Raw genomic sequence first — 114,153 nt, 5'->3', positions numbered from 1 at the left:
GACACGGCATCCACCCCATGGCATCCAGCCCACTTCGAGGACCGAGGACCACTGATGAGATCCGCCCCGTCCCTCCGGCTGTCGTGTGCGAAGGCACTGTTCGCCGCGGTGGCCACCGCCCTGCTGATGTTCGGCGCGCCCGCCGCGCACGCCGACGCCCCGGCGCCGCCGGGGTTCACCGATGGCTTCGGGCTCACCCAGACCCGCCCGGTCACCGGCACGGCGACCAACTTCGTGGTCACGGTGACCACCCCCGAGGTCGCCGGGGAGCACCACATCCGGATCCTGCTGCCCCAGGACTACGCGGCCGGCCCCGCCAAGCGCTATCCGGTGTTCTATCTGCTGCACGGCGCCTCGGACGACCCGGCCAACCCCAACCTGGCCTATCCGGCGCTCACCGCGGCCAAGTCGATGATCACTGTGATCCCGGACGGCGGCCGGCGCGGCTGGTACACCAACTGGCTTGACCAGGACACCGCCGCGGGCGCGCAGAACTGGGAGAACTTCCATATCAACCAGGTGATCCCGTTTATCGACGCCAATCTGCGCACCCTGGGGACCAAGCAGGGCCGGGCGGTCGGCGGCATCTCCATGGGCGGCTTCGGCGCCCTGCACTACGCCCAGCGCCACCCCGGCCTCTTCAGCCAGGTGGCCACCTTCTCCGGTGCCGACGACCTCTCCATGGACGAGGCGGTCATCCGCGGTGCCGTGGTCGCCACCCTCACCAACATCGGTGCCCCGCTGTGCGGTTCGAGCTCCCGTGGCGACTGTGCGCTCGACTTCGGCCCCACGGTGTCCAGTGACGCCGTCTTCGGCTCGCCCTACCCGGTGTTCAACGCCGACTGGCGCTGGAACGAGGCCGATCCCTCCACGCATATGGACGTGCTGGCCGGCATGGGCATCGCCATCTACACCGGCAATGGCGCCGGCAACCCCGCCGAGCCCGAGTTCTGGGTGCAGTCCGCGGCCCATCACGCCAAGGACCGGCTGGACGCCCTGAAGTTCCCCTACCACTTCGTGGACTACGGCGACGGCTCCGGCTGGGGCCAGGGCTGCCAGGGCGGCCACACCTATGACTGCTGGGCCCAGGACCTGGTGGACTACATCCCGCGCCTGGAGGCGGCGTTCGCCTCGTCCTGACACCCGCCCGGCACCCACCGTATCCACCAACTTCCTTGAGGGGAAAGCCATATGACCGCTGACGCAATACCCTTCCCGCACTCCGGAGCAAGACGGATCAGTGCGGCCGTGGTCGCCGTGCTGGCGCTGGTGGCCGCCCTGCTCACCACGGCGGCCCCGGCACACGCCGACAACTCCGTGGTCGAGATGCCCGCCCTGGTCCCAGGCGGGCCGGACTACCAGCAGAAGCTCAAGGACGAGGTGGGCTTCTGGAACCTCTCCAAAATGGCCAAGGCCGCGCTCAACAACGAGGACCACGACGCGGTCGCGCCCTCCGGCGGCTGGGACGCGTACAGCAAGCCCTGGCCGGTGCGGCAGGGCCTGATCGGGCGCACCGCCGGCAAGCTCCTCATGGAGTACAAGAACCTGGACACCGGTGCGACCGAGCTGAGCGCCTGCTCCGGCGATGTGGTGACCAGCGCCAACAAGAGCGTGGTGATCACCGCCGGCCACTGTGTGGGCTATCACCTCCCGGTGGTGGGCCCCAATCTCTTCGTGGACAACATGGTCTTCATCCCCGGGTTCAACGGTGCGGGCCTGGCCCGTCACACCGACAGCACTGCCCTCCCGGGCAAGGACGTCGCCCCCTACGGGGTCTGGGGCGTGACCCGCGAGTGGACCACCGACACCTGGGCGCACAACGGTGACTGGGCGGCGGGCGGCGACATGGCGGCCCTGCTGGTGGCCAACCCGGACGACCCGCGGCCGATCGCCGAGGTCACCGGCGGGCAGAAGATCGCCTTCAACCAGCCGCGGGCCCAGCACTCCGTGCTGTTCGGCTATCCGACGAGCAATGAGCGCAACTACTACTCACACGCCCAGAACAAGGTGGCCGCGCCTCTCCAGCGCGACTACGACGGCCGCACCCTGATGTACGCCGAAGGCGACGCCTGGTCCGATCCGGTCTACTACAACGATGTGATCACCGGTGCGATGGCCCCGGGCAGCAGCGGCGGCCCCTGGCTGCAGAACTTCGACCCGGCGACCGGGGAGGGCGTCCAGACCGGGGCCTTCTCCCGCTATGACGACCCCGGCCAGATCATCGGCATCCAGGGCTGGCTGATCGGCCCCAACCTCCAGGCCACCCAGTTCGGCGACGAGGAGCAGGCCGTCTACTTCGCCGCCCAGTCGGTGAACCGGCAGCCGGTGAACCGGGCCTGATCCCGGCAGCCGCGGGATGCGGCCCCCCGTGCGGCGTCGTGTACTGAGAGAAGACCGAGTCCGCGGCCGGGAGGGAGTGACCGTGTCCATGCCGGCCGTATCTGCCGGAGGGGCGGTGACGGCCCCATGGGCGAACTGCTGCTGATCCGCCACGGCGAAACGGAATGGAGCCGCGACGGCCGCCATACCGGCCGTACCGACCTGCCGCTCACCCCGGAGGGCGAGCGGCAGGCCCTGGCGCTGGCCCGGCCGCTGGCCGCCCGGCGGATCACCCATGTCCTGTGCAGTCCCTTGCAACGCGCCGTACGCACCGCCGAGTTGAGCCTGCCGCGCGGCAAGGGCGTCACCCTGGAGCCGGGCCTGCTGGAGTGGGACTACGGCGCCTACGAGGGCCTGACCACCGAGGGGATCCAGCGGGACCGGCCCGGCTGGGACCTCTGGCGGGACGGCGTACCGACCGACGGCCCCGAGCGTCCCGGAGAGACCCTGGCCCAGGTCGGGAAGCGCTGTGACCAGGTGCTGGCCAGGGCCATCGCCGCGCTGGAGCGGACCGGGGGCGATGTGGCCCTGTTCGCCCATGGGCATGTGCTGCGCGTCCTCACCGCCCGCCGGCTGGGGCAGCCGCCCCGGGACGGCGGCCTGTACCGGCTGGACACCGCCACGCTCTCCACGCTGGGCACGGAACACACCCGTCCGGTGATCACCGGCTGGAACATCCCGCCCCGATAACAGGCGACGGCCCGCCCGCATGTGAAAGACTCGTGATCACTTATGTCCAAACGCGCGGATTCGCGCACTCGCACACACACGGAGCACTTCATGGCCAAGGTCCGGCTGAGCACCAACCACGGTGACATCGTGCTGGCGCTCAACGAGGAGAAGGCGCCCAAGACCGTCGCGAACTTCCTCTCCTATGTCGACGCAGGCCACTACAACGGCACCATCTTCCACCGGGTCATCCCCGGCTTTATGGTCCAGGGCGGCGGCTTCACCCCCGGCATGGACCAGAAGAAGACCAACGCGCCCGTCGAGAACGAGGCGGACAACGGTCTGAAGAACACCGCCTACAGCGTCGCCATGGCCCGTACCAACGACCCGCACTCGGCGACCGCGCAGTTCTTCATCAACGTCAGCGACAACGACTTCCTCAACTTCAGCTCCAAGTCCCCCAGCGGCTGGGGCTACGCGGTCTTCGGCGAGGTCGTCGAGGGCAGGGAGGTCGTTGACTCCATCAAGGCCGTGCCCACCGGCTCGCGCGGCTTCCACCAGGACGTTCCCAAGGACGACGTGCTCATCGAGCGCGCGGAGCGGGTGGCGTAAGGGTCCGCTTACGGCCCTTCCGGTTCTCCGGGTCCACGGCCCGGGCAGCAGATGCCTGCCCGGGCCGCGGAGTCCGCACCGCGCGGGGGGACGCCAGGGCTGTCCGCTCCCGTTGGCGAGGTCTATCGTGCGTGCGACGTCTATCGTGCGTGCGACAAGGCGCAGACCCACCGCCCCGTCCAGGGAAGGGAGTTCACTTGCGCATATCTCGTATCCGCGGCCTGATCCTCGCCTCCGTATGCGGCCTGATGCTGCCGCTGGGCGCGGCCGCCGCGAACGCAGCCGGTCCCTCACCCGCGCCCCGGCCCGGCAACTGGTCCGCCCGGGACGCCATCCGCTACTGGACCCCCCAGCGCATCGATTCCGCCACTCCGCTGGGTGGCCGCAGCGCGCCGCCCAGACCCGCGGCCGCGCCGCCCCACGCCCACCCCGATCTGATCCACGACAGCTCCGTGCACTTCCCCGGACTGAAGTCCGTGGGCGTGCTCTTCCTGGTGAGCAGCGGCGAGAAGCACCACTTCTGCTCGGCGAGCGTGGTGCGCAGCGCCGGTCATGACCTGATCCTGTCCGCCGGCCACTGTGTCAACGGCGCCAGGGCCGCCTTCATCCCGCGCTACGACGGCTCCAAGTCCCTGGACCGGCAGCCCTACGGGGTGTTCCCGGTCCTGGCCGACAAGTGGTTCAAGGATCCCCGGTACACCGCGAACAGCACGGGCAAAGAGTCGGATCTGGACTTCTCCTTCGCCCGGCTGGGCCCCAACGAGGACGGCCGCAAGGTCCAGGACGTGGTCGGGGGCAGCACCCTGGCCCGGACGCCGGGCGCCAAGAACGCTGTCACGGTGGTCGGTTACCCGTCCGTCAAACACAACAGCTCGGACACCCCGGTGCGTTGCTACACCCGCACCGGAGCACTGCCGCACTACTACCAGATGCGGGTGGACTGCGCCGGTATGTGGGGTGGCGTCTCGGGCGGGCCCTGGTTCTCCAGGGTCGATGAGGACAAGGGGACGGGCGAGATCATCGGCAATGTCGGCGGCTTCAACGGCGGCGGACCCAATGTCCCGGACAGCAATCCGCTCTACAACCGGCTGACCTACAGCCCGCTGCACCAGGACTGGTTCTTCCGCCTCTACGAGGACGCCCAGCACGGCAGCGTCTCGCGCCCCGACCCGTACCAGCAGCCGCAGCTGCCCTATTCCATCGGCACCTATGACACCTGGAAGCACGCCAGGCTGATGGCCTCCGGTGACTTCTCCGGCACCGGCCGGGACGGGCTGCTGGTGGTGTGGACGGACGGCGAGGTCACCCTCTACACCGGAGACGGGGACGACGACTTCAGCGGTGAGCGGCAGCTGGTGGCGCACAATGGCACCTGGACCCATGCCGAGACCATCACCGCCGGGGACTTCGCCGGCTCCAACCAGTTCGATCTGCTGGTGCGTTGGTCGGACGGCGAGGTCACCCTCTATCCGGATGTGGGCAGCCGGGGCGTCAACTGGGACGGCATCCGGCTGGCGGCCCCCGGCTCGGTGTGGAAGAACGCCACCCAGATCGCGGCGGGCCGGTTTGTCGCCGACACCTATGTCACCGACCTCATGGTGCGCTGGGTGGACGGCGAGGTCACTCTCTACACCAATACCGGGCAGGGCGGGTTCGGCCAGGAGCACCAGCTGCTGAAGCCCAACAGCACCTGGAAGGACGCCACTTTGCTCACGGCCGGACAGTATTCGGGCTACCAGAAGTGGGACCTGTTCGTCCGCTGGGTGGACGGTGAGCTCGACACCTACCATGGCATCACCACCTCGGGCCTGGGCACCGAGAACCGCATGGCGGACAAGAACCCCACCTGGACCCATGCCTCGGCCATCACCACCGGCAACTTCGCCTCCACCGGCCTGACCACCGACCTCATGGTGCGCTGGTCGGACGGCGAGACCACCATCTACCGCAATACCGGGCTGTCCCGGCTGGGCATCGAAGACACCCTGGTCTACCCGGTGTTGTGACCGGTGCCATCACCTCACCCGAGGAGGCCGAACTCATTCCCCTCGGGATCGGTGAAGGTCTCCCATGGCACCCCTCCGGTTCGTCCGGCGTCCGGCCGCATCGCGCCCAGTTCCAGCAGGCGGTGCGGGCCGGCGCCGGGCGGGCATTCCAGCAGTGGATACAGCCGGCTGGGCTCCGCCTTGGCGGCCACCGGCGGCCCCATCACCAGTTCCGGTCCGCATCCGGAGGGGGCGCGCAGTCTGACGCCCCAGGCGCCCTCCGCCACGATGTGCCATCCGGCTGCCGCCGCCCAGAAGGCGCCCTGGGCGGCGGGGTCCGCGGCGTCCTGGCAGATCTGCACCGGGCGGCCGTCCTCCTCCGCCCTGGGCAGTACGCAGAGTTCATTGCCCTCGGGGTCGGCGAGCACCTCCCAGGGCACTCCGCGCTGCCCGATGTCCACGCGCACCGCGCCCAGTCCGAGCAGTCGGCGCACCTCGGCGGGGCCGCCGGCCAGATCCAGGTGCACCCGGTTCTTCCCGGCCTTGGGCCGGTCGGCGGGCACCAGCAGCAGCGCCGGGCCGTCAGCCTCCCCGGAGCGCAGGATCGTTACGCCACGTTCCTCGGCGACCGGCCATCGCAGGGCTTGCGCCCAGAACCCGGCCAGCGCCGGTACGTCCACGGCCTGGATCACCACACCGGCAAGCCTTGTGGACATCTCAACGCCCCCTTGCCCAGGGCCACTTCCCTCCCAGCAGCCACTTACGCACCAGGGTAGCTCCTCCGGCGCCCCGTCAGGGCGTGCGGCCATGGCATCGGGCTGGAGCGGTCCGAGCGCCGTGAGAACTGCGGTCAGATGTCAGGTGCGGGATTGTGTGTGGCTGGTCGCGCCCACGCGGCGGAGCCGCATAAGTACCGGCCCCGCGCCCCTTACGGGGCAGCCGCCAGCAGCGCATCAGCGACCGAGGTGCGGGCGTAAAGCACCGACCGCCCGGCACGATGGGCACTGACCAGGCCCGCGTCCCGTAGCGCGGTCAGCTGCTGGGACACCCCCGCGGCGGAGAGCCCCGTGCGCCGCGCCAGCTCGGTGGTGGAAGCCGGGCTCTCCAGCTCGCCCAGCAGCAGGGTCCGGGAACGCCCGAGCACCACCGCGAGAGCCTCCGCACCCCCGTCCGGACGCGTTTCCCACAACGCGCCCGCCCCCCTTGCCGCATAGGCCAGTTGCGGCGGATCCGGCGGGGCCACCCGGGTGGAGAGCCCCGGCCCCTTGAAGGCGGAGGGAATCAGCAGCAGCCCCGCCCCCGGGGTCCGCCGGGGCAGTGGCTGTTTCCGGTGTGCCAGCCGCAGCGCGTTGTCGTCCCAACTCACCGAGGGATGTACGTCATTGAGCAGGCGGCCCGCGCCATGCTCGGCGACCTGCCGGGCCCGCTGGAACACCTCCGCGTCCAGCACGGCGCGGATCCTTGCCCAGTACGGGGCCAGGGCCAGCTCCCAATAGGTCTCGATCTCCTCCGCGACCCGCCCGAGCCGGGCCGGTGGATCGGCGTGGAGCGATCGCAGCCGGGCACCCCGGACTCCCCGGTGACGCTCCAGGTGGTCCAGATCGGCACGTACCCGCTCCGCCGGAGTGGCCACGATGACCGCCAGCTCGGCCTCCAGTGTGGGAGCGGGGCCCGCCGGGGCGGGGTTGAGGAAATCGGGCACATAGCCCGAGGGCGGGATCAGCTCGGCGAGCCAGCCCCGGTCCAGCCCGGCGGCGGCGATCCTCGGCCGCACCTGGCCGATCCAGCGCCGGTGCACCGGGTGCGGGCGGCCGGAGGCCAGCAGCCGGAAGCTGGCGCCCACTTCCCACATGGGGGACACCGCGAACCGGACCCGTGCCAGATCGCCCGCCGAGAAGGCGAGTTCCACCAGTTCGTCCCCCGAGGATTCGGCTGCCGCTTAATCAATGGCGATCACCTTATCCCGGGGCCAGCATGCCCATATGACCTCACAAACGATCAACGCGGCGGCATCCGGCACTTGGCGACTGGGCGACCTGACGGTCAACCGCCTTGGTTTCGGCGCCATGCGCCTGCCGCAGCACGGGCCGGCCTTCGCCCCCGGCGCCATGCCCAGCGACCGCGACCGGGCTATCGGCGTACTGCGCCGGGCCGTTGAGCTCGGTGTCAACCACATCGACACCGCCGCCTTCTACTTCTCCTCGCTGCGCTCCGCCAATGAGCTGATCAATCGCGCCCTGGCCCCCTACCCGGAGGACCTGGTGATCGCCACCAAGGTGGGTCCGGGGCGGGACGCTTCGGGACAATGGACGGACCACGCCACCCCGGCGCAGCTGCGCGGCCAGGTGGAGGAGAACCTGCGGCAGCTGGGCCGCGACCACCTGGACCTGGTCAACCTCCGTATCCTCGGCGACGCTTCCCTCGCCGAGCGCTTCGAGGCCCTGGCCGAACTGCGCCAGGCCGGGCTCATCCGCCACCTCGGCATCTCCAATGTCCAGCCGCACCATCTCGCCGAGGCCCAGGCCATCGCACCGGTGGTCTGTGTACAGAACCTCTACGGCCTCGGGGTGCGCCCGGAGCAGGACGGGTTTGTCCGCACCTGCGGTGAACAGGGCGTCGCTTTTGTCCCCTTCTACTCAATCTCCGCCAAGGGCCGCGAGGCGGGGGTGAGCGGTGCCGAGGAGAGCCCGGAGGTGCTCTCCGTGGCCCGCGCCCATGGGGTGAGCGCGGCACAGGTCCGGGTGGCCTGGACACTGCACCGCGGTCCGCATGTCCTGGCCATCCCCGGCACCGGCGACCCGGACCACCTGACCGAGAACGTGGCCGCCGGCGCCCTCCGGCTCACCGAGGAGGATCTGACGGTGCTGGAGTCCTGGCACCAGCGTTCCGGATCCACCGGCTGAGCAGCAACCAGCCTGCTCAGCACGGCGGTTGGGGGTCGTCGGCCGTGTAGGGCCAGACGTCTTCCGGGAAGACCCGTGCGAACCAGTGGGGCTGGACGTCCCGCAGCCGCAGGGTGCGCCAGCGGCGCGGGTCGGCGGGCTCGGGCACCGCGACCTCCACATCGGGGCCGTGGGCGAAGAGCCGCTCCTGGCAGACGCCGCAGGGGGCCAGGATCCAGTACCCGCGACCGCCGTCGGCGGCGGTCACGCACACCGATGCCACCACCCGCCGCCCCAGCTTGAAGGCTTCGCAGATGGCGCCGGTCTCATGACACAGGCGGACCGCGTTGTTGGGCACCTCCGGCGCCGTGCTGGTGAGGATCGTCCCATCGTCCAGCCGCAGCGCGGCGGCCCCGCACCAGTCCTGGCCGGGGAAGCGAGCACGCGCCAGCTCTGTCGCCGCGTCCACAAGTTCTTGATCAACTGCCATGCCGGGAACGGTACTCCGGGGGAACGCAGCCCAGGCAAGCGGCAGGTTACCTCAGAGCACTCGTCGCAGCCACCCGTGTTTGTCCTCCGCGCGCCCGTACTGGAGGTCCAGTACGGTCCGGCGGATGGCCATGGTCTGCTCCCCCGGGCTGCCGTCGCCGATGGTGAACTCATAGCCCTCGCCCTTGAAGCCGGTGATCGGGGTGACCACGGCGGCCGTACCCGCGGCGAAGACCTCGGTGATGGTGCCGTCCGCGGCGCCGGAGCGCAGTTCCTCCAGGGTGACCGTCCGCTCCTCGGGGGTCAGGCCCAGGCCGGGGGCCAGGGCCAGGATGGTGTCCCGGGTGACGCCTTCCAGGATGGTGCCGAGCTCGGGGGTGAGAAGCCTGCCGTCGGAGGTGACCAGGCAGAGATTCATCGTGCCGGACTCCTCCAGCTTGCCCTCGCCCTCGCTGTCCAGGTACATCACCTGGTCACAGCCCTGTTCCGCGGCCTCGATCTGGGCGGCCAGGCTGCCCGCGTAGTTGCCCCCGCACTTGGCCGCCCCGGTGCCGCCCCTGGCCGCCCGGGTGTAGCGGGTGGTCACCCAGAGGGTGACCCCGGTGACCCCGGAGGGGAAGTAGGGGCCGGCCGGGCCGGCGATGACCGCATAGGTCACCTCGGCGGCCGGACGCACCCCCAGGAACGCCTCCGAGGCGAACATAAAGGGCCGCAGATACAGGCTCTCCTCGCCGCCCGCGGCGGGGACCCAGGGCTCATCGGCGCGGACCAGCTCCATCACGCCGGCCAGGAAGTCCTCTTCCGGCAGCTCGGGGAGGGCCAGCCGCCGGGCGGAACGGGCGAAGCGCCGGGCGTTGGCCTCCGGGCGGAACAGCCAGACGCTGCCATCGGCGTGGCGGTAGGCCTTCAGGCCCTCGAAGATCTCCTGTGCATAGTGCAGGACGGCGGCACTGGGGTGCAGGGTGAAGGGCTCCAGCGGCCTGATCCTGCGGTCCTGCCAGCCGTCGGCGGCCGTCCATACCGCCGAGGCCATATGGTCGGTGAAATACCGGCCGAAACCCGGCTCGGCGAGGATCGCCGCCCGCTCGGCTTCGGGCACCGGACGGGTGGTCCGGGTCAGAGAGAAGCCCGTGCTCATTGCCAACTCCTAACGCCCCTGCGGCCGTTCCGCGCGGGCAGCCACTGCCCGCCGGGGCCGTTCCGTCATGTTATTCGCCGTCCGCCGAGGAAGACCCCTATAAGGGCCCGCCCGGGAGCGAGCCGCCGGAATGCCAGGATGGGCGGCGGACCCCGGAACGGGCGGACCCGTACCACGACACACCGGGAGCTTCCCCGTGCCGAGGTCCGGGCAGGCCCCGCGCCGGGAGCCTCACCCCGGCAGCCGGGGGTTCACCCGCGTACATCGGCTGGTTCCCCGACCGGGAACGCCCGGGCGCGGAGTACCGGACGCCATCCGTACGCCACATCAGGGTCCCGCCGGCGGTGTGCACGCCCCATGCGGGCGTGCTGCGCCGGACGCGGCCCAAGGGGGCGCAGTCGCAGGCCCGTTGAGGGGCGGCTGAGCGGACGGTGCGATGGCCGGAGTGCTCGGTGCCGGGCCGGCCGAAACCGGCGGATCCGCTTCGTCGCCGGTCGGGTACGCCGCGCGGAGCCGCCGGTGGGCGGCCGGGGCCGCGCCCAGGTGGTCAAGGCCGAGAAGTGCGGCACCGAGGACCGGGGGCGCGGTGACGATCCGGGGTGTGGCCAGGGGCGCGGCCAGGGCGAGCCGGGCCATCAGGTTGTCGGTCAGCACCGGCCGGCGGGCCGCCAGTACACCGCCGCCGAGGATCAGCGGTACCGGTTCCTCCAACAGTCCCAGCCGCCGCAGGGCCACCACCGCGAGGCGGGTGATCTCGTCGGCCTGGCGGTCGATGAGGTGAAGGGCCGCAGGGTCGCCGGACTCCGCGGTGGCGAAGAGCACGGGGACGAGCTCATGCAGCCGCTCCTCGGACAACCGGCCCAAGTGCATCGCCTCCGCCACGGCGTTGGCCCCGGGCAGCCCGAAGTGCGCACCGATGGCGGCGGAGAGGGCGGTGGGCCCGTCGCGTCCGTCCTCGGCCCGGGCGGCGTGCCACATGGCTTCGGCCGCGAGCCCCCGGCCACCGCCCCAGTCACCGGTCAGCTTGCCAAGGGCGGGGAACCGGGCGGTACGGCCGTCCGGCAGCAGACCGGCGCAGTTGATTCCGGCGCCGCAGACCACCGCGACGCCGTACGGTCCGTCGGTGCCGGCCCGTAGCAGGCCGAAGGTGTCGTTGGTGACACCGGCGGTCAGCCCCCACGGCCGGGCCGTGATGGCGGCCTGCAACCGCCGTTCCTCCACCGGGAGATCGGCATTGGCCAGGCAGGCGCTGACCCGGGTGGTGAGCACCTGCCCGAGGGTGCGGCCGGCCCGTGCCGCGGCCGCGGCAACCAGCGGGGTCAGGCCCTCGACGGCCTCGTCGGCCCCATCGGGCCGCGGCCGGAATCCGCCGCCCCGGGCAGTGCCCAGGACGGTGCCGTCGAGCGCGATCAGGGCCACATCGGTCTTGCTGTTCCCGGCGTCGATGGCGAGGACGCCGGGGACCTGCTCGCGGTCCGGTTTCACCGGCTCACGCCCAGCTCAGATGGGCACGGTTATGGGCGATCAACCGGTCCGTCAGCCGCTCGGCGAGGTCCAGCTGGCCGACCAGCGGATGGGCGAGCAGTGCGTCGTGCACCCGGTTGCGTCCGCCCATGATGGCCGCGTCCAGGGCGAGTTGCTCATAGGCGGTGACATGGGCGATCAGTCCGGCGTACAGCGGCTCCACGGGGCGCTGCGGCAATGGACGGACCCCGGCGGAGCCCACCTCGGCGGGTACTTCGATGACCGCGTCATCGGGCAGGAAGGGCAGCACACCGTCGTTACGGGCGTTGACCACCTGCACGCCGGTGCCACTCCCGGCGCCGTTCCCCGTGCCGAGCAGGGCGGCGATCAGCTGTACGGCGGCCTCCGAGTAGAAGGCACCGCCGCGCTTGCCGAGGAGTCCGGGCTTGGTGTCGAGCTCCGGATCGGCGTACATCCTCAGCAACTCCGCCTCGATGGCGGCCACTTCGGAGGCACGGGAGCCTTTGGCCCTGAGTTCCTCCAGCACGATGTCGTGCTGGTAGAAGTAGCGCAGATAGTAGGAGGGGACGACACCCAGCCGCCGGAGCAGCCCCGGTGGCAGACGCAGATCGGCCGCGATCCGCTCCCCGAAGCGGGCCAGCAGCTCGGGCAGTACCTCGCGGCCGGCCGTACCGCCGGGGGCGTCGAGCAGGGTGACCCCGCGTTCCCAGGTGAGATGGTTGAGGCCGACATGGTCCAGCCGGATCAGCTCGGGTTGGACGCCCAGGTGTGCGGCGAACTTCCGCTGGAAGCCGATGGCCACATTGCACAGGCCGACGGCCCGGTGCCCGGCGGACAGCAGGGCGCGGGTGACGATGCCGACGGGGTTGGTGAAGTCCACGATCCAGGCGTCCGGGCTGACCCGGCGTACCTCCTCGGCGATGCCCAGGACGACCGGGACGGTGCGCAGCGCCTTGGCGAGCCCGCCGGCGCCGGTGGTCTCCTGTCCGATGCAGCCGCATGCCAGTGGCCAGGTCTCGTCCTCGTTGCGCGCCGCCTGGCCGCCGACCCGCAGTTGGAGCAGGACCGCGTCCGCGTCCCGGGCGCCGTCCGTGACCGAGGCGGTGGTGGTGACGGTGGCCGGGTGGCCCTGTTTGGCGAAGATCCGGCGGGCGAGGGCGGCGATGAGCTCCAGCCGTTCGGCGGCCGGGTCGATCAGTACCAGTTCGCCGACCGGGAGGGTGTCCCGCAGGCGTGCGAAGCCGTCGATGAGTTCCGGTGTATAGGTGGAGCCACCGCCGACGATGGCCAGTTTCAGTGCAGTCATCAGCCCTTGACCCCTGTCAGTGTCACGCCTTCGATGAAGGCCTTCTGGGCGAAGAAGAAGATGGTGATCACCGGGGCCATCACCAGCAGGGTGGCGGCCATGGTGAGGTTCCAGTCGGTGTGGTGGGCGCCTTTGAAGGACTCCAGGCCGTAACTGAGCGTCCAGGCGCCGGGGTTCTCGCTGGCGTAGATCTGTGGGCCGAAGTAGTCGTTCCAACAGTAGAAGAACTGGAACAGCGCGACGGCCGCGATGGCCGGTCTGGCCATCGGCAGTACGACCTTGAGCAGCGTTCTCAGTTCGCCGCAGCCGTCCATCCGGGCCGCTTCCAGATATTCACCGGGGATGGTCATCAGGAACTGCCGCAGCAGAAAGATGGAGAAGGCGTCACCAAAGGCCATGGGGATGATCAACGGCCAGAGGGTGCCGGTCAGATGGAACTGCTTGGCCCACACCAGATACATCGGGATCACGGTGACCTGCGGTGGCAGCATCATCATCGATATCACGGCCATCAGCGCCGTATTTCTGCCCCGGAAGCGGAACTTGGCCAGGGCGTAGGCGACGGGGAGGCTGGAGAGCAGGGTCAGCGCGGTGCCGGCCGCGGCGTAGAGCAGGGTGTTGCGCCACCAGGTGAGGAAGCCGGGGGTGTGCCAGACCCTGGCGTAGTTGCCCCAGTGCCACTCGGCCGGCCAGAGCTGGGAAGTGAGCGCCTGCCGGTCGGACATCACCGAGGTGAGGAAGACAAAGACAAAGGGCAGCAGGAAGAACAGCGCGGCGGCGATGGCCAGCGAGTGAATCCCCACCCAGCTCAGCACTGCCTTCCGGCGGGCCACCCGGGCTTGCGCGGAGCGCGCCGGGAGGGGCACCGAAAGGGCGGAAGTCGTGGTCATCGCTCATTCCCCCGACAGGAAGGCCGACTTGCGCCGCAGCAGCAGCGAGGTGAAGGCCATGGAAATGATGAACAGGATCACCGCGACCACACAGGCCGACCCGGTGTCGAAGCGCTGGAAGCCCAGGCTGTAGACCATCTGCGGCAGGGTCCAGGTGGAGCCATGCGGATAGCCGGGCTCAAAGGGCTGGCCGGAGCCGCCGATCACTCCGCTGGCGACCTTCCCGGCCACCATCGCCTGGGTATAGAACTGCATGGTCTGGATCACTCCGGTGACCACCGCGAACATCACAATGGGCGAGATATTCGGCAAGGTGACGTACCGGAACCGCTGCCAGGGGCCGGCGCCGTCCAGTTCGGCCGCCTCGTACTGCGCCCTGGGGACGTCCAGCAGCGCGGCCATGAAGATCACCATCAGGTCGCCGATGCCCCAGAGCGCGAGCATGGTCAGCGCGGGCTTGGACCAGTCGGGGTCGGTGAACCAGCCGGGCCGCGGCAGACCGAGGCCGCCCAGCAGATGATTGACCGGCCCGGTGCCCGGGTTGAGCAGAAAGGCGAAGGCCATGGTGGCGGCCACCGGCGGCGCCAGGTACGGCAGATAGAACACACTGCGGAAAAACCCCGCACCGGTCCTGACCTTGGTGACCAGCAGCCCGATGCCCAGGCCGAATACCACCCGCAGCGAGACCATCACCAGGACCAGCCACAGGGTATTGCCCAGCCCCTGCCAGAAGAACGGGTACTTGGTAAGGACATAGTCCCAGTTCTTCAGCCCGGTGAAAACCGGGGCCGTAAACCCGTCGTACTTCATGAAGGAGAAGTAGACGGTGGAGAGCAATGGGTAGGCGAAGAAGGTTCCGAAGCCGATCAGCCAGGGAGCGAGAAAGGCCAGGGTGCGAAGTGCCTCCCGGCGGTGCTTCCTGCGCAGCGCCGCCGGCGCCGGGGAGCGCAACAGCGCCATCGCGGGCCTCACTTCGCCTGGTCGATCGCCGCGTCGATCTCCTTGGCGGTGGCCGCCAGGCCCGCCTGGAGATCGGTCTTTCTCCCGGCCTCGAAGTCATAGCCGAAGTCCTGCAGGGAGATCTGGTAGGCGCCACCGTTGGGACTGGGCGGGGTGGTCGAGGAGTGCGGGTTCCCGGCGATGCCGATAAACGTCCGGAATTCCGGACCGGCGGCCAGCTCGGGCGAGTTGAGCGCGGCCTTGGTGCTCGGCACATTGTGCAGGGCGTTGGCGAGGCCCACCACCGCGTCCGTATCGCTGGTCAGGTACTTCACCAGCTCCCAGGCGGCGGTCCGTTTGCGGCTGGAGGCGGCGATGCCGATGACGGTCCCGGTCTGGTAGCCCCGGCCATAGGAGGCGGCCTGGTCGTCCGGCACCGGGAAGGGCGCGGTGGCCCAGTCGAAACCCACCTTGTCCCTGGCGAGCGAGGCGGTACGCCACTCACCGTCCAGGGCCATGGCCACCTGCCCGGTCTCGAAGGGGTTCTTGGCGCTGTACTCGTCCCCGAATCCGGCCCGGAACTTCTCCAGCTTCCGGAAACCCCCCAGCCTGGCAATGAGGTTCTTCTGCCAGCCGAACATTGCCGCCACCTTGGGGTCGGTGGCGATATCGGACTTGCCGTCCTTGGTGAAGTACGTGGCACCGTACTGCCCCAGGTAGTGCGCGGGCGAGGTCTCATAGCCGTGGTAATCGGGCATAAAGCCGAGCTGCCGGTAGCCGTCGCCACCGGGCACGGTCAGTTTCACCGCATCCGCATCGAACTCGCTGAGGGTCCTGGGCGGCGTGCTGATCCCGGCGGCTTTGAAGGCGGTCTTGTTGTAGTAGAGCCCATAGGCGTCACCGAGCAGCGGCAGTGCGCACTGGCTGTCCTGGAAGCGGCTGTAGGCGAGCATCACGGCCGGAAAGGTCCTGCCGGGGTCGATCCCGTCCTTCTTCAGCAGCGGATCGAGGTCGGTCCAGACCCGGGAGGAACAGAACTTGCCCACATTGTCGGTGGTGAAGGAGGAGATCACATCCGGCGCGTCCGGTCCGCCGGCCCGCAGCGCCTGTTCGCTCTTGTCGTCGGCGATATTGCCGACCACCTTGACATGGATATTCGGATGGCGCCGGTGGAAGGCGGCCACCTGGTCATTGATGGCCTTGACCTCATTGTCCTGGCTCCAGCCGTGCCAGAAGGTGATGGTGACCTCCTTGCCGGGGGCCGAATCGTCATTGCCGCCGGCGGAGTTCTGGCCGGTGCAGGCAGTGGCGAGGACAACGGCGAGGACGGCGAGCGTACGGAGCGTTCTGCTGGACATCTCAGGGCTCCCGGGGGGTGGGGGGCAGGAGGCACGGCCCGTTCGCTGGTGCCCCGCGGGCCGGCGTTCATGGGGGGATCAATGAGTGGAGAAGACGGCGTCCCTGGCGGTGACCAGGGCACGCTGCAGCGCCCCCTGGAGGACGGGGAAGCCGGGCACGGTGCTGGAACGCACCTCGGGCCGGGGCATCACCAGCTCCTGCAGCGCGCCCTGGATCAGTTGGCGCAGCCGCTCTCCGCCGGCGCCGGGCAACTCACCGGCGAGCACCAGCAGTTCGGGGTCCACCACGGAGACAATGGAGGCCAGCCCGAGCGCCAGCCGTCCGGCGAGTACGGCCAGGAACTCCTCGCCCGCGCCCGGCGTCCGAAGGGCCTTGGCGACGGCCCGTTCGGCGGTCCGGGCGCCCAGGCCGTACTGCCGCGCCAGGGCCAGCACGGCCGGGGAACCGGCGAGTTCCTGAAAACCGCCGGAGTTCTTCCGGCGGACTCCCCGCGGGACCGGCGCACCGGGCAGCGGCATATAGCCGACCTCGCCCGCTCCCCCGGTGAAACCGCGGTGCAGCCGGCCCGCGATCACGATCGCGGCGCCTATGCCCTCGCCGGCCCACAGCAGTACAAAATCCTCGCAGCCCTGGGCGGCACCCTGGGCCTGTTCCGCGACGGCGGCCAGATTGACATCGTTCTCGATGGACACCGGTGCGCCGATCGCGTCCTCCAACTCGGCCACCAGCCTGGGAGAGTGCCAGCCCGGCAGGTGCGCCGCATACCGCAGCCGGCCGGTGGCCGGGTCCAGCGCGCCCCCGATGCCCAGGACCACCTCGCGCAGCGCGCCCTGGGCGAGCCCGGCCCGCCGTACCGTCCCGGCGACGGCCTCGGCGACCTTGGTGACGGTGGCGGCGGCGCTCCAGCCCTTGGTCGGCACCCGTTGCTCGGCCAGGGTGGTGCCGGTGATGTCGGCCACCGCCACCCGGACTTCGGTACTGGTCACATCGAGCCCCGCGACATATCCGGCGGCCGGATTGACCTGGTAGAGCTGGGCGTTGGGCCCGGGTCCGCCGGCCGTGGTGCCGACCGCGACCACCAGCCCGGCCGCCTCCAGCCGGGCCAGCAGCTGGGAGGCGGTCGGCTTGGAGAGTCCGGTCAGGGTGCCTATCTGGGTGCGGGAGAGCGGACCGTTGGCGAGCAGCAGCTCAAGGGCGGCACGGTCATTGATGGCGCGCAGCAGGCTGGGGGTGCCGGGCAAGGGGATTCTGGTGGTGGCCATGTGCTGATCTCCGTCCCCCGGTGCCGCGGTTGAACCGCCGCCTGAACTCTTAGGAAAGTTTCCAGTTGTTTGAACGGGAAGGTAAGGGCCGGCCCGACGGGCTGTCAACGGTCCGACCCGGACTTCCGTGCTCGAGGGCCGCACAGCCCAACCAGTGTGGCTGGAGGGGCAGTTGATTGATGTTTACCGGCCATTGACCGGCCCGGCCGGAGCGCGTAGCTTCTTGGACCGTTAGGAAAGCTGCCTAACTGACCTCCCGGGCCGGCTCCCCGCCTGCGCGGAAATGGACGCCCCGCCGCCTTCACCCCTTGGTCAGGAGACCCCCATGCGCACTTCCCTGCCCTCCCGCCGCCTCGCCCTCGCGGGAACAGCCCTCACCACCGCTCTCGCCCTCTCCCTCGGCTCCCCCGCCTCCGCCGCGACCGCCGACGGCCTCACCCCCGAACAGCGCGTCCGGGCCGACCAGTTGATCAGCGTCTTCGAGAACGGCACCACCGAGATCCAGTACGACTACGCCGAGAACATCCATGACGGCCGCGGGGTCACCGCCGGCCGGGCCGGCTTCACCACCAATGACGGCGATGCCCTTCAGGTGGTCCAGGCCTACACCGACCGGGTCCCCGACAATCCGCTGGCCCGGTTCATCCCCGAGCTGCGGCGCCTGGCGGACACGGGCAGCGGTGACACCAGCGGTCTGCCCGAGGCCGACTACATAGCCGCCTGGAAGGCGGCCGCCGCCGACCCGGTCTTCCGCCAGGTGCAGGACGCCCAGGTGGATGCCCGCTACTTCAACCCGGCGATGCGGGACGCGGATCAGCTCGGCCTGAACACCGCCCTCGCCCGCGCCGAGCTCTATGACGCCTCCATCCAGCACGGCAACGGTTCGGAGTACGACGCCCTGCCCGCCCTGATCAGCCGCACCAACGCCAAGGCCGGCTCCCCGTCCTCGGCCGGCGAGAGCGCCTGGCTGGACGCCTTCTTCGACGTCCGCAAGGACGACCTCAACAACCCCGCCAATCCGGACACCGCCGATGAATGGCGCAAGTCGGTGGACCGGGTGGAGGCCGTCCGCCGCATCGCCCGGACCGGCAACTACAACCTGGACGGCCCCTTCACCGTCACCGTGTTCGGCAGCACGTACACCATCAATTAGCCGGGGGCATCCCGGAAGCGGCGCGGGCGGCCACACCATGGGCCCGTACCCGGCGTGCAGGCGCAACCGGTAGTTGTGCAGCCCGCCCGCACCCACGATGGGCAGCAATGCCCACCATGACGAGCCGAACTGGCGACATTCCTGGACAAACAGGACCTGAACCATGGCCCCCGGCACGGAGGTTGCCGACCGCGAGCCCCAGCCGTCGCCGTTTCCGGGCGGGTTCTCCCATTCGTGTGAACGTCACCGGCACCGGCCCGCTCACTCCTCCGGCTTCTCCTACTCTGGCGCCACGAGGCCATAAGTCCCAAAGGTCATAAGTCCCAGGGGAGAACCGCATATGCTCGGCAGGACCCTGCTCGCCGCCACGGCCCTCGTCGCCGCCTTCGCCATTCCGGCGGCCGCCCCGGAGGCCGACGCGGCCGTGCGCGACACCGTAACCCTGTCCAACAACGACAATGGACACACCGTCCATGCCCATTCCGGCGACCGGTTGAGCGTCCACCTCACCACGGTCCCGGGGAAGGGCGTCAAGTGGGTGTGGGACAAACCCACGGCTTCCTCGCCCTCGGTGCTCCAGCGGCTCGACGGCAGGGTCTTGGGGAATGGTGACGCCGTCGCCCACTTCCGGTCCGCCCACACCGGGCGGAGCGACATCACCGCCCACCGCCGCTGCGTGGTGACCAGCCCGGGACACCGCTGCCCGCAGCTCGTCCAGTCCTGGAAGGTGACCGTCGAGGTCCGCTGAAACGGGCCTTGCGTATGATCGCCCGGATGACCAGCAACCAGTCACCCGCCCCGTGCCGGATAACCGTGTGCCGCGGCTGCTGCTGCGGTGACCCTCGCAAGGTGCCCGGCGTGGATCACGCCGGGCAGATCCAGCGGCTCCGTACGGCCCTTGCCGGGGCCGCCCCGGTACGCGCCTCGGACTGCCTGGACGTCTGTGACCAGGCCAATGTGATGGTGATCCAGCCCTCCGCCGCCGGCCGGGCGGCCGGCGGCAGGCCGGTGTGGCTGGGCCTGGTCAACGATGACGCGGCGCTCGCCGACATCGCCGCCTGGGTACGCTCCGGCGGCCCCGGCCTGGCCGAGCCGCCGGGCGTGCTGGATCTCTATGAGTTCACGGTCTCCCGCCGGGTCGGCAAGGCCCTGGCGGACTAGCCCGCCGGGGAGCCCGCTCGGGGGAGCGCGGGGCGGCGTCCCACATCCACTCCGCAATCTGCGGCAGCCCCAGCGACCCCCGGCGGCCCGGTCGGCGAGTGCGGTGTCAGCGCGCGGGTGTGCCGCCCCCGGTCGGCTGGGCAATCTCCGGCACCGCCTGGATGTCCAGCTCCACCTTGATGGTGGCGCCGATCATCGCGATGCCACGCTGCAGCATCGAGCGCCAGTTGAGGGTGAAGTCCTCGCGGTGCAGCTCCGTACTGGCCGAACAGGCGGTGCGGGTCTCGCCCATGACGCCCGTGCCCATGCCCAGGTACCGGGCGTCCAAGGAGACATTCCGGTTGACGCCGTGCAGTTCGAGGACGCCCTGGACGCTCCACCGGGAGCCGCCGCGGTGGACGAAGCGCTCACTGAAGAACCGCATATGGGGGTAGCGGGCGGCATCCAGGAACTCGGGAGAGCGCAGGTGTTCATCGCGCATGGCGACTCCGGTGTCAATGCTGGCCGTCTCGATGGACACCTCCAGCCGTGACTGCTCCAGCCGCTCGGCGATCCACAGCTGCCCCTCAAAACGGTTGAAGCGGCCGTGTACTTCGGCCAGTCCGATATGCCGGGCGATAAAGCGCACGGCGGTGTGGTCGGGGTCGATGCGCCAGCGGCCCGGTGTGGGAGTGGCCGGGGGCGGGGCCGGGTCCAGGCCGATGGGCCGCAGGGCGGTACGGGCCTCGGAGGTGCACTCGAAGGGCCGGCGAACCGGCTGGAACCCCTCCGCCGTCACCACGGCGGTGTAGTCGCCGGGTGCCAGGGTGGCCGCGAACCTGCCATGCGGGTCGGTCTGCGCATGGACGACCTCGATGTCATTGCCGTCCCGGATGGACACCTCCGCCCGGTGCAGGGGCAGTTGCACGGGGTCCAGGACCAGGCAGTCAACGGCGCCCGCGCCGGATGGGATGGGTGCGCTCATCCGGCGAAGGCGGCTCTTGGGTCGGCGCGGCAGCGCGAAGGGCATCCCGAGGGGGCCTTTCTCTGAGAGGTCGTGCTAGGGCAAAAACCCTAAACACTTCCTTATCGAAAGGCAAAAACGCCCTTTGGGCTTCAATTGCCAGGCCCCTGGAGATCGGAGATCAGTTTGGTGGGCAGATCGCTCTGTACATCCAGGGTGGTCCGGGTGGCGTCCGGCCCCGTGCCCCAGGTGAGGACGACTCTGGTGAAGAGGTGGCCGGTGGCGGAGTTGTCATAGAACACCTCCCAGTGTGTGGGCACATCCTGGGCCCGCAGCACGCCATCGGCGTGGTTGGCCTCCTCCCAGACGGCGAGCCGCCGTTGGAGGTCCTGGGTGAGACAGGCGGACCGCAACCGGCCGGCCAGCGAACCGGTGCCGCCGGAGACGGCGTCGATATAGGCGCCATAGAAGTTGGCCACCCGGTCCACCGCGGAGTCCGGGCTGCCGCTCCGGACGGGGCTGTCCTTGGAAGGCATGGGCACCATCGCCTCGTTCGCCATGATTCCCCCTTGTATGCCGGAATTGGTTCCAGGGTATGGGCACCCACCGGACGGCGGAAGGCCCGGCGAGGGGCCGCCGGCGCACGTGCCTTCGACGGCCCAATGCGATGATGGTCCGCGGGAGTTGGCAGCGATCTCCAAGGGAGGCAGCCGTGCGGACGATCGAGCTACCGGCCGGGGTCATCGAGTACCAGGACGAGGGCTCGGGCCCGCCGGTGGTGCTGTTGCACGGACTGTTGATGGACCACACCGTGTGGGACCGGGTAATGCCGCTGCTCCCCCGGGAGTTCAGATACGTCCGCCCGGTGCTGCCCCTGGGAGCACACCGGCGGCCGATGCGGACGGGCGCCGATCTCTCCCTGCGCGGGCAGGTGCGGCTGGTCGCCGACTTCCTGGAGGCGCTCGGACTGGAGGAGATCACCCTGGTGCACAGCGACTGGGGCGGGGCGCTGTTCCTCACCGCCCATGGCTGGGACCAGCGGGTCGCCCGGCAGGTGATTCTCCCCTGCGAGGCCTTTGACAACTTCCCTCCGGGCCTGCCGGGCAGGATGCTGACGGTGGCCGTCCGGGTGCCCGGTGGACTGGGGTTCGCGGTACGCCAGTTGCGGATCGGGGCGCTGCGCCGGCTGCCGGTGCTGTTCGGCCTGATGGCCCGGCGGCCCCTCCCGGATGCGCTGGTGCGGCGCTGGACGGACCCCTTTCTGCGCATCCCCGGCGTCCGGCGCGATATGACCGCCTACTGTCACGGCCGGCTGGACAAGCGCCAACTCATCCAGGACACCGAGGCGTTGCGGCGCTTCACCGGGGAGGCGCTGGTGCTGTGGTCGCCGGACAACCGGGTGATGCCGCCCGCACATGGGCGACGGCTGGCCGAACTGCTGCCCGCCGGGCGCTATGCCGAAGTGCCGGGGGCCTATGTGCTGTCCATGCTGGACGAGCCCGAGGCCGTGGCACGGAAGATCGGCGCCTTCCTCACTTCCCCGGGAACCTCCTCCGGGACCCCTTCCGGGCCGCGGTAGCCGCGCTCAGCCATGGGCGACATGCCCGCTCTCGGCCTCCTCCCGCCTGGTGGCGCGGCGGCGGGCGGGGCTGCGGCCGGGAGGCTGTTCGGGCACGGGGCCGGCGGCCAGCTCGGGAACCTCCCGGGACTCGGGGGCCGCGGTGGAGACGGTCAATTGCTCACCACAGTGCCGGATTTCCAGGTCGGCACCCTCCAGCAGGGTGTAGGTGGCGGTGGTGCCGGTGATCTCCACCCGCAGCCGCCGGTCCCGGATCTGCACGGTGAAGGCGAGACGGCCCAGTTGTTCCGGCAGGCGGGGGGCGAAGGCCACCACCCCGCCGTCATGGTCGCGCATTCCGCCGAAGCCCATCACCAGGGCGAACCAGCTGCCGGCCAGGGAGGCGATATGAAGGCCGTCGCGGGTGTTCCCCTCCAGGTCGAACAGGTCCATCATGGCGGCTTCGCCCAAGTAGTCGTAGGCCAGCCGCAGATGGCCCACCTCGGCCGCCATGGTCGCCTGGGTGCAGGCGGACAGTGAGGAGTCGCGGACGGTCAGCTGCTCGTAGTAGGCGAAGTTGCGCGCCTTCTGTTCCAGGGTGAAGGCATCCCCGCGCAGCACCATGGCCAGGACCAGGTCCGCCTGTTTGACGACCTGTTTGCGGTAGAGGTCGAAGTAGGGGAAGTTGAGCATCAGCGGATACTGATCGTCATTGGTGCGGGCGAAGTCCCACACCTGGTGCCCGGTGAAGCCCGCGGACTGTTCATGCACCCCGAGTTCGGCGTTGTAGGGCAGGTTTATCCGCAGGGCCGCGTCCCGCCAGGCGGCGGTCTCCTCGTCGTCCACTCCCAGCGCACTGGCCACTTCGGGGTGCCGCTCCACGGCGGCGGCCGCGGCGCGCAGATTGTGCTGGGCCATCAGGTTGGTATAGAGGTTGTCATCCGAGATGGCGCTGTACTCATCCGGGCCGGTGACCCCGTCGATATGGAAGTCGCCATGGTGGTCGTGGTGGCCCAGGGAACGCCACAGCCGGGCGGTTTCCACCAGCAGCGGCAGTCCGACCTCCCGCTCGAAGGTGTCATCCGCGGTGGCGCCGACATAGCGCACCACGGCGTCGGCGATATCGGCGTTGACATGGAAGGCCGCCGTGCCGGCCGGCCAATAGGCGGAGCACTCATCGCCGTTGATGGTGCGCCAGGGGAACGCGGCGCCCTTCAGGCCGAGTTGGCGGGCGCGTTCCTGGGCGGCGGGCATGGTGCTGTGGCGCCAGCGCAGGGCCTGCTCCACCGCCTGGGGCGCGGTATAGGTGAGGACGGGCAGGACAAAGGACTCGGTGTCCCAGAAGCAGTGGCCGTCATAGCCCGGACCGGTCAGGCCCTTGGCAGGCAGGGCCCGGGCCTCTCCCCGGGCGCCGGCCTGCAGAACATGGAAGAGGGCGAAGCGCACCGCCTGCTGGATCTCCGCGTCGCCGTCCACCTCCACATCGGCGCGGGCCCAGAATTCGTCGAGGAACTGCCGCTGTTCGGCCAGCAGCCCCGCCCAGCCGGTGCTGGTGGCACCGGCCAGGGCGGCATCCACCTGGTCGTGCACGGCCGGCACCGAGCGCACCGCGGACCAGCCGTGGGCGACGAACTTCTCCACCCGCAGCCGCTGGCCGGAGGTGAGGCGCGAGGTGATGGTCAGCCGGCTGAGGTCGTCCACGGACTCGGCGGAGGTCTCGGTCTTCGGCGGGCCGTCCACCACATGGTCGGCCGACACCGCCACCTTGAGCTTGCTGCGGGCGGTGCAGTGCAGCAGCCGGATGCGGGAGCCCTGGGCGGCGTGCTGCTCGGGCAGCAGCGGGTCCTTCAGCTGGGCGGCGGTGCGGGGATCGCCGCCGTGGTCGGGCAGTTGCTCATTGGCCACCAGCTCGGACTGGATGACGATCCGGACATCGCCGTCCAGCGGCTCCACCTCATAGGCGATGGCGGCGATGGCGCGCTGGGTGAAGGAGACCAGCCGGGTGGAGCGCACCCGGACGCTGCGGCCGCTGGGCGAGGTCCACTCGGCCATGCGGTGCAGCAGTCCGGTGCGGAAGTCCAGGACCCGCTCATGCCGGTGCAGCCGGCCGTAGCGCAGATCGAAGGGCTCGTCATCGACCAGCAGCCGGATCAGTTTGCCGTTGGTGACATTGATGACCGTCTGGCCGGACTCCGGATAGCCGTAGCCGGCCTCGGCGTAGGGCAGCGGGCGGAACTCGAAGACACCGTTGAGGTAAGTGCCGGGCAGACCGTGCGGCTCGCCCTCGTCCAGGTTGCCGCGCCAGCCGACATGGCCGTTGGCGAGGGCGAAGACCGACTCGCTCTGGGAGAGCACATCGAGGTTGAGCTCCCGCTCGCGCAGGCACCAGGGCTCGACCACATAGGCGGGATGGGTAATCATGCGGATTCTCCCAGGAGTTGGGCGAGATCGGTGACCACGGCATCGGCGCCGTGTTTGCGCAGCGCGTCGGCCTGGCCGACCCGGTCCACTCCGACCACATAGCCGAAGTCCCCGGCGCGGCCGGCTTCCATCCCGGCCAGTGCGTCCTCGAAGACCGCGGCCTGGTGCGGGCCGGTGCCCAGGGCCTCGGCGGCGGCCAGGAAGGTGTCGGGGTGCGGTTTGCCCGGCAGGTGCCGTTCGGCGGCGACCACTCCGTCGATGCGTACCTCGAAGAGGTCCTCGATGCCCGCCGCGGCGAGCACCGCCTGGCAGTTGGCGCTGGAGGACACCACGGCCCGGCGCAGCCCGGCCTCCCGTACCGCCTTCACATAGCGCACCGAGCCGGGGAAGGCCCGCACCCCCACTTCCTTGATCTTCCGCAGGACCAGGGCGTTCTTGCGGTTGCCCAGACCCTGCACGGTGTCCAGCTCCGGAGGGTCGTCCTCGCTGCCCTCGGGGAGCCGGATGCCGCGGGAGCCGAGGAAGGAGCGCACCCCATCGGCCCTGGGCATTCCATCGACATAGAGGTCGTAGTCGGTGACCGGGTCGAAGGGCTGGAAGCCGGGCCCTTCCCGGCGGGCGAGGAAGGCGTCGAAGGTCTCCTTCCACGCGGCGGCGTGCACGGTGGCCGTGCTGGTCAGGACGCCGTCCAGGTCGAACAGGCAGGCTTGGATCGTGGAAGGCAGGCCGAGGGAGGTCACGGTTGTTCCCCTTTCCCTGGATCGCCCGGCCCGTGCCCGCGCCTGGGGCGAATCACTCGATCAGTGGCTGTCACCCCCCGCCTGCTACCCCGCCCACCGGCCGTCAACGCACGTCAGCCCATGGCCGGTTCTCCCGCCGCCTTGGCGCGCCCGGCGACCGCAAGCCCATAGTCCTGGGCGGCGGGCCCCAGCCGCAGGGCCGCGTGCGCGGTGGCGGTGTGCACATCCCGCCAGGCGCGCTGGAGTTCACCGGAGGCGTCGCCGGCATGGGTGCCGCCCGTTCTGAACAGCCGCTCCACCGCGGTGGTGATCATCTCGGCGGCCAGGGCGGCCTCGCAGCGGGCACGGGCGGTGAGCTCGGGGGTGACCACCGTCTCCCGGTCGGCGCGGCGGGTGCCCTGGCGCAGCAGCAGTGCGGCCGCGTCCAGCTCGGCGGTGGCGCGGGCCAGTGCCTCCCATATGGGCATGGCCAGGGCGGCCGGGCCCTCGGCCGCCCTGGCCGTGGCCTGGCCGGTCCACACCGCCAGCGCCCGGCGGGCGGCGCCCAGCGCCGGGGCGCACATCAGCTGCCCGGCGGCCAGCTCCGGGGGCACCGCATGGCAGCGGGCCCGGCCGGGGCGCATATCGCCGCGCAGCAGCAGGGGCAGTGAGAAGGCCCGGTGCTCGGGCACCTCGGCTCCGTCCAGGGCGATGTCATGGCTGCCGGTGCCGCGCAGCCCCACGCCGTTCCAGGGGGCGGCAATCCTGGCCTGCTGGCGTGGCAGGGCCAGCACCAGGGGGCCGTGCTGGGCCCCGCGCGGGTCGGGGGTGCTGACCAGCAGCCAGTCGGCGTGATCCACTCCGCTGGCGAACCGCCAGCGGCCGGTCACCCGCCAGCCTCCGGGCACTTTCCCGGCCTGGCCGGCCGGGGGCACCACGGTGGCCGCTATCCGGGTGTCGGGGCCCCGGGCCCATAGTTCACGCTGTCCCCGCTCGGGCAGTACGGCGGCGAATCTGCCGTGCCAGGCCCAGAGGGTGGCGCACCAGGCGGTGGACGGGCAGCTCTCGCCCAACTGGGCCGCGGCATCGAGGAGTTCGGTGAAGGTGCCTTCGGTGCCGCCCCAGCGGCGGGGGACGAAGTGCCGGGCGAATCCGGCCTCGGTGACGGCTGCCACCACGGCCGCGTCCAGCCGCGCCCGGGCATCGGCGGCCGCCGCGGCGGGCCGGGCCAGGGCGGCGGCCCTGGCGATGGCCGCGCCGAGACCGGGGGCGGCCGCTGATGGGGCGGGCTGGGTGGTGGCGTTGGCGTCCATGGCTGGTCACCGGTCTTTCATTTCCAGGGAATTGGCGGTGCGTTTGGTAATGCATTGGCAAAGATACCGCTTGCCAAGGACTCCATGGTGGTGCTGTCACCACCATGCTGAGGTGGCCCTGGGCCCATGGTTCCAAGCTCCCGGCGGTGATTGGCTCTTGGCCGCGGGGACGGATCCCGCCGCATCGGGCACAAGCCAGGGGAGAGACGATGAGCACGCAGGGACGAGCGGGGCGATGGGCGAGGACCGGCCGGATCGGGGCGGCGGCCCTGACCCTGGCCGCGGTCGCCTCGGGGGTGGCGCAGGCCCGGCCGGCCGGGAGCCCGGACGGCGGCCACAGCCGGGTTCTGGATGCGGACGTCCGCGCGGTGCGGGCGGCGGGCGGAGCGGTGGAGGTGCTGGCCGAGACCCGGACCGAGAAGGGCACCGCCCGCTCCCGTACCGGGGCCGGAGTGCCCTGGGACGCCCAGTTCCGTACCGCCAGCACCAGCAAGACCTTTGTCGCGGTCGTCGTCCTGCAGCTGGCGGCCGAGGGCCGGCTGTCCCTGGACGACACGGTGGAGAGATGGCTGCCCGGCCTGGTGCGCGGCCATGGCAATGACGGTTCCCGGATCACCGTGCGCGATCTGCTGCAACACACCAGCGGGCTGTTCGACTACGTCAGGGATCCCGAGGTGACCAAGGCCAAGACCGGGGACTTCGAGAAGATCCGCAATGACGCCACCCCCGCCGGGCAGTGGGTGGCGCTGGCGCTGCGGCACCCTCCGCTGTTCGTCCCCGACCACCGGCACCCGCGCTGGGCGTACTCCAACACCAACTATCTGCTGGCCGGGATGATCGCGGAGAAGGCGGGCGGCCTCGGCTGGCGGGAGCAGGTGGAGCACCGCATCATCGCGCCGCTGGGTCTGCGCCACACCTTTGTGCCGGGCACCAACCCGTTCCTGCCCGGCCCGCATGCGGCCGTGACCGTCAACACCCCCGCGGGAACGGTGGACTTCACCGAGCACAGTGTGCAGCACACCGCCGACTCCGGGGTGGTGAGCACCACCGGTGATCTGAACACCTTCTTCCGCGCCCTGCTGACCGGGCGGCTGCTGCCCAAGGCCCAACTGGCGGAAATGCAGCGCACGGTGGTGCGCACCGACGATCCCGAGGACCTGGCGGAGTGGCCCAGCGGCGGCTACGGTCTGGGGCTGCGCTGGACACCGCTGTCCTGCGGCGGCGGTTACTGGCACCACGAGGGGGACGGCCTGGGCTCGTACACCCGCACCGGTGTCACCGCGGACGGCCGGCGCACGGTGGCGGTGTCCATCACCAGCGCGGGGAGCATGCCGGATCTGGTCAAGCTCAATGGCGCGGCTCGCCAACTGGCGGACGACGCGCTGTGCGGACGGGATTAGGGGCGGGCGCCCATCGGGCTCAACTGCTGCCGCAGCGGCGGGCGATGGGGCCGCGGTGGGTGCCGACCGCCCGGTCCAGGTTGGTGGCGGCGCTGATCAGTGCGAGATGGGTGAACGCCTGCGGGAAGTTGCCCAGCGACTCACCGGCCGGGCCGATCTCCTCCGCATAGAGCCCCAGGTGGTTGGCGTGCGTAATCATCTTCTCGAAGACATAGCGGGCCTCGCCCACCCGGCCCGCCCGGGCCAGCGCCTCCACATACCAGAAGGAACACAGGTTGAAGGTGCCCTCCCCGCCGGGCAGTCCGTCAAAGCCCTCGCTCCGGTAGCGGTAGACCAGGCTGTCGCTGACCAGTTGCCGTTCCATGCCGCGCACCGTGGACAGGAACCGGGGGTCCTTGGGCCCGGCGAACTTCACCAGCGGCATGACCAGCAGTGAGGCGTCCAGTACGGAGCTGTCGGCGCTCTGTGTGTAGGCGCCCAGCTCCGGTACCCAGCAGGCGTCCTGGACATAGTGATAGGCCTCGGCGGCGGTGTCGCGCCAGCGCTCCACCGGGGCGGGCATGCCCCGGTGGCGGGCGATGCGCATGGCCCGTTCAAAGGCCACCCAGGTCATCAGGGCGGAGTAGGTGAAGCGCCGGGGCCCGCCACGGGTCTCCCAGATGCCGTCGTCCGGGTCCTCCCAGTGCTTCTCCAGCCACTCCAGCTGACGGGTCAGCGCCTCCCACAGCTCATAGGAGATGGGTTCGCCATATTTGTTGTACAGATACACCGAGTCCATCAGCTCGCCATGGATGTCCAGTTGGGTCTGCAGGACGGCTGCGTTGCCCACCCGCACCGGTTTGGCGCCCCGGTAGCCCTCCAGATGCTCCAGCACCGTCTCGGGCAGTTCGGAGCGGCCGTCGATGCCATAGAGCACCTGGAGTCCGGAGCCGGGCGGGACCTCCACACAGCGCTGGTGCAGCCAGTCGATAAAGGCGGCGGCCTCCTCGGTGAATCCCAGCCGCATCAGGGCGTAGAGGGTGAAGGCGGCGTCCCGGATCCAGGTGTAGCGGTAGTCCCAGTTGCGGCCGCCCTGGAAGGACTCCGGCAGCGAGGTGGTGGGCGCCGCCACCAGGGCGCCGGTGGGCTGGTACACCAGCAACTTCAGCACCAGCGCGGAGCGTTCGACCACCTCGCGGTAGCGGCCGCTGTACTTGGACTGCCGCAGCCAGCCGTCCCAGTAGCTCAGGGTACGGTCCAACAGCCGGTTGGCCTCGCCGAATTCAATGCGTCCGGGCTCGCCCTCCCACTGGGCGGAGAGCTCCAGGGTCTGCCCGGGTTCCAGGGTGACGGTGGCAGCGGCCGCCTCGCCGTCCGTGCTCAGCGGCACCGAGGAGCGCAGCGCCAGCGAGCCGGCCGTACTGCCGAACAGGGCGCCGGCGTCCGGCAGTACGGTCACCGTATGCGGGGTGCGCCCGTAGTCGAAGGCGGGGCGGCAGCGTACGTCCACCGTGGCCCGTCCGCGCAGCACCCGCATCTGGCGGATGATCTGCCGGGCGGCTCCGGCGGCGGAGGCCGGGTGGTCGGGGACCATGAAGTCATAGAGCTCGGCCACCGCGTGTTCGGCCAGGAAGCGGGTCAGCAGCACATTGGAGTCGGGCATATACATCTGCTTGGTGCGCTCGACATCCCGTACCGAGACCGAGAAGGACCCGCCGCGACGGGCGTCCAGCAGCCCGCCGAACACCGAGGGCGAGTCGAAGCGGGGCAGACAGCACCAGTCGATGGTGCCGTCCACGCCCACCAGGGCCACGGTGTGCAGATCGCCGATGATCCCGTGGTCCTCGATGGGCAGATAGCCGGCGGCGGCCGGCGGCGGGGCGGTGAGCTCGTGTTTCATCGCGCCCCCTCCCATACGGAGCGGCGGATGGGGCCCTTACCTCCCGTTATACCGCCGGGCCGCGGGGAGCGCCGCCGGCGGCGGGAGGGCGGGCGGCCGCCGCCCCGCCACCGGGGAGGCCGGGATCAGGCCACCGGCACCGGGAAGGTCGGGTACTCCACCCCGGAGACATGCTGGACGACCCGGATGACCTGGCAGGAGTAGCCGAACTCGTTGTCGTACCAGAGGTAGAGGATGGCGTTGTCGCCGTCCACCTTGGTGGCCCCGGCGTCCACGATCGAGGCGTGGCGGGAGCCGATGAAGTCGCTGGAGACCGCGTCGGGGGCGCTGATGAAGTCGATCTGGCGCTTGAGCGGCGAGGTCAGCGAGACATTGCGCAGATAGTCCAGGACCTCCTCGCGGGTGGTCTCGCGACCGAGCCGCAGGCTGAGGATGGCAATGGAGACATCCGGCACCGGCACCCGGATGGAGCTGCCGGTGATGGGCGCCTTGAGGTCGGGCAGCGCCTTGGCGACGGCGGAGGCGGCGCCGGTCTCGGTGATGACCATGTTCAGCGGCGCGGAGCGGCCGCGACGGTCGGAGCTGTGGTAATTGTCCAGCAGATTCTGGTCGTTGGTGAACGAGTGGACGGTCTCCACATGGCCGCGCAGTACGCCGTACTCGTCCGCCATCGCCTTCAGCGGCGGGACGATGGCATTGGTGGTGCAGGACGCGCAGGAGATGACCGTCTCGTCCGGCTTGATCATGTCGTGGTTGACGCCATGGACGACATTGGGGACGTCGCCCTTGCCCGGCGCGGTCAGTACGACCTTGGCGATGCCGGGGCGCAGGTGCTGGGACAGGCCCTCGCGGTCGCGCCACTTGCCGGTGTTGTCGATAAGGATGGCGTCCTTGATCCCGTACTCCGTGTAGTCCACCGAGGTGGGGTCGTCGGAGTAGATCACCGTGATCTCGTTGCCATTGGCGATGATCTTGTTGTTGGCCTCGTCCACGGTGATGGTGCCCTGGAACTGACCGTGGATGGAGTCACGGCGCAGCAGGGAGGCGCGCTTGACCAGGTCCTGGCCCTTGCCCTGGCGGACCACGATGGCGCGGAGCCGCAGGCCGTTGCCGGACCCGGCCTTCTCTATGAGCAGCCGGGCCAGCAGGCGGCCGATCCGGCCGAATCCGTAGAGGACGACATCGCGCGGCGCACAGCGCTCGATCTTGTTGGCACCCGTGGCGCCGGCCACGGCCGCGGCGGTGAACTCCGCCACCGGCAGGCCGCGGTCGTCGGCCTTGTACATGGCGGCGAGCATGCCGATGTCGATCTGGGACGGGCCCAGGTCGAGTGCGGTGAGGGCCTGGAGGAAGGGCATCGTCTCGGTGACCGAGAGCTCCTCACCGGCGATCTGCCGGGCGAAGCGGTGGGTCTTGAGGATGCTGACCACCGACTTGTTCACCAGGGAGCGGCTGTGGAGCAGGACGGTGACGTCTCGCTCCCGGTGCAGCTTCCCGATGATCGGGATCATCGACTCCGCGATCTCCTCGCGGTTCTTCCAGTTGGTGAACGTGTCCTCGTTGACAGTCACAGGTGCATCTCTTTCGAGCTAGGCGGCGCTCACATGCTAACCCCATGCGTTTTGGGCCCGGCAGGCGGTACCGCTCACTCCTCCGCCAGCCGCGGGCTGCGCACCCAGGGCCAGGCCACCGCGGTGGCCAGTGCCAGCAGGACACCGCTGAGCAGGAAGGGGGCGTGCAGGCCGAAGGCGTCGGCCAGCACTCCGGCCAGGGCGGCGCCCACCGGCATGGCGGCCAGGGCGACGGTGCGGTAACTGCTGGTCACCCGGCCCAGCATGTCCGCCGGGACCAGCCGCTGGCGCAGCGAGGCGGCCAGTACGTTCCACACCGCACCCCCCGCGCCGACCAGGGCGAGGACCCCCACGGCCACGGGTACCGAGGAGGTCAGCCCGGCGCAGATGAACCCCGCCGCCTGCGCCACCATGGAGCCGATCAGCGGGATCCGCACACCCAGGCGGCGGCGCGCCCGCGGCGCCAGGGCGGAGCCCAGGATTCCGCCGCCGGCCAGCGCGGCGAGCATCAGGCCGTAGCCGATGCCGCCCAGGTGCAGCACCTGGAGGGCGTAGAGGACCAGTACGGCCTCGGCGGCGGCCAGGGTGCCATTGGTCACCGCGACCATTGCGCACAGGGTGCGCAGCAGCCGGTGACGCCACAGCCAGCGCAGTCCCTCGGCGATGTCCTGCCGCACGGTGGTGGGCGCGGCCTTGGCTCGTACCCCGAAGGAGCCGCGCAGCGCAAAGATCAGCGCGGTGGCCACCAGGAAGCTCGCCGCGTCGGCGGCGACCGGGGCGGCGTGCGCCAGGCCGAACAGCGCCGCCCCCACGGGCGCCCCCACCAGGGTGGCCATCACCGTCTGGGCCGAGTACAGCCAGGCGTTGGCGCGCTCCAGCGCCTCCTTCTGCACCAGCATGGGGATGATGGCGCCGGCCGCGTTCTCGAAGAAGGTCTCGGCCACTCCCAGGCTGAAGGAGACCGCCGCCAGGGCCGCCACCGGGGCGTCCTGGAGGGTCAGCAGGAAGGCGAAGCCGCCGGTGAGCACACCCCGGGCCAGGTCCACGGTCCACATCAGCCGCCGGCGGTCCACCCGGTCGGCCACCGCGCCGGCCGGCAGCCCGAACAGCGGCCAGGGCAGATATCCGGCCACAAACACCAGGGAGACCGCCTCCGGGTCCCTGGTGACCCGGGCGGCGAGCAGCGGGAAGGCCACATAGCGGATGCCGTCTCCCAGGGTGGACAGCGTGGCGGCGGTCCACAGCAGCCAGAACGGCCTGCCGATCCTGGGGCGCGGACCGGCCGGTGCGCGCCCCTCGGGTTGCTCGTCCAGGTGCGATGGCCGCCCTTGTGCCTCGCTCATCTTCTTCCCATCCAGCCGGTCGTCCGCCGACGCCGCCGAACCGAACTCCGCATCAGAACCGCTCACGCCGTGCTCTAACCCGATCCGCCACCGGTTGGTTTCGCACCGGTTGGTCCCGGCTCCGGGGCCAGAAGTCGCAGCGTCTCGGCCAGCGTGCGCACCCCGAACCCGGTTCCGCCGCAGGGCGTCTCGTCATAGGGGCCCTCCTCATTGAAGGCGGCCGAGGAAATGTCCAGATGTGCCCAGGGCGTTCCCTTGGCCACGAACTCCCGTAGAAACAGGGCGGCTTGGACCGCGTCACCGGGGCGGTGGGAGCCATTGGCCCGGTCGGCCACCGCCGAGCGGAGCCACCGTGACTCGCCCGCCAGCAGGGGCAGCCGGCACAGCGTCTCCCCCGCCCGCCGCGCCGCGCCCAGCACCAGGGCGGCCAGGGCCTCGTCATCGGTGAACAGTGCCCCGGCCCGGGTGCCCAGGGCATGGGAGACCGCGGCGGTCAGCGTGGCCACATCGATCAGCACGGTGCAACGGCCGGGGCCGGGGCGGCAGGCATGGGCCAGCACATCGGCCAGCACCACCCGGCCCTCGTTGTCGGTGTCCACGATCTCGGTGGTGGTGCCGTCGGCCTGGCGCACCACGTCCCCCACCCGCAGCGCCCGGCCGCCGGGCATGTTCTCGGCCAGCGGCAGATAGCCGCGCACCCGTAGCGGCAGCCCCAGCCGGGGCAGGGCGGCCAGGGCACCGGCCACCGCCGCCGCCCCGCCCATGTCGGCCTTCATCGAACGCATCGCGGCGGCCGGTTTGAGGCACAGTCCGCCGGAGTCGAAGGTGATGCCCTTGCCGATCAGCCCGATCACCGGCCCGGTGGCGTCCGGGGGCCGGTAGTCCACTTCCACCAGCCGGGGCGGGCGTGCCGAGCCGGCGCCGACGGCCAGCAGTCCGCCGAGGCCCAGCCGGGTCAGGCCGGCCTCCTCATGGACGGTGCACTCCAGGCCCCGTTCCCCGGCCAGGGCCCGGATCCGGTGGGCGAACTCCTCCGGGCCGAGTTCGCCGGCCGGGCAGTTGACCAGGTCCCTGGCCAGGCAGGTGCCCGCGCAGACGGCCAGGGCCTCGGCGACGGCGGCGTCCTGGTCGGTGACCACGGCCAGCTCGGTCAGCGGGCCCGGCGTCCGGCCGGAGCGGTGGGCGTCATAGCGGTAGGCGGCCAGCGCGGCGCCCTCGGTCACCGCCCGGGCCCGGTCGGCGGCGGGCAGCGCGCTGTCGTCCGCCAGCGCCAGGTCCAGCCGGAGGGTGCGGGCCGGGCCGGCGTTGCGGACCGCGGCGGCGGCCGCCGCGCGGAAGGCGGCCATGGTCGCCGAACCGGCCGGTCCCAGGCCGATGTTGAGGGTGACCGAGCGGCCGTCGGCCGAGGGCTCGGCCACCACCTGGCCGGGACGGGCCAGAAAGCCGCGCCGCCGGCAGAAGGCGCTCACCGCCGCGGCCGAGTGCCAGGGCCGGGCCACCACATCGGCCGGCCAATGGGCCCTCGGCCGGACGGCCGCTATCCGGACCATGGCTCAGACGCGCTCATAGCGGGTGCCGGTGGCATCCCGGCGCAGCAGCCCCTCGTCGATCAGGGCGCGGCGCAGGCTCACCCAGTCGTCCAGCCACTCCCCGCACAGTGCGTTGACCTTGGCCTCGGAGTAGGTCTCGCCCGGCCGGAAGGAGTCGGCCACCACCCTCAGGACCCGGGCGCGCACGGCGTCGTCGCCGGGAATGGCGCGCAGCCGGCCCCGGCGGAAGTACGCTCCGGCGCCGTCGCCGCCCTCCTTGCCGGCCACTCGTTCCTCGGTGCGGATGGCCTTGCGGAAGACATTCTTGGTGACCTCATAGGTGTGGGCCCGGGCATCGGTGAGGGTGACCAGTCCGCTGTCGGTGAGGCGTTGCAGGGCTCCCGCGGCGGCCGGTGGTTTGAGGCGGGCGGCCTCGGCGACCTCCTTGACGGAGCGGGCGCCGAGGACCAGTGCGGCGAAGGCGGCGCACCGGTCGGGTTCGGCGAGGGCGCCCACCAGGTCGCCGCAGGAGGGCGGATGATCCTCGGGGGCGGCCCGCCCCGTCTCGTCCGCCGTGGGGTTGCTGCTCGGGGGAGGCACCTTGGTCACGGTCACAGGGATAACAGACACCGATGTCGTCTTTCCACTCATGCCGGGCGGGACGGGCGGCGTGCCCTCATATCCCGCGCCGCTCAGGGGAGATGGGGAAATGCGTTCGAGGGCGTCCGGGGGCGTTCCGGGCCGGGGGCGAGCGGTGTGCCGAGGGCTGTTGGCGGACGGCCAGGGCGATCACCTTGGTTCCCTCGGTGTACACCCACCGGCGCCGCCGCCACTCCTCGAGTACGGTCTCCAGTTCTCCTTTGTCCCAGCCCAGGGCCCACAGGTCGCGCAGCCGTGTCCCGCCGATGAGGGCGCGGAACAGCCGGGCCCGGTCTCCGGTCAGCCGGGTGTCCCGGGCCGGGAGGTCCGGGCGGCGGTCGCTGAGCAGCACGCTGTCGAAGCCCAACCGGTAGCCGAACCGGGCCTGTTGATGCCGGGTGCGCCAGAAGTTGACCCGGGCGGCCAGGCGTTGCCGCAGCCCGGGGTTGCGGGGGTCGTCGGTGAACTCGCCCTCGAAGTGATAGGCGATATCCCATAGATCCCGCTCCGGCAGCTTCGGGTAGGCGAACCGGTATCCGGGCAGCGGCCGCCGCAGGCGCAGGCCATAGGACTCGGGGGACTGGGTGTAAGGGCTGAAGCGGTCGAAGTGCACCGGCAGGATGTCGGTGTCCGGTGGTTCCAGGTGGGTGAGGGAGGTGATCAGATCGGTCTGGGCGGTGATCGAGGCCGGGGTCTCCCCGGGGAATCCGGTGAGGATGTTCCAGCCGGCCCGGACGCCGAACTCGGCGCAGCCCAGCAGGAACCGCAGGTTCTGGAAGGCGGTGGCGCCCTTCTTCAGCGCCCGCAGCGCCTCGGTGCTGAGGCTTTCGATGCCGGGCTGGACGGAGCGTACTCCGGCCCGGCGCAGCAGCCGGATGTCGGCCCATTCCATATTGGCCTTGACCTCGAAGAACAGTGAGTGGTCGGTGCCCAGCCGGGCCACCGGCGGCAGGGCGCTCTCCAGGTAGTCCAGGTCGAGGATGTTGTCCACCGCGAAGAAGTCCAGCACCCCATAGCGGGTCATGAGCTTTGACAGTTCGGCCGCCACGCTCTCCGGCGGCTTGCTGCGGTAGCGCATGGTGGAACCGTTGAGCCCGCAGAAGGTGCAGTGGGTGCGCTGTCCCCACCAGCAGCCCCGGGAGAACTCCACCGGCAGGGTCACCGCGGGCTCCAGCTCCGCCAGCCCGGAGTCCCGCAACTGCTCGAAGAAACCGTCGTAGTTGGGGGTGGGTATGTTCAGCCGGGGGCCGGGCGGCAGCCGGCCGCCCATTGCCGGGCCGGCGTCCCGGGTGATCAGACGGCCCTGGGAGACCAGCGGTTTCCCGGCCGCGACCTGCCGCAGCAGCGTGGTGAACGCCTCCTCCCCCGGCCCGTCCACCACCGCGTCCACCGCCGGGAAGTTGGCCAGCAGGGCGCGCCCCATGGGCCCTTCACAATTGCTGCCGCCCAGCACAATGGTCCCGGTGAACCCCTCCTCCCGCAGCCGCTCGGCCACCGCCAGCGTCGGACCGTTCTGGCTGAAGGTGGTGGTGAAGCCGATGACCTCCGGCGCCGGGCGGAGCAACGCGGCGGTGGTCTCGGTGACATGGCGCTCGGCCACCGCCCCCAGGGCATCGACCAGGCCGACGGCCTCCTCGCCGACGCCCCGGGAGCGCAGCAGGTCCAGATAGCCGGCGCGCTCGGTGGCGGTGCCCCGGCGGCAGGTGAAGATCCAGTCGCCGGCGGAGAAGTGGTAGAGGCGTTCGGAGACCAGCTCATAGGCCGCGTCCCAGTCCTCCGCGGCCAGGCCCAGAATCCGCCGGGCCAGGGCGTAGAAGTACAGATAGGCGTAGTGGGGTTCGGCCCGCCAGCCCTCGGCCTCGGCGACCGAGCGCAGGGTGCCGACCTGGATCGACGGCCGTGCGACGTTGTTCCACGGCATGGACACAAGGGCCACCCGGCCGGTGTCTGTCACGGGATCCTCACCAAATCAGCCTGAGATCATAGGAGTTGCGCAGGAACGGCGGCGCGGTGGAGTCCTGTTCCGGCGGCAGGGAGTAGCGGGGGATCAGGGCGTGCCACTCCTCCAGGGCGGTGAGGATCTGGGCGCGGGCCAGGGCGGCGCCCAGGCACTGGTGGGGGCCGGTGCCAAAGGCGATATGCGGATTGTGCTCCCGCTCGAAGTCCACCCGGCCGGGGTCGGGGAAGACATCCGGGTCGTGGTTGGCCAGGGCCAGCGGCAGCAGCACCGTCTCGCCGCGCCCGGTCACCGGGCAGGCTCCCTCGCGGGCCGTCATCCGGCCGGGATACATACAGGAGAAGGCCCTCAGGAACTCCTCCACGGCCGCCGGGCGTACGGCCTCGTCGGCGCTGAAGCGGCGCCGGTCCTCCGGATGGCAGGCCAGGTGCTGTACCGCGTTGGCCAGGTGGTTGACGGTGGAGTCGATGCCCGCCAGGAAGAGGACGCACAGCAGTGAGGTGCGGTCCTCGTCGGTGACCGGGCGGCCGCCCACCTTCCAGTCGAAGGTGGCGGTGACCAGGTCCTGGGCCGGTTTGTCACGGCGACGGGCGATCTGTTCGCGGGCGTACGCCTCCAGGGCGGGCAGGCCCGGCTCGGCGAGGAAGGCTTCGCGCGGGTCGGGCTCGGCACGGGCCGCGATCATCGCCCGGTCGATGGCCAGCAGCCGGTCCAGGCCGGACAGCGGCCAGCCCACGGCCGTCATCAGGTTCTCCAGGACATAGGGCCGGGCGAAGTCCTCGGAGAAGGACGCCTCGCCGTCCTTGCGCAGTGCGGCGATCCGGCGGCGGGCGTTCTGGCGGATCCATGGCGTCATCTCCCGCACCCGCTGGGGGGTGAACCAGGACGCCAGCAGCCGTCGCCACTCGGTGTGTTCGGGGCCGTCCACGGTCAGCGGGATCCACCGCTCGGCGTCGGCCCCCTCGGCGGCGCTGACCCGGCCGACGGTGAAGTCCGCCTCGTTGCGGAAGGCCCGGCAGATTCCGGTGTAGGTTGTCAACACCCAGAATCCGCCGCCGTGTTCACTGCGGAACACGCCGTCCCGGGCGTGCTCGGCGGCCGCCCGCCGGTATTCCTCGGGGGCGTTGAAGAAGTCGAAGTCCACCGGCCGTACCGGGTCGGTGTCGGTCCTGGGATCAGCTCGCACTGGTTACCTCCCTCTTGGGTGGCGCACCGGCCACCACCGCATCGAGCCGGCCCCGGGGCCAGTCGGCCGGTTCCAGTCCGGCGTCCGCCAGCCGCAGGGCCCACAGCCGGTCCAGGTCGGCGCCGTCCAGCAGGACACCGTCCACCAGCACCGCGTCCGGACGGGCCAGGTCCGCCACCTCGGCCGGCAGCCGCCGGTAGAGGACCAGGTCCGCCGGGTCCCGCTCGTCCGGGCGCAGGGCCTGATGGGCCGCCGTGGTGGCCGCGGTGAGGATGGCGGCCAGGCCGAGCCCCGCCCGGGACAGCTCGGCCAGTTCCTTGTGGAAGGAGGGCCCGGCGACCACAAAGGGGTTTCCGCAGTCGGTGCCCACCAGCAGCCGCGCCCCGTTCTCGGCGAGCACCCGTACCAACCGGCCCAGCCGGTCCACCAGTTCACCGCGCTCCCGCGCCACCGCCTCGGTGGTGCCCAGCGCTTCCCGGGCGGCGGCGCCCCAGGCCCGGCGGCGCCCGCCGGCCGCCGTCCGCAGCGCCGCCGCCGAGGGGCGGGTGTACCGCCGCTCCCCGGTACGGGCCCGCCAGGCGGTCAGGGTCGGGCATACCCAGCACCCTGCGAACTGCTTTGCCAGCGTGTCCAGTTGGGTCTCGCGCCGGTCCAGGGCCTTGGCGAGGGCGGGCCACCTGGCCGCCGGGGGCAGCCGGAAGACATTGGGCACCAGGCCGTACAGATGCTCGGTGGACCACATCTCCCGCAGCGCCACCGCCAGCGGCACCCGCTCCGGGACATGCCCGACGACCGGCAGGCCGACCCGCCGCGCGGCCCCGATGAGAGCGGTGAACTCCGGCTCCGCCAGATCGTCATAGATCTTGATCCCGTCGAAGCCGAAGGCGAGGGCCTCGTTGACCACATGCCGCACCGCACGCGGCCCGTCCACCACGGTGACCGCGGCGGGCACCCGGGAGCCCGGCCCGTCCACCACCCCGCTCGCCACCCATGGCCGGGGCAGTACGGCGTGCCGGGCCCGGTGGACCCCGGCCGCATAGCGGTGTGCGGGCTCGCCCCACATCTGGCGGTAGCCGGTCACCCCGTACACCAGCAGCCCGGCCTGGTCGGCGGCCGAGGACACATGGGCGTGCGCGTCCACCAGGCCCGGCAGGGCGTACCACCGGCAGGCCGCCGCGGGCCCCCGTTTGACGATCCGGCCGTCGGCCACCTCCAGATCACAGGGCCGCGCCACCCGGCCGGTGCGCACATCGACCAGCCCTACCGCGGGCAGCAGATGGTCCCGGCGCCGCCCGGCCAGTTCCTCCAGGACGGTGACCAGTGGATCGCCCGCGGGCAGCAGGCCGGTGCGATAGCTCCACAGGGCGTCCTCCAGCCCGGTCATCCGGCCTCCTCCGGCACCCCGGCCAGCTGTCCGGCCGCCTCGGCCAGCCGGTGGGCGGCGCGGATCCGCGAGGGCGCCCCCACCAGATGGAGCCGGGCGCCCAGCCGCCGTTCACCGGCCCGGAAGTCCGCCAGGCCGGGATCCTGGTCCGCGGTGACCAGGACCAGTTCCTGGCCGGGGCGGCAGGGCGGTACGGCCTGTCCGGAGCCGTACCTCAACCCCCTGGTGGCCGCGGCCAGTTCGGGGAGGTCGGCCCGTTCGCAGGCGTCGGTCATCCAGCGCGGCGCTCCGGCCGCCGTGAAGTGGTCGCGCAGATAGGCCCGGCCGCCGGGCCCCTCGATGGCGGCGGCCTCGGCCTCCACCGCCTCCTCGGGCAGGGCGACTTCCTCGGCGTGGGCGCAGAAGGAGACGGCCCGCGCCACCCTGGCGTCGGCGGCGGCGGTCAGCAGGGCGATCCGGCCGCCGAAGTAGAGCCCGAAGAGGCTGTACCGCTCGCGGGGAAAGGCGTCCAGCACGGCCCGGACATCCGCCACACAGTGCTCCACCGCGTGCCGCCGGGCGCTGCCGACGCGCTCGCTCCCGCCCCGTCCGCGCAGGTCCAGGGCGAGCACTTCCATTCCGGCCAGTTCCCCGAGAAATCCCGATTCCAGCCACACCCCGGTGTCCATGGCGACGCCGTGCACCAGGACGGCCGTAGGGCCCGGCCCTGGGCGGCGAAAGCCCCGCAGCAGGGCGCCGTCGGCGGAGACCACCGTAAAGGGGTCCAGGGTGTCAGCCCGCATCACGGCCTCCCAGCTCGGCCGCCCGGCCCAGTTCGTCGAACCTGCTGTCGCGCACGGCCAGCACCAGCCCGCGCGGGCCCTCCAGATGGACCCAGCCGGCCGCGGCCCATTCCTCCAGCGTCCCGGCGGCCCTTGGCTCTCCCGTCCGCTCCAGCGCCCGGCTCACCCGCCCGCCATGGATCAGTGAACGGAACAACTCGCTTTCCCAGCCCCGCAGTACCCGCCGCCCCACCCCCACCTGGGGGCGCAGATCCTGGACGACCGTCAGGTCCGGGCCGAACCGGTAGTCCAGCCGGGACTGGCCGTGCAGCTTCTTCCACAGCCCCACCCGGGCGCCCAGCCGGCGGCGCAGCCCGGTCAGTTCCGCAGGGTCGGCCTGTTCCGCCGTCTCGCGGTGAGCGAAGGAATAGGCCAGTGCCGCCCGGTCCACGCCCGTACCGGGGTGGATGAAGCGGTATTTCTCCTCGGGGCCGGTGAGCTGGATGCCGAACTCCCCGGGCCGCTCGAAATACGGGCTGTAGCGGTCCACCCGGACCTTGCTGACCGTGGACGGCGGCGCCAGATGGGTGATGAAGGGGATGAGCCTCAGCTGCTCCTGGAGCATGGCCGGTGTCTCGCCGGGCATGGCGGACAGCAGGTTCCACTGGGCGTCGATGCCCAGCTCCCGGCACAGCACCAGAAAGCGCAGATTGTGAAAGCCGGTGGCGCCCTTGCGCAGCAGCTTGAGCGCACCGCTGCTGAGGCTTTCGATGCCCGGCTGCACCATGGTCACCCCCGCCGACCGCAGCACCCCCAGCTCCTTGGCGCCCAGGTTGGCCTTGACCTCGAAGAAGGTGGTGATATCGACCTCGGCCGCGGCCAGTTCGGCCAGCCCGTTGTCGTCCCTGGCCAGGATGGTGTCCACCGCATAGGTGTCGAAGACGCCATGCCGCTCGGTCAAGGTGCGTACGGTTTCCAGGAGTTGGCGCCCCGGGCGGCTGCGGTAGGGCATCGCGCTGCCGTTCTCACCGCAGAAGGTGCACTGCAGCTTCTCGCCCCACCAGCAGCCCCGGGACATCTGGAAGGGCAGCGCCACCTCGGGCTCGATCAGCCCGCGCCAGGACAGGCGGCGCAGCCGGTCGAAGTAGGCGTCGTAGCGGGGCACCGGGGCGGCGTCCAGGGTCTGGTTCACCGGCGGGCAGGTCACCGGCTTCTCGCCGTCCCGCCGGACCAGGCCCGGTGCCGGGCCCAGTTCGCCCGGGTCCGCCGCGGCTTCCAGCGCCGCCATGGCCGCCTCGCCCTCTCCCTGGACCACCGCGTCCACAAAGGGGTGGGCCCGCATCACCGCCTCGCCCATGGGGCGGTCGCAGTTGGCGCCGCCCAGGAACACATAACGGTCGGGGGCCCGCTCCTTGACCGCCCTGGCCAGGGCGAGGGCGGGGACCAACTGGCTGAAGGAGGTGGTGAATCCAAAGCCCCGGGCGCCGGTGGCCACCAGCTGGTCCGCGAAGGCGGCCGTGAACCGCACCGCCGCCTCGCGCAGGGCCAGCACACAGCTCACCAGCTCGGCGGCCACCCCGCGACCGCGGAGGAAGGCCGCGTACTCCGCGCGTACCGCGCTCTCCTCGGTGCCCTCGGCGGGCGGCAGCGCTCCCCCGAAGATCCAGTCCCCCACGCCGAGGCCGTACAGTTCCTCGCCGATGGTGTCATAGACGGGGACGAACCGGGCGGGGTCCCAGTCCAGCGCCTGGATGGCGAACTCGCACCAGTCCAAGTAGGCGTATTCACAGGTGGTTTGCCCGCCGGCCGCAGCCAGGGTGGCGATCTGGATCGAGGGCCGGTACAGGCTGTTCCACGGCGGTGCCACCAGGACGAGCCTCATCGCCGGTCACTCCCCCGCGGGGGCAGCGCCCCGGCCAGCCGCCCGGTGGGCAGCACCGGGTATCCGGAGCGCGCCTTGTCCAGCATCTCCAGTCCGGGGGCGACCACATCCACCACCACAATGGAGCCGGGCCGGGTGAGCACCCGGTAGTGGGCCTCCACACCGATGCCGCGCAGCCGCTCCACCAGATGGCTCAGCAGCCATTCGGGCGGCGCGGTGGCCGGCAGCCCCTCCGCCGTCTCGAACGGACAGGGTTCCTGAGGCAGTTGATGGATGTCAAAGCGGGCGGCGGCCAGATGGCGGGGGTAGCGGGCCAGAGCGGTGACGATCTGCCGGGCCTCGCGTTCCTGATCCACCGGGCCGTGCCGGAGCATGGTGCGCACCTGGAGGTATTCCAGCAGGGCCCGTTGCAGCGCATAGCCGGGCACCGGGGAGGCGCCGCTGCCGATGGCCCGTACTTCCTCGTGGCGTACGGCGTCGCACACCACATAGGCGGGGACTCGGGTATCGCAGACGATCGAGGCGATCAGTACCGTGGAGCCGGTCAACTCCTCCACCTGCCCGGTGAGTTCACCCAGTTCGCCGGGCAGCCCCTCGCGCTCGACGACCCGCAGTGCGCCCGTGCCGTCCGCCCCGAAGTAGCACCTGGCCAGCTGGCAGGACCAGGCATCCCGCTCCACCAACTCGCCCAGGGCGTGCACCAGTGCCTCGCAGAGGGTGCTGCCGGCCGCGTGCCCGGCGCTGGAGGTGTAGTGCCACAGCGGCCGGAAGGCGCCGTTGTCCAAGGGGTGCGGCCAGTTGCGGTAGCCCCCGTCCCGCAGGAACACCGGATGCAGGTGCGGCTCGGCGGCCCCGGCCGCCGCCTGCCCGGCGGCTTCGGCCACCGGACGGTAGGCACGGGTGAGCACCGGCGCTTCGGGCAGGATGCCGCCCAGGCGCTTGAGCAGCGCGGAGTTCCGTGCGGTGGCCCGGCGGGCGATCTCGGCGCCGGGCAGGAAGGCGGCGTCGGCGGCGTGCGCGTCCCGGCGCCAGTCCAGGTGGTAGTGCTCGGCGCTCTCGAACAGGGCGCTGGCCAGGCTGCGCTGCCCCAGCCCCTTGCCCGAACTGCGCGAGCACAGGCGCCCGTCCGCGTCCTTGAGCCGCACCTCATAGGTGGGGGTGTCCTCGGGACCGTAGCGGCGGATGTCGGGGGTCAGCCGCTCACCGGCCAGCCAGTCGCCGATGGCGGCCAGGGCGTCCCCGAGGGGGGTCTCACGTTCCGGCGGGACGTCCTTGTGCGCGGTGGCGTCCGGCGGGAGGGGAGTCAGCGGGTGGGTGGTCGGCGAGTGGGTGGTCAGCGGATAGGCGTGCTCGGTCAAGGACCTTCCTCACTTCCTTGGTGTCGAAGACCGGGACGCCGGAGCGGACGAGTCCCAGCAGGGGCTGTGGCCGGGACACCACATGCGCGAAGTGCAGACGCTCCGCACGGATGCCGGGGCCGGACAGGTCGATGGCGCCGTGGTCGGCCCAGACGGCGATGGACCGCGCGGTGAGCTCGGGCAGCGGGGACGGGCGGGGGACGGAGCCCGGCGGCACCTCGGCCGCGGCAGGGGCGAGGTGCAGCGTCACACAGCGTCTGAGCAGCGGCCAGCGGTCGAATCGCCGGACGAAGAGCCGTTCGTCGGCACCGGCGCTCCGGTTGGCGCGCCATAGCGCCTCGGCCTGGGCCAGTTCCAGCAGGGCGCGGTCGGTGGCCTCGGCGGTGGTGGGCGCGGAGCCCAGACCGGTGGCGGGCATGACCCTGCCGGGGTGCCGGGCCAGGGCCAGCACGGTGGGTGTGCGGGTGGCGAAGGCGATGGGGATGAGCTCGGCGCCCGCCCCTTCGCCGACCGTTTCCCCGCCCCCTTCGCCTGCCCCTTCGCCGGCCGCTTCCGCCGGGCGCGGACCGGTCAGGCTCCGGTAGAGAAACGCTCCGTAGTTCAGCAGCTCGGTGAGTTCGAAGAGCGCTCGGCGCAGTGCCAGGGCCGGGTCCGGGGCCACCGCCCAGCCGACCGTGCTGGACAGGCGCGCCTGCCCCGGTGCCAGCACCGCCGACCGCAGTTCCAGGTCGGCGACCCAGGGGGAGGACCAGTACATCGGCACCGGCTCGGTGGCCTCGCCGGTCAGCGAGTGGTACCAGCGCATCCGGCACCCCCCGGGGATGGTGCGCACCCCGCCGGACAGCGGGGAGCGCACCGCACCGGAGCCCGCCCGGGCCACCGGGGGCCGGGCGGAGAGGGCGAACGGGCTGCAGGCCAGCAGGCGCTCCACCGCCTCGGACAGGGCCTTGCGCCGGGCGAGGGCCATGGTTTCGCCCGTCCCGTACCCATCGGCCTGTGCTCCGCCCGAGGCGGCGACCAGGGTGCACCGGACGGTCACCGTCCGGCTCGATGGGTAGGAGCGGTAGCAGGCCCCCCGCAGGGCGCATCGGACCGCCGGTGTCTGAGCCATCTGCCCGCGTTCCCGGTTCTCAGGTGCCGTTACCGCTCAGGCCCTGGCGTCCTTGGCCGCCTCGGAGTCATCGGACCACAGGCCCCACGACTCCAGTTCCTTGAGCTCCAGTTCGCTCAGTTCGGCGTTGTTGGGGTCGTCGTTGAGGAAATCGGCCGTCATGCAGTCGAATACGACGAGCGGACCCATCGCAATCTCCTTTGTCTGTCAAGGTGGTTGGTCTTTACGAACCGTGCCTGTACCACTTGCTGTCATGACCCACTGGACGCGGATGCGTTCACCCCTTTCTCTCCCGGTCGGCCACGGTCAGCGGCAGGGGCATCCGGGCGCGCCGGACGGTGCCTTCCGCTGGTACGGAGCGGTGTGCCGACGGCTGCCGGCGAACCGCCAGGGCGATGGCCTTGGTTCCCTCGATCAGGACCCAGCGGCGGCGCTGCCAGGACCGCAGGGTTTCCCAGGCGGACTCCCAGCGGGGACCGTCCCAGCCCTGGGCCTTGAGGTCCCGGAACCTGGTTCCGCCGATGCACGCCCGGAACAGCCGGGCGTCGTCGCCGGCGAGGGTGGTGTGCCGCTCGGGAAGCCCGGGGCGCCGGTCGTCCAGCCTCACCCGTTCAAAGCCCAGCCGATAGCTGAAGCGGGCGGCCGGATGGTGGGTGCGCCACAGCCGTACCCGGGCCGCCAGGCGGCGCCTGAGCTCCGGATTACGGGGGTCATCGGTGAACTCGCCCTCGAAGTGGTAGGCGATGTCCCACAGGTCCTCGCCGGACATGGCCGGATAGGCGTGCCGATAGCCGGGAAAGGGCCGGGACAGGGTGAGTCCAAAGCTCTCCGGTGATTCCACGTAGGGGCTGAACCGGTCGAAGCGGACGAGGGTGATATGCGGGGGCCGCAGATGGGAGACCGAGGCGATGAGATCGCTCTGGGCGGTGATCGAGGCCGGGGTCTCGCCCGGATATCCGGTGAGGATGTTCCAGTCGGCCTGCACACCGAACTCGGCGCAGCCCAGCAGGAACCGCACATTCTGATAGGCGGTGGTGCCCTTCTTCAGAAACCGCAGGCCCTCGGTGCTGAGGCTTTCGATGCCGGGCTGGACGGAGCGTACTCCGGCCCGGCGCAGCAGCCGGATGTCGGCCCATTCCATATTGGCCTTGACCTCGAAGAACAGTGAGTGGTCGGTGCCCAGCCGGGCCACCGGCGGCAGGGCGCTCTCCAGGTAGTCCAGGTCGAGGATGTTGTCCACCGCGAAGAAGTCCAGCACCCCGTAACGGCTCATCAGCGCCGACAGTTCCGCCGCCACGCTCTCCGGCGGCTTGCTGCGGTAGCGCATGGTGGAACCGTTGAGCCCGCAGAAGGTGCAGTGGGTGCGCTGTCCCCACCAGCAGCCCCGGGAGAACTCCACCGGCAGGCTGACCCTGGGTTCCAGCTCGCCGAGGCCCGCATTGCGCAACTGCTCGAAATATCCGTCGTAGTTGGGGGTGGGTACGTTCAGCCGGGGTCCGGGCGGCAGCCGTCGGCCGGCCTCCGGTGCCTCCCGGCGTGTGATCAGCCGTCCCTGGGAGACCAGCGGTTTCCCGGCCGCGACCTGCCGCAGCAGCGTGGTGAACGCCTCCTCCCCCGGCCCGTCCACCACCGCGTCCACCGCCGGGAAATTGGCCAGCAGGGCGCGCCCCATGGGGCCTTCACAGTTGCTGCCGCCCAGCACAATGGTCCCGGTGAACCCCTCCTCCCGCAGCCGCTCGGCCACCGCCAGCGTCGGACCGTTCTGGCTGAACATGGTGGTGAAGCCGATGACCTCCGGCGCCGCGGACAGCAGTTCGGCCGTGGTTTCCGCCACATGCCGCTCGGCCACGTCCCGCAGCCGGTCGATAAGGGAAATGGACGCCTCGTCCACGCGCTTGGCCCGCAGCAGTGCGAAATACTCCGCGCGGGAGCGGGAATCGCCTTGGCGCCGGGTGAACACCCAGTCTCCGGCGGAGAGATGGTAGAGCTTCTCGGACACCAGCTCATAGGCGTCCGCCCAGTCGTCCGGGCCGAGCCCGAGCATTCGCTGCCCCAGCGCATAGAAACTCAGGTAGGCATAGTGCGGATTGACGGTCCAGCCTTCGCCTTCGGCGACCGAACGCAGCGTTCCTACTTGGATCGACGGTCGCGTCACACTGTTCCAAGGCATGGAAACAAGAGAAACACGTGCGGTATCACCCACGCTCCGGAACCCCCGTATCCGGAAACCCACCGCCGTCGTACGACGGTTGGTTGCAATGTACCCGGACTTCATTCTGAGAATCGGACGACGGAAGTGTCAACCCCGGCCGGTACTCGAACTGCAACTCGACCTGAAAAGGAATTGTCTTTTGCGGCACGGGAGTTGATCGCGTATATCCGGGGAAATACGGGCGGCCGGTGACCATGGTGGCCACCGGCCCTGTGCGTGCGGTGTTGCTTCCGGCGGCACCACTGAGCGCCTTGGTGATCAGCCTTTCGCCCGCCCCGGGGGCCCTCTCCTGTGAAACCCGCCCTCGGGGGCGGCACCGGCATATCCCAAGGAGAGCGACCATGAAGCCAGATACCCTCTGCCGCTCCTTAACCGCCCTGGTGGTCTCGGCCGCGCTGACGCCCGGAGCGCTGCTGACCGCCCGCCGACCGGCGGATCATCCGGCGCCTGGGGCTGCGCTCCACCTCCCTGCCCGGTACCGGCCCCCGGCTGCCCGGCCCCCCGCCCGCGCCTACACCCGGTTCGGCGGCGGGCCGGCGGCCAGAGCCTATGACGTCACCGAGTTCAATCCCTCCTGGGCCGGCTCCGCCGGCGAGATGATCTCCAGCTCCGCCGACCTCGACCGCTTCCTCGCCGCCCTGCTCGGCGGGGAGCTGCTGCCCCCGGCGCAGCCGGCGGCGATGAAGACCACGGTCCCGGCGGAGCATGAGTTCCCCGGCGAGCACTACGGCCTGGGGCTGATCCGCAAGCGGCTCTCCTGCGGCGAGGAGATGTGGGGGCATGACGGCGGCCTGCATGGCTCGCTCAGCCAGGCGGCGTCCACCGAGGACGGCCGCCACTTCATGGCGCTCAACTTCAACACCGACCGTGCGGGCAGTCCGGGCGCAGTAGTGGACGCGGAATTCTGCGGACGGCCATAGGCCGCTCCGGGGCACTTGCCCCGCCCGCCCCGGGAATCCGAGACTGGAAGCAGCCGGATCGGACGGAGGTATTCCGGATATGGCCGTCACCGTGGCCCTGGCCGGTGACACCATGCTGGGCCGGGGCGTCGCCGAGCGGCTGGCCGAGGCTCCCGAGGCGCAGACCCTGCTCAGCCGGCAGGTACGCGACCTGCTGGCCGGGGCGGACCTGCGCATTCTCAATCTGGAGTGCTGTGTCTCCGCCCGGGGCGCCCGCTGGCCGGCCCCGGGCAAGCCCTTCTTCTTCCGTGCCCCGCCGAGCGCCGCCCGCGTCCTGGCGGACCTGGGCGTGGACTGTGTGACCCTGGCCAACAACCACGCCCTGGACTATGGCTATGACGCCCTCGCCGACACCCTGAGCCTGCTGCCCGCCGCGGGCATCCACACCGTGGGCGCGGGCCGGAACGTGGACACGGCCCGCGAGTTCGCCGTGCTGGAGGCGGACGGCCTGCGCCTGGCGGTAATCGGCGCCACCGACCACCCCGAGGACTTCGCCGCCACTGAGGACCGCCCCGGAGTGGCCTTCGCCGACCTCCGCCATGGCGTCCCGTCCTGGCTGCTGGACACCGTCTCCCGGGCGGCCGCCACAGCGGACGCGGTGCTGCTCACCCCGCACTGGGGCCCCAATATGACCTCCCGCCCGCCGGCCTATGTAAGGGACAGCGCCGCCATCCTGCGCGGCAAGGGGGTGACCCTGGTCGCCGGGCACTCGGCACATGTCTTCCACGGGGTGGGCGACCGGGTCCTCTATGACATGGGCGACTTCATCGACGACTACGCCGTCGATCCCCGGCTGCGCAATGATCTGGGCCTGCTCTTCCTGGTCACCTTGGAGCAGGCCCGCCCGGTCCGGCTGGAGGCGGTGCCGCTGTATCTGGACTACTGCCGCACCACCCTGGCCGACGAGGCCGACCATGCCTGGATCCGCCATCGTTTCAGCCACGCCTGTGCGGCACTTGGCACCACGGTGACCGAAGAGGCGGACGGGCGGCTGGTGTTGGAGTGGTGAGCCCTCGGGGACCCGGCCTGCTCAGTCGTCTTCCCTCAGCACCAGATCGAGCAACCCGGGGAAACGGGCCTCGAATTCCTCGCGCCGGAGCCGGTTGAGGCGCTTGGCCCCCTCATCCCGCTGCTCGACCAGCCCGGCCGAGCGGAGCACCTGGAAGTGGTGGCTGAGGGCCGCCTTGCGCACCGGCACCCGGAAGCTGCCGCAGGCCCGCGTCCAGTCGGGGGAACCGGCCAACTCCCGTACGATCAGCAGCCGTACCGGGTCGGCCAGCGCGGCCAGCGCGGTCCGTACCGGCACCTGTTCCGGATGGGTGTGCACGGGCGCCACCCGGTGGCAGGACTCCTCCGCCATGTCTCAACCCCCTTGCCGAGTGTTCGATCGCAACCATACAGTCTCGGTGTTCGCCATTCATCGAACACCTGGAACGCTTGCCGAGAGGTGTGTGCTGTTATGCGCGTCATCGAGTTCCGCCGGTACGGCGGTCCCGAGGTCCTTGAAGTGGCCGAGGCCGGGGCACCCGTGCCCGGACCGGGCCAGGTCGGCATCGAAGTCGCCTATGCCGGGGTGAACTTCGCCGACCTCAAGGCCCGGGCCGAGGGCTACCGGGTGCCGTCCCTGCCCTTCCGCCCCGGACTGGACGTCTCCGGCCGCATCCGGGCCCTGGGCGAGAATGTGACGGGCCTTCAAGTGGGCCAGGAGGTGGCGGCGTTCCTCCCCGGCGGCGGCTATGCGGAGGTCGTGGTGGCCGACGCGCACAGCGTGTTCCCCCTCCCCCACGGCATGGACCTGCGCACCGCCGCCACCCTGCCGACCGTCCTGCCCACCGCCCATGCCCTGGTGCACGAGGCCGGGCGGCTGCGGGCCGGTGAGAGCGTGCTGGTGCAGGGCGCGGCGGGCGGTGTCGGTACGGCCGTCGGACAGGTGGCCCGGGCGGCCGGGGCGAAGGCGGTGTACGGAGTGGTGTCCTCGCCCGACAAGGCCGCCCACGCTCTGGAGCACGGCTACGACCGGGTGTTCACCGACCCCGCCGGCTTCACCGAGGAGGTTCGCCGCGCCACCGGGGGACGCGGCGTCGATCTGGTGCTCGACCCGGTGGGCGGACGGACGCTCCAGCGCGGCCTGGACGCTCTGGCCCCGTTCGGCCGCCTGGTCTCCTTCGGCAACGCCGGTGGCGAGGAGCCCTGGCAGGTGGACGCGGCGGAGCTGTCCCCGCTGGGCCGCTCGGTCTCCGCGTTCTCCATACTGCTGCTGGCGCGGACGGCGCCGGAGGCCCTGCGCGAACTCGCCCAGCGCTCCTTCGCCTTGGTGGCCGACGGCACGGTACGCCTGCCCGTCACCGCCGAATTCCCCCTCGCCGAGGCCGCCGAGGCACACCGCCTGCTGGGCAGCCGCCGCAGCACGGGCAAGCTGCTGCTGAAGGTCGGCTGACCGGCTGCGGCGGGCAGGCCGGATTCTGCCCCGTACCCGAATCACAACGCGGCGGCGGCAGCACGGTGTTGGCATGGTTCACGAGCGGTCAGGCGCGACACAGCCGTCGCCGCACGGCGCCGCATAACCACGCGAGTCCGCCACCTCACGTACCACGCGGACAAACGCCCGGGCAGCGGCACTCCGGTAGGCATCGGCGCGACTGAGAAGCGTAACGGTACGAGCCGGCAGCGCCGGGCCGAGAGAAACCGGCACCAGATGAGGGTGATCGTCGGTGATCGCGCCGGGCAGCACAGTGGCCGGCGAGGTGCGCTGGACGATCTCGGTGCGGGCCTGGATGGAGTTGGCCTCCACGGTGATGCGCGGACCCATTCGGGCGGATGAGCGCCGGCGAAGGCGCTGCCGAGGCCCAAGTCGTCGGCCGGCAGGCCGGTTTCCATGCGGTCCTGCGTCGTCTCCCGCACATTCAGCGTCAGCCCGGGGCGACGGGCATGGAGTTCGGCGACAAGCGGGCCGACGAGGCAGGCGGTGTGCAGCTCCCCGGCCGCGCGGGTGAAGTTGCCCTGCTCGGCGGCGGCGAGCAGATAGCGGAGATGACGCAGTTCCAGGGCCATGGCCTTGGCTATAGATGAGAGCAATAGCTTCCATGCCCACTACGTCTTGGACGCTATATCTCCAGGTCATGCAAGGTGGATCTCGCCGAGCCGGATGGATCGGCAGCCATCGAAGGGAGTGACCCATGCGAGACCTCGCCCAGGGCGTCGCGCGTTTCCAGCGGGACGTCTTCCCGGCCAAGGAGGAGCTCTTCACCCAGCTGGCCGCGCACCACGCCCCGCACACACTGTTCATCAGCTGCTCGGACGCCCGGGTGGTCCCGGAGCTGATCACCGGGAGCGAACCGGGTGAGCTGTTTGTGATCCGCACCGCGGGCAATCTGGTGCCCGCCTACGCCCCCGGAGCGGACGGAGTGGCGGCGAGCATCGAGTACGCCCTCGCCGCGCTGGGCGTGCGCTCCATCGTGATCTGCGGGCACTCGGCCTGTGGCGCGATGACCGCCCTCGCCCAGGACCACGACCTGTCCGCCGCCCCGGCCGTCGCCGACTGGCTGCGGCACGCGGACGGCTCCCGGGCCCGCGCCGGCCGGGGCGGAGTGGACACGCCGGTACGGCAGAACGTGCTGGCCCAGCTGGCGAATCTGGCCACCCATCCCTCGGTCGCCAGGGCGCTGGCCCAGAAGAAGGTCACGCTCCACGGGTGGGTCTTCGACATCCCCACCGGACGCGTCGAAGCACTCGATGTCACCGGCACGGGCACCGCCCTCGCTGCCTGACCGAAACAGTCCGGCCCACAGCAGGAGCCGGACCGCCATCCCCGCAAGAAACCTGCCGATGCCGCATTCCCGCGGACCGGCCCCCCTCAGACAAGGAGCCCCTCTCATGGTGCACGCCCAGTTCGACCCCACCGCCCGTCAGGCCCTGGCCAACGCCGCTGTCGAGGCCAAGACGCGCAAGGATCTCTCCTGGCAGCAGATCGCCGATGCCTCCGGCCTGTCGGTGGCCTTCACCACCGCCGCCATCCTCGGCCAGCACGCCCTGCCGGAGCGGTCCGCCAAGGCCGTCGCCGAGCTGCTCGGCCTGGACGATGACGCGGCGACGCTGCTGCAGGCCATCCCGACCCGCGGCTCCATCCCCGGCGGCATCCCCACCGACCCGACCATTTACCGCTTCTACGAGATGCTCCAGGTCTACGGCACCACCCTCAAGGCCCTGGTCCATGAGCAGTTCGGTGACGGCATCATCTCCGCGATCAACTTCAAGCTGGATGTCAAGAAGGTCGCCGACCCCGAGGGCGGCGAGCGCGCCGTGATCACCCTGGATGGCAAGTACCTGCCGACCAAGCCGTTCTGACCTCCCCGGCCCGCCCGGCACCGCCCGCCGGGCGGGCTCCCGCCCGCTCTTCCCCGGAGGCTTCACCATGGACTTCGTCCAGCGCACCATCGACCTCGCCCGCCAGAACGTCGCCGAGGGCGGCCGCCCCTTCGCGACCGTCATCGTCAAGGACGGCGAAATCCTCGCCGAGAGTGCCAACCAGGTCGCCCAGACCAATGACCCCACCGCCCACGCGGAGATCCTCGCCATCCGCGCGGCCTGCACCAGGCTGGGCACCGAGCACCTGACCGGGACCACCATCTACGTCCTGGCCCACCCCTGCCCCATGTGCCTCGGTTCGCTCTACTACTGCTCACCGGACGAGGTCGTCTTCCTCACCACCCGCGAGGCATACGAGCCGCACTATGTGGACGACCGCAAGTACTTCGAACTCGGCACCTTCTACGAGGAGTTCGCCAAGGACTGGGATCAGCGCCGGCTGCCCATGCGGTACGAGCCGCGCGAGGCAGCGGTCGAGGTCTACCGCTTCTGGCAGGACCGCAACGGCGGCCAACGCCGGGTGCCGGGCGCTCCCGCCGTCTGACGGCTCCGGGCGTCGTACCCGGTGACCCACCGGGTCAGGGATCACCATGGGGTGGTAGGTGTGTGGGTGATGCCGACGACCGACCCACAGCCCGCTCCCTGACCAGAGGAGGACCGACCCCATGGCTCCGCCTCCGCTGCCGGGTGTGCTCAGTGATCTGGCCCCGCTCCTGGACCACTGGGGGTATCTGGCCGTCGCCGTGCTGGTGTTCATCGAGGACTTCGGGGTGCCGGTGCCGGGCGAGACGGTGATGACCGCGGCCGCCGTCTACGCCGGTGCCGGGCGCCTGAATATCGTGGCCGTCGCGGTGATCGCCTTTCTGGCCGCCGTCGCCGGGGACAATGTGGGCTATGCCATCGGCCGGTATGGAGGCCACCGGCTGGTCGTCCGCTATGGACGCTATGTCATGCTCACCGAGGAACGTCTGGCCAAGGCCCAGGCGTTCTTTGCCCGGCATGGCGGCAAGGTCGTCACAGTCGCCCGGTTCATCGAGGGCCTGCGGCAGGTGAACGGCATCATCGCCGGACTCAGCGAGATGCCCTGGCGCCGCTTCCTCGCCTTCAACGCCCTGGGCGCGGCCCTCTGGGTGGGTGCCTGGGTCACCCTGGGCTACTTCGCCGGGCAGCACCTGGAGACCATCTACCCGGCCATTCAGCGCTATGAGCTGTATCTGCTCGGCGCCCTGGCGGTGGTCATCGCCGTTCTGCTGGCCCGCCGCTTCTGCCGGCGCCGGCGGGAACGGGCCGGACACCGCTGAGCCAGGGGGTCGGCGGGTGCGGGAAGTGGACCTCCATACCCGATTCGACCGGATCAGGCGTACCCACCGAGCGGGAACCAGGGAACAGTCGCCCCATGGGCAACTGGCACAAGCGAGATGACATGCTGGTCCATCAGACCGAGCCGTACAACGCCGAACCACCCCCCGGCGCCCTGACCGGTCACCTCACCCCGGTGGACACCTTCTACAGCCGCAACCACGGCCCCATTCCCCGGATCGCCGCCACCGGCTGGCGTCTGCGGGTGGACGGCCTGGTGGAGCACCCCCTTGAGCTGTCGCTGGACGAGCTGCGGAACCGCTTCGCCGAGCACCGGGTCACGGCGACCCTGCAGTGCGCCGGCAACCGGCGCGGCGAGCTCATGGCATACCGCGATATACCGGGTCAGGTTCCCTGGGGTCCCGCGGCCGTCTCCACCGCCCGCTGGTCCGGGGTGCGCCTGGCGGATGTACTGGCGGCGGCCGGGCTGCGAACGGAGGCGGCCCATATCGCCTTCACCGGCGGGGACTTGACCTCGCGCACCGACCCGCCCCAGCCCTTCGGCGGCTCGGTGCCGGTGGCCAAGGCGCTGTCCGCCGAGGTGCTGCTGGCCTGGGGGATGAACGACCGGCCGCTGCCCGCCGCGCATGGCGCCCCGCTGCGGGTGGTGGTGCCGGGCTGGATCGGCGCCCGCAGCGTCAAATGGCTCCGCCGGGTGACCGCACGGGCGGAGGTGTCGGACAACCACTTCCATGGCGAGTACAGCATCCTGCCGCCGGAGGCCGACCCCCGGGCGGCGGGGCCGGACGCCGGTCTGATCCTGGGGCCGCTCGCCCTGCACTGCGCCATCCTGCGCCCGGGGCGGGACGACCAACTGCCCAGCGGTCCCACCGAGATCACCGGCTATGCCCTGGCCGGGGACGACCGGGCGGTGACCCGGGTGGACGTCTCCGCGGACCGGGGCCGGACCTGGACCCAGGCCGAGTTGGACCCGCCGCTCAGCCCCTGGGCCTGGCAGCACTGGCGCAGCACGCTCACGCTGCCGCCGGGCCGGGTGGAACTCCTGGCCCGGGCCTGGGACTCCACCGGCGCCGTACAGCCGGAGTCCCCGGCCACCGTCTGGAATCCCCGGGGCTATGGCAACAACTCCTGGGCCCGGGTGCGTGTGAGCTGCCGCCCCTGAACGGGGCGGCCGCCCGGGCCTCAGCCGGCGCTGGTCCGCTGCGCCCCGGTGGCGCTGCCCTGGAGCCACTGGGACCAGCTCAGGGTGAAGGCGCCATAGCCGTTGTCCCCGTGGACGGCGCCGCGCGGCGAGCCGGTGATGGTGACGGGATCGCCCTGCTTCACCTGGCCGTAGAACCACTCGGCGTCGTTCCAGGACAGATGGACACAGCCATGGGAGCCCTCACCGCTGCCCGGGTCGGGGTCGCCCGTGGAGTAGTGGATATAGGTCCCCGAGGTGGTGAGCTGGACGTCCCAAGGCAGGGTGGTGTCATAGAAGTTGGGGTTGCTCTTGTCACAGGCGATGCCGACGCTGCACGAGGTCATGCGCACCTCGCGCTCCTTGTCCATCACCGCCATGGTGCCGTCCCAGGAGGGGAAGTCCGCGCTGCCGGCGTCGATCGGTATGGTGCGCACCACGGAGCCATTGCGGGTGACCTTCATGGAGTGGCCGGGAACGTCCACCTTGGCCTCGAAGTCGGGGCCGATGGTGAAGGAGTGGCGGTAAGTGCGGGTGCCATAGCGGCCGTTGCCGTCCCCCACCCCGTCCAGGTCGGCGTTGAGCGTCACCTTGGTGCCCGAGGGCCACATCTTCTCCGGCCGCCAGTCCACCCGGGTGTACTGGCCGTCGTCGTCGGCGAACCAGTGCCAGGCGCCGGTGAGCGGGGTGGAGGTGGTGACCTTCAGATGCCGTTCGATCTCGGCCCGGGCCGAGGAGGCCACCGCATGGCTGAACTCAATGGAGATGGGCATGGCCACCCCCACCGTGGCGCCGTCCTCCGGGGCGATGGACTCCAGCGGCATCGCCGGGCCGGCCGGGTGGGTCGGCGACGGCTTGGCCGAAGGGTGGGCGCCCGCGGTGGCCTTGGACGCCGCCTTGGCGTCGGACGAGGCCGAGGCATGGCCACCACAGCCGCTGACGCCCGTCAGCACCGCACCGGCCAGCAGCGCGGCCCCAATACTGCGCTCAATGCGCCCCATGCTCTCGTTTCCCCTAGGTCACTCGGTCAGACGTTCCATCAACAATCATGGACACGGCGGCCTGGACCATTGGGTTGCGACCGGATGGCAAAGATCAGGCCAAGGTCATCGGGGGCCATCGGGCGGAATCCGGCCGGCGAACGCGGCCCGGTGCGCCGCCGGGGTTCCGCCGTGCCGCCGGGTCAGGCCGCCGGAGCCACCGGCCGTGCGCCCGGCGGCCCTTCGGAGGCGTCATGCCCGGACTCCGGCGGTGCCGCCGGCGACTCACCGGGCAGGTACTGGCCGGGCAGGAAGGTGCAGTGCCGGCCGGCCTGCTCCAGGGCGGCGGTGGAGCGGCGCGGCAGGCGCGAGCGGGCCGGACGCTGCCGCATCCGGCGGTCGATGCCGCCCTCCGGCCAGTCCCTGCGGACCTTGTCCGGGCTGACATTGCGCGCCTCGGCGATCTCCACCACCCGTACTCCGCGGTCGCGGGCCTGCTGGACGATGGCCGCGTCCAGGTCCTGGAGGTCCTTGCGGATGTCCTCCGCTCCCCGGAGCAGGGCCAGTGAGTGCCAGCGCAGCAGGGAGGGTTCGGTCAGCTCGGTGCGGTCGGCGTGGGCGAAGATATGCAATCGGTCGATCTTCTCCAGCAGTTCGTCCAGGAGCTGGTGGACATGGCCGTCATGGCGCTCCCGGGCCGGTGTGGGACGCCCCGCGCCGGTCCGGTAGAAGGCTCTGCGGCAGCGGGTGCTGCAGTATTTGCGCGGCCGCCCGGAGCCGGCGGAGGGGGTGACCGGATTTGAGCACTGGGGATTGAGGCAGACCGCCGTGCCGTCCGCGCCGTTTGTCATGGCTGACCCTTTCCGGATGTTCCTGCGGTGGTGACCGGTGACAAGGCGCCGGCCCGGCGGCCGGCCCGTCCTCATATGGCGCGCAGCAGCCGGTACCGCAGAAAGGCCCGGTCGCTCCTCAGCAGGGGCAGCAGGGCCAGTAAGGTCCCGGCCGGGCCGGCGCCGGGAGCGGCTTGGCAGATGAGCACCAGGACCACCACCGGGAGCGCCAGGAACAGGCCCGGCCGGAGGTCCACCGTGAGTTCAAGGAGGCCACCGTTGCGGGTGAGTGCATGGCCAGGAGGCATGGATCCCTCCGGATCTGGAAGCGAGCGGGGAAGTGAAGACCTCCAGGACGCTACCGGGCCAACGCGGCGATAGACCAATATGACGAACCGTAACGGGCAGCGTGGCCCGACCGTACAAAAAATCCCCAAGTACCGTCATCCATATGTGCGGTTGGTGAAGCCAACCGACCGCCCCGCGTACACAATCCGTCAGCCGCCGGGCCGTTGAACGCCGACGTCATCCCCAACTCCCCTGAGCAGGAGCAGCCTTGACAACCGACTCCCCCCTCGTGGTCATATCCCCCCACTTCGATGACGCCGCTCTCTCCCTGGGCGGCTACCTCAGTCGCCTCGACCGTCCCAAGACCATTGTGACCGTGCACGGTGGCCCGCCCGCCGGCCCTGCGGGGGTTTCCTCCTGGGACGCGGCCTGCGGCTTCGCCTCCGGAGCCGAGGCATATGCGGTGCGGATGGCCGAAGACGCCCGGTCCTGTGAGCTGTTGGGCGCGGAGCAGGTCGCACTGCGCCATCCGGACGGTCCCTATGCGCCGGGGGCGCGGCTGGTGGCGCTGGAGGAGTTTCTGGCGGGGCTGGACCCGGCGGCCGAGGTGCTGGTGCCGATGGGGACGGACCAGCGGGACCATCAGGCCGTCAGGGACCAGGCCTTGGCCGCGCTCGCCGCCGCCGGGCGGCGGCTGCCGTTGGTCTATGCGGACCTGCCCTACTCGGGCGCACTGGCGGAGTGGGGGACGGACGGGGCGGAGGCGGCGCTGGCGCGGGCCGAGGTCCATGGGCGGGCCTACCGGGATCTGCGGGCGGGATACGGTCTGCGGCCGGTTCACAACATCCGGCTGGACCGGGAGGAGTGGGCCGTCAAGCGCGCCGCCGTGCTCTGTCATGGCTCCCAACTCGCCGCGCTGGCCGTGAAACACAGGGCCTTTCTGCGCTACCCGGGCCCACTGGAGTCCGAGCTGATCTGGGAGCCGGTGCCCCGCACAACCGGCTTGCCCGGCGGGCGACTTGGCGATGACACGGCAATCCCGGCCGAGGCGGGACGGTCAACCCCGCACCCCGCTGCGGGGAATGGATCACGTCAAGGGTGAGGCTTGCACCGGTGCGTGGCGGCGGTGAAGGGCCGGCCCGGAACCGGCCCGACCGGTCACCAGCCCCCGTCCGCGGTCACCGGGCGCCATGGCATCGACGGGGCCGCCCGTACGGGCGGTGCGGACGCGGTGGCCGCCCGGGTGGCCGAGTCCGCCTCGCCCGGGAGCAGCAGCGCCGCTGCCGGCGGTGGTCTGCCTCGCCACTCATGGGCGACCCGGGTTGGCGGGGGTCAGGTAAGCGCACCTCCGGTCGGGTTTTGCGTGCGGGCCGTTCGTGGCTGCCCGCGCAGTTCCTCGCGCCCCTGGCGGGGCCTCCCCCGTTACCGTCTGACCATGCCCGAGCCGAGCAGTGAACAGCCCACCCCCTCCCGGCTCCGCCGCTGGCGGGAGCTGCTGCGCAGTGAGCGTGAGGCGGCGGAGCTCTATGAGCGGCTGGCCCGGTCGGAGACCGGCGAGCGCCAGGAAGTGCTGCTGGAGCTCGCCGCGGTGGAACGCCGCCATGCCGCGCACTGGGAGGAGCGGCTGAGGGCCGCCGGGGCGGAGATTCCCCCGCCGGGTGCCACTCCGCTGCGTACCCGCCTGCTGGGCCTGGTGGCCGACCACTGGTCCACGGCGGCGGTGCTGCCGCTGGTGGAGCGCTCGGAGAAGTCCGACGCCGGCACCTATGACGCCGAGCCGGACGCCGCCCCCGAGATGGCGGAGGAGGAGCGCGGACATGCCCGTACCCTCTCCCGGCTCACCGAGGGCGAAGCCCGGGACGGCATCACCCGCGCCGAGCCCTGGCACCGGGGCGACCGCTCGGGCGCCCTGCGGGCCGCGGTCTTCGGGGTCAGCGACGGGCTGGTGTCCAACACCGCCCTGGTGATGGGCATCGCCGGGTCCGGTTCCTCGCGCGGCGCCATTGTGCTGGCCGGTACGGCGGGGCTGCTGGCCGGTGCGTTCTCCATGGCGGCGGGCGAGTATGTCTCCATGTCGGGCCAGCGCGAGATGTACCAGCGGGAGATCAGCCTGGAGAGCCAGGAGCTGGAGGAGGACCCGGAGTCCGAGCGCCAGGAACTGGTGCTGCTCTACCGGGCGAAGGGGCTCAGCAAGCAGGAGGCGCGGCGGATCGCCGACACCATCATGGCCGACCGGACGGTGGCTCTGGACACCCTGGCCCGGGAGGAACTGGGCCTGGACCCCAATGCGCTGGGCTCCCCCTGGTCGGCGGCCGGCTCCAGCATGCTGACCTTTGCGCTGGGGGCGCTGGTCGTCATCCTGCCGTACCTTTTCGCCTCCGGTACGGCCGCCTTCGCCGCCGCGGTGTCGCTCTTCGTCCTGGCGCTGGCCGCCGTGGGGGCGGGGATCGGGGTGCTCAACGGGCGTTCTCCGCTGCGGTCGGCTGCCCGCCAGGTGCTGGTAGGGGCACTGGCGGCAGGCGTCACCTTCGGTGTGGGGCGGCTGATCGGGACATCGGTGTCCTGAGCGTGCGCGGGCTTTTCGCGTCCACGAGCCGTCTGACCATACGGCCGAAGACCAGCCGTCCCGCCGCCGCGGCGCAGCGGTCGAGCAGCCGCGGGGCCCGGACGATCCGTACCTCCTCCCGCCATATCACCCGGCAGCCTGGGCCGTTGCGGTAGACCTCGATCTCCGCCCAGCCGGTCAGCGCCCTCCCCCGCTTCTCCACCCGGCAGCGGCCCGGCCGGGTGCCGGAGGGCGGCTGCCAGTGGGTCACCACCATGGGATCGTCGAAGGCCAGGGGCCGGCGGCCGGTACGGGCCACAAAGCGGGTGCCCACTCCGGGCGGCGGCGGGGTGCACACCGTGATCCGGGTGAACGGCACATGGGCGGCCTGGGCCGGCCAGCTGGTGAGCCGGCCCCAGGCATCGGCGGCGGGCAGCGGACTGTCGCACTCGATCCGGAAGACGGCCATGGCGCTCAGGGCTTACGGGCGTGGAAGATGCCCCAGGAGAGCAGACCGTCATCGCAGGCTTTCGCCCACAACGGGAGGTTCTCCCGCAGGGAGTTGAGGTATTCCTCGCTGATGACGCCGGTCAACTCCGGGCCGGTCAGCTCCAGTTCCTCGGTCAGACGCCGATAGTGCACGGGCAGGTGTGCGCCGAGGTCCTCGAAGCGCACCTCGGTCAGGCCCAGGCCGGTGAGCCGCTCGCGGTAAAAGCCCGCGGTGGCCAGGTCCTTGACCCTGAGGCGGTCGCACAGCGGGCGCAGGGCGGCGGGGCGGGCGCCCTCGGCCGCCATCAAATCGGTGAAGACCAGCCGGCCGCCGGGGGCGAGGACGCGTACCGCCTCGCCCAGGGTCAGCGCCCGGTCGCCGCTGTGGCACAGGGCCTCCTGGGACCACACCACATCGAACTGCCCGTCCGCCGCCGGGATGTCATCGAAGGAGCCGGTGACGACCTCGATCAGACCGGCGAAGCCCTGCTCGGCGTTGAGCGCGCGGTGCCGTTCGTTCTGCAGCCGGCTGATGTTGAGCGCCGTGATCCGGCAGCCGAAGCGGCGGGCCAGGTAGCGGGCCGCCCCGCCATAGCCCGCGCCCAGGTCCAGCAGGCTGCGGCCGGGGCCGAGGTCGTCGGCGACCAGGTCGGCGATCCGCTCCACGGTGCGCCGGGAGGCCAGGCCGACGGCTTCCCGGTGGTGGTCGTAGATCCCGGTGTGGATGTCCTCGCCGCCCCAGATCCTGGCGTAGAAGCCGTCCACATCACGGGTGTTGTAGTAGTCGCGGGCCACGTCTGCCGCCTGTGTCGCGTTCTCCTCGCTCATAACGGAATACCTCCACCCGGCGGGGCCGGGGCAAACGGGCGGGATCCGGCCGGTTCACCGTGGTTCGTTCACCTGCCTCATTCGCCGTTGTACAGGCGTTCGGGGTCCACCAGGACCACTTCTCCGGCCGCTTCCGCCGCGCGCAGTCCGGGTGTGAACCCGGCGGCCCCGTAGCAGGCGGGGCGGGCGGCGCGGGTGTCCTCGCCCTCCGCGGCGAGCCGGTCCAGCAGCCGGCGGAGCCGGTCCAGGTCCCCGGTGTCCATGGGGTCTGTCCAGTTGGTACGGCCCACCGAGAGCAGCACCCCGGGGCGGCCGTCCACGGTGCCGCGCAGCACCACCTGGGCGTCCTCGCCGGCGGCGGCCGAGGCGGGGCGGGCGCCGAAGGTGTCCGGGGCGGCGTGGTCCAGGGCCCACTGCCGGCACAGCCGGGCGAAGTGCGGGGCGGCCAGCGCGGTGTCGAAGACGGGGCGCAGGCGCTGCCAGAGGGCCGCCCGGTCCTGGTGTTCCGGGGCGGACTCGTGTTCCAGGGCGGAGTGGTGCGGCCAGGCGATGGCGTGCTCGAAGGCCAGCAGCGGCTCGGTGATCCCATAGTGGTTCAGGCCCTGGCGGAAGGCGTCCGGCTCCGGGACGAGCAGTTCGCAGTCCTGGAGCAGGGCCAGGGCACGGCTGACGGCGGGCACCGAGCCCAGCGCCAGCGACTCGGCGATCTCGCCCCGGGTGGTCCGGCCGGTGGCGATGGCGGCCAGCACCGAGTGGCAGAGCACCCGGTCGGCGTGGTCGGTCTCCTCCTCCAGCAGCCGGCGGGACTCCCAGAACAGCGGCACCCGGGGGTTGAGGGCGGTGCGGCAGACCCAGGCGTCGAAGTCGTCCGGGCCGGCCGGGGCATCGTCACAGACGTAGTCCCGGCGGTAGGCGGGGGTGCCGCCGACCACGGTGTGCGTCTGGACGGCGAGACGGGGGTCCTCGATGCCCCAGAACCGGGCGGCGCGGCGGAAGCCGAAGGGTTTGACCTCCAGTTCCAGCCGGACCAGTCCATGCAGCGGCGCCGGGCCGTGGAAGAGGCGGCGCAGCACGGTGGTGGTGGGTCCGCTGACCAGGAGGCGCAGCCGGTTGGCGGAGTGCTCGCCGCCCAGCCGGAGCGCGGTCTGGTGCAGTACCGAGGGCAGTACGGGGCTCTGCCGGACCAGATGCGGAAAGTCGTCGATGACCACGGTGCGCGGCCGGCCGTCGCCGAGGGCCAGCAGTGCGTCGATCGCCTGCTGCCAGCCGGTCCAGTGCGGCGCGGGGCCGCCGGTGTAGGCGGCGTAGCGGTCGGCCAGGCGGTGCAGGGACTCGGCCTCGACCATCTCCTGGACGTCGTAGTAGAAGCCCCCGGTGGCCCGGGTGAGGGCCTCCAGCAGGAAGGACTTGCCCTGCCTGCGGCGGCCGGAGACCACGCCCAGGGCGGGGCCGGGCGCCGGGTCGCCGGTGAAGCGCACCAGGGCGTCCCATTCGGTCTCCCGGTCGAACATCCCGGCCGGTCTGGCGGGGAGGGTTGCGGCATCCGCCGGCACGGCAGCTCCCGTTCCTCGGCTCGCTGAAGCCCGCTGGACTTCCACCTGCTGGACTTCCAGTAGACCTCTCCCGCACGCGCACCGCACAAGCCAGGGCGCGCAGAATAGACGAAAAGGGACCGGATCCCCTGACACCGAGGGGTGAACCATGCACCACGAAACCGAGTGGAAGGTCCGGGTGGACCTGACCGAGGACGGCTCCATCACCAAGGCGGACGCGACTCTGGACACCGGTGCCGCGTGCTTCCGGGGTCATGGCACGGCTCATCGTTCGCCGGGCGACAAGGACGTCCCGGCGATCGGCGATGAGTATGCCGCCGGACGGGCGCTGCGCGATCTGGGTGAGCAGCTGCTGGGGACGGCGGAGCGCGATGTGGCGGCGATGGGTGCGGCGCCGGAGCCGCGGACCTCGCCCATGTACGGCTGGGAGCTGTAGGCGGGGCGCCCCTGACGGGCCCCGTCAGGGGCGCGGGGAACTGCGCGACCGGCCCAGGACGGCCCGCACCCGCACAACCGACCCAGCATGCCCCGGCCCCGGAGCGCAACGCTTCGGGGCCGGGCTACAACGGGCCACCCACACCGCCCGCAAAGGAACTCCTCACCCCGCCCAGCGAATCCGCGTACCGCACAGGGACACCGCCAGCGCCGCCACGGCCACCACCCCCAACCCCCACACCATCCCACTCGCATTGGCCACAAAGCCGATGAACGGCGGCCCGGCCAGCAGTCCGGTGGTGCCCATGGCGGCGACCAGGGCCAGTTCGCCGGAGCCCTGCCGGGCCGCGGCCACATAGACGCAGGGGGTCACCGCGGCGATGCCCAGGCCGACGCAGGCGAATCCGAGCAGCGCCGGCAGCACTCCTCCGCTCACCAGGGCGAAGGCCAGCCCCAGACCGGCCAGGGTGCTGCCCAGCACCACCACCCGCCCATCGCCCCAGCGGCCGCGCCAGCGGTCCGCGAAGAGCCGGGCGAGCACCATCATTCCCGAGACCACCGCAATGCCCAGGGGTGCCAGTTCCGCCGAGGCCTTGGCGACGTCCTTCATATAGAGGCTGGTCCAGTCGTTCATGGCGCCCTCGGTCACCGTGCCGAAGGCCATGGCGCAGCACATCCACCAGGTCACCCGGGAGGGCAGGGTCCAGCGGGTGCGGCTCTTGTTCTCCCGCGGCTCCCCGGCCGGGCCGTCCTCCCTGAGCAGTCCGGCGCGCGCCCCGGCGCCCAGCAGGAGCAGCACCAGGGCGGCCGCGCCGAAGTGGGCCGCCATCGAGGAGGTGACGGCGGTGGCCGCGGAGGCCAGGAGCGCCGCCAGCAGGGAGCCGCCGCTGAAGGTGGCGTGGAGTCTGGCCATGGCATTGCGCCCGTGCCGGGCCTCCAGGGCCGCTCCCTGGGCGTTCATCGCGGTGTTGAGACAGCCGACGAAGACTCCGTCGGTGAGGACCACCAGCAGGGCGGTGGGGTAGTCGGGTGCTGCCGCCAGTGCCAGGAGCAGCAGGGTCAGGGCGAGGGCCGACAGCAGTGCCAGGCGTCTGGAGCCCAGCCGTCTCATCAGCACCGCGACCAGGGGGAAGGAGACCGTCGCCCCGATGCCGGCGGCCATCAGCAGCAGTCCCACCTCGCCGGTGCTCAGGCCGAGTTGCGACTTCAGGGCGGGGATGCGCGAGGCCCAGGTGGCGTACTGGAAGCCCAGCGAGCAGAACAGTGCGGCGATCGCCAACTGGCCGCGGTGGAAGGGGTCATGCGGACGGAACACGCGCATCAGCTCACTTCGAGGGGCGCCATGGGCACCCTTTTGGACATATACACGGCACCGGCGCCATAGCTTCCGGGGGCGACGATCCCCGGGTGGGCGGCAAACCCCCGTGCCGACCAGAACCGTTGGCTGTCGCCGACGGCGACCAGGGAGATCCGCCGATAGCCGGCCGAGCGGGCGGTGGCGCCGAGGCGCGTCAGCAGGCGCTGGGCCATTCCCCGGCGCCGCAGGCCGGGGGCGATCACCAGGTCGTGCAGATGGAGGTTGCCGCCGGCGGTACGGGCGGTGGCGGCGGGTTCCTCCTCCTCCGCCAGACCGGGGTACCGGAAGGCCGGGTAGGGCAGGGCCAGCAGATAGCCGGCCAGCCGGTGGCCGGTGTGCAGGACAAAACAAGTGCCGGGCGAGACGGCGGCCTTGGCGCGCAGCGCGGCCGGTCCCTCGGTCAGGCCGAGCGGGGTGTAGGCGCCGGCCTCCAGTGCCGCGATGCCGTCCCAGTCGGTCTCGGCGACGGGGCGTATGCGCACCGGGTCAGTCATCGCTCTCGCCGCCCGTCAAGTGGCAGGGCAGCGGGGCGAATCCATTGAAGCCCCGGGTGAGATAGCTGGTGGCGTAGGCGCCGCTGGACATCACCCAGACCGGATCACCGGAGGCCAGGTCCCTGGGCACCGGTACCGGAACGCGGCCGCCGGCGTGGGCGTCGTCGCTGTCGCAGGTGGGTCCGGCCAGCAGGGCCGGGACATACTCGGCGTTGGGGTGGGTGGGGAAGACCAGCGGGTAGCGCAGGGTGTCCATCTCATAGAGGCCGTTGAACCTGCCGCAGCTCAGATAGAGCCAGTAGCGCGGTTCGCCGTCGGGCTCGGGGCGCCGGGCCAGCCGGACCACATGGGCCCGTACCGCTCCGCTGTCGGCGACCAGATGGCGCCCCGGTTCCATCAGGAACCGCAGGTGTCCGCCGTGGATCCGGCGCAGCCGGAGCATGCCTTCCCGGATCACGGCGAAGATCTTGTCCAGTGGCGGGTCCAGGGGGAGGCCCTGTGGGCCGAGGTAGCCCAGCGCGGGCAGCCCGCCGCCGAGATTGACGTGGTCCAGGGTGATTCCCGCCCGGCCCAGGGCGGTCAGCGTCTCCGCCAGGCTGTCGAAGGCGGCGAGCCAGGCGTCCGCCGTCATCTGCTGGGAGCCCACATGCACCGACACACCGGCCGGGACCAGCCCCAGCCGGCCTGCCGTGCGCAGGACTTGTACGGCCTGTGCGGGCGGGCAGCCGAATTTCCGGCTCAGGCCCCAGAGCGCTCCCTCCCCGCTGGTGGCCAGCCGGCAGAAGACCCGGGCGCCGGGGGCGTGGGCCGCGATGGCCGCCGTGTCCTCCAGGCTGTCGGTGGCGAAGTCCCTGATGCCCAGGCGGTGGGCGGCGGCGATATCACGGTCGGACTTGATGGTGTTGCCGTAGTGGGTACGGCCGGCCGGTGCCCCGGCCCGCAGGGCCTGGCGGAGCTCCTGGGGGCCGGCGGCGTCGATTCCGGCGCCCAGCCGCACCAGGCAGCCGATCACCTCGTCCACCGGGCAGGACTTCAGGGCGAACCGGATGGCGGCCTCGGGCAGTTCATGGCGCAGCCGCCGGTAGCGGTCGGCTATCGAGGACAGGTCGTAGACGATCCGGTCCTCGGTGGCGGCCGCCAGCGCGGTGTGCAGCCGTGAAGAGCGGTGGGTGATCAGGGTGCTCATCCGGGCTGCCCCGGCGGTGAGTTGAGGGCGGTGCGTCCGGCGGTGCGCATCAGGGCTTCCCAGGCGTCGGTCAGCAGGGCGAAGTCCTCGATGTCCTGCTGTGCCTCGTCCAGGAGGCGTTCACGCTGACCGGCCAGATGACCGGCGAACCGGGCGTAGCGGCCGCCCAGTTTGCGGTAGGCGGTGTCCAGGACGTCCAGCCGGAGGATGTTCTCGGTACGGTCGAGCCGGGTGCTCTCCCGGGCGAATCCGGCGATGGCCGCGGGGCGTACCCGGCCCCGGTCGTCGAGCAGTGCGCCGCCCGCCTCGGCCATCCGGTCGTAGATGAAGTTGAAGTAGCGCATGGAGAGCAGGAATTTGACGAACCGCAGCTGGTAGGCGAGGAACCCGGCGTCGGTGCGGCGTTCGCCGGTGTAGTAGTTGACGATATTGCGGTTGTGCAGCACACCGGGCAGTGCGGCGTCATGGACCAGGTGGATCAGGAAGTAGTCGCTGCCTATGGTGTCGGTGGCGGGCGGCAGCGGCACCTGTTCATGGACGCCATGAAAGGCGATATTGCACATGTCCACGCGCATGGGGTCCACCAGGGTGAGGGTGGAGTCATCGCGCAGGAACGCCTCGGTGCCGGCGCCGCGGAAGGATTCCCCGACCAGTTGGCGCTTGCGCTCCTCCGGCCAGTCCATGGGTGCCCAGAGGCTGACCACCTGGTGGTAGATGCCGGGGTCGAGGCGGAGTATCTCCTCGATGTCCACGGAGAGTTCGCCGATGAAGGAGCTGCCGGCCATGGCGACCGGCTTGTGGTGGTGCTCGGCGTCCAGCGCCGTCCGGGTCACCTCGCGGGCGACATCGCCGGCGCGGCGGCCCAGGGCGGTGAGTTCATGGTGGACGGGGAAGGCCGGGCCTCCGTCAGCGGTCTGGTAGCGGCTGTCGGAGTCCCTGCGGTGTACGGACTCGCAGCCCAGGGCCCGGGCGATCAGAAAGGCGCGGTTGGTGCAGGCGCCATAGGAGAGGCGGTCCGGGAGCATCAGCTCCAGCAGTCTGCCGGAGTCGCCGGCACCGGCCTGGGCTGTCACCCGGCGCAGGAAGTCCCGCTGCCGGGCCTCGTCCAGGTGGTGCACCACGATGCGGGGGTCCTGGGGCAGGCCGCGTACGGTCCGGGCGTGTTCGGCGTACACCTCGGCCGGGCAGGAGTCGAGGATCAGCAGATGCACTTCGGCGCCGAAGTGCCCGGCGGCGTAGGCGGCTTCCCCGGCGACGGCCACGATGGTCTCGGAGCAGGGCCGGTTGGTGGGCAGGGTCAGGCAGATGCGGCGCATATCTCTTCCCCGTTGTGCCGGTCCCGCTCGGTCCAGGAGGACGATCCGAGCAGTCGGGCGCCCAGTTCATTGAGTTCCGCCGGGCCGTAGCGCAGGGATTCATGCTTGACGGCGTCGCCCAGCAGTGTGGCGTTCCAGTCGGGTGTGCTGAGGGTGCGCCAGGAATCGACCCGGGAACGGCGCAATTCCGCATGGGATTCCAGGGCGGGCATCATCGACAGATACTGCACGGCCCGCACCCCGTTTTCCGAGGTGTTGGGTGCCACGCCATGGGCCAGCAGGCCATTGAAAATCAGCAGGTCTCCGGCGGCCAGCCGGGGCCGGACGACCGGCATTTCGGTGCGGTCGATGCCGGGCCGGACCGGGTCGCGGCCGGCCGGCTGGGCGGCCTTCCAGCGGTCGAAGTCGCGGAACAGTTCGGGGCAGCACTGGAATCCGCCCTCTTCGGGGGTGCTGTCGGTGAGGGCGATGATTCCCTGGACCCGCTGCGGCGGCACTTCCAGGGTGGTATCGACATCCCAGTGGAGTTCGATGTCAAAACCCTTCTCGGTGCGCTCGATCAGGGCCCGGTCCCGGTTTCCGGTGTTGGGCGGGTTGAGATTGAGCCGGTCCAGGGTCACCCAGAGCTCTTCGCAGTCCCAGACATCGACAAAGGCGTCATAGACCCGCTGGTTCTGGCGGCTGTCCCAGATCAGCTGGTGGTGGTACGCCTCCACAAAGCCGTAGACATAAAGGTCCCGGTCCAGTTCGGAGCGGAACTCGCGTTCCTGGTACCAGGTTTCCGGGCGTCCGGGGTCCATGCCCTGGAACTCCCAGGCGAAGTCCAGCAGCCGCCGGGCGGCCGTGGCGGGGATCGCCTGCTTCACCACCACATAGCCATAGGTCTGCCAGAAGGCGAAGTCCTCCTCGGAGAGGACTCTCAGCGGGCGGGTCTTCGCCAGGTCCCGCAGCGGGGCAGGGGCGAGATAGCTCTCGCCGTCCGGGCTGAAGTAGGGGATATCCGAGGCGGCTCGATAAAGAAAGGGGTCGGGCGTCGGCATAGCTGCTCCACAACTGAAGTTCCTTGCGTGCGCACCGGCGCCGGGCGAAAGGGCAGCCGGCCCGCGCCACCGTTCCCCGAGGCCTCATGGCCACCCCGTCCCTCGTGGGAACTCGCGCGGTACCAAAGTGGACTAGACCAACTGGCCGTGTCAATCTCGGAGTTGTCTTTGACGGCTCGTCAACAGAAAGAAGATTGCCCCGGGTTAAGAACCGGCAAAGTACGGAACCGCCCCGGGGGAACGGGACGTCCGTCAGACGGCCGGGTCCGCCGGCCGCTCGGGCCGCGGCTCCGGCCCCTCCCCGGGCCGCTCCTCGTTGCGCAGGACCTCCAGCACCACCGCGCCGTCCACGGTCTCGCTGGCCACCAGCAGATCGGCCAGCCGGTCCAGCGCCCTCCGGTGCCCGCGCAGTATCTCCAGCGCCCGGTCCTCGGCCTGCCGCACCAGCCGGGCGACCTCCTCGTCCACCACCCGCTGGGTCTGCTCCGAGTAGGGCCGGTGCTGGAGTTCGTCCGGGTTCTCGCCCAGGAAGGGCTGGCCGGCCAGGGCGTAGCCGATGGGGCCCAGCTTGGGCGAGAGGCCGAACTCGCGGACCATCCGGGTGGCCAGCTGGGTGGCCCCGGCCAGGTCGTTGGCGGCCCCGGTGGAGCCCTCCCCGAAGACCACCAGCTCGGCGGCCCGCCCGCCCAGCCGCACCGCCAGCAGGTCGGTGAGGTAGCCCTCGCTGTACAGGTGCCGCTCGGCCTCGGGCAGTTGCTCGGTGACGCCCAGCGACACCCCGGCGGGCAGGATGGTCACCTTGGCCACCGGGTCGGCGTGCTCACAGAGGGCGGCCACCAGGGCGTGCCCGGACTCATGCACGGCGACCGAGCGCTTCTCCTCCGGCAGCAGGGCGTTGGAGGTCTCCCGGCGGCCGAGCAGCACCCGGTCCCGGGCGGTGTCCAGGTCCTGCGGCCGGATGGTGGCCCGGTCGGCCCGTACCGCGTTGATGGCCGCCTCATTGACCAGGTTGGCCAGGTCGGCGCCGGAGAAGCCGGGGGTGGCCCGGGCCACCGCGTCCAGATCGACCGCCGGGTCCAGGGTCTTGCCCCGCGAGTGGACGGACAGGATGGCGGCCCGCTCGGCCTGGTTGGGCAGCGGGACGGTCACCTGGCGGTCGAAGCGGCCGGGGCGCAGCAGGGCGGGGTCGAGCGCGTCGGGGCGGTTGGTGGCGGCCAGCACCACAATGCCGCTGCCCTGGTCGAAGCCGTCCATCTCGGCCAGCAGCTGGTTGAGGGTCTGCTCGCGCTCGTCATTGCCGCCCAGCCGGGTGCCGCCGCCACGGCGGCCGCCTACCGCGTCGATCTCGTCGATGAAGATGATCGAGGGGGCGCGTTTGCGGGCCTCGTCGAACAGGTCGCGCACCCGGGAGGCGCCGACGCCCACGAACATCTCCACAAACGCCGAGCCGGTCACCGACAGGAAGGGCACATCGGCCTCCCCGGCCACGGCCCGGGCGATCAGTGTCTTGCCGGTGCCGGGCGGCCCGACCATGATCACGCCACGGGGTCCCTTGGCGCCCGCCCTGGCATACCGCTCGGGATGGCGCAGGAAGTCCACCACCTCGCCGATCTCCTGTTTGACGCCCTCATAGCCGGCGATGTCGGCAAAGCCGGTGGTGGGCCGCTCGGCCTCGATGATCTTGGCCCGGGAGCGGCCGATGGTGCTGATGCCGCCGGTGAGCGAGCCGGCCGCCCGGCGCGCGCTCCACAGGAAGAACCCGCCGAGCAGCAGCAGCGGGAGGAAGGCCAGCAGCACGGACAGCCAGGTGCTGCCGCCGCCGCTGGAGGTGGCGCTGATCTGGACGTGCTGGGACTGCAGCTGCTGTTCCAGCGGGCCGGTGCCCAGGGCGGTGGGGATCTGGGTGGTGAACTGGGTGCCGTCCTTGAGGGTGCCGGTGACGGTGCCCTTGTCGCTGATCTCCACGGTGCGCACCTGGCCGGTGTTCACCTTGCCGACGAAGTCGCTGTAGGTCTCCTGGTGCCGGGTGGGGCCGGAGAAGCCGCGGGCGAGCAGCAGAATGATCACAAAGGTCATCAGGACGAGCGCCAGCACCCAGCGTCCCCAGCCGGGCGAGGGCTGCTGGGGCTGTCCCTGCGGCGGTCCGCCCGGCGGGCCGGGCCGGACCGGTGGCGACAGGTGCCGGTGCGGCAGGCGAACTCGTGTGATCACTGAACCGCTCTCTTTCCTGGGCGGCGGCGACGCCGCGTGCCCTGGCCACCAGCATCGGGGATGCCGGGGGTGGTCGGCAGGGCCGAACGGGTCCGGCCTGCGCTGTTCGGCGTAACCGCGCACTTCCAGGATGCCCCCGGGGCGGCGGCGTCATGGCCGGTACGGTGCCCGGACCGCCCGGCGTGCGCGGCGGGAGGAGGGCGCGTACGGTCGGGAGAACAGTCCTGACGGCATCGGGAGACAGACCTGACGGCAAAGGAGCGGCGGTGACGAGCACCCCGGAGAGCCCGGACCATGTCAGCGTCCATCTGACCGGCTGCGCCGAGGAGACGGCCCAGGCGGTCATCGATGCGCTGCGGACCCCGTTTCCGCAGGGCGCGGAGGTGATCCCGGCCCGGCCGCAGGCCACGGGCGGCGCGGGTCACCCGCTGGTCTGGTGCACGGTCGTCGATACCCGGGGCCGCAGGAGAAGCACGGGCATCCGGGTCGAGCTGCGGGAGCCGGTGGACGCGGGGCTCTTCGGGGCGGCCGATCCGGTGCACCAGGTGATCGAGGAGCTGGCCGCCGCCTTCGGTGTCGAGGAGCGCGGCACGGTGCCGGGCGAACACGAACTGGAAGTCCGTCTGCGCCTGACCCCGCTGCCGAAGGGTTAGCGCCGGGGGGCGCTCCCGCACACGGACGAGCCGCGCCCGGAAACGCGCCGGCTTCCGCCGTGCGCGGCCCCAACCGGGGAACCCAAGAGAGAACGCAGAGGGAGTCTTTGCCCGCTCTCGGGCGCCATTGACGCAAATGAGCCGGATGTCGCGCCCGGCAAGGGACCGGCTTTCGCCCACGCCGGTCACCCGGAGTAGTTGGCGCTCCCGATGGAACCCCCGCTTCCGGCGGCATACAGAGGCTGCTCAGAGGCCGTGCCGATACCGCCGCGCGGGAGAATGCGGGGTACCGCGCCCCGCCGGGCCATTACCTGGCGTGGCATAGACACGGGGCAATTGAGCCGAACTACGTTGGCGCATATCCCGCTGTTCGGGTAACCGCCGCCAACCTAGTTTTCAATTCGCTTCAACACGTGACTTTCAAGGATGTGTATGGACGCATGAAGGGTCACCGTGGACCGAAGCGCGCCATGATTCCGGCCCGTGTGAACTGACCCTCTCAAGGGCACCCGCCATACGAAACCGGACGTGGCAGGCCCGGCCAAGAGCCTCGCGGGCGCCTCCGGCGGACTCCCGGAACCCGTCGCGCCCCATTGAATTCCGCCATACGACTCACGCCCTGTTCATCCGTCAGCCCCGGACGGGGGCCGGACCGGCACACCCTGGACGGTCCCTGAACAATACCGGTCCCCAAGGCGAACAGAAAGACGAAATATTCCTGAATCCTCGCGGATCCACCGGAGGATCCGCCGTAAAGGAGACACCTATGGCAGACACCAGGTCCCCCGTCCGGCATGGGCCGGCCGAAGCGGATCCCGGGCCTCCAACGGAGGGCCGGAATCCGGATCCGGTATACGAGCAGCCACCGGTGCGCGCCCTGCCCCAGTTCTTCGAGCGGGCCTGTGACCGCTACCCCGAGGCCACCGCGGTGATCTGTGAGTCCGAGCGGATCGGCTACGCCGAACTCGACCGCCGGGCCAACCGGCTGGCGCATCTGCTGGCCGGACACGGGGTGCGGCCGGGAACACCGGTGGGCATCCTCCTGGAACGCTCGGTGGAGACCTATGTGGCCCTGCTGGGCGTGATCAAGGCGGGTGCGGTGTATGTACCGCTGGACCCCTCGTTTCCCGCCGGCCGGCTGGCCTTTATCGCCCGGGACGCCGGACTGCACTCCCTGGTGACCTGCTCCCGGCTGCGCGACCGCACCTCGGGGCTGCCCTGCGAAGTGCTCGAACTCGACCGGCTGCGCCAGCAGTTGGCCCGGCAGCCGGACCACCGCCCCGGAGTGGAGATCGACCCCTCCGCCATGAGCTATGTGATCTACACCTCGGGCACCACCGGCCGCCCCAAGGGCGTGGCCGTCTCGCACGCCAATATTGTCAACTTCCTGCGCGTGGTGGCCCCCATCTACCGGGTGGACCGGCAGGACCGGGTCTATCAAGGGCTGTCCCTCGCCTTCGACTTCGCCATCGAGGAGATCTGGCCGGCCTGGATGGCAGGTGCCACCCTGGTGGCCGGGCCCACCGACGGCCGCCGGGTCGGGCACGGGCTCACCGCCTTCCTCATCCAGCACGCCGTCACCGTGCTGTGCTGCGTACCCACCCTGCTGATGACGCTCGAGTCCGAAGTGCCCTCGCTGCGCAGCCTGTTGGTCAGCGGCGAGGCCTGCCCGCCGGACCTGGTGCGGCGCTGGCACCGGCCGGGCCGGCGCATCCTCAACGCCTATGGCCCCACCGAGGCGACGGTCACCGCCACCTGCGGCGAACTCTCCCCGCACCGGCCGGTCACCATCGGCACCCCGCTGCCCACCTACCGCGTCTATATCCTCGACGAGCGGCTGCGCCCGGTCCCCGAGGGCGAGAGCGGTGAGATCTGCGTGGGCGGGCCGGGCGTGGCCATCGGCTATGTCAACCGGCCCGAGCTCACGGCGGAACGGTTCATCGCCAACCCGGTGGAGAGCGACAGAGCCGAGGTCCCGCGGATCTACCGCACCGGTGACCGCGGCCGGCTGACCCCCGGCGGGGAGATCGAGTACCTGGGCCGGGTGGACACCCAGGTGAAGATCCGCGGATACCGCATCGAGCCGGCCGAGATCGAGCAGCTGATCCGGGAGGACCCGGCCATCGAGAACGCCGTGGTCGTTCCACTGGAACGGGACGGTGTGGTCCAGGACTTGACCGGCTATGTGACCCTGGACCCCCGGGCCCCCGCCGAGCCGCCGGAGGCTCTGCGGGAACGGCTGCACGGCACCCTCCGGCGCCGGCTGCCCGCCTATATGATCCCGGCCTTTGTGGAGATCCTCCCGGAGTTCCCGATGCTGGCCGCCGACAAGGTGGACCGGGCCGCGCTGCCCGCCCCCACCTCGCCGCCGCTCACCCGCCGCGCCCGTCCCCACGCCGCCCCCGCCACGGAGCTGGAGGAGCAACTGGCCGCCGAGTGGCGGGAGATCCTCGGCGGCGAGCGGATCTCGGCCGAGGACGACTTCTTCTGTGACCTGGGCGGCCACTCCATGGCCGCCGCCCGGCTGATCTCCCGGCTGCGGCAGCGTCCCCAGCTGCGCGGGGTGGCCATGGGCGACCTCTACGCCCACCCCACCATCCGCTCCCTGGCCGCCCATATCGAGGCGTCCACCGCCGGGGAGCAAGGGCCGGACCCGGCCGCGCCGCCGCCCAGGAAGCACTCCAGCGCCCGGGTGTGGGCCTGCGGACTGGCCCAGCTCATCGGCCTCTACGCCTGGTTGCTGCTGATCAGCCTGCCGGCGGTACTGCTGCTGTACCGGCTGTGCGCGGCCTGGCACCTGCCGGTGCGCGCCCCGGCCGCGGGCAGCGTGCCCGCCGCCCTGGTGGATCTGCCGCCGGCCTCCTTCGCGGCGCTGGATATGGGCTGGCTGCTGGTCAGCGCCCTGGTGCTGCCGGTGCTGGGCGGCCGGCTGCTGATGGCGGGGGTGAAACCGGGCTGGTATCCGCTGTGGGGCGTGACCTATCTGCGGTTCTGGCTGCATGGCAAGGTGCTGGCGCTCACCCCGGCCGACCGGCTGGCCGGTTCCCCGCTGCTGCCGCCCTTTCTGCGGCTGCTGGGGGCCAGGATCGGCCGCGGCTGCCATCTGTCCTCCGTACCCACCGCGCCCTCGCTGCTGAGGATCGGCGACCACAGCAGCATCGGCTACGGCGCCCGCCTCCAGCCGCACTCGGTACAGGACGGCTGGCTTCGGCTGGGCACCGTGGAGATCGGCTCCGGCTGTGCGGTGGGCACCAACTCCGTGGTGCTGCCCGGGGCTTCACTGGGCGACGGGGCCACCCTGGGCGAGCAGTCCCTGGTGCCGGCCGGCCACACGGTGCCCGCCGGCGAACACTGGGCCGGATCGCCCGCCACCCGCCAGGACGCCCGCCCGCACCTGCTCCAGGACATGGCGGACCAGGCCGACCACCGCCCCTGGCGGCCGCCCGTGCTGGCCGCCTACGCCCTGGCCGCCCTGCTGCTCGCCATGCTGCCACCGGCCATCGCCATAGGCGGATCCGCCCTGGTGGCCTATGCCGCCTGGCAGTACGGCGCCGCCTGGGCCGGCCTGGCCGCCGCCGCGGCCGGACCACTGACCGTACTGACCGTCTGCCTGCTGGTGCTGGCCGTCAAACGATCCGTAATGCCCTCCGCGCGGGCCGGAATCCACCCGGAACGCGGCGCCTTCGGGGTCCGCAAATGGATCGCCGACGCCATGATGGCGCTCAGCCTGACCGTCACCCACGCCCTGTACTCCACCCTCTATCTGGTGCCCTTCCTGCGCGCCCTGGGCGCCCGCACCGGCCGCTGGTCGGAGGTGGCCACGGTCAGCTTTGTCGATCCGGACATGCTGGTCATCGGCGAACGCAGCTTTGTCGCCGATGTCAGCGTGGTGGGACCGGCCGTCTTCCACCAGGGGCGGATCGCCCTGGCCCCGGCCGAGGTGGGCAGGCTGAGCTTTGTGGGCAATGGCGCGCTGGTGCCCGGTTCCTGCCGGATGGGCGACCACAGCCTGCTGGGGGTGCACTCGGTGGCCCCGTCCAGGCCGGCGGGGCCGGAGACCACCTGGCTGGGCTCCCCCGCGCTGTTCCTGCCGCGCCGCGAGGAGAGCCCGCGGTTCCCGGAGAAGTACACCTACCGGCCCACCCGCGGCCTGATCGCCGCCCGGCTGGCCATCGAGTACTTCCGTATCACCCTGCCGGCCACCATTGGCGCGCTCAGCGCGCTGGGTGCGCTCTGGGTCTCCCTCCAACTGGCCCGGGGCTGCCCGCCGTTGACCCTCTTCCTGCTCGGCCCGGCCCTGCTGCTGGGCACCGGGGTGGCCGCCACCCTGGCCACCGCGGCGCTCAAATGGCTGGTGATCGGCCGCTACCGGCCGCGTACCGAACCGCTGTGGAGCGTCTGGGTACGGCGTACCGAGCTGATCACCGGCCTGTTCGAGAACCTGGTGGTGCCCTCCCTGGTCAATCTGCTCACCGGATCGCCCTGGGTCTGCCCCGTACTGCGCCTGTTCGGCGCCCGCATCGGCCGCCGGGTGTGGCTGGCCACCACCTATCTCACCGAGTTCGACCTGGTGGAGATCGGGGACGACGCGGCCGTCGGGGAGTTCACCTCGGTGCAGACCCATCTGTTCGAGGACCGGGTGATGAAGATGTCCTTCACCCGGATCGGCCCGGGCGCATCTGTGGGCGCCCGCTCCGTCGTCCTCTATGACGCAACGGTCGGCGCGGGCACCGGTGTTGACGCGCTGTCGCTGGTGATGAAGGGCGAGCGGCTGCCGGAGGGCACCCGCTGGCGCGGCATCCCCTCCCGCCCCTGCTGACCGATCCCGCTGCCCCGTCAGGAGACCGTATGACCTCGCTCGCACCTCCGCAGAACTTCACCGCCCCACGGGTGGCCGGGGAACTCCCCGGGCCGCGCTCGGCCGAGCTGCTCGCCCGCCAGGAGCGGTACGAGTCCAACGCCCGCAGCTACCCCCGGCATCTGCCGGTCGCCCTGGCCGAGGGCTCCGGCAGCTTCGTCAGCGATGTGGACGGCAATGTCTTTATCGACTTCCTGTCCGGTGCCGGGGTGCTGTCCCTGGGCCACAACCATCCGGCGCTGGTACGGGCCGTCACCGAGCAGCTCGGCCGGCTCACCCATGGGCTGGACTTTCCCACTCCGGTCAAGGATGCCTTCACCGAAGCCCAACTCTCCATGCTCCCGGCGCCCTTGCGGGACCGTATGAAGGTGCACTTCTGCGGTCCCACGGGAGCCAACGCGGTGGAAGCGGCGATCAAACTGTGCAAGACGGCCACCGGGCGCGGGGAGATCGTCTCCTTCCAGGGCGGCTTCCATGGCAGCACCCATGCCGCCATGGCGGTCAGCGGGCTGCTGGCCCAGAAACGGCCGGTGGCCCATGGAATGCCCGGCGTCCACTTCTTCCCCTACTCCTCCTGCGGCCGCTGCCCGGTGGGCCTCACCCCCGACGGCTGCGCCGTCAACTGCGTGACACTGCTGGAACGTTCCCTGCGGGACCCCAACGGAGGGATACCCCTGCCCGCGGCGGTGCTGATGGAGGTGGTGCAGGGCGAGGGCGGGGTGATACCGGCCCATGGCGAGTTCGTCCGGCGGGTGCGGAAGCTGACCGCCGAGCTGGGCATCCCGCTGATCGTGGACGAGGTGCAGACCGGCTGCGGGCGCACCGGCAGCTGGTTCGCCTTTGAGCAGTACGGCATCGAACCCGATGTGATCGTGGCCTCCAAGGCGCTCAGCGGCATCGGCGCCCCGGTGGCCCTGATCCTCTACGACCGCCGGCTGGACACCTGGGCACCGGGCGCCCATATCGGCACCTTCCGCGGCAACCAACTGGCCTTCGCCGCCGGAGTGGAGGCGGTGCGCATCATCCGCGAGGAGGATGTGCTGGGCAATGTCCGGGCCCGGGGTGAGCAGATCCGGCGGCGCCTGGCGGAGGCGGCCGGCTGCCACTGGGTGCGCGAGGTGCGCGGCCGGGGGCTGCTGTGGGGAGTGGAGCTGGCGGACCCGGACACCGGGGCACCCGCCGCCCGCCTGGCCGCGGAGGTGCAGGCCCAGGCCCTGCGGCGGGGCCTGATCGTGGAACTCGGCGGCCGGCAGGACGCCGTGGTGCGGCTGCTGCCGCCGCTGAATGTGACCGAGGAGGTGGTGGACACCGCCTGCTCGATCCTGGACGAGTCCATCGCCGCCGCCGTCGCCCGGATCTGAACGCGTCACCATTCATCGAACTCGGCCGCCCCGGGCGGCCGTTGGGGGAGGCTCAGCGATGGCTCTCATCGTCCAGAAGTACGGCGGCTCCTCGGTGTGCAGTACCGAGCGGATCAAAAAGGTCGCCGAGCGCATCGTCGCCACCCGCGCGGAGGGCCACGATGTCGTGGTGGTGGTCTCCGCCATGGGGGACACCACCGATGAACTGCTCCAACTGGCCGGGGACGTGGCCCCGCTGGCACCGCGCCGGGAGCTGGACATGCTGCTCACGGCCGGGGAGCCCATCTCGGGCGCGCTGACCGCGATGGCCGTACACGCCCTGGGCGCCGAGTCCTGCTCGCTCTCCGGCGAACAGGCGGGGGTGATCACCGACGGCGCCCATGGCAGGGCCCGGATCCTTCAGGTGACGCCCGGACGGATCCGGCAGGCCCTGGACCGCGGGGCGGTGGTACTGGTGGCCGGATTCCAGGGCGTCTGCCGGGACTCCGGAGAGATCACCACCCTGGGCCGGGGCGGCTCGGACACCACGGCCATCGCACTGGCCGCGGCGCTCAAGGCCGATGTGTGCGAGATCTACACCGATGTGGACGGGGTGTACACCGCCGACCCCCGGCTGGTGCCGAACGCCCGGCGGCTGCCCCGGCTCACCTATGAGGCCATGCAGGAGATGGCCGCCGCCGGGGCGCGGGTGCTGGCCCAGCGCAGTGTGCACTACGCCCGGCGGCACGGGGTCACGGTGCGCGTCAGCTCCTCCTTCGGCACCGGCCCCGGCACGGTGATCTGCGCTGACGCGGAGGCGGTGGGTGCGGAGCAGCCCCGGGTGACCGGTGTCGCCCATGATCTGTCCGGCGCCCGGCTCACGGTGACCGGGGTGCCCGGCGGTGCCGCCGCCATGGCCGGGGTGTTCCGCACCCTGGCCGAGGCCCGGGTGGACCTGGACACCGCCGTACACCACGCGGGCCGGGGCGGCGGCGGGCAGGGCGGCGACCTCACCCTGGTACTGCCGGGCAGCGACGGCCCGGCGGCGCTGGCCGCCCTGCGCGCGAGCCGACGGGCCATCGGCTACCGGGACTTGGGCTACGACGAGGAGATCGGCAAGGTGTCCCTGATCGGCTCCGGGATGCGTACCCACTCCGGGGTGATCGCCATGTGCTGTGAGACGCTGTCCGCGGCGGGGGTGAACATCGCGGCCATCTCCACCGCCGAGACCCGGATCTCGGTCCTGTGCCACTCGGGGCAAGTACCGTCCGCGGTACGGTCGTTGCACGAGGCGTTCGGCTTGGGGCGCCCCACCAGGGGCGCSGGGAACTGCGCGACCAGCCGCAACGAACCCGCAGAGAAAGTACCTGCCTAGAATTACGTGCGGGCCGTCGGTGGCTGGTCGCGCAGTTCCCCGCGCCCCTATTGGGGCGCCCTGCACCGACTGACCGTCAGATACCCAACACCGCTACAAATTACGGGGAAATACCCCCGCCGGGGTCAGCCACCAGCCGAGGCTGGACGCATGCACAGTCTCTCCCCGGCGGACCGGACAACCGCCCTCTCCATACCGCCGGCCCCCACCCGGAACGCACCCGCCGCCCGGCTGGCCGGAGTTGATCTGGCCCGCGGGCTAGCCGTCTTCGGGATGTACGCCGCCCATGTCGGCCCGGATCCGGGCGACGGAGGGCGGTCCCGCCTGCTGATGGAGCTGACCCATGGCCGGGCCTCCGCGCTGTTTGCCCTGCTGGCGGGGTTCTCCCTGATCCTGCTGACCGGCCGGCCGCTGCCCAGGACGGGCCGGGCCGGCCGGCAGGCGGTCGGCCGGGTGCTGATCCGCTCGGCCGTGCTGCTCGCCGTGGGCACCGCGCTGACCATGACCGGCACCCAGGTCGAGGTGATCCTGGCCTACTACGGCCTGTACTTTGTGCTGGCCCTGCCGCTGTACCGGCTGAAGGCCCGGGCGCTGGCCGCGCTGGCGGCCCTCGGCGCCCTGGTGCTGCCCCAGGTGCTCTACGCGGTGCAGGCGTCCATCGACGACGGCAGCTGGGCCGAACGGGCCGCCCACCACGACCCCTTGGCCCGGATCAGCGGCACCGACGGCTTTGTGGACCTGTTCTTCACCGGCAGTTATCCGGTGCTGACCTGGATGCCCTTTGTGCTGGCCGGAATGGCGGTGGCCCGGCTGGATCTGTCCTCGACGGTGGTACGGACCCGGCTGGCGGTCACCGGGGCCGTGCTGACGGTGGCGGGGTACGGCACCTCCTGGGTGGCGCTGCGCCTGCTGGCGGCCGCCGGGCACCCGGGGCCGCCGCACTCCGCCTGGTGGTCGGACACGGGCGGTTTCCCGCCCGGCGACCAGGCCGGCTGGCTGCTGGCGGCCTCCCCGCACAGCGAGACCACGCTCTCCATCGTGGGCAGCACCGGGGTGGCGGTCGCCGTGCTGGCCCTGTGTCTGCTGGTCACCGATGCGCTGCCCCGGCTGTCATGGCTGCTGCATCCGGTGACAGCGGTGGGCCGGATGTCACTGACCGCCTATGTGCTCAATATCGCGGGCATCTGGGCCCTGGGCATCCATGAGGTGCCCGGCTCCTCGCTCTGGACGCTGCTGGGCTTCCTGGCGGCCGCCACCGGTTTCGCCCTGCTGTGGTCGCGGTTCTTCACCCGGGGACCGCTGGAGTATCTGCTCAACAAGACGACCATGGTGGCTCGTTGGATCAGGTGAGCCGGCCGCGTTCCACATCGGCGGTGTCCACCGCGAACCGGCCGGTGGCCCAGGCCAGGGCGTCGCCCAGCTGTCCCAGGATGGTGCGGTCGAGGTGCTCCAGGGCATCGCATCGCTGGTGGTAGCAGGGGTCGGCGATCCGTCCGGCCTGGCCGCCGAACAGCCGCTGCCACTCGGGGGACTTGACCTGATTGTAGCCGGAGGAGCCGCCCCCGGCCGGGATTCCGGCGGCGATAAAGGGGACGAAGTCGGAGCGTCCGTCGAACTCCAGGGGCGCGGTGGGCAGCCCGCGGGCGGCGAAGCGGTCCAGCAGAACCTGCTCCACGGTGCCGGTGCCCGGTGGCACCGGCCCGGAGCCGTGGTAGACCAGGCGCGCGAAGTTGGGTGAGGCGATGGTCTCGAAGTTGAGGTTGAGCGAGGTCCGGCGGCGTTCCTCGTCGGTCAGCCGGGAGACGTAGTAGGTGGAGCCATAGAGGCCCTCCTCCTCCGCTCCCCAGAAGGCGAAGCGCACCCGGTTGCGGATCTCCTTGGCGAAAGGCGCCAGTTGCAGCGCGGTTTCCAAGGTCATGGCCACGCTGCTGCCGTTGTCATTGATGCCGGGACCTTCGGTGGCGCTGTCCAGGTGGGCGCCGACCACCACCGTATGGCCGGGGTGCCCGGTGGGAGTGTCGGCCAGCACATTGAAGGTGTGGTTGGTGAAGGCGCGGCCGCGCAGGTCCAGGGCGAGCCGCACCGGCCCCCGGGCCGCGTCCGCGATCAGCTGCTCGCTCTCACCGCGCGGCAGGGTGGCCACGGGCAGCACGGCGGCGGACGGCGGACGTACTCCGGAGCGGATGTTCATCGCGGCCGGCTGCTGATCGACATTGAGCAGTACCGCGCTCGCTCCGGCCGCCGCGGCCAGCCGGAGCTTGGCCGCCACATCGCACCGGCCATAGCGCAGCAGCACGGCCCGGCCGCGGAAGTCGCCGTGCGCGTAGTCGTCCGGCTCACAGCCGTAGGCGGCGGTGCCGCCCTGCGGGGGCAGTGCCAGCAGTCCGGTCCAGCCGCCGTCGGGCAGCGAGGCGCTGTAGCGGGCGAGCAGCGGGTGCAGGGTGCGCGGGGCCGGGGAGAGCCGGCGGGCGGTCTCGGCCACCGGCGCCGAGTCGGGGAACGAGAAGGGCTGGAGCCGTACCCGGTAGCCGGCCCGGCGCAGCCGCTCGGTCACATAGCGGGCGGATGCCAGATAGCCGGGGGTGCCGGCGGCGCGTACGCCCTGGTGGGCGTCGGCGGCGCGCTGGAGCGCCGCCAGGTGGGGCCAGGCGCCCGCGACCGTCACCCGGGCCGCCAGCTGGTCGGCCAGTTCGGTGTCCGGCGGGGACGGGCGCTGTCCGCCGCCCGCGGCGGCGGGCAGGGCGAGGCCCGGTACCAGGACACAGGCCAGGGCCAGGGCAAGGAGCTGGAAACGTACGCCGGTTACCTGCCGAAGGGACATCAGCGACCCCCGTGTCTGCGCAAGGGGCGGGCAGCCTACCGCGCCGGCCGGTGCCGGGGGGACCCCTGCGTTCAAATCGGGTCACCCATAGGGGCGTTCCCGGAGATGGCCGGGGGTAGACGGGCAGATGGCCCGGAAGGGAACGGCGGGCCACATGCCACCGTCCCCCTCACCGGAGGACTTCAGTGAAAGGAGCAGTTATGACCATGCGTTCAGCGCGGCGCCTGGGCGCCGCGGCCGCCGGTGCCGTTCTCACCCTCACCGCCGCTGCCGGACTGGCCCAGGCGGCCCCGTCCGGCTCTACGGTGCCCACCTGCCACACCCCGGACCTGGGGATCAGGTTCGCCGGCCGGCTGGGCGGGGGGATGAACCACGCGGGCGGCGTCCTGGAGTTCAAGAACACCGGCAACCACGCCTGCGCGCTGCGTGGTTACCCGGGCCTGGGGCTGGAGAACGGCGGCCACCGGACACTGCCCAGCCGCACCGTGCGGGGCACTACCTGGTACGCGGACGACCCGGGCAACAAGGTGGTGCGGCTGCGTCCCGGCGCGACCGCGCAGGCCGTGGTGGCCTGGACCCACACCGGCACCGAGGCCCATGAGACCTCGTATCTGCAGGTGACGCCGCCCGGTTCGACCAGTCACCGGGTGATACCGCTGAACGACCTGGTGGACTTCGGCGAGCTCCATGTCACCGCGGTGGCCCCCAAGGTGCCGCTGCGCGGTTAACTCGGCGCACCCTCCGCAGGGTTGAACCGGCCGCTGCCCGAGTCGGCGCGAAATCGCCCATGTCCAGGGGAGTTTGCCTTCCCGATATTGCCCCATGACCATCTCTTGACTAACGTCGGTCACCGATGACCGGCAGAGTTCAAGTGGCAGAGTTCATGTGAACATGGGCCTTTGTTGGGGGTACTTCACCCCGGCAATACGGCAGAGTCCCGGTGCCGGCACAAGCGAAGAACACTCCAACAGCAGAGCCGGGGTGCCCCGTTGACGGCGGGACACCCCGGCTCCCGGTCAGGCACACGCCCGGGCGGTCCCCGGCTTGGCGGCATCGGTCGGCCCGGCGCGTAAACAACAACCCAACTCCGGAGGGTACCGTGAACCACCCCAATCGGCTACGCGCGGCCATCGCCGCCGAGGGCACCACTCCGCTCATCGGTGTCTTCGATATGTTCTCAGCCTCGGTGGCGGCCCGGCACTACGACGGCATGTTCGTCTCCGGCTTCGGCTTCGCCGCCTCCTACTACGGGCTGCCGGACATCGGATTCATCGCCTGGCCCGACATCGTGGCCTTCGTCCAGCGGTTACGCCTGGCCTTCCCCCAGCAGCATCTGCTGGTGGACATCGACGACGGCTATGTGGACCCGGAGACTGCCTGCCACACGGTGCAACTCCTGGAATCCATCGGGGCGTCGGGGGTGATCCTGGAGGACCAGAAGCGCCCGCGCCGCTGCGGCCATGTGGACGGCAAGCAGGTGCTGCCGCTGGGGGAGTATCTGGAGAAGCTCCAGATGGTGCTGGACTCCCGGCGCGACCTGGTGGTGGTGGCCCGTACCGACGCCACCGAGGAGGCGGAGATCCTGCGCCGGGCCAAGGCGCTGGCGGCCACCGACGCGGATGTGGTGCTGGTGGACGGGGTGCGCAGCGTGGACTGGATCCGCAAGGTGCGCGATGTCATCGGCGACAAGCCGCTGTTGTTCAACCAGATCGCGGGCGGCAAGTCCCCCCGGCTGTCGCTGCCGGAGCTCTCGGAGCTCGGTGTGGATGTGGCCATCTACAGCACTCCTTGCCTGTTCGCCGCCCAGACGGCGATGGACGCGGCGCTGGCCCGGCTCAAACAGGACGAGGGCCGGCTGCCGGAGTTCACCTCCGCCAGTGTGGGCGTGGCCGAGTGCCTGGCCCTGCTGGAGAAGAACATCAGCCGCCACCACGGCCGGGACCGGGTGCCCATCGGGTAGGCGGCTCGGGCAGGGGGCGGCCTCAGATCCGCCCCCCGGTCAGCAGCCGCCGCAGCCGGTCCAGTTTGGGATAGCGCTCGCGCAATTCCCTTGAACGCCGGTCCAGTTCCTCCCACAGCCGCGCGGAGCGCTGCTCCACGTCGAGTTCGGCCAGCACCCGGTCCATCTCGGCCAGCAGTGCTCCCTGCAACTGCCACTGTTCCGAGTCTTCCCGGACCCGGGACAGCAGCAGCGCGGCGGCGTGCTCCCGGCTGGTCCGGGCCGCGGCCAGGTCCTCGGCCAGCCGGTTCTCCGCCGCCTCGGCATTCGCACTGACCTGGGTGGTGATCAGCACCGCGAAGCTCTCCACCGCACGGGCCAGATGGCCCAGGACGTCCTTCAGGGCGTCCGCCACATCGGGCGGGAAGAGCGGTTCGTCGGGCCGTTCCTTGGCCAGGTCGGTCAGGGTGCGGCTCATCACCCGCAGCACCACGGCGGAGATCTCCAGCGCGTCCAGGCCGGTACGCAGCACGATCCGGGACAGCAGCCCCTCCTTGACCCGGGGGTTGAACCGCAGGCTGTCCTCGGCCTGCCGCAGCGAGGCGTCCACCTGGGCCACATCATGGTCCAGGCGCCGGGCCTCGTGCAGCCGGGCGGCGGCCTCCTCCACCGGGATGTGCCGTCCCACGGCCGTGGCCATATGCTCCAGCAGCCGGCGCATCCGGCGGGCCATCTCCTCGATGGCCTGGCCGGCGGGCTCCACCCAGACCGGCGGCACCAGCAGCACATTGAACAGCAGGCCCACTCCGGCGCCGATCAGCGTCTCCAGCACCCGGTCCCAGGCGGTCTCCGCCACCCGGGTGACGCCCAGCACCAGCATGGCGCTGATGGCCACCTCGGGGACGAATTCATCCACCCGGACGAAGTGCCCGATCACCAGCGAGGCGAAGATGATCAGGCCCAGGCTCCACCAGGTCAGGCCCACCAGGACGCTGAAGCCAATGGCGATCAGGACTCCGGCCACCACCGAGTTCACCCGGCGGATGCCGGTGGTGAGGGTGGAGTAGAGGGTCACCTGGACGACCAGCAGTGCGGTCAGCGGGGCGGTCAGCGGGGCCGGTTCCCGGCTGAGGTTCAGGGCCACCACATAGGAGATCACCGCCGCCGCGGTGGAGCGCACCGTCTGCGCCACCACCGGTTCTCTGCCACGGCGTGCCAGGTCGGTCAGGGGTTTGACGATCTCGACCACGCCACTCGTGTTCCCGATCAAGACCTGAGCTAACGGATCACTTGGCCGGGTCCCTTCGGGGCCGCCACCGCCCCGCTACCGCACGGCCAGCGGGGCGGTGGCCGCGACCACCAGGGCCAGGGTGGTCACCAAGGTGGCCAGCAGCGCGATCAGCCGCCGCTGCCCCCGCAGCCGGGCCCGCCGGTCCGCCTCCCGGCGGCGGCGAGCGCTCTGCGCCCGTGCCCCGGCGGCCAGAAAGTCCCGCTCGGCCGCCGTCAGCCGGTCGTCCGGCGGACCCGGCCGCCGGGCCTCGGCCAGCCGCCGCCCCCGGTAGAGCAGCGCGGGGTCGCGCCCGGCGGCCCGCCAGGCGGCGGCCGCCTCAGTCAGGGCCTGCCTGCGGCGCAGGCCCTCGGGGTCCTCGGCGGTCCACCTGGCCAGCCGGGGCCAGGCGTGCTGGGCCGCGCCATGCGCCAGGGCGACCCGGTCCCCGTCCAGGGTCAGCACCCGGGCGGCGGCGAGGTGTTCGAGCACGGCCGCGGTGCCGGGGTCGTCGTCCAGGGTGCCGCGCGGCACCGGGCGCGGTACCCCGCCCGGACCGCCGGGATCGACCAGGCGCAGCAGCACCTGCCGGGCGCGTTCCCGCCCGGCGCCGGGCAGGGCGGTGAAGGCGCTCTCGGCGGCCTCCGCCAGGGTCCGCTCGATGCCGCCGGTCTCCCGGAACCGGGCCAGGGTCAGCAGGGTGCCGGTGCGGGCGCGCCAGGTGGCCAGCAGGGCGCGGGAGAGCAGGGGCAGCGCCCCGGGCTGTCCGGCGGCCCCGGCGATCAGCACCGCGAGCAGCCGGTCCTCCACGGTGCAGTCGGCGCGGGCGGCGGGTTCCACGATGGCCCGGTGGAGTTCCTCGGGGGTCATCGGTGCCATGGTCAGCGGTTGGGCCAGCAGGGGGTGGCCGGTGAAGTACGGGAGGGCGTCGGAGCGTACCGCCAGCAGCAGGCGGCAGGGCGCGGTGCCGGGGCGGGCGGCCTGCCAGAGGGCGTCGAGGAACCGCCGGGCTTCGGCGGGGTGCGGGCAGTGGGTGCGCAGTTGTTCCAGCTGGTCCACCACCAGCAGCGGCCGGGGTCCGCCGGGGGGCCGTTCGCGGGCGAGGTGTGCCAGGCAGCGGGTGAGGGTGCGCCCGGGTTGGGGGCCGGGGGTGCAGCTCAGTACGGCCGGTGCGGGGTCGGCGGCCCGCAGCCGGGCCAGCGGGCCCGCGTTGAGCAGGGAGGTCTTGCCGCAGCCGGAGGGGCCGGTCACCACGGCCACCCGCTCGGCGCGCAGGCGTCCGCAGACCTCCTCCACCAGGCGTTCCCGGCCGAAGTAGCGGCCGGAGTCGGTGACTTGGTAGGGGGCGGCGCCCGGGTAGGGCGGGTGGTGGCTGCCGCCGGGGCCGGTCAGGGAGGCGGCCACCGTGTGCCAGCGGGCCTCCCACTCCTTGACATCGCCGCCGCAGGCGCGGACATAGGCGCTGGTCACCGCGAGGGTGGGCAGTTTACGGCCGCCGGCGGCCACGGAGAGGCTGGCGGCCGAGGAGTGGGCGCGCAGGGCGAGTTGGCGGTAGGTGGGGCTCCCGGCCCGCTGCCGCAGCAGCCGCAGATCGGCGGCGAATCTCAGCAGGGGGGCGTCCCCCTCGTCCAATGGCCGCTCTCTTCGTGGCACTTGACCCGCCTTCCTCCCCGTGGCAATGGGCGGATCAGCACGCTATCCACTGCGGAACGGTCAACAGCACCATAAATTCCGTCGTTTCAGCGAAGAACACCGTGAGATATGACCATCAAGACCGTTCATTTTCGATTGTTCGGCGTTGGTTGCAGTTGGTTGTTCGAGCCGCAGGCACCGGTCCCGAACAACGCGGTTGCGGTAGGCATGGAACGGCGGGGGGCCGATCAACGGACGGCACCCGCTGTCTTGCCCATGTGCCGCACCCGGTCGGAGAACAGCAATGAAGTACACGCGGTACTGCCGGTCCCTGTTATCCACTCCCGCCACCGCCGTCGGCCGGTACCTCGCCGGTCACCGGTCCGGGGCGGACATTGCCATGGTCGATCTGGAGGACTCCGTTCCGCCGGCGCGGAAGGAGGAGGCCAGACAGCGGGCCGAAGCCTTCTTCTCCGCGCCCTCGGCCCGGGGGGTGCGCTGTGCGGTGCGGATCAACGCCGTCAGCCAGGCGGAGGGGCTGCGGGATCTGCTGGCCCTGCGCGGCTATCCGGTCAAACCGGATGTGGTGCTGGTGCCCATGGTGGAGTCCCGGCGCGATATCGAGATCGTGGAGGAGGTGCTCCGCCCCTCCTGCCCGGACACCGAGTTCTTCGCGGTGCTGGAGACCCCGCGCGGCCTCCAGGACGCGCCCGCCATCGCCACCGCCTCGCCCCGGCTGCGCGCCCTGGTCTTCGGCTCGGCGGACTATGTGCTGGCCACCGGCGCCCGGCTGTCCTGGGAGACGCTGTCCTACGCCCGGTCCCGGCTGGTCAACAGCGCTCGCGCGGCGGGCATCGAGGTGATGGACTCGCCGCTGTTCGAGGTCTTCGACGAAGGCGCCCTGGCCTGCGAGGCCGCGCTCGCCAAGGACCTGGGATTCAGCGGGAAGATCGCGGTCCACCCGCGCCAAGTCCCGGTGATCAACCGGGCGTTCTCCCCCGACGACCACACCCTGGCCCGGGCCCGGAAGATCGTCGAGGCGGGCCGGCGCAACGGCCGGGACATCACCGTGGTGGACGGCGCCATGGTCGGCATGCCGTTCTTCGAGGCGTCCCGGAAGCTCGTCGAGGAATTCGGCGAGGAGCCGGACGAGTGCCATCCGCAAACCGGATGCCGTCCGCAGACCGAGTGCCGTCCGCAGACCGTGCACTCCAGCCCCGCATCGCAGGAGAGGGAATGATGGCCGGAAATCCCCCACTTGACATCGCAGGTCCGCACCACTACCGCAATAGCGCCACCATGCTCCGGGCCGCGGACCCCGCCTGGCAGGGCGCCGCCCAGGCCGGACTGATCGGCATCCGGGCGGACACCCCGGACGCCAACAACCGGCTGGTGGACCCGGACAGCGGCCATGAGTTCGTCAATATGTGCTCCTGCGCCTATCTGGGCCTCAACCACCACCCGGCGATCATCCAGGGTGCCATTGACGCGCTCCAGGAAGCCCGGGCCACCTGGCTGGTGGTGGCCACCACCCGGATCCGCCACCGGCTGCTGGCCCGGCTGGAGGAGGAACTGGGCGAGCTCTTCGGCGCCCATGTGCTGCCCGGCGCCTCCTGTACCGCGCTGACCGCCGGCATCCTGCCGCTGATCGCCTCCGGGCACCTGGGCGACGGCGAGCCCAGGGTGATGGTCTTCGACCGCTTCTGCCACTTCTGTATGTCCTATGTCAAACCCATCTGCGCCGATGAGTCCCTGGTGCTCACCTGCGGCCACAATGACCTGGACCAGCTGGAGGACATCTGCCGCCGCTATCCCAGGGTCACCTATGTCGCCGACGGTGCCTACTCCATGGGCGGCGCCGCGGCCCTGGACGGACTGCGCGAACTCCAGGACCGCTACGGCCTGTTCCTCTACATCGACGACTCCCACTCGCTGTCCATCATGGGCGAGCGGGGCCAGGGCTTTGTCCGGTCCCGGCTGGAGTCCAACGAGCTGACGGTGATCGTCTCCAGTCTGGGCAAGGGTTTCGGCACCGGCGGCGGGATCGCCATGCTGGGCAGCCGGGCCCTGTTCGAGTTCCTGCACCGCCATGCCGGACCGGTGGGCTGGTCACAGAACATGTCCCTGCCGCTGGTGGGTGCCTCGCTGGCCAGTGCCGCCCTGCACCGCTCCGGCGAACTGGCCGTACTCCAGCAGCGGTTGCGGGAGAACATCGAGCACTTCGACCGCAGCTACCCCACCGTCTTCGCGGGCAACGGACTGCCGGTACGGCGCATCACGGTGGGCGAACCCCAGGCGGCGGTCAAGCTCTCCGAGGAGATGTACCGGCGCGGCTTCTACTGCTCCGCCGTCTTCTTCCCCATCGTCCCCAAGGGCGAGGCCGGGCTGCGCATCATGATCCGCTCCGACCTCCCCCGGGAGAAGCTCGACGAGTTCATCGGTCATATCCGCGAACTCACCCCCTGCTGAAGCCAGTTGACCGCTGAATCCAGTCGAGAGGAGACGACGTGCCGCCCAGCGGCTATGAACGCATCGGGCCCCAGCGGTTCCGCGAAGTGGTCGGTTTCCACTACGAGGACTTCACCGTCGGCGAGGTGATCGAGCACCGCCCCGGACGGACCGTCACCGAGATGGACAACGTGCTGATGAGCATGCTGTCCATGAACGACGCCCCGCTGCACATCGACCACGCCTACTGCGAGAGCACCCCCTGGGGCCGCCCGCTGGTGTCCAGCCTGGTGACCCTGAGCATCGTCGGCGGCATGACCGCCCGCAGCACCAGCGGCCGGACCCTGGCCAACCTCGGCTGGGGCAACATCCGGCTGCCGCACCCGGTGTTCGTCGGTGACACCCTCTATTCGGAGACCGAGATCCTCGGCAAACGCCCCTCCAGGAGCAGGCCGGGCGAGGGCATCGTCTCCTGCCGGACCACCGGCACCACCGCCAAGGGCGATGTGGTGATCGTCTTCGAACGGAGCTTCCTGGTGCCCTGCCGCGACCGTCCCGGCGCGGAACCCGCCGGGCGGAAGGGGAGCGAATGACGACCCTGCTCATCGGCAACACCCGTACCCGGGAGATGGTGGGCGACCCGGCGGTTCCTTCACCCGCCGAGCGCCGGGCCGCCGCCTGCGCCGCCCACCGTCTGCTGTGGTGGGCCCGGGACGGTGATGTACTGGTGCTGCCCACCGCGCCGGGCGAGGATTTCACCGAATACGTCACCGCCCGTACCGGCACCCGGCGCGCCACCCTCACCATGCTGGTCCCCCCGCCGGGCCGCCATGGCGCGGGCATCCTCTCCCCGGACCGGCTGGCCGGGCCCGGCTTCCGGGCCGCGCTGCACCGTACCCTGGCCGGGCGGGTGGTGCGGCGGGTGCTGCCGGTGTGCGCGGAACCGGCGGTGGCCCGGCTCGCCCAGGACCTGGGTTGCGCGGCGGCGCTGCCCGGCCATGCCTTCCACGCCCAGGGCGGTGCCGCCCTGGTCAACAGCAAGGCCGCCTTCCGGGCCATCGCCGCGGGCACCGGCATCCCCCTCGCCCCCGGCACGGTGGCGAACACCGAGGCCGAGGCGGTGGCGGCTGTCACGGCGCTGCTCGGCGAGGGCCACTGCGCCATGCTCAAAAGGGAGTTCGCGGCCGGCGGGCAGGGCAATCTCATCGTCGCTCCGCGCCCCGGCATCCGGCCGCTGGGCGCGAGCGAGGTCCTGGTGCTGCCCACCGGCCCGGACATCGAGGCCCTGCTCGGCGAGCGGTGGCCCGTACTCTCCAACGGCCACCGCAATCGCCTGGTCGTCGAGCGCTACCACCCCGAATCCACCGCCGTCTACGCCGAGTTCGACATCGGATCCAAGGCCATCTCCCTGCTGGGCACCGGCGAGATGCTGATGGACCCCACCGTCACCGGGGAAATCACCCCGGCCCTGGTGCTCACCCCGCCCCAGCACCGCCAACTGGTGGCCGACGCCCGGCGGTTGTGCGCCGTCTACCAGGCGATGGGCTACCGGGGCAATATCAGCCCGGACGCCATCCGCACCCCCGCCGGAGAGCTGCTCTTCACCGAGGCCAATGGCCGGCTCACCGGCTCCACCCATCTGCACACCGTCATCGGCACCCGGCTGCTGGGCCGGGGCGCCCACGGCCGGCGGGTCCTCGCCGAGGACGGCGGCCTGCCCGCACCCTCCTTCCGCGCCGCCCGGGACCGCCTGACCGCGGCCGGTCTGGACTTTGACCCGGCCACCGGCACCGGCACCCTGCTGACCGGCGACCACACCCCGGCCAATGGCACGGTCACCCACTGTGTGATCGCCGAGGACCCGGACACCGCCCGGGACATCCAGCGCACCCTGGCCGCGCTGGCCACCGGGGTACGGACCTGACCCGCGCCAACGGATCCGTCACCCAACTCCCCATCCGCGACAGGTGAAAGGCTCCCATGCGCCTCAACAGCTATGACGGCTGGTCCCCGCTGCGTGAAGTGATCCTGGGATCGGCGGAGAACTACTCCTGCCATGAACGCGAGCTCTCCTTCGACCTGTTCTTCCACCCCGAGATGCCCTACGACCAGATGTACTACCCGCGCCATCTGCCACCGGGCCAGGACGGCGCCAAGGGCCGCAGCCCCATCAAACGGCGCTACCTCGAGGAACTCAACGAGGACGTCGAGCAGATGGCCGAGATCCTCACCTCCCTGGGCATCACCGTGCACCGGCCCGCCCGCCTGGACCCGGGCACCCGGGAGGTCCGTACCCCCACCTTCACCGCGGGAGTGATCCCCGCCCTCAATGTCCGCGACAACTGCATCATCTTCGGCGACGAGATCATCGAGACCGCGCCCCAGGTGCGCGCCCGCTACTTCGAGACCCAGTTCCTCAAACCGGTCTTCGCCGAGTACTTCCGGCGCGGCGCCCGCTGGAGCGTGATGCCCCGGCCGCTGATGACCGACGCCTCCTTCGACATCTCCCGGATCACCGAGGACAGCCCGCCCGGCGAACTGCTGGAACCCATCGTCGATCCCCGGCCCTCGCCCTATGACGTGGGGCTGGAGATGATGATCGACGGTGCCCAGTGCCTGAGGCTGGGCCGGGACGTCCTGGTCAACGTCTCCACCGCCAACCACGCCCTGGGCTATGAGTGGCTGGAGCGCCATCTGGCCGGACGGCTGCGTCTGCACCGCCTGGACGCCCTGGCCACCGACCATCTGGACAGCACCGTACTGGCGCTGCGCCCCGGGCTGCTGCTGGTGCGCTCCCCGCAGATCGCCGACCGGCTGCCCAAGCGGCTCCAGAGCTGGGACATGATCTTCCCGCCGGAGCCCCGGGACAACCAGTTCCCCGTCTATGACGACGATGACCTGGTGCTCACCAGCCGCTATATCGACCTCAATGTGCTGTCCGTCTCCCCGGACACCGTACTGGTCAACTCCGCCTGCCCGGAGCTGATGCAGGCCCTGGAGCGCCACCGGCTGACCGTGGTGCCGGTCCGCCACCGGCACCGCCGGCTCTTCGGCGGCGGACTGCACTGCTTCACCCTGGACACCGTGCGCGAGGGGTCCGCGCCCGAGGACTACCTGGGAGGCTGAGCCGGATGCGAGCCGTGGTGATGGACCGCTTCGGCGGCCCCGAGGTGCTGCGGGTCCGGGACATCCCCGAACCCGTCCCCGGCGAGGGCGAGTTCCTGGTGGATGTCACCCTGGCCGGCGTCAACTACGCGGATCTCCATGTGCGGCAAGGCAGTTACCGGCCGCCCGCGCTGCCCGCGGTGCCCGGCGCCGAGGTGGTCGGCCGCCGCCGGGGCGACGGGCGGCGGGTGGCCGCGCTGCTGCGCACCGGCGGCGGCTACGCCCAGGTGGCCGCGGTCCGGGCCGCCTACAGCGTGGAGCTGCCGGAGGACATCGACGACCGCACCGCGGCCGCCCTGCTGGAACAGGGCTGCACCGCCCATGCGGCCCTGGTCACGGTGGGCCGGCTGGCACCGGGCGAGAGTGTGGCGGTGTCCGCCGCGGCGGGCGGGGTGGGGCATCTGGCGGTCCAACTCGCCCTCGCCCTGGGCGCGTCCACCGTGGTCGGCATCGCCTCCACCGAGGAGAAACGGGAGTTGGTGCGCAAGGCCGGAGCCCGGCACGCCATCGCCTCCCCCGAGGAGGTGACCCGGGTGGTGCCCGGCGGCGTCGGCCTCTACCTGGACTCGCTGGGCGGGCCCGGTCTGCGGCCGGTGCTGGCGGCCCTGGCGCCCTTCGGACGGCTGGTCTACTACGGGCACCGGGGCCAGGAACCCACCACTCCCGCCCTGGCGGAGCTGACCGAGCGGTCCCTGGGGCTGCACGCGCTGTGGATGCAGCAAGTGGTCGATGACCGGGCGGTGTTCACCGCCACCGTGGAGCGGCTCTTCGCCCTGGTACGGGACGGGCGGCTCGCCCCGCACCTGGACCGGGTAGCTCCGCTGTCCGAGGCCGCGGCGGTGCACCGCGCCATGGCCGGACGCCGCACCAAGGGCAAAGTGCTTCTGGAACCGGGGACTTGACCCTGTCACCCGCAATCCCCGCCGCCCCGGCGGGGATTGTGCAACACCCGGGCAGTGGATAGGGTCCCCTCGGGTCTGTGGATCAGACCGGTGCTGTCTCGTGGTGTAGGTGGGGAAGTGTCTGTGGTCACGGGTAAGATAATTCGCTTCGATGAGTTCCGCGGTTATGGGTTCGTCGCGCCGGACACCGGTGGCGAGGATGTCTTTATGCACGTCAACGACGTGGACGCGGACAAGCGCCTGATTGTGCCGGGCGCTCTGGTGGAGTTCCTGGTGGAGGAGGGCGACCGGGGGCTCAAGGCCTCCCAGGTCCGGCTGCTGGACCGGGCCGCGGCTCCGCGCTCCGTCTCCCCCCAGCCGGGCGGCTACGCCACCGGCAGCGGCGGGGAGGACGGCGACTGCGATGTCCTGTCCGCCAAGGAGTTCCTGGACGAGGTCACCGAGGCCCTGCTGGGCTCGGCGCCCGGCATGACCGCCGAGCACATCCTCCAGACCCGCCAGCGCCTGCTCCGCCTGGCCACCCACCACGGCTGGGTCGAGAGCCCGTAACGCCCATGCCCGGGCGACCCCTCGGAGGCGGGCCCGAATCCCTGACACCGGGTCTCCCGGTCGAAAGCCGTGCACGGTCATGCGAGAGTGGCCCCATAGACGATCAAGGAAGACCTGATCGGGAAAGACCAGAAAGGGGCCTGACCGTGGCGCAGGAAGTCCGTGGGGTGATCGCACCGGGCCGTGACGAGCCGGTCCGGGTGGAGACCATCGTGGTGCCGGACCCCGGACCCGGCGAGGCCGTGGTGCGGATCCAGGCGTGCGGCGTCTGTCACACCGATCTGCACTACAAGCAGGGCGGCATCAGCGATGACTTCCCCTTCCTGCTCGGCCATGAGGCCTCCGGCGTGGTGGAGGCGGTCGGCGAGGGGGTCACCGAGGTGGCGCCCGGTGACTTTGTGATCCTCAACTGGCGGGCGGTGTGCGGCCAGTGCCGGGCCTGTCTGCGCGGCCGTCCGCAGTACTGCTTCAACACCCATAACGCCCGGCAGAAGATGACGCTCACCGACGGCCGGGAGCTCTCCCCCGCCCTGGGCATCGGCGCCTTCGCGGAGAAGACCCTGGTCGCCGCCGGACAGTGCACCAAGGTCGATCCCCGGGTCTCGCCCGCCGTGGCCGGGCTGCTGGGCTGCGGGGTGATGGCGGGCATCGGTGCCGCCATCAACACCGGCGGGGTGAGCCGGGGCGACTCGGTGGCGGTGATCGGCTGCGGCGGGGTCGGCGACGCCGCCATCGCCGGGTCCCGGCTGGCCGGTGCGGCCCGGATCATCGCGGTGGACATCGACGACCGCAAGCTCGGGACCGCGCAGAAGCTGGGCGCCACCCACACCGTCAACTCCCGGGACACCGACCCGGTCGAGGCCATCCGCGAACTGACCGGCGGTTTCGGCGCCGATGTGGTCATCGAGGCGGTGGGCCGCCCGGAGACCTACCGGCAGGCCTTCTACGCCCGTGACCTGGCCGGCACCGTGGTCCTGGTCGGGGTACCCACCCCGGAGATGAAGCTGGAACTGCCGCTGCTGGATGTCTTCGGGCGCGGCGGTGCGCTGAAGTCCTCCTGGTACGGGGACTGTCTGCCCTCCCGGGACTTCCCGATGCTGATCGACCTGCATTTGCAGGGCCGGCTGGACCTGGGCTCCTTTGTCTCCGAGACCATCGAACTGACCGAGGTGGAGGCCGCGTTCGAGCGGATGCACCGCGGTGATGTGCTGCGCTCGGTGGTGGTCTTCTGATGCCGGCCGCCATTGGGCACCTGGTCACCTCGGGCACCTTCTCGCTGGACGGCGGGGTCTGGGAGGTGGACAACAATGTCTGGCTGGTCGGCGACGAGCACGAGGTGCTGGTGGTGGACGCCGCCCATGACGCCGAGGCCATCGCGGAAGCGGTGGGCGGCCGGCGAGTGGTGGCCATTGTGTGCACCCACGCCCATGACGACCATATCGACGCCGCGCCCGCACTGGCCGAACTGACCGGTGCGCCCGTGCTGTTGCACCCCGCCGATCTGCCGCTGTGGCGGCTGACCCATCCGGACCGGGGGCCGGACGGCGAGCTGTCGGACGGCCAGGTGCTGCGGGTGGCCGGCATGGAGCTGACCGTGCTGCACACCCCGGGCCATGCCCCGGGCGCCGTCTGTCTGTACGCTCCCGCGCTGGACGCGGTGTTCACCGGGGACACCCTCTTCCAGGGCGGTCCGGGCGCCACCGGACGGTCCTTCTCCGACTTCCCCACCATCATCGCCTCCATCCGGGAGCGGCTGCTGGCCCTCCCGCCGCACACCACGGTGCACACGGGGCATGGGGAGTCCACCACCATCGGCGCGGAAGCGCCGCACCTCGGGGAGTGGCTGGCCCGCGGCCACTGATCCCCCAGCGGAAAGGGAAGCCGGCGTGGAAACAAGCGAGTTGACGGAGATAACGGACCCGGCGGAGCTGCGCGCGCTGCTCGGCGAGCCGCTGCCCCGGGTGGCGCACAAGGAACGCCCGTGCCTCAGTGAGATCGACCGGCAGTGGCTGGCCCACTCGCCGTTCTGCCTGGTGGCCACCTCGGCCGCGGACGGCAGTTGCGATGTCTCCCCCAAGGGCGACCCCGCCGGGTTCACCCTGGTCCTGGACGACCGGACCATTGTGCTGCCCGAACGGCCGGGCAACCGGCGGGCGGACGGCTTCCACAATGTGCTGAGCAACCCGCATGTGGGCCTGATCTATCTGGTGCCGGGCCGTTCCGACACCCTGCGCATCAACGGCCGGGCGCGGCTGCTGAGCGACGCCCCGTTCTTCGACCGGATGACGGTCCGCGGCCACCGGCCCCGGGTCGCCCTGCTGGTGGAAGTGGAGGAGGTGTTCTACCACTGCTCCAAGGCGTTTCTGCGGTCCGAGCTGTGGCGGCAGGAGACCTGGAACCCGGAGGCGGTGCCTTCCCGGGCCCGTATCGCCCAGGCCATGGAGCGCCCGGAGGATTCGCTGGAGGAACTGGAGCGCTACTACGGCCCCGACTACGCCAGGAATCTCTACTGAGGCCGCGGCCCTTTCCCTCGCGGGGGCGGCGGCCCCCGCGAGAACCGGCTCAGGTGCCCGGCTTGCGGCCGTAGATGAAGACCGCGTCACCGGTGCGCAACCGCTGCCAGTACGCCTTGGCGTCCCTGACCCGCATATTGACGCAGCCATGGGAGCCGGGCGGCGAGTAGACGCTGCCGGCGATGGCGTGGAACGCCTCCCCGCCGTCGAAGAACTGGCTGTAGGGCATGCGGACGTCGTACAGCGTGGACATATGGTCCTTGTCGCGCAGATAGATGCGCTTCAGCCCGGTCCGGGTGACAAATCCCTTGCGGCCGGAGCGTATATGGACCGGTCCATAGGTGATCCGCTTGCCGTCCTGGATCCAGCTGATCTGCCGGGTGAGATCCACGCAGGCGATACGCCCCTTATTGGTGGGGCACTTGTGGTGGGAGTCGGTGGCGGCCTGTGCGGAACCGCCGCTCGCCAGGGCCAGCGGCACCGCCAGCCCCGCGGCCGCGAGCAGCACGGCCAGCCGCGTTCTGATCCTCTGTGTAGTCGTCACGCCGGTAAGACATCAGATGACACCGAACGGTTGTACGTGAACTGGCCGTTTTTTTCGGGACATTCGGGACAGGTATTCAGTCCTTGCCGGGCGGCTCCGGGACCGTCCGTCCCAGCCCTCGTACCAGCCCGGCGAACACCCGGGCGTCATGGACCGCGGCCCCGCCGGGATCGTTGTTGAAGTACGCGTACACCTGCGCCCCGTCCGGCCAGGCATCGGCGATCCGCCCCGCCCAACTGGCCAGCGCCGTACGGCCGTAGCGCGGCCAGGGCCGGGCCCGGCCGGCGTGGAAGCGCAGATAGCCCCAGGGCGCCGTCCGCCACAGCGGGGTCACCGGGCGCGAGCCATGGTCCGCCCAGCACAGCGCCGCGCCCCGGTGCTCCAGCACCTGCCGCACCTCCCGGGTCCACCAGGACTCGTGCCGTGGCTCCACCGCCACCCGGATCCCGGCCGGGAAGCAGGCCAGCGCGGTGTCCAGCAGCCCGGGCGAGACCTTGAGGGTGGGCGGCAGCTGGAGCAGCACCGGCCCCAGCCGCTCCCCCAGCCCGGCCGCGTGCCGCAGCAGCCGCTCCACCGGTTCCTCCGGCTCCCGCAGCCGCTTGATATGGGTCAGGAAGCGGCTGGCCTTGACCGCCATCACAAACCCGGGCGGAGTGCGCTCGCGCCAGGCGGCGAAGGTCTCCGGCGAGGGCAGCCGGTAGAAGGCGTTGTTGTTCTCCAGGGTCACAAAGTGCCGGGCGTACTCCTCCAGCCACAGCCGCTGCGGGCAGCCCTCGGGGTAGAGGACGCCACGCCAGTCCGGGTACTGCCATCCGGAGGTTCCGATGAGTACGGGCATGGGACGATCCCTGCCCCGAGAACCGGAGAGGCTCATCATGACCGACCCGAACTGCGCCTTCTGCGCGATCGTGACCGGTGCCGCCCCGGCCCATCTGGTGTTCGAGGACAACACCGCGGTGGCCTTCCTGGACGCCCGCCCGCTGTTTCCCGGGCATGTGCTGGTGGTGCCCCGGCGGCACACCGCCACCCTCACCGATCTGCCCGCCGCCCAGGTCGGCCCGTTCTTCGAACGGATCCGGCGGATCACCGGGGCGGTGGAGCGCGGCATGGCCGCCGCGGGCAGCTTGGTGGCCGCCAACAACCGGGTCAGCCAGTCGGTGCCCCATCTGCATGTGCATGTGGTGCCCCGCAATCCCCGGGACGGGCTGCGCGGCTTCTTCTGGCCGCGCGGCCGCTATGCCTCCGAGGAGGAGGCCGGGCAGGTGGCGGGGCGGGTACGGGCCGCCCTCAACGGGGACGGAGGCTGAACTTGGCCCGTCGCCGCGGCGGCCGAATACTGGAAGGGCGGGGAGGTGCATCATGCGATTCGACGACAGAGCGGATGCGGGCCGCCGCCTCGCCCAGCGGGTGACGCACCTGCGCGGAGAACATCCGGTGGTGCTGGGCCTGCCACGCGGCGGCGTGCCGGTGGCCTATGAGGTGGCCCGGGAGCTGGACGCCCCACTGGATGTGATCATCGTCCGCAAGCTGGGCGTGCCCTACCACCGTGAGCTGGGCTTCGGCGCCCTCGGTGAGGGCGGCGTACGGGTGGTGCGCGATGACATCATGCGGATGAGCCGGGTGAACGAGCACGACCTGGCCGAGGTCCAGCGCGGCGAGGAGGCCCAGCTGCGGCGGCAGGCCGAACGGTTCCGCGGCGGACGGCCCCGGCTGTCCCTTGAGGGCCGCACCGCGGTGGTGGTGGATGACGGGGTGGCCACCGGATCCACCGCCTCCGCGGCCTGCCGGGTGGCCCGGGCGCAGGGCGCCGCCCGGGTGGTGCTGGCGGTGCCGGTGGCCTCGCCGGACGCGGCCGAGGAGCTGCGGCACGAGGTGGACGAGCTGATCTGCCTGTCCACCCCGGCGCTGTTCTCGGCGGTCGGCGAGTGGTACCGGGACTTCTCCCAGACCGAGGACGAGGAGGTCGTCGAGTTGCTCCGGCGCAATGCCGGTGGCACCGCGCCCGCCACCCATATCCACTCCACCGCCCCGGTGGAGGTGGCGGTGGACGACCGTACGGTGGCCCTGCGGGGCGAGCTGACCATGCCCGCCGGTGCCGTCGGGGTGGTGGCCTTCGCCCATGGCAGCGGGAGCAGCCGGCACAGTCCGCGCAACCGCGCGGTGGCCGAGGCGCTCAACCACGCCGGGCTGGGCACCCTGCTGTTCGATCTGCTCACTCCGGCGGAGGCCGCGGACCGGGCGAATGTCTTCGCCGTGGAGCCGCTGGCCCGCCGGCTGGCCGAGGTGACCGTCTGGCTGCGCAAGGAGGCCGTGCCCGTCTGCTACTTCGGCGCCAGCACGGGTGCCGCGGCCGCGCTGTGGGCCGCCGCGGAGACGCACACCGGCGAAATCGCGGCCGTGGTCTCCCGGGGCGGGCGCCCCGACCTGGCCATGGACCGGCTCCCGGATGTCGGCTCGCCCACCCTGCTGATCGTCGGCGGACAGGACGAGACGGTGCTGGACCTCAACCGGCAGGCGGCGGCGCGCCTGCGCTGCGAGCACCGGCTGGAGGTCGTGCCGGGGGCCACGCATCTGTTTGAGGAGCCGGGTGCGCTGGAGGCGGTCTCCGGGCTCGCCCGGGACTGGTTCCTCGGCCATCTGCTGCCCGCGGCGGCGGCTGCCTAGGTTTTGCGCGCCCGTCGTCCCGCACCGCTGACCGGGGCGCCCGGCAAAGGATCAAGGGCCGGGCTGTTAACGGGCTCCGCGAGGGGGAACTCAAGCGGCATGGAGCGAGCACACGCCCTGGTCAACCGGCGACGGGTGGTGGTGGCCGCGGCCGCGCTGGCGCCCCTGCTGGCCCCGGTGCCGGCCGGCGGCGTAGCCGCCCGGGCCCGGGCCCCGGTCACCCGAGGACGTCCCCTGAACTGCCCGGACCCGGTCCGGCCGGTGTCCACCACCGCCGAGCACTGGGACGAGGTCACCGACACCCTGGCCCGGGACGGGCAGATGCTGCGCGGGCTCTACTTCCATGTGCCCTTTCCGCGCGATGACTTGCGGGTGTGCTGCCGTGGGGTCAGGGTCAGCCCGGCGTTGGCGCTGGGGTCGCATGTGTCCTTTGTCCACTACGAGGACGGCAGCACCCTGGTGATGGGCGATCTGGTGGCCACCGAGGGCGAGTTGCCGAAACTGACCGACGCCCTGCGGGCCGAGGGATTCACCCAGACCGCCATCCATAAGCATCTGCCCGCCCACTCCCCCGAGGTCTGGTGGACCCACGCCCACGCCCATGGGGACGACCCGGCCGCCCTGGCCCGCGGACTGCGCACCGCCCTCAGGCATACCGCCACTCCGCCGCCGGGCGCCGCTCATGCAGCGGAGAGCGTTGACCTGGACACCGACGGGATAGCGGAGGCCCTGGGCACCAAGGGGGTCAGCAGTGGCGGGGTCCACAGCTGCACCTTCAACCGGCGGGAGACCATCACCGACATGGGCCGCGAGCTGCCTCCGGGGCTGGGGGCCACCACGGCCCTCAACTTCCAGCCGCTGGGCGGCGGAAGGGCCGCGCTCAGCGGCGACTTCGCGATGACCGCCGAGGAGGTGCCGGACGCCCTGGCGGCGCTGCGCCGGGGCGGAATCGAGCTGGTGGAGCTGCACAACCATGGTCTGACGGACCAACCCCGGCTGTTCTTCACCCACTTCTGGGCGGTGGACGACGCCGTCAAGCTGGCCCGCGCCCTGCGGCCGGCGCTGGACACCACCAATGTGGAGCCGTCCGTCCCCTGAGGTCGTCTCGCCAACCACGCAGCGGAACTCCGGGAATACGCGAGGGGACTGCGGCTGACCAAATGGGCGGCCACCACTTTCCGCCTTATTCCGCTTTCCCGTTCCGGGCATCGGCCGCCCTCGCCCGGACCGGCGCCGCTCCCCCGGCCCCGGCGGAGGCCGAATGACACCGGCCGCCGGCCATGGCACGGACCGGCGGCCGGGTGTCACAGGAGAGGGCCGGGGCCCCTTTTCCGGGGTCCCGGCCCTTTGCCGTACGGCCCTTGCGGCCTCAGTAACGGCCCTCAGTCCCGAAAGGCGTCCTTGGCCTTCTCCTTGGCGCCGCGCAGATCACCCTTGGCCTTCTCGCCCCGGCCCTCTGCGGTCTTGCGCTCATTGCCCACGGCCCGGCCCGCGGCGTGCTTGACCGCGCCCTTGGCCTGCTCCGCCTTCGCCTTGGCCTTCTCACCGGCACTCATCGTCACTTGCTCCTCTCGACGGCTGTCGTGTTACGGCCGCTCTTCGGGTGCCCCCCTGCTTCACCTCCAAACAACTAAGTCCGCGGGAATAAACGGGAATTCACCGGGCAAGCGACTGGACAGGAGGTTGACTGACATGGGTCCACTGCTTCTCGTTCTGCTTCTCGCTCTGATCCTTTTCGGCGCCGGATTCGCCGTGAAGCTCCTGTGGTGGGTGGCCGTGGCCGTGCTGGTGATCTGGCTGCTGGGCTTCCTGGTCCGTATGACAGGGGCGGACGGCGGACGCGGCCGCTGGTATAGGTGGTGACGGCCGGACAAACGACTGTTTCCCATTACCCGGGCCTGGCCGGATCCATCGGATTCCGGCCGGGCCCGCACCATTGAGAGAGGACGTTCCCATGTTCTTCCTGGTTCTGGCCCTCTTTCTGCTCGGCGTCTTCTCCGGGACCGCGGCGCATCTCCCGGCCTCGCTGACCCTGCTGTGTGCCGCGGGCGTCGGCCTCTGGCTGCTGCTGTTCGCGGTGCGGGAGCGTCACACCCGTCAGCGGAACCGGTAAGGAGGAGACCAGCCATGCGTTCCTTCACACAAACCCGCTACCGCGACGCGGACTTCATGGCCGTCATCTCGTTTGTGATGGGGCTGATCGGGCTGGTGGTGGGCAATCTGGTGTTCGGCCCGGCGGCCCTGATACTGGGCACCGTGGCCCTGTCCAAGGGCACAACACGCAGCTTCCGGGCGGTACTTGGGATTGTGCTGGGCGCCGCCGACCTGCTGCTGCTCACCGCACTGGCCGCCGCCCAGCACACCGCCAGCTGGCACCTGTGACCGGACAACGGCCGAAAACCCCCGCCGGTGCGGATTGTCCACCGGGATGCCGGGCAGAAGCCGCATCACGGGGAACCGCAGCGAAGGAGGTCATCATAGTGGCCAGCGCCAAGGTCGACCGCGGCACCACCGAACTGCCGCGCATCGAGGATCCCGGCAGTGTCAGCCCGCAGGACGCCCGCGCTTTGACCAAGCTCTTCCTGGACCGGCTCACGGTTCTCGAGGAGGGCACGCGTGAGTACCAGTACGTCCGCAACACCCTCATCGAGATGAACCTCTCCCTGGTGCGCTTTGTGGCCGGCCGGTTCCGCGGCCGGTCCGAACAGATGGAGGACATCGTCCAGGTCGGCACCATCGGGCTCATCAAGTCCATCGACCGCTTCGACCTCACCCGCGAGGTCGAATTCACCACCTTCGCCATCCCCTACATCACCGGGGAGATCAAGCGGTTCTTCCGGGACACCAGCTGGGCCGTCCATGTGCCGCGCCGGCTGCAGGAGTTGCGGGTCGAACTGGCCAAGGCCAATGACGAGCTGGCCGGCCGGCTGGGGCGGGCACCCACCGTCCGGGAGCTGGCCGGGGTGCTGGACCTCTCCGAGGAGGAGGTCCTGGAGGCCCAGATCGCCTGCAACGGCTACACCGCCTGCTCCATCGACGCGCCCGCGGACGACACCCCGCGCACCCATGACAGCACCCGGCCCTGGGCCGACCGGATCGGCACCATGGACGACGGCCTGGAGAAGGTGGAGAACCTGCATGTCCTGCAGCATCTGATGGGTGAACTGGACGAGCGGGAGAAGAAGCTGCTGCGGCTGCGGTTCGGCGCGGAGATGACACAGACCGAGATCGGGGCGGAGCTGGGCGTCTCCCAGATGCATGTCTCCCGCCTGCTCAGCCGGACCCTGGGGCGGCTGCGCCAGGGGCTGCTGGCCCAGTCCTGACGCCAGGGACCAGCCCTGACGCCGGGACCGTCCCGGCCCCAGGACCCGGAGCTCCAGGCGCCCTCCGGGTCCTGGGGCCGTCCCGGCCCGGCCGTCACCCCTGCCCCACCCGGAACTCCGCGGCCTTGTCGTGGTCAAAGCGCATCCCATGCCCCGGCTCCTCCGTGGCCCCCGGCCGTAGCACCCCGCCGGCCGGGTCCAGCGCCCCGCTGAAGTAGGCGGACTCGATCCGCACATGGTCGTGGAACCACTCCAGGTGCCGGAGGTTGGGCACACAGGCGGCCATATGGGCATGGGCGTGCGGGGCACAGTGGCCGGAGATCTCCAGGCCATGGGCATGGGCCACCGCGGCCGCCCGCAGCCAGCCGGTCACTCCCCCGCACCGGGTGGCGTCCGCCTGAAGGCAGTCCACCACCGGCGCCAGCCGCGCGAAGTAGGCCAGGTCATAGCCGTACTCCCCGGCGGCCACATCGCAGGCGCAGTTGTCGCGCACCACCCGCAGCCCCTCCAGGTCGTCGGAGGACACCGGCTCCTCGAACCACCGCACCCCCAGCTCGGCGAGCACCTCCCCGACCCGGACCGCCTGCTTGCGCGAATAGGCGCCGTTGGCGTCCACATACAGTGCCACCTCCGGCCCGATGGTCTCCCGGGCGTGCCGCACCCGGTCCAGGTCGCGGGAGACCGCCCGTCCCCAGGACTCGCCAATCTTGATCTTGACGCGGGGGATGCCGTGTCCCCTGGTCCAGCCGGTGAGCTGGGCTGCCATCCGGGTGTCGTGATAGGTGGTGAAGCCGCCCGACCCATAGACCGGCACCTCCTCGGTGACCGCCCCGATCAGCCGCACCAGGGGCAGTCGCAGCAGCCGGGCCTTGAGGTCCCACAGCGCGATGTCCACCGCCGACAGGGCGCAGCCCATCAGCCCCGGTCGCCCGGCGTTGCGGACCGCCCGGGCCATCGCCTCGTTCGCCCCGGGGACATCCAGCACCTCGCGTCCGGTGACCACCTTGGCCAGCATGCCGTTGACCGCCGCGGCCGCCTCGGCCGGGGCATAGGTCCAGCCCAGGCCGGTGGCGTCGGCGCAGCGGGCCTCGGCCACCACCAGGGTGGTGGCGTCCCAGGCGAGGGTGCCGTCGGCCTCCGGGGCGTCGGTGGGAATGCGGTAGGCGGTCGCGGTGACCTTGTCGATTTTCACGCCGGACGGGTATCCGGCACTGCCGCCGGGAAACCGGGCGGCCGCTCACTTCCGCCGTCCGTAGTGGTGCCGGGTCCACAGCGGCAGCCCGAACCAGCAGCCCAGGAACCAGGCGGCCACTCCCGCCACCACCCAGGGGACCGCCGGGCCGCGCAGCGCCACCCGCAGGACCAGCAGCAGCACCGAGACCATGGTGGCCAGCAGCAGTACCACGCCCATCAGGGTCAGCCGGGAGGCCCAGAGAACGGTCTGCGGCTTGAGCCGGTGCCCGGTCACCAGCCGGTGGAAGGAGACCGGCCCCACCAGGGCACCGGTGGTGGCCGCGCCCAGCACCACGGTCACCACATAGATGGTCTTCTCGGTGTGCCCCAGCCTGGCGAAGACCGGGGTGAAGGCGACGGTCATCAGAAAGCCGAAGAGGATCTGCACCCCGGTCTGGGCCACCCGCACCTCCTGGATCAGGTCGTTCCAGCGCCGGTCGGCCCGTTCCTCGGGGCTCTCGTCCCGCCCGTGCCGCTGCCGGCCGGTGCCGCCGGTCTCCGGCCCCGTTCCGCTCGACGCCATCGCCCGTCCCTTCCGCGTACGGTCCCGCCGCCGCCCGGCCGGGGAGGGTTGCCCGGCCGCGATACGGGTACCCGGTTTTCCCGCTCCGCCCCGGGCGTCCGCCGGGCCGGAGCGAGGAATCCCCGCCAGGAGGGAGGAATCCATGGCCCGCACCCGGCCCGCGCTGGCGGAGTACCGCCGCAAACGCGACTTCTCCCGTACCCCGGAACCCAGCGGTGAGCGGGCCGCGCGCCGTGGTGAGCGGCCGGTCTTCGTGGTGCAGATCCATGACGCCAGGACCATGCACTTCGACTTCCGGCTGGAGGCGGAGGGGGTGCTGAAGTCCTGGGCGGTGCCCAAGGGCCCCTCCGGCGACCCGGGGGACAAGCGCCTGGCGGTGCCCACCGAGGACCATCCGCTGGAGTACCGGCACTTCGAGGGCGTGATCGCCGAGGGCGAGTACGGCGGCGGCACGGTGATCATCTGGGATGAGGGCACCTACCGGGCGCTGACCACCGACCGCGCCGGCCGCGAGATCCCCATGGGCGAGGCGCTGCGCAACGGCCATGCCTCCTTCTGGCTGGACGGCGGCAAACTGCGCGGGGGTTACTCGCTGACCCGGATGCGCGAGGGCCGCGACGAGGCGTGGATGCTGGTCAAGCGCCGGGACCGGTACGCCGCCGCCCGCGGGGCCCCCGACCCCCGGCGGGCCCGCTCGGTCCGTACCCGCCGCACCCTGGGCCAGGTGGCCGCCCAGGCGGCGGACCACCGCTGACCATGGACGAGGACTTCCGCACGCCGATGCTGGCGGTGCTCAGCGACCGCCGGTCCTTCGAGCCGGGCTGGCTCTTCGAGCGGAAGCTGGACGGGGTGCGGGTGCTGGCCGCCCGCCGCCAGGGCGAGGTGCGGCTGCGCTCACGCAGCGGGCAGCCGCTGAACCGCACCTATCCGGAGCTGGTGGACGCGCTGGACGCCCAGCCCTTTATGGACTTCACCCTGGACGGGGAGGTGGTCGCCCTGCACCGCGGCCGCACCGACTTCGAGCGGCTGCAGCGGCGGATGCAGCTCACCAGCCCGGTGCTGGCCCGCAACAGCGGGATCACAGTGGTCTACTACCTGTTCGACCTGCTCCGCCTGGACGGCCATGACACCACCGCCCTGCCGCTGCGCGACCGTAAGTCCGTACTGCGCAAGGCGGTTGACTTCCGCACCCCGCTGCGTTTCACCCCGCACCGCACCGGGGACGCCGAGCGGCTGCTGGCGGAGGCCTGCGGCCGGGGCTGGGAGGGGCTGATCGCCAAACGTGCCGACGCCCGCTATGTGCACGGCCGTTCGCCGAACTGGCTCAAGCTCAAATGCGGCCTCGGCCAGGAGCTGGTGATCGGCGGTTTCACCGAACCGGCGGGCAGCCGCACCGGGTTCGGGGCCCTGCTGCTGGGCTACTACCAGGGCGGGCGGCTGCGCTACGCGGGCAAGGTGGGCACCGGCTTCGACACCGCCACGCTGCGGTCACTGCGGCGGCGGCTGGACGAACTGCGCTGCGAGCACTCGCCGTTCGACGATCCGGTCCGGGAGCGGGGTGCGCACTGGGTACGCCCGGAACTGGTCGCCGAGACCGGCTTCACCGAGTGGACGCGGGAGGGCCGACTGCGCCATCCACGCTTTCTGGGCTTGCGCCAGGACAAGCGAGCCACGGAGGTGGTGCGGGAGCGGGCGGAGTGACGGTGACCGCCGCGCGGGGCGATGGAGCGTTCCTGGTGCGGGCCGCCTTGGGCTGGTCGCGCAGTTCCCCGCGCCCCTAGCGGGCGCCCCGCTGCGCGAGCAACCACCCACAACCCGCGCCTACACCCCAACCTCCTCCGCCACCTCCTTGTCAAGCGCAGCCCGCACCAACGCCGCCGCAAACGCCGCAGCCTGTTCCCTTTTCACCAGCTTCGCCAGCGCCGCCGGATCCCCCGGCAGCCCCAGCCGTTCCGCCCCCTGGAGGGCCTTGCCGTCAATCCGGGGGAACACCTCCGGCCAGACCCCCTGCACCTCGCGCAGGAAGATGTCCGCGCCCGCCGGGCCGATGCCCGGCAGCTCCCGCAGCAGTGCGGACAGCCGCCCCGCATCACCTTCCGCCCGCTCCCGCATCCGCCGCACATCGCCGCCATAGCGGTCCAGCAACAGTTCGGCGCCGTCGCCGAGTTGGGTGGCGGTGCGCTCGTCATAGCGGCGGTAGCCGCCCTCGCCGAGTGCGTCCACCCGCTGCTGCCAGTCGGCCGCGGCCATCTTCCGGGCGTCCTTCATGCCCGCCGCGAACAGGCAGCGGGCCGCCGCCACCGCCACCGAGGCCCGGATGCGGGCGCTCAACAGATGGGAGAGCACCAGGAGTTGGTAGAGCGGCTGCGGGGTGTCCCGCAGCCGGATGCCCGCCTCCTCGGCATAGGTACGGCCATGCGTGCGCAGCAGCGCCGCCACCGTGCGGCGGTGCTGCTCCGCGTCCCGTGCGGCGCTCACCGGGCCGCCTTGCGGCGGGCCAGGGCCAGGGCCAGGGCACCCGCGCCGGCGGTGGCCAGGGCCAGGGCGTCCCGGTGGTGGGAGAACCACTGCTGGGGGCTGCGGCCGACGGCCCGGTCGTCGAAGGCGCCATGGGCTCCGTAGTCGTGCCCGCCCTCCCCGTCCAGCGGGCTCCACAGGTTGACCGGGGCGTCCTCGTCAGTGGGTTCCCCGGTCTGCTGGGAGGCGAAGGCGGTCCTGGCCAGATAGCGGTCCAGCAGGCCCGGGACCACGGCGTTGGCCAGCAGGGTGGCGGTGGTGCTGCCGCCCACCCACCACTCCCGGCGCCGGGGGTGGTCGGCGGCCCACAGCACCGCACGGGCGGCGATCTCCGGCTGGTAGACCGGGGGGACCGGCTGCGGCCGGTGCGGCATCCGGGACAACGACCAGCTGAACTGAGGGGTGTTCAGGCCCGGCAGCTGGACCATGGTGGTGCGCACCTTGCTGCGCTGGTGCAGCAGTTCACAGCGCAGGGACTCGTTCATGCCCTGGATGGCGTGCTTGGCCCCGCAGTAGGCGCTTTGCAGGGGAATACCGCGGTAGGCCAGTGCCGAGCCGACCTGGACGATGGTGCCGTGGTCGCGGGGGAACATCCTGGACAGCGCCGCCTGGGTGCCATGCACATATCCCAGATAGGTCACCTCGGTGACCCGGCGGAACTCCTCCGGATCGATTTCCACAAAGGGCGCGAAGACGGTGGTGAAGGCGTTGTTCACCCAGACGTCCACCGGGCCGTACTCCTCCTCCACCCGGTTGGCCGCCTCGCGTACGGCCGCGGCGTCGGCCATGTCCACCACCAGGGTCAGCGCCCGGCCGCCGGCCTGTTCCACGTCCTTGGCGGCGGCGGCCAGTCCGGTGCTGCCCCGGGCCAGCAGGGCGAGGCGGTCCCCGCGCTCGGCGAAGGCGCGGGCGATGGCGCGGCCCACCCCGCCGCTCGCCCCTGTCACAACGACGACCTGTGGTTCGCGGGTGCGTTTGCGGCTTCTGGTCACCGCCGCCGGGTACCCGGCCCGGCCCGCCGCAAACCGGGCATCCGGACGGGCGGTCCGGGTAGCCGTGCCGCCATGCGCGAGAAGCTGAGTTCCTGGGACCGTTCCCTGTTCGACAAGGTCGCCGCCCGGCACTGGCCGGGCGGCGACCGGGTGCTGCCGAGGCTGTCCCGTGGCGCCGACCACGGGCTGCTGTGGCTGGGGGTGGCCGGCGGCGCCGCCCTGCTGGGCGGGCCGCGTGCCGGGCGGGCGGCGCTGCGCGGGGTGGCCTCGCTGGCGGTGGCGTCGGCCACGGTGAACACCCTGGGCAAGCGGACGGTGCGGCGCGGCCGGCCGGTGCTGGACGCGGTGCCGGTGATCCGCCGGCTGTCCCGGCAGCCGTTCACCACCTCCTTCCCCTCCGGCCACGCCGCCTCGGCGGCCGCCTTCGCCACCGGGGTGGCGCTGGAGCGGCCGGGCTGGGGGCTGGCGCTGGCCCCGCTGGCCGCCTCGGTGTGCTTCTCCCGGGTCTACACCGGGGTGCACTACCCGGGCGATGTGCTGGCCGGGGCCGCGCTCGGGGTGGGGGCCGCCTTCGCGGTGCGCGGCCTGGCGCCCGCCCTGTCCCCGTCCGCCGCGCCCGCCCGGCCGTCCGCCGGGGCCCCCGCGCTGCCGGACGGCCGGGGCCTGGTGGTGGTGGCCAACGGCGGCTCGGGACAGCGGACTTCGCCGCGCGCCGCCCCGGGAGCCGAGGTGCTCAAGGAGCTTCCGGCGGCCGAGGTGGTGGCCTGCGGGCCGGGGGACTCGCTCGCCGACGTCCTGGAGGAGGCCGCGGTACGGGCCGCCGGGCTGGGCGGTGCGCTGGGGGTGTACGGCGGGGACGGCACCGTCAACGCCGCCGTGGGCGTGGCCCTGCGGCACCGGCTGCCGCTGGCGGTGCTGCCCGGTGGCACCTATAACCACTTCGCCCATGACCTGGGCGTCCATTCGGTGGCGGACGCCGCCCGCGCGGTGCGGGCGGGCCGGGCGGCCGCCGTGGATGTGGGCCGCTTCAGCGGTGACGGCCGGCGGCCGGGGGCGCGTCATGAGGGGCATTTCGTCAACACCTTCGGCATAGGCGCCTATCCGGAGCTGGTGCGGATCCGGGAGCGCTGGGCGCCGCGGTTCGGCGCCTGGCCGGCCGGGGTGGCGGCCGCGGTGCGGGTGCTGCGTACCGGGACGCCGGTGGAGCTGCGGGTCAACGGCCGGCGCCGGCGGCTGTGGGCGCTGTTCGCCGGCAACTGCGCCTATCGGGGGCTGGGCCCCACCCCGGTGCGGCGGCACGATCTGGCGGACGGGCAGCTGGACGTACGGCTGATCCTGGCCGGGCGGCTGGCCCGGACCCGGCTGCTGGCCGCCGCCCTCACCGGGATGCTCAAGCACTCGCCGGTGCTGCGGGCCTATCGGACGCACCGGCTGAGCGTGGACGGCATCGCTCCGGGCACGCCTCTGGCGTTCGACGGGGAGATAGCCCCGGCGCCGGGTTCGGTGTGGCTGGCCAAGGACCGCCGGGCGCTGGTGGTCTACCGGCCGTAGTGAGCGGGCCGCCCGGCATGGAGCGCGTGCCCCGCCTGCTGCGCTTCGTTCGCGCCGGAGAGGGGGCCGGGGTAGACATGGGTTATGGCCCGAATCCGGGGCCGCTCCCGCGGAGCCTGGGGTCGCTGGTTCGACGGTCGGCGCCCGGCCGGGCGGCGTGAGCGGCCACAGGGGCGCCCAGGCTCAGAGGAGCCGGCGTCGCGGCGGCGTGTGCGGTGGGTGAGAAGCGTCCGCAGCGTCGCCGGTCAGATGTTTGTGCTCCAGGTGCTGATCGTGCTGCTGCTGGTGGTGGCCGCGGTGGCCGCGCTGCTGCTGCAGGCCCGCAGCGACCGCTTCTCGGCGGCGCGCAGCCGCTCGCTGGCCGCCGCCGAAGCCTACGCCCACTCCCCCGGCCTGCTGGCCGTGCTGCGCGGCCCCAACCCCACCGCCGTTCTGCAGCCGCTCACCGAGGCCGCCCGCAAGCAGGGCGGGGTGGACTTCATCGTGGTGATGAGCAAGGACGGCATCCGCTACACCCACCCCATACCGCAGCGGATCGGCAAGCACTTCATCGGCACCATCGGGCCGTCCCAGCAGGGCCGGATCACCGTGGAGACCGTCCAGGGGCCGCTTGGTGAGGAAGTGCAGGCCATCGTGCCGGTCACCGACCCGGAGAGCGATCCGCACGGCCGGGTGGCCGCCCTGGTCTCGGCCGGGATCAAGGTCAGTGCCGTCAGCAGCGCCTTCGACCGTCAGCTGCCGGTGGTGCTGGCCGCCGGGGTGGCCGCGCTGCTGCTGGCCACCGCCGGCACCGCGCTGGTGAGCAGGCGGCTGCGGCGGCAGACCCATGGCCTGGGCCCGGCCGAGATGACCCGGATGTACGAACACCATGACGCGGTGCTGCACGCGGTCCGCGAAGGCGTGCTGATCATGGGCGGCGACGGGAAGGTGCTGCTGGTCAACGACGAGGGGCGCCGGCTGCTGGGGCTGGAGCCGGACGCCGAGGGCCGCCCGGTCGCCGAGCTGGGCCTGGACCCGAGGATGACCGAGCTGCTGGCCTCCCACCGGATGGCCAGTGACGAGGTGATCCCGGTCGGCGAGCGGCTGCTGGCGGTCAACAACCGGCCCATCGAGCGCCGGGGCGGCCCGGCCGGCAGCGTGGCCACCCTGCGGGACTCCACCGAGCTGCGGGCCCTGGCCGGCAAGGCCGAGACGGCCCGCGGCCGGCTGCGGCTGCTGTACGAGGCCAGCGTGATCATCGGCACCACCCTGGACATCGAGCAGACCGCCTGGGAACTCACCCAGGTGGCCTCGCCCGGCTTCACCGACTACGCCACCGTCGATCTGGCGGAGCCGGTGCTGCGCGGGGAGGAGCCGGGGGCGGGCATGGGGATGCGCGGCCGCCAGGCGGTGCTGCGCCGGGTGGCGCTCACCGGCCCCCGGGACGACCACCCGCTCTACCCGGCGGGCGATCTGGTGACCTTCGCCGCTCCCACTCCCCAGGCCACCGGCTTTGTCAGCGGGCGCCCGGTGCTGGTGCCCGATCTGGGCGCCGACCAGGGCTGGCGCACCCAGGACCCGGAGCGCACCCAGGCGGTGCTGGATTACGGCTTCCACTCGATGATCACGGTGCCGCTGCGGGCCCGCGGGGTGCTGATGGGCATCGCCAACTTCTGGCGCACCCAGGACAGTCCGCCCTTCGAGGAGGACGATCTGTCGCTGGCCGAGGAGCTGGCCGCCCGGGCCGCGGTGTGCATCGACAACGCCCGCCGCTTCACCCGGGAACACGCCCTGGCGGTGACCCTTCAGCACAGTCTGCTGCCCCGCGACCTGCCCGAGCAGAGCGCGCTGGACATCGCCCACCGTTATCTGCCCGCGCAGGCCGGGGTGGGCGGCGACTGGTTCGACGTCATTCCGCTGCCCGGGGCCCGGGTGGCGCTGGTGGTGGGTGATGTGGTGGGCCATGGGCTGCATGCCGCCGCCACCATGGGCCGGCTGCGCACCGCGGTGCAGAACTTCTCCAGCCTGGACCTGCCGCCGGATGAACTGCTGGGTCACCTGGACGAGTTGGTGGCCCGGATCGACCTGGAGGCGGCGGGCCTCAGCGAGGAGCCGCCGGTGGCCGGCGCCACCTGTCTCTACGCCATCTACGATCCCACCACCGGCAACTGCGCCATGGCCCGGGCCGGCCATATGCTTCCGGCGCTGGTACGCCCGGACGGCACCGTGGAGTTCCCCGAACTGCCCGCCGGTCCCCCGCTGGGACTGGGCGGACTGCCCTTCGAGGCGATGGAGCTCACCGTGCCGGAGGACAGCAGCCTGGTGCTCTACACCGACGGGCTGGTGGAGGACCGGGAACGGGACATCGACACCGGGCTGTTGATGCTGACCGAGACCCTCCGGCAGCCCGGCCGCTCGCCCCAGGAGATCTGCGATGCGGTGCTGGGGGAACTGCTGCCGGCCCGGCAGACCGATGACATCGCCCTGCTGGTGGCGCGTACCCGGCGGCTGGCGGGCGACCGGATCGCCGAATGGGAACTGCCCGCCGATCCGGCCGTGGTTGGCCGGGCCCGCGCCGAGGTCACCGAGCGGCTGACCCAATGGGAGCTGATGGAGGCGGTGTTCACCACCGAGCTGATCCTCAGCGAGCTGATCACCAACGCCATCCGCCATGCCTCCGGCCCGATCGGGGTCCGTCTGCTGCGCGACCGCTGTCTGATCTGCGAGGTGGCCGACACCAGCAGCACCTCGCCCCATCTGCGGCACGCCGCCGCCGAGGACGAGGGCGGCCGGGGACTGTTCCTGGTCGCCCAGCTCGCCGACCGCTGGGGCACCCGCTACACCGCCGAAGGAAAGATCATCTGGGCCGAACTCCCGCTGCGCTGAGGCCCCACAGGGGCGCGGGGAACTGCGCCACCAGCCACAGCCGGCCCGCAGCCAACCGGCGACACTCATCGGCAGACGCCGCACCGAGGCCCGTACGGCCCGCTCGTACACTGCGCGGATGCAGATCGGCAGGACCCCCGCGCTGAGGACGGTCATCGATATGGCGATGGCGGTGTCGCTGACGGCGGTCGCCGTCTCCTTCGCCCGCCAGTACCACCCCGCGGGCTGGCCCCGGTTCGACACCCGGGCCATCGCCCTGACCGGGCTGGCCAATCTGCCGCTGGCCCTGCGCCGCCGAACGCCCTGGACGGCCCTGCTGTGCTGTGCGGCCGGGCTGACGGCCTACACCGCCGCCGGATACCAGCCCTCGGTCAGCGTCTGGGGCACGGTGCTGGCCTTCTTCAGCCTGGCCGCCGTGCGGCCGCTGCGCACTTCGGCATTGGCGGCCGTGCCCGCGCTGGCCGCCGTGGAGTACAGCGTGGTGTGCGCCCGCGCGGTCTCCGTCCAAGTGGCCACCGCCGAGACGCTGTTGGTGGTCGGGCTGGCCTGGACCTTTGGGCACACCGTCCGGCAGAGCCAGGAACGGGCCGTCCGGCTGGCCGAACTGACCCGCCGGCTCCAGGTGGAGCAGGCGGCCCGGGCCCGCCACGCGGTGACCGAGGAGCGGATGCGCATCGCCCGGGAGCTGCACGATGTGGTCGCCCACCATCTGTCGGTGCTCTCCGTCCAGGGCTCGCTGGCCAGTTATGTCTTCGACTCCGATCCACGGACCGCCCGCGCGGCGCTGGACACCGTCACCAGCACCGCCTCCCAGACCCTGGAGGAGATGCGCGGGCTGCTGCAACTCCTGCGGATCTCCCGGGAGGACGCCCAGGACGCCGGCACACCCGGCCCTGACACCTCCCCCGGTCTGGACCAACTGCCCGAGCTGGTGGAGCGGATGACCATCGCCGGTCTGACGGTGCACACCCGCACCACCGGCCCCAGCCGCCCGCTGCCGCCCGGCGCCGATCTCTGCGCCTACCGGATCGTCCAGGAGGCACTGACCAATGTGCTCAAGCACGCCGGGCAGGCCAGGGTGGAGATCAGCCTGGACTACTCCGCCGAGTCGGTCCTCATCACGGTGCGCGACGACGGGGGCGAGCCGGGCAGCACCCCGGAGCCGGTGCCCGGCGGCGGCCATGGCCTGATCGGGATGCGGGAGCGGGTCACCGTCTACGGCGGCACCTTCAGCGCCGGTCCACTGGAGCCCGCCGGCTACCAGGTGCGTTTCTCGCTGCCCAATCCCCGCGGAAACAGGGATATTTCCGCCGCCCCGGGCGAGGCGTAACCGGGAGTCGAGAGCGAAAGGGATGAGTTAACCAGTGAACTGGCGACAGTACGCCGCCTGCCGGAACGAGGACCCCGACCTCTTCTTCCCCGTGGGCACCTGCGGCCCGGCCGTGCAGCAGACCGAACAGGCCAAATCGGTCTGCCGCGGCTGCCCGGTGCGCGAACGGTGCCTGCGCTGGGCGCTGGAGAGCGGCCAGGAGTACGGAGTGTGGGGCGGCACCAGCGAGAAGGAACGCCGGCTGTTGCGCCGGACACGGCCACAACGCCTGTCCGCCGCCTGACCATCAGAACTCCCCGGGTGGCGGGGCTGGGTAATACTGGCCCCGACGACCCAGCTTGGGGGTGCATATGACCGATCTCACGGGGTGGCCGCCCTACCGCGCCGCACTGGACGTCTGGCCGCTCTGCGAACGGGCCGGGCTGGGCCTGTCGGGAGAGGTGAGCCTGCCGACCCGGGTGGCCTGGGAGGGCGCCCTGGCCACCCTGCCGGGCCGCCCTGGGCGGGTCTATCTGGAGCTGTCCCTGGTGACCTTTGTCGATGTCGCCGGGACCGCGGCGCTGGCGTTCACCGCCCAGCGTCTGGGCAGCGGCCGGCGCCTGATCGTGGACCGGCCACCGCCCTCGATGCGGCGTGCCCTGGAAGCGTTCTGGTCCGACCTGCCGGCGATCGAGGTGACACTGTGAGCAACCCGACGGCCCACCACCCCGACCCTTTTGTCCACCCCGCGCTGTTCTACCGGGACCAGGGCGAATACCTGGCGGGCAATGTGTCGTTCATCCGGGCCGGACTGGCCGCCGGGGAACCGGTGGCGGTGGCCGTGCCGGCGGCCAACCTGGAACTGCTGCGGGCGGAACTGGGCGAGGAGGGCAAGCCGGTGCGCTTCATCGACATGGAG

General features: G+C 71.5%; 105 protein-coding genes and 2 pseudogenes. 54 read left to right on the top strand and 53 right to left on the bottom strand.

Translation table 11 applies throughout. The features are described 5' to 3' along the window. The first annotated feature begins 54 nt into the window (after positions 1-54). From CV755_RS11830 to CV755_RS11810, 5 genes are all read left to right on the top strand, one after another. Positions 55-1,140: an alpha/beta hydrolase gene (locus CV755_RS11830; RefSeq protein ID WP_193553395.1), complete on the top strand. Its 1,086-nt coding sequence runs from the start codon at positions 55-57 to the stop codon at positions 1,138-1,140. Between the two features lie 51 nt (positions 1,141-1,191). After that, complete coding sequence (locus CV755_RS11825; RefSeq protein WP_153068645.1) at positions 1,192-2,340, top strand: trypsin-like serine peptidase; 1,149 nt, start codon at positions 1,192-1,194, stop codon at positions 2,338-2,340. Between the two features lie 126 nt (positions 2,341-2,466). After that, positions 2,467-3,069 carry a histidine phosphatase family protein gene (locus tag CV755_RS11820; protein ID WP_109280164.1) on the top strand — a complete coding sequence of 201 codons (603 nt, stop codon included), beginning with the start codon at positions 2,467-2,469 and terminating at the stop codon, positions 3,067-3,069. 90 nt (positions 3,070-3,159) lie between these two features. Further along, complete coding sequence (locus CV755_RS11815) at positions 3,160-3,660, top strand: peptidylprolyl isomerase (protein ID WP_109280163.1); 501 nt, start codon at positions 3,160-3,162, stop codon at positions 3,658-3,660. Positions 3,661-3,857: 197 nt separating this feature from the next. Beyond that, a complete protein-coding gene (locus CV755_RS11810) occupies positions 3,858-5,666 on the top strand; it encodes a trypsin-like serine peptidase (protein WP_241561141.1) in 1,809 nt (602 codons plus the stop codon). 14 nt (positions 5,667-5,680) lie between these two features. Here CV755_RS11810 and CV755_RS11805 read toward each other — a convergent pair whose 3' ends face one another. Further along, positions 5,681-6,361 (bottom strand): VOC family protein, encoded by a 681-nt coding sequence (locus tag CV755_RS11805; RefSeq protein ID WP_109280162.1) that lies wholly within the window; start codon positions 6,359-6,361, stop codon positions 5,681-5,683. Between the two features lie 212 nt (positions 6,362-6,573). Beyond that, on the bottom strand, positions 6,574-7,497 hold the full coding sequence (locus tag CV755_RS11800; protein WP_109280206.1) for an ArsR/SmtB family transcription factor: 924 nt from the start codon (positions 7,495-7,497) through the stop codon (positions 6,574-6,576). Between the two features lie 130 nt (positions 7,498-7,627). On the opposite strand from CV755_RS11800, the gene CV755_RS11795 reads away from it, so the two are divergent. Further along, positions 7,628-8,548 carry an aldo/keto reductase gene (locus tag CV755_RS11795; protein ID WP_109280205.1) on the top strand — a complete coding sequence of 307 codons (921 nt, stop codon included), beginning with the start codon at positions 7,628-7,630 and terminating at the stop codon, positions 8,546-8,548. A gap of 16 nt (positions 8,549-8,564) precedes the next feature. Here CV755_RS11795 and CV755_RS11790 read toward each other — a convergent pair whose 3' ends face one another. The 8 genes from CV755_RS11790 to CV755_RS11755 form a co-directional block, all read right to left on the bottom strand. Further along, on the bottom strand, positions 8,565-9,017 hold the full coding sequence (locus tag CV755_RS11790; RefSeq protein WP_109280161.1) for a cytidine deaminase: 453 nt from the start codon (positions 9,015-9,017) through the stop codon (positions 8,565-8,567). A gap of 51 nt (positions 9,018-9,068) precedes the next feature. Then, positions 9,069-10,154: a branched-chain amino acid aminotransferase gene (locus CV755_RS11785; protein WP_109280160.1), complete on the bottom strand. Its 1,086-nt coding sequence runs from the start codon at positions 10,152-10,154 to the stop codon at positions 9,069-9,071. Between the two features lie 327 nt (positions 10,155-10,481). Then, positions 10,482-11,639 carry an N-acetylglucosamine kinase gene (locus tag CV755_RS11780; protein ID WP_109280159.1) on the bottom strand — a complete coding sequence of 386 codons (1,158 nt, stop codon included), beginning with the start codon at positions 11,637-11,639 and terminating at the stop codon, positions 10,482-10,484. Positions 11,640-11,643: 4 nt separating this feature from the next. Further along, the gene (locus tag CV755_RS11775) at positions 11,644-12,936 is read right to left on the bottom strand and encodes a 6-phospho-beta-glucosidase (RefSeq protein WP_161968668.1); all 1,293 of its coding nucleotides are present in this window, start codon (positions 12,934-12,936) and stop codon (positions 11,644-11,646) included. Between the two features lie 8 nt (positions 12,937-12,944). After that, the gene (locus CV755_RS11770) at positions 12,945-13,835 is read right to left on the bottom strand and encodes a carbohydrate ABC transporter permease (RefSeq protein WP_109280157.1); all 891 of its coding nucleotides are present in this window, start codon (positions 13,833-13,835) and stop codon (positions 12,945-12,947) included. Between the two features lie 3 nt (positions 13,836-13,838). After that, positions 13,839-14,795, bottom strand: a complete 957-nt coding sequence (locus tag CV755_RS11765) for a carbohydrate ABC transporter permease (RefSeq protein WP_109280156.1) — start codon at positions 14,793-14,795, stop codon at positions 13,839-13,841. A gap of 8 nt (positions 14,796-14,803) precedes the next feature. Continuing rightward, the gene (locus CV755_RS11760) at positions 14,804-16,132 is read right to left on the bottom strand and encodes an extracellular solute-binding protein (protein WP_109280155.1); all 1,329 of its coding nucleotides are present in this window, start codon (positions 16,130-16,132) and stop codon (positions 14,804-14,806) included. Positions 16,133-16,210: 78 nt separating this feature from the next. Next, positions 16,211-17,395 (bottom strand): ROK family transcriptional regulator, encoded by a 1,185-nt coding sequence (locus CV755_RS11755; RefSeq protein ID WP_109280154.1) that lies wholly within the window; start codon positions 17,393-17,395, stop codon positions 16,211-16,213. Positions 17,396-17,720: 325 nt separating this feature from the next. On the opposite strand from CV755_RS11755, the gene CV755_RS11750 reads away from it, so the two are divergent. The 3 genes from CV755_RS11750 to CV755_RS11740 all read left to right on the top strand — a co-directional run bounded on the left by CV755_RS11750 (position 17,721) and on the right by CV755_RS11740 (position 19,709). Further along, positions 17,721-18,548 (top strand): chitosanase, encoded by an 828-nt coding sequence (locus tag CV755_RS11750; RefSeq protein WP_109280153.1) that lies wholly within the window; start codon positions 17,721-17,723, stop codon positions 18,546-18,548. Between the two features lie 340 nt (positions 18,549-18,888). Continuing rightward, positions 18,889-19,296, top strand: a complete 408-nt coding sequence (locus CV755_RS11745) for a hypothetical protein (RefSeq protein WP_109280152.1) — start codon at positions 18,889-18,891, stop codon at positions 19,294-19,296. Between the two features lie 26 nt (positions 19,297-19,322). Further along, positions 19,323-19,709 carry a (2Fe-2S) ferredoxin domain-containing protein gene (locus tag CV755_RS11740; protein WP_241561140.1) on the top strand — a complete coding sequence of 129 codons (387 nt, stop codon included), beginning with the start codon at positions 19,323-19,325 and terminating at the stop codon, positions 19,707-19,709. Positions 19,710-19,815: 106 nt separating this feature from the next. Here the strand turns inward: CV755_RS11740 and CV755_RS11735 are convergent, their stop codons facing one another. Then, on the bottom strand, positions 19,816-20,673 hold the full coding sequence (locus tag CV755_RS11735) for a YceI family protein (RefSeq protein WP_241561139.1): 858 nt from the start codon (positions 20,671-20,673) through the stop codon (positions 19,816-19,818). Between the two features lie 131 nt (positions 20,674-20,804). Beyond that, on the bottom strand, positions 20,805-21,212 hold the full coding sequence (locus tag CV755_RS11730; RefSeq protein ID WP_241561138.1) for a hypothetical protein: 408 nt from the start codon (positions 21,210-21,212) through the stop codon (positions 20,805-20,807). 152 nt (positions 21,213-21,364) lie between these two features. Between CV755_RS11730 and CV755_RS11725 the strand changes: the two genes are divergently transcribed. Beyond that, the gene (locus tag CV755_RS11725) at positions 21,365-22,231 is read left to right on the top strand and encodes an alpha/beta fold hydrolase (RefSeq protein ID WP_206608417.1); all 867 of its coding nucleotides are present in this window, start codon (positions 21,365-21,367) and stop codon (positions 22,229-22,231) included. A gap of 6 nt (positions 22,232-22,237) precedes the next feature. Here the strand turns inward: CV755_RS11725 and CV755_RS11720 are convergent, their stop codons facing one another. From CV755_RS11720 to CV755_RS11710, 3 genes are all read right to left on the bottom strand, one after another. Continuing rightward, positions 22,238-24,631, bottom strand: coding sequence for a glycoside hydrolase family 65 protein (locus CV755_RS11720; RefSeq protein WP_109280149.1), 2,394 nt, complete (start codon positions 24,629-24,631; stop codon positions 22,238-22,240). Then, the gene (locus CV755_RS11715; RefSeq protein ID WP_109280148.1) at positions 24,628-25,371 is read right to left on the bottom strand and encodes an HAD family hydrolase; all 744 of its coding nucleotides are present in this window, start codon (positions 25,369-25,371) and stop codon (positions 24,628-24,630) included. The genes CV755_RS11720 and CV755_RS11715 overlap by 4 nt, the downstream gene beginning before the upstream one ends. 113 nt (positions 25,372-25,484) lie before the next feature. Continuing rightward, a complete protein-coding gene (locus CV755_RS11710) occupies positions 25,485-26,663 on the bottom strand; it encodes an acyl-CoA dehydrogenase family protein (RefSeq protein WP_109280147.1) in 1,179 nt (392 codons plus the stop codon). 209 nt (positions 26,664-26,872) lie between these two features. Between CV755_RS11710 and CV755_RS11705 the strand changes: the two genes are divergently transcribed. After that, the gene (locus CV755_RS11705; RefSeq protein WP_109280146.1) at positions 26,873-28,063 is read left to right on the top strand and encodes a serine hydrolase domain-containing protein; all 1,191 of its coding nucleotides are present in this window, start codon (positions 26,873-26,875) and stop codon (positions 28,061-28,063) included. A gap of 19 nt (positions 28,064-28,082) precedes the next feature. Here CV755_RS11705 and CV755_RS11700 read toward each other — a convergent pair whose 3' ends face one another. The 14 genes from CV755_RS11700 to CV755_RS11635 form a co-directional block, all read right to left on the bottom strand. Further along, positions 28,083-29,942, bottom strand: coding sequence for a glycoside hydrolase family 15 protein (locus CV755_RS11700; RefSeq protein ID WP_109280145.1), 1,860 nt, complete (start codon positions 29,940-29,942; stop codon positions 28,083-28,085). 125 nt (positions 29,943-30,067) lie between these two features. Continuing rightward, positions 30,068-31,513 carry a glyceraldehyde-3-phosphate dehydrogenase gene (locus CV755_RS11695; RefSeq protein WP_109280144.1) on the bottom strand — a complete coding sequence of 482 codons (1,446 nt, stop codon included), beginning with the start codon at positions 31,511-31,513 and terminating at the stop codon, positions 30,068-30,070. A 74-nt stretch (positions 31,514-31,587) separates the two neighbouring features. Next, positions 31,588-32,922: an MFS transporter gene (locus tag CV755_RS11690; RefSeq protein WP_109280143.1), complete on the bottom strand. Its 1,335-nt coding sequence runs from the start codon at positions 32,920-32,922 to the stop codon at positions 31,588-31,590. 8 nt (positions 32,923-32,930) lie between these two features. Continuing rightward, positions 32,931-34,406: a leucyl aminopeptidase family protein gene (locus CV755_RS11685; RefSeq protein WP_109280142.1), complete on the bottom strand. Its 1,476-nt coding sequence runs from the start codon at positions 34,404-34,406 to the stop codon at positions 32,931-32,933. A gap of 3 nt (positions 34,407-34,409) precedes the next feature. After that, on the bottom strand, positions 34,410-35,000 hold the full coding sequence (locus CV755_RS11680; RefSeq protein WP_422070538.1) for a DUF2087 domain-containing protein: 591 nt from the start codon (positions 34,998-35,000) through the stop codon (positions 34,410-34,412). Positions 35,001-35,061: 61 nt separating this feature from the next. Then, positions 35,062-36,978, bottom strand: coding sequence for a RiPP maturation radical SAM C-methyltransferase (locus CV755_RS11675; protein ID WP_277751803.1), 1,917 nt, complete (start codon positions 36,976-36,978; stop codon positions 35,062-35,064). Positions 36,979-36,985: 7 nt separating this feature from the next. Beyond that, complete coding sequence (locus CV755_RS11670) at positions 36,986-38,167, bottom strand: cytochrome P450 (RefSeq protein ID WP_241561137.1); 1,182 nt, start codon at positions 38,165-38,167, stop codon at positions 36,986-36,988. Further along, positions 38,157-39,551 (bottom strand): amidohydrolase family protein, encoded by a 1,395-nt coding sequence (locus tag CV755_RS11665; RefSeq protein ID WP_109280140.1) that lies wholly within the window; start codon positions 39,549-39,551, stop codon positions 38,157-38,159. The genes CV755_RS11670 and CV755_RS11665 overlap by 11 nt, the downstream gene beginning before the upstream one ends. Continuing rightward, positions 39,548-40,333 carry an alpha/beta fold hydrolase gene (locus tag CV755_RS11660; protein ID WP_109280139.1) on the bottom strand — a complete coding sequence of 262 codons (786 nt, stop codon included), beginning with the start codon at positions 40,331-40,333 and terminating at the stop codon, positions 39,548-39,550. Before CV755_RS11660 ends, CV755_RS11665 begins: the two co-directional genes overlap by 4 nt. Then, positions 40,323-42,194 (bottom strand): RiPP maturation radical SAM C-methyltransferase, encoded by a 1,872-nt coding sequence (locus CV755_RS11655; RefSeq protein WP_109280138.1) that lies wholly within the window; start codon positions 42,192-42,194, stop codon positions 40,323-40,325. Before CV755_RS11655 ends, CV755_RS11660 begins: the two co-directional genes overlap by 11 nt. Further along, positions 42,191-43,552, bottom strand: coding sequence for a YcaO-like family protein (locus CV755_RS11650; RefSeq protein WP_241561136.1), 1,362 nt, complete (start codon positions 43,550-43,552; stop codon positions 42,191-42,193). The genes CV755_RS11655 and CV755_RS11650 overlap by 4 nt, the downstream gene beginning before the upstream one ends. Then, positions 43,446-44,663: a YcaO-like family protein gene (locus CV755_RS11645; protein WP_153068644.1), complete on the bottom strand. Its 1,218-nt coding sequence runs from the start codon at positions 44,661-44,663 to the stop codon at positions 43,446-43,448. Before CV755_RS11645 ends, CV755_RS11650 begins: the two co-directional genes overlap by 107 nt. Before the next feature lie 36 nt (positions 44,664-44,699). After that, on the bottom strand, positions 44,700-44,852 hold the full coding sequence (botA, locus tag CV755_RS11640; RefSeq protein WP_109280136.1) for a bottromycin family RiPP peptide: 153 nt from the start codon (positions 44,850-44,852) through the stop codon (positions 44,700-44,702). 88 nt (positions 44,853-44,940) lie between these two features. Continuing rightward, positions 44,941-46,938: a RiPP maturation radical SAM C-methyltransferase gene (locus tag CV755_RS11635; RefSeq protein WP_422070537.1), complete on the bottom strand. Its 1,998-nt coding sequence runs from the start codon at positions 46,936-46,938 to the stop codon at positions 44,941-44,943. A gap of 278 nt (positions 46,939-47,216) precedes the next feature. On the opposite strand from CV755_RS11635, the gene CV755_RS11630 reads away from it, so the two are divergent. Together CV755_RS11630 and CV755_RS11625 are read left to right on the top strand one after the other, a co-directional pair. Next, positions 47,217-47,795 carry a serine hydrolase gene (locus CV755_RS11630; RefSeq protein WP_241561135.1) on the top strand — a complete coding sequence of 193 codons (579 nt, stop codon included), beginning with the start codon at positions 47,217-47,219 and terminating at the stop codon, positions 47,793-47,795. Positions 47,796-47,874: 79 nt separating this feature from the next. Then, positions 47,875-48,843 carry a CapA family protein gene (locus tag CV755_RS11625; protein WP_109280134.1) on the top strand — a complete coding sequence of 323 codons (969 nt, stop codon included), beginning with the start codon at positions 47,875-47,877 and terminating at the stop codon, positions 48,841-48,843. Between the two features lie 21 nt (positions 48,844-48,864). On the opposite strand, the gene CV755_RS11620 is transcribed toward CV755_RS11625, so the two are convergent. After that, positions 48,865-49,194, bottom strand: a complete 330-nt coding sequence (locus CV755_RS11620) for an ArsR/SmtB family transcription factor (RefSeq protein WP_109280133.1) — start codon at positions 49,192-49,194, stop codon at positions 48,865-48,867. Between the two features lie 99 nt (positions 49,195-49,293). Here CV755_RS11620 and CV755_RS11615 point away from each other — a divergent pair, with 99 nt between their 5' ends. Further along, the gene (locus CV755_RS11615; protein ID WP_109280132.1) at positions 49,294-50,271 is read left to right on the top strand and encodes a quinone oxidoreductase family protein; all 978 of its coding nucleotides are present in this window, start codon (positions 49,294-49,296) and stop codon (positions 50,269-50,271) included. A gap of 78 nt (positions 50,272-50,349) precedes the next feature. On the opposite strand, the pseudogene CV755_RS11610 reads toward CV755_RS11615, so the two are convergent. Continuing rightward, positions 50,350-50,885, bottom strand: a pseudogene (locus tag CV755_RS11610) (LysR substrate-binding domain-containing protein). 125 nt (positions 50,886-51,010) lie between these two features. On the opposite strand from CV755_RS11610, the gene CV755_RS11605 reads away from it, so the two are divergent. The 5 genes from CV755_RS11605 (at position 51,011) to CV755_RS11585 (ending at position 54,681) form a co-directional block, all read left to right on the top strand. Then, complete coding sequence (locus CV755_RS11605) at positions 51,011-51,601, top strand: carbonic anhydrase (RefSeq protein WP_109280131.1); 591 nt, start codon at positions 51,011-51,013, stop codon at positions 51,599-51,601. A 106-nt stretch (positions 51,602-51,707) separates the two neighbouring features. Continuing rightward, entirely contained in the window at positions 51,708-52,178 is a 471-nt protein-coding gene (gene cynS, locus CV755_RS11600) for a cyanase (protein ID WP_109280130.1), read from the top strand. A gap of 67 nt (positions 52,179-52,245) precedes the next feature. Continuing rightward, a complete protein-coding gene (locus tag CV755_RS11595) occupies positions 52,246-52,743 on the top strand; it encodes a nucleoside deaminase (protein ID WP_109280129.1) in 498 nt (165 codons plus the stop codon). A 121-nt stretch (positions 52,744-52,864) separates the two neighbouring features. Beyond that, a complete protein-coding gene (locus CV755_RS11590; RefSeq protein ID WP_109280128.1) occupies positions 52,865-53,500 on the top strand; it encodes a DedA family protein in 636 nt (211 codons plus the stop codon). Positions 53,501-53,595: 95 nt separating this feature from the next. Next, positions 53,596-54,681 carry a sulfite oxidase gene (locus CV755_RS11585; protein WP_109280127.1) on the top strand — a complete coding sequence of 362 codons (1,086 nt, stop codon included), beginning with the start codon at positions 53,596-53,598 and terminating at the stop codon, positions 54,679-54,681. A gap of 20 nt (positions 54,682-54,701) precedes the next feature. On the opposite strand, the gene CV755_RS11580 is transcribed toward CV755_RS11585, so the two are convergent. From CV755_RS11580 to CV755_RS11570, 3 genes are all read right to left on the bottom strand, one after another. Next, complete coding sequence (locus tag CV755_RS11580; RefSeq protein ID WP_109280126.1) at positions 54,702-55,700, bottom strand: L,D-transpeptidase; 999 nt, start codon at positions 55,698-55,700, stop codon at positions 54,702-54,704. 182 nt (positions 55,701-55,882) lie between these two features. Then, on the bottom strand, positions 55,883-56,530 hold the full coding sequence (locus CV755_RS11575; protein ID WP_109280125.1) for a hypothetical protein: 648 nt from the start codon (positions 56,528-56,530) through the stop codon (positions 55,883-55,885). A gap of 71 nt (positions 56,531-56,601) precedes the next feature. Continuing rightward, the gene (locus CV755_RS11570; RefSeq protein WP_109280124.1) at positions 56,602-56,817 is read right to left on the bottom strand and encodes a hypothetical protein; all 216 of its coding nucleotides are present in this window, start codon (positions 56,815-56,817) and stop codon (positions 56,602-56,604) included. A gap of 248 nt (positions 56,818-57,065) precedes the next feature. Here CV755_RS11570 and CV755_RS11565 point away from each other — a divergent pair, with 248 nt between their 5' ends. Both CV755_RS11565 and CV755_RS11560 read left to right on the top strand, forming a co-directional pair. Then, positions 57,066-57,899 (top strand): PIG-L deacetylase family protein, encoded by an 834-nt coding sequence (locus tag CV755_RS11565; protein WP_241561134.1) that lies wholly within the window; start codon positions 57,066-57,068, stop codon positions 57,897-57,899. A 333-nt stretch (positions 57,900-58,232) separates the two neighbouring features. Further along, positions 58,233-59,363 (top strand): VIT1/CCC1 transporter family protein, encoded by a 1,131-nt coding sequence (locus CV755_RS11560; protein WP_109280122.1) that lies wholly within the window; start codon positions 58,233-58,235, stop codon positions 59,361-59,363. On the opposite strand, the gene CV755_RS11555 is transcribed toward CV755_RS11560, so the two are convergent. The 3 genes from CV755_RS11555 to CV755_RS11545 form a co-directional block, all read right to left on the bottom strand. Continuing rightward, a complete protein-coding gene (locus CV755_RS11555; RefSeq protein ID WP_109280121.1) occupies positions 59,320-59,811 on the bottom strand; it encodes an SRPBCC family protein in 492 nt (163 codons plus the stop codon). The two genes, CV755_RS11560 and CV755_RS11555, sit on opposite strands and share 44 nt — an antisense overlap. 5 nt (positions 59,812-59,816) lie before the next feature. Continuing rightward, a complete protein-coding gene (locus tag CV755_RS11550) occupies positions 59,817-60,659 on the bottom strand; it encodes an SAM-dependent methyltransferase (protein WP_109280120.1) in 843 nt (280 codons plus the stop codon). 77 nt (positions 60,660-60,736) lie between these two features. Then, positions 60,737-62,212: an AAA family ATPase gene (locus CV755_RS11545; protein ID WP_241561133.1), complete on the bottom strand. Its 1,476-nt coding sequence runs from the start codon at positions 62,210-62,212 to the stop codon at positions 60,737-60,739. A gap of 148 nt (positions 62,213-62,360) precedes the next feature. Between CV755_RS11545 and CV755_RS11540 the strand changes: the two genes are divergently transcribed. Beyond that, a complete protein-coding gene (locus CV755_RS11540; protein ID WP_109280119.1) occupies positions 62,361-62,648 on the top strand; it encodes a DUF1876 domain-containing protein in 288 nt (95 codons plus the stop codon). Positions 62,649-62,810: 162 nt separating this feature from the next. Here the strand turns inward: CV755_RS11540 and CV755_RS11535 are convergent, their stop codons facing one another. From CV755_RS11535 to ftsH, 6 genes are all read right to left on the bottom strand, one after another. Then, the gene (locus CV755_RS11535; RefSeq protein ID WP_109280118.1) at positions 62,811-63,968 is read right to left on the bottom strand and encodes an MFS transporter; all 1,158 of its coding nucleotides are present in this window, start codon (positions 63,966-63,968) and stop codon (positions 62,811-62,813) included. Further along, positions 63,968-64,486 (bottom strand): GNAT family N-acetyltransferase, encoded by a 519-nt coding sequence (locus tag CV755_RS11530; protein ID WP_161968665.1) that lies wholly within the window; start codon positions 64,484-64,486, stop codon positions 63,968-63,970. Before CV755_RS11530 ends, CV755_RS11535 begins: the two co-directional genes overlap by 1 nt. A 4-nt stretch (positions 64,487-64,490) precedes the next feature. Then, positions 64,491-65,684, bottom strand: coding sequence for a type III PLP-dependent enzyme domain-containing protein (locus CV755_RS11525; RefSeq protein WP_109280116.1), 1,194 nt, complete (start codon positions 65,682-65,684; stop codon positions 64,491-64,493). Next, positions 65,681-67,000, bottom strand: coding sequence for a DUF6271 family protein (locus CV755_RS11520; RefSeq protein WP_109280115.1), 1,320 nt, complete (start codon positions 66,998-67,000; stop codon positions 65,681-65,683). Before CV755_RS11520 ends, CV755_RS11525 begins: the two co-directional genes overlap by 4 nt. Beyond that, positions 66,982-68,040, bottom strand: a complete 1,059-nt coding sequence (locus tag CV755_RS11515; RefSeq protein ID WP_109280114.1) for a phytanoyl-CoA dioxygenase family protein — start codon at positions 68,038-68,040, stop codon at positions 66,982-66,984. The genes CV755_RS11520 and CV755_RS11515 overlap by 19 nt, the downstream gene beginning before the upstream one ends. A gap of 252 nt (positions 68,041-68,292) precedes the next feature. Beyond that, on the bottom strand, positions 68,293-70,251 hold the full coding sequence (gene ftsH, locus CV755_RS11510; RefSeq protein WP_109280113.1) for an ATP-dependent zinc metalloprotease FtsH: 1,959 nt from the start codon (positions 70,249-70,251) through the stop codon (positions 68,293-68,295). Between the two features lie 266 nt (positions 70,252-70,517). On the opposite strand from ftsH, the gene CV755_RS11505 reads away from it, so the two are divergent. From CV755_RS11505 to CV755_RS11485, 5 genes are all read left to right on the top strand, one after another. Then, positions 70,518-70,904, top strand: coding sequence for a hypothetical protein (locus tag CV755_RS11505; RefSeq protein ID WP_109280112.1), 387 nt, complete (start codon positions 70,518-70,520; stop codon positions 70,902-70,904). A 766-nt stretch (positions 70,905-71,670) separates the two neighbouring features. Beyond that, positions 71,671-75,723 (top strand): Pls/PosA family non-ribosomal peptide synthetase, encoded by a 4,053-nt coding sequence (locus CV755_RS11500; RefSeq protein WP_109280111.1) that lies wholly within the window; start codon positions 71,671-71,673, stop codon positions 75,721-75,723. A 29-nt stretch (positions 75,724-75,752) separates the two neighbouring features. After that, complete coding sequence (locus CV755_RS11495; RefSeq protein WP_109280110.1) at positions 75,753-77,123, top strand: aspartate aminotransferase family protein; 1,371 nt, start codon at positions 75,753-75,755, stop codon at positions 77,121-77,123. 58 nt (positions 77,124-77,181) lie between these two features. Further along, the gene (locus CV755_RS11490; RefSeq protein WP_109280109.1) at positions 77,182-78,477 is read left to right on the top strand and encodes an aspartate kinase; all 1,296 of its coding nucleotides are present in this window, start codon (positions 77,182-77,184) and stop codon (positions 78,475-78,477) included. Between the two features lie 150 nt (positions 78,478-78,627). Beyond that, entirely contained in the window at positions 78,628-79,827 is a 1,200-nt protein-coding gene (locus CV755_RS11485) for a DUF418 domain-containing protein (protein WP_109280108.1), read from the top strand. On the opposite strand, the gene CV755_RS11480 is transcribed toward CV755_RS11485, so the two are convergent. After that, positions 79,820-81,298 (bottom strand): M28 family peptidase, encoded by a 1,479-nt coding sequence (locus tag CV755_RS11480; protein ID WP_109280107.1) that lies wholly within the window; start codon positions 81,296-81,298, stop codon positions 79,820-79,822. The two genes, CV755_RS11485 and CV755_RS11480, sit on opposite strands and share 8 nt — an antisense overlap. A 200-nt stretch (positions 81,299-81,498) precedes the next feature. Between CV755_RS11480 and CV755_RS11475 the strand changes: the two genes are divergently transcribed. Together CV755_RS11475 and CV755_RS11470 are read left to right on the top strand one after the other, a co-directional pair. Further along, a complete protein-coding gene (locus tag CV755_RS11475; RefSeq protein ID WP_109280106.1) occupies positions 81,499-82,026 on the top strand; it encodes a DUF4232 domain-containing protein in 528 nt (175 codons plus the stop codon). Positions 82,027-82,397: 371 nt separating this feature from the next. Next, positions 82,398-83,258, top strand: coding sequence for an isocitrate lyase/PEP mutase family protein (locus CV755_RS11470; protein WP_109280105.1), 861 nt, complete (start codon positions 82,398-82,400; stop codon positions 83,256-83,258). A gap of 22 nt (positions 83,259-83,280) precedes the next feature. On the opposite strand, the gene CV755_RS11465 is transcribed toward CV755_RS11470, so the two are convergent. Together CV755_RS11465 and CV755_RS11460 are read right to left on the bottom strand one after the other, a co-directional pair. After that, positions 83,281-84,486 carry an FUSC family protein gene (locus CV755_RS11465; RefSeq protein ID WP_109280104.1) on the bottom strand — a complete coding sequence of 402 codons (1,206 nt, stop codon included), beginning with the start codon at positions 84,484-84,486 and terminating at the stop codon, positions 83,281-83,283. A 75-nt stretch (positions 84,487-84,561) separates the two neighbouring features. Next, positions 84,562-86,157 (bottom strand): nSTAND1 domain-containing NTPase, encoded by a 1,596-nt coding sequence (locus CV755_RS11460; RefSeq protein WP_153068643.1) that lies wholly within the window; start codon positions 86,155-86,157, stop codon positions 84,562-84,564. Positions 86,158-86,440: 283 nt separating this feature from the next. Here CV755_RS11460 and CV755_RS11455 point away from each other — a divergent pair, with 283 nt between their 5' ends. From CV755_RS11455 to CV755_RS11410, 10 genes are all read left to right on the top strand, one after another. Then, entirely contained in the window at positions 86,441-87,376 is a 936-nt protein-coding gene (locus CV755_RS11455; RefSeq protein WP_109280102.1) for an HpcH/HpaI aldolase/citrate lyase family protein, read from the top strand. Then, complete coding sequence (locus CV755_RS11450) at positions 87,373-88,605, top strand: aminotransferase class I/II-fold pyridoxal phosphate-dependent enzyme (RefSeq protein ID WP_109280101.1); 1,233 nt, start codon at positions 87,373-87,375, stop codon at positions 88,603-88,605. Before CV755_RS11455 ends, CV755_RS11450 begins: the two co-directional genes overlap by 4 nt. Positions 88,606-88,643: 38 nt before the next feature. Further along, positions 88,644-89,177 carry a MaoC family dehydratase gene (locus CV755_RS11445; RefSeq protein WP_422070536.1) on the top strand — a complete coding sequence of 178 codons (534 nt, stop codon included), beginning with the start codon at positions 88,644-88,646 and terminating at the stop codon, positions 89,175-89,177. Then, positions 89,174-90,508 (top strand): preATP grasp domain-containing protein, encoded by a 1,335-nt coding sequence (locus tag CV755_RS11440; RefSeq protein ID WP_109280099.1) that lies wholly within the window; start codon positions 89,174-89,176, stop codon positions 90,506-90,508. The genes CV755_RS11445 and CV755_RS11440 overlap by 4 nt, the downstream gene beginning before the upstream one ends. 56 nt (positions 90,509-90,564) lie before the next feature. After that, positions 90,565-91,710, top strand: coding sequence for a glycine amidinotransferase (locus CV755_RS11435; RefSeq protein WP_109280098.1), 1,146 nt, complete (start codon positions 90,565-90,567; stop codon positions 91,708-91,710). A 5-nt stretch (positions 91,711-91,715) separates the two neighbouring features. Next, a complete protein-coding gene (locus CV755_RS11430) occupies positions 91,716-92,651 on the top strand; it encodes a quinone oxidoreductase family protein (protein ID WP_109280097.1) in 936 nt (311 codons plus the stop codon). Between the two features lie 123 nt (positions 92,652-92,774). Continuing rightward, the gene (locus tag CV755_RS11425; protein ID WP_109280096.1) at positions 92,775-93,200 is read left to right on the top strand and encodes a cold-shock protein; all 426 of its coding nucleotides are present in this window, start codon (positions 92,775-92,777) and stop codon (positions 93,198-93,200) included. 146 nt (positions 93,201-93,346) lie between these two features. Next, positions 93,347-94,432 carry an S-(hydroxymethyl)mycothiol dehydrogenase gene (locus tag CV755_RS11420; RefSeq protein WP_109280095.1) on the top strand — a complete coding sequence of 362 codons (1,086 nt, stop codon included), beginning with the start codon at positions 93,347-93,349 and terminating at the stop codon, positions 94,430-94,432. After that, positions 94,432-95,061: an MBL fold metallo-hydrolase gene (locus tag CV755_RS11415; protein ID WP_109280094.1), complete on the top strand. Its 630-nt coding sequence runs from the start codon at positions 94,432-94,434 to the stop codon at positions 95,059-95,061. Before CV755_RS11420 ends, CV755_RS11415 begins: the two co-directional genes overlap by 1 nt. Positions 95,062-95,086: 25 nt before the next feature. Further along, positions 95,087-95,713, top strand: coding sequence for a pyridoxamine 5'-phosphate oxidase family protein (locus CV755_RS11410; RefSeq protein WP_241561132.1), 627 nt, complete (start codon positions 95,087-95,089; stop codon positions 95,711-95,713). A 49-nt stretch (positions 95,714-95,762) separates the two neighbouring features. On the opposite strand, the pseudogene CV755_RS11405 reads toward CV755_RS11410, so the two are convergent. Then, a pseudogene (locus CV755_RS11405) lies at positions 95,763-96,140 on the bottom strand (L,D-transpeptidase); the annotation flags it as partial. A 193-nt stretch (positions 96,141-96,333) separates the two neighbouring features. After that, a complete protein-coding gene (locus CV755_RS11400) occupies positions 96,334-97,095 on the bottom strand; it encodes a DUF72 domain-containing protein (RefSeq protein WP_109280091.1) in 762 nt (253 codons plus the stop codon). Positions 97,096-97,132: 37 nt separating this feature from the next. Between CV755_RS11400 and CV755_RS11395 the strand changes: the two genes are divergently transcribed. From CV755_RS11395 to CV755_RS11385, 3 genes are all read left to right on the top strand, one after another. After that, positions 97,133-97,564 (top strand): HIT family protein, encoded by a 432-nt coding sequence (locus CV755_RS11395; RefSeq protein WP_109280090.1) that lies wholly within the window; start codon positions 97,133-97,135, stop codon positions 97,562-97,564. A 52-nt stretch (positions 97,565-97,616) separates the two neighbouring features. Next, the gene (locus tag CV755_RS11390; RefSeq protein ID WP_109280089.1) at positions 97,617-98,921 is read left to right on the top strand and encodes a phosphoribosyltransferase family protein; all 1,305 of its coding nucleotides are present in this window, start codon (positions 97,617-97,619) and stop codon (positions 98,919-98,921) included. 99 nt (positions 98,922-99,020) lie between these two features. Beyond that, positions 99,021-100,019 (top strand): DUF1259 domain-containing protein, encoded by a 999-nt coding sequence (locus tag CV755_RS11385; protein ID WP_109280088.1) that lies wholly within the window; start codon positions 99,021-99,023, stop codon positions 100,017-100,019. A gap of 284 nt (positions 100,020-100,303) precedes the next feature. On the opposite strand, the gene CV755_RS11380 is transcribed toward CV755_RS11385, so the two are convergent. After that, positions 100,304-100,477, bottom strand: coding sequence for a CsbD family protein (locus CV755_RS11380; protein WP_109280087.1), 174 nt, complete (start codon positions 100,475-100,477; stop codon positions 100,304-100,306). A 136-nt stretch (positions 100,478-100,613) separates the two neighbouring features. Between CV755_RS11380 and CV755_RS11375 the strand changes: the two genes are divergently transcribed. The 4 genes from CV755_RS11375 to CV755_RS11365 all read left to right on the top strand — a co-directional run bounded on the left by CV755_RS11375 (position 100,614) and on the right by CV755_RS11365 (position 102,244). After that, positions 100,614-100,784, top strand: coding sequence for a hydrophobic protein (locus tag CV755_RS11375; protein WP_109280086.1), 171 nt, complete (start codon positions 100,614-100,616; stop codon positions 100,782-100,784). A gap of 91 nt (positions 100,785-100,875) precedes the next feature. Next, positions 100,876-101,034 (top strand): hypothetical protein, encoded by a 159-nt coding sequence (locus tag CV755_RS35090; RefSeq protein ID WP_164503284.1) that lies wholly within the window; start codon positions 100,876-100,878, stop codon positions 101,032-101,034. Positions 101,035-101,048: 14 nt separating this feature from the next. After that, a complete protein-coding gene (locus CV755_RS11370) occupies positions 101,049-101,303 on the top strand; it encodes a DUF4190 domain-containing protein (protein ID WP_109280085.1) in 255 nt (84 codons plus the stop codon). Between the two features lie 98 nt (positions 101,304-101,401). After that, complete coding sequence (locus CV755_RS11365; RefSeq protein WP_241561131.1) at positions 101,402-102,244, top strand: RNA polymerase sigma factor SigF; 843 nt, start codon at positions 101,402-101,404, stop codon at positions 102,242-102,244. Between the two features lie 94 nt (positions 102,245-102,338). On the opposite strand, the gene CV755_RS11360 is transcribed toward CV755_RS11365, so the two are convergent. Continuing rightward, positions 102,339-103,436: an enolase C-terminal domain-like protein gene (locus CV755_RS11360; protein WP_109280084.1), complete on the bottom strand. Its 1,098-nt coding sequence runs from the start codon at positions 103,434-103,436 to the stop codon at positions 102,339-102,341. Positions 103,437-103,481: 45 nt separating this feature from the next. Beyond that, on the bottom strand, positions 103,482-104,000 hold the full coding sequence (locus CV755_RS11355) for a DUF6328 family protein (RefSeq protein ID WP_109280197.1): 519 nt from the start codon (positions 103,998-104,000) through the stop codon (positions 103,482-103,484). A gap of 142 nt (positions 104,001-104,142) precedes the next feature. Between CV755_RS11355 and CV755_RS11350 the strand changes: the two genes are divergently transcribed. Both CV755_RS11350 and ligD read left to right on the top strand, forming a co-directional pair. Then, positions 104,143-104,754, top strand: a complete 612-nt coding sequence (locus tag CV755_RS11350; protein WP_109280083.1) for a DNA polymerase ligase N-terminal domain-containing protein — start codon at positions 104,143-104,145, stop codon at positions 104,752-104,754. Between the two features lie 2 nt (positions 104,755-104,756). Then, positions 104,757-105,701 (top strand): non-homologous end-joining DNA ligase, encoded by a 945-nt coding sequence (ligD, locus tag CV755_RS11345; RefSeq protein WP_109280082.1) that lies wholly within the window; start codon positions 104,757-104,759, stop codon positions 105,699-105,701. Positions 105,702-105,821: 120 nt separating this feature from the next. Here the strand turns inward: ligD and CV755_RS11340 are convergent, their stop codons facing one another. Beyond that, a complete protein-coding gene (locus CV755_RS11340) occupies positions 105,822-106,478 on the bottom strand; it encodes an HhH-GDP family DNA glycosylase (RefSeq protein WP_109280081.1) in 657 nt (218 codons plus the stop codon). Beyond that, positions 106,475-107,509, bottom strand: a complete 1,035-nt coding sequence (locus CV755_RS11335) for an SDR family oxidoreductase (protein WP_109280080.1) — start codon at positions 107,507-107,509, stop codon at positions 106,475-106,477. Before CV755_RS11335 ends, CV755_RS11340 begins: the two co-directional genes overlap by 4 nt. A gap of 72 nt (positions 107,510-107,581) precedes the next feature. On the opposite strand from CV755_RS11335, the gene CV755_RS11330 reads away from it, so the two are divergent. The 6 genes from CV755_RS11330 to CV755_RS11305 form a co-directional block, all read left to right on the top strand. Then, positions 107,582-109,060, top strand: coding sequence for a bifunctional phosphatase PAP2/diacylglycerol kinase family protein (locus CV755_RS11330; RefSeq protein ID WP_109280079.1), 1,479 nt, complete (start codon positions 107,582-107,584; stop codon positions 109,058-109,060). A gap of 84 nt (positions 109,061-109,144) precedes the next feature. After that, the gene (locus CV755_RS11325) at positions 109,145-111,925 is read left to right on the top strand and encodes a SpoIIE family protein phosphatase (RefSeq protein WP_109280078.1); all 2,781 of its coding nucleotides are present in this window, start codon (positions 109,145-109,147) and stop codon (positions 111,923-111,925) included. A 118-nt stretch (positions 111,926-112,043) separates the two neighbouring features. Continuing rightward, the gene (locus CV755_RS11320) at positions 112,044-113,255 is read left to right on the top strand and encodes a sensor histidine kinase (RefSeq protein WP_109280077.1); all 1,212 of its coding nucleotides are present in this window, start codon (positions 112,044-112,046) and stop codon (positions 113,253-113,255) included. A gap of 34 nt (positions 113,256-113,289) precedes the next feature. Beyond that, positions 113,290-113,538 (top strand): WhiB family transcriptional regulator, encoded by a 249-nt coding sequence (locus tag CV755_RS11315; protein ID WP_109280076.1) that lies wholly within the window; start codon positions 113,290-113,292, stop codon positions 113,536-113,538. A 67-nt stretch (positions 113,539-113,605) separates the two neighbouring features. Continuing rightward, complete coding sequence (locus CV755_RS11310; protein ID WP_109280075.1) at positions 113,606-113,941, top strand: STAS domain-containing protein; 336 nt, start codon at positions 113,606-113,608, stop codon at positions 113,939-113,941. Next, positions 113,938-114,153, top strand: a 216-nt coding sequence (locus CV755_RS11305) for an MEDS domain-containing protein (RefSeq protein ID WP_193553394.1), incomplete at its 3' end; no start/stop codon positions are given. The genes CV755_RS11310 and CV755_RS11305, both read left to right, overlap by 4 nt.

It is taken from the genome of Streptomyces orinoci (assembly GCF_003121295.1).
Lineage (GTDB): Bacteria > Actinomycetota > Actinomycetes > Streptomycetales > Streptomycetaceae > Streptomyces > Streptomyces orinoci.
The sequence above is the reverse complement of the archived record's forward strand: the minus strand, read 5'-3'. Positions and strand labels throughout refer to the sequence as shown.

Coding starts and splice junctions, on each gene's coding strand:
- CV755_RS11830 (WP_193553395.1), top strand. CDS start 55: ATGAGATCCGCCCCGTCCCTCCGGCTGTCGTGTGCGAAGGCACTGTTC.
- CV755_RS11825 (WP_153068645.1), top strand. CDS start 1,192: ATGACCGCTGACGCAATACCCTTCCCGCACTCCGGAGCAAGACGGATC.
- CV755_RS11820 (WP_109280164.1), top strand. CDS start 2,467: ATGGGCGAACTGCTGCTGATCCGCCACGGCGAAACGGAATGGAGCCGC.
- CV755_RS11815 (WP_109280163.1), top strand. CDS start 3,160: ATGGCCAAGGTCCGGCTGAGCACCAACCACGGTGACATCGTGCTGGCG.
- CV755_RS11805 (WP_109280162.1), bottom strand. CDS start 6,361: ATGTCCACAAGGCTTGCCGGTGTGGTGATCCAGGCCGTGGACGTACCG.
- CV755_RS11800 (WP_109280206.1), bottom strand. CDS start 7,497: ATGTGGGAAGTGGGCGCCAGCTTCCGGCTGCTGGCCTCCGGCCGCCCG.
- CV755_RS11795 (WP_109280205.1), top strand. CDS start 7,628: ATGACCTCACAAACGATCAACGCGGCGGCATCCGGCACTTGGCGACTG.
- CV755_RS11790 (WP_109280161.1), bottom strand. CDS start 9,017: ATGGCAGTTGATCAAGAACTTGTGGACGCGGCGACAGAGCTGGCGCGT.
- CV755_RS11785 (WP_109280160.1), bottom strand. CDS start 10,154: ATGAGCACGGGCTTCTCTCTGACCCGGACCACCCGTCCGGTGCCCGAA.
- CV755_RS11770 (WP_109280157.1), bottom strand. CDS start 13,835: ATGACCACGACTTCCGCCCTTTCGGTGCCCCTCCCGGCGCGCTCCGCG.
- CV755_RS11765 (WP_109280156.1), bottom strand. CDS start 14,795: ATGGCGCTGTTGCGCTCCCCGGCGCCGGCGGCGCTGCGCAGGAAGCAC.
- CV755_RS11760 (WP_109280155.1), bottom strand. CDS start 16,132: ATGTCCAGCAGAACGCTCCGTACGCTCGCCGTCCTCGCCGTTGTCCTC.
- CV755_RS11755 (WP_109280154.1), bottom strand. CDS start 17,395: ATGGCCACCACCAGAATCCCCTTGCCCGGCACCCCCAGCCTGCTGCGC.
- CV755_RS11750 (WP_109280153.1), top strand. CDS start 17,721: ATGCGCACTTCCCTGCCCTCCCGCCGCCTCGCCCTCGCGGGAACAGCC.
- CV755_RS11745 (WP_109280152.1), top strand. CDS start 18,889: ATGCTCGGCAGGACCCTGCTCGCCGCCACGGCCCTCGTCGCCGCCTTC.
- CV755_RS11740 (WP_241561140.1), top strand. CDS start 19,323: ATGACCAGCAACCAGTCACCCGCCCCGTGCCGGATAACCGTGTGCCGC.
- CV755_RS11735 (WP_241561139.1), bottom strand. CDS start 20,673: ATGAGCGCACCCATCCCATCCGGCGCGGGCGCCGTTGACTGCCTGGTC.
- CV755_RS11730 (WP_241561138.1), bottom strand. CDS start 21,212: ATGGCGAACGAGGCGATGGTGCCCATGCCTTCCAAGGACAGCCCCGTC.
- CV755_RS11720 (WP_109280149.1), bottom strand. CDS start 24,631: ATGATTACCCATCCCGCCTATGTGGTCGAGCCCTGGTGCCTGCGCGAG.
- CV755_RS11710 (WP_109280147.1), bottom strand. CDS start 26,663: ATGGACGCCAACGCCACCACCCAGCCCGCCCCATCAGCGGCCGCCCCC.
- CV755_RS11705 (WP_109280146.1), top strand. CDS start 26,873: ATGAGCACGCAGGGACGAGCGGGGCGATGGGCGAGGACCGGCCGGATC.
- CV755_RS11700 (WP_109280145.1), bottom strand. CDS start 29,942: ATGAAACACGAGCTCACCGCCCCGCCGCCGGCCGCCGCCGGCTATCTG.
- CV755_RS11685 (WP_109280142.1), bottom strand. CDS start 34,406: ATGGTCCGGATAGCGGCCGTCCGGCCGAGGGCCCATTGGCCGGCCGAT.
- CV755_RS11665 (WP_109280140.1), bottom strand. CDS start 39,551: ATGACCGGGCTGGAGGACGCCCTGTGGAGCTATCGCACCGGCCTGCTG.
- CV755_RS11660 (WP_109280139.1), bottom strand. CDS start 40,333: ATGCGGGCTGACACCCTGGACCCCTTTACGGTGGTCTCCGCCGACGGC.
- CV755_RS11655 (WP_109280138.1), bottom strand. CDS start 42,194: ATGAGGCTCGTCCTGGTGGCACCGCCGTGGAACAGCCTGTACCGGCCC.
- CV755_RS11645 (WP_153068644.1), bottom strand. CDS start 44,663: ATGGCTCAGACACCGGCGGTCCGATGCGCCCTGCGGGGGGCCTGCTAC.
- botA (WP_109280136.1), bottom strand. CDS start 44,852: ATGGGTCCGCTCGTCGTATTCGACTGCATGACGGCCGATTTCCTCAAC.
- CV755_RS11635 (WP_422070537.1), bottom strand. CDS start 46,938: ATGAAGTCCGGGTACATTGCAACCAACCGTCGTACGACGGCGGTGGGT.
- CV755_RS11630 (WP_241561135.1), top strand. CDS start 47,217: ATGAAGCCAGATACCCTCTGCCGCTCCTTAACCGCCCTGGTGGTCTCG.
- CV755_RS11625 (WP_109280134.1), top strand. CDS start 47,875: ATGGCCGTCACCGTGGCCCTGGCCGGTGACACCATGCTGGGCCGGGGC.
- CV755_RS11620 (WP_109280133.1), bottom strand. CDS start 49,194: ATGGCGGAGGAGTCCTGCCACCGGGTGGCGCCCGTGCACACCCATCCG.
- CV755_RS11615 (WP_109280132.1), top strand. CDS start 49,294: ATGCGCGTCATCGAGTTCCGCCGGTACGGCGGTCCCGAGGTCCTTGAA.
- CV755_RS11605 (WP_109280131.1), top strand. CDS start 51,011: ATGCGAGACCTCGCCCAGGGCGTCGCGCGTTTCCAGCGGGACGTCTTC.
- cynS (WP_109280130.1), top strand. CDS start 51,708: ATGGTGCACGCCCAGTTCGACCCCACCGCCCGTCAGGCCCTGGCCAAC.
- CV755_RS11595 (WP_109280129.1), top strand. CDS start 52,246: ATGGACTTCGTCCAGCGCACCATCGACCTCGCCCGCCAGAACGTCGCC.
- CV755_RS11590 (WP_109280128.1), top strand. CDS start 52,865: ATGGCTCCGCCTCCGCTGCCGGGTGTGCTCAGTGATCTGGCCCCGCTC.
- CV755_RS11585 (WP_109280127.1), top strand. CDS start 53,596: ATGGGCAACTGGCACAAGCGAGATGACATGCTGGTCCATCAGACCGAG.
- CV755_RS11580 (WP_109280126.1), bottom strand. CDS start 55,700: ATGGGGCGCATTGAGCGCAGTATTGGGGCCGCGCTGCTGGCCGGTGCG.
- CV755_RS11575 (WP_109280125.1), bottom strand. CDS start 56,530: ATGACAAACGGCGCGGACGGCACGGCGGTCTGCCTCAATCCCCAGTGC.
- CV755_RS11570 (WP_109280124.1), bottom strand. CDS start 56,817: ATGCCTCCTGGCCATGCACTCACCCGCAACGGTGGCCTCCTTGAACTC.
- CV755_RS11560 (WP_109280122.1), top strand. CDS start 58,233: ATGCCCGAGCCGAGCAGTGAACAGCCCACCCCCTCCCGGCTCCGCCGC.
- CV755_RS11555 (WP_109280121.1), bottom strand. CDS start 59,811: ATGGCCGTCTTCCGGATCGAGTGCGACAGTCCGCTGCCCGCCGCCGAT.
- CV755_RS11550 (WP_109280120.1), bottom strand. CDS start 60,659: ATGAGCGAGGAGAACGCGACACAGGCGGCAGACGTGGCCCGCGACTAC.
- CV755_RS11540 (WP_109280119.1), top strand. CDS start 62,361: ATGCACCACGAAACCGAGTGGAAGGTCCGGGTGGACCTGACCGAGGAC.
- CV755_RS11535 (WP_109280118.1), bottom strand. CDS start 63,968: ATGCGCGTGTTCCGTCCGCATGACCCCTTCCACCGCGGCCAGTTGGCG.
- CV755_RS11525 (WP_109280116.1), bottom strand. CDS start 65,684: ATGAGCACCCTGATCACCCACCGCTCTTCACGGCTGCACACCGCGCTG.
- CV755_RS11520 (WP_109280115.1), bottom strand. CDS start 67,000: ATGCGCCGCATCTGCCTGACCCTGCCCACCAACCGGCCCTGCTCCGAG.
- CV755_RS11515 (WP_109280114.1), bottom strand. CDS start 68,040: ATGCCGACGCCCGACCCCTTTCTTTATCGAGCCGCCTCGGATATCCCC.
- CV755_RS11500 (WP_109280111.1), top strand. CDS start 71,671: ATGGCAGACACCAGGTCCCCCGTCCGGCATGGGCCGGCCGAAGCGGAT.
- CV755_RS11495 (WP_109280110.1), top strand. CDS start 75,753: ATGACCTCGCTCGCACCTCCGCAGAACTTCACCGCCCCACGGGTGGCC.
- CV755_RS11485 (WP_109280108.1), top strand. CDS start 78,628: ATGCACAGTCTCTCCCCGGCGGACCGGACAACCGCCCTCTCCATACCG.
- CV755_RS11480 (WP_109280107.1), bottom strand. CDS start 81,298: ATGTCCCTTCGGCAGGTAACCGGCGTACGTTTCCAGCTCCTTGCCCTG.
- CV755_RS11475 (WP_109280106.1), top strand. CDS start 81,499: ATGACCATGCGTTCAGCGCGGCGCCTGGGCGCCGCGGCCGCCGGTGCC.
- CV755_RS11455 (WP_109280102.1), top strand. CDS start 86,441: ATGAAGTACACGCGGTACTGCCGGTCCCTGTTATCCACTCCCGCCACC.
- CV755_RS11450 (WP_109280101.1), top strand. CDS start 87,373: ATGATGGCCGGAAATCCCCCACTTGACATCGCAGGTCCGCACCACTAC.
- CV755_RS11440 (WP_109280099.1), top strand. CDS start 89,174: ATGACGACCCTGCTCATCGGCAACACCCGTACCCGGGAGATGGTGGGC.
- CV755_RS11435 (WP_109280098.1), top strand. CDS start 90,565: ATGCGCCTCAACAGCTATGACGGCTGGTCCCCGCTGCGTGAAGTGATC.
- CV755_RS11430 (WP_109280097.1), top strand. CDS start 91,716: ATGCGAGCCGTGGTGATGGACCGCTTCGGCGGCCCCGAGGTGCTGCGG.
- CV755_RS11415 (WP_109280094.1), top strand. CDS start 94,432: ATGCCGGCCGCCATTGGGCACCTGGTCACCTCGGGCACCTTCTCGCTG.
- CV755_RS11400 (WP_109280091.1), bottom strand. CDS start 97,095: ATGCCCGTACTCATCGGAACCTCCGGATGGCAGTACCCGGACTGGCGT.
- CV755_RS11395 (WP_109280090.1), top strand. CDS start 97,133: ATGACCGACCCGAACTGCGCCTTCTGCGCGATCGTGACCGGTGCCGCC.
- CV755_RS11390 (WP_109280089.1), top strand. CDS start 97,617: ATGCGATTCGACGACAGAGCGGATGCGGGCCGCCGCCTCGCCCAGCGG.
- CV755_RS11385 (WP_109280088.1), top strand. CDS start 99,021: ATGGAGCGAGCACACGCCCTGGTCAACCGGCGACGGGTGGTGGTGGCC.
- CV755_RS11380 (WP_109280087.1), bottom strand. CDS start 100,477: ATGAGTGCCGGTGAGAAGGCCAAGGCGAAGGCGGAGCAGGCCAAGGGC.
- CV755_RS11375 (WP_109280086.1), top strand. CDS start 100,614: ATGGGTCCACTGCTTCTCGTTCTGCTTCTCGCTCTGATCCTTTTCGGC.
- CV755_RS35090 (WP_164503284.1), top strand. CDS start 100,876: ATGTTCTTCCTGGTTCTGGCCCTCTTTCTGCTCGGCGTCTTCTCCGGG.
- CV755_RS11370 (WP_109280085.1), top strand. CDS start 101,049: ATGCGTTCCTTCACACAAACCCGCTACCGCGACGCGGACTTCATGGCC.
- CV755_RS11355 (WP_109280197.1), bottom strand. CDS start 104,000: ATGGCGTCGAGCGGAACGGGGCCGGAGACCGGCGGCACCGGCCGGCAG.
- CV755_RS11350 (WP_109280083.1), top strand. CDS start 104,143: ATGGCCCGCACCCGGCCCGCGCTGGCGGAGTACCGCCGCAAACGCGAC.
- ligD (WP_109280082.1), top strand. CDS start 104,757: ATGGACGAGGACTTCCGCACGCCGATGCTGGCGGTGCTCAGCGACCGC.
- CV755_RS11330 (WP_109280079.1), top strand. CDS start 107,582: ATGCGCGAGAAGCTGAGTTCCTGGGACCGTTCCCTGTTCGACAAGGTC.
- CV755_RS11325 (WP_109280078.1), top strand. CDS start 109,145: ATGGCCCGAATCCGGGGCCGCTCCCGCGGAGCCTGGGGTCGCTGGTTC.
- CV755_RS11320 (WP_109280077.1), top strand. CDS start 112,044: ATGCAGATCGGCAGGACCCCCGCGCTGAGGACGGTCATCGATATGGCG.
- CV755_RS11310 (WP_109280075.1), top strand. CDS start 113,606: ATGACCGATCTCACGGGGTGGCCGCCCTACCGCGCCGCACTGGACGTC.